Below are 113,410 nucleotides of genomic sequence, written 5' to 3'. Positions count from 1 at the left end.
TGGCGGCTGTCGGCTGGCCGAGGAAGAGCAGCGCGCGGCCGGGGGCGAGGCGGATTTCCGACGTGCCGAGGGCGAGGGCGCCTTGGGCGAGGCTGATGATCTTGTCCGCCGGCATGCTGCCATAGGGGAGGGCGATGCCGAGGGCGACGCCAGAGGCGGCGAGGTCGAAAGTTCCGATGGGAGAGCGAGTCGATGGCGCAGGATAGCGATCCTGCCCACCCCCCTCTGTCCTGCCGGACATCTCCCCCGCAAGGGGGGAGATCGGCAGTTCTGCTGCCGGCTCTCCTTTTGGACGCTGAGTGATTGCTGCAACGCCTACGACTAGCGAAAGCGGAGATGAGAGCGCAATCTCCCCCCTTGCGGGGGAGATGTCCGGCAGGACAGAGGGGGGTGGGACGGAGTGCCAACTTGCAAGAGAAGCTAGCTGCCTCTCGGTCAAATCCCTCGCATGGGCTTCGCGGCCCTTCTCGGCAATCATCCTGAGCACGGCAACGGCAATATCGCATGCAGCATCGTCTTCCACCGTGGCCAGCGGCCTTGCATTCCGCCCATCACCCGCGACAGACACCAGCCACCGAACTCCCGCATCAGTGCGCGTCGCGGCAAGCCGCACATCGGCCGTCACCGAATCCAGTCGAAGCTGCCCGCCGCCGTCGACAACGACTGAAACCTTCGGGCCGAGCCGTTGCGTGAGCCCGGCTTCTTCGACCGCTGTCCTGATCCGTTCAGCCAACGGCTGGGGATCGGGAACCTCCTGCGGATCGATGCCGGCCAGCGGCCCGGTCTCGACCGGCACGCCGGTGCGCACCGCGATATCAAGCGCATCGACCTCGGTCGCCAGCAGCGGCGCGCTTTCCGATGTCAGGCCGCGTATCTGCAGGCTGCCGCGCGCGGTGACTTCCATGATGCCGTTGCCGTGCCGCAGGGCCGATTCGGCGAGTGCGATCAAAAGCTTTGGCGACAATCCTCCAGAAGATGGGCCTCCAGCAACGGGGTTGAGCCGCACCAGCAGACCATCGCCGGTCTGCATGGGGGCTGCCAGAGCCGGACAGGCGCCGCGACGCGAGAAGGCGTTCATGCCGCAACCCCAAGCGCTTCAGCCTCGGCAATCAGGGCGGCGAGGTCGTCGTCGATAGAATTGCGCAAGGGATGCCAGAGCCCGCGCCGCCGGGCCGACAGGAAGCGTTCGGCGATGACTTTGGCGGCGGCAGGGTTCTCGCGCAGGATGAAGGCGCGCACCAGGGGATCGCCGAGATAGGCGTCATGCACCGCCTCGATCAGCGTGCCTGATATCGCGAGGGTGGTTTCGGCAAAGCCGACCAGCCGGTCAACGGTTTCGGCGAATTCGGAGGCGCCGCGCGGGCCGTGGCGCATCTGGCCTGAGACGAAGCGTGGATTGACGGCGCGGGCCCGCACGACGCGGGCCACCGCCTCACTGAGCGAACGCGGCTTCGGCTTTTGCGGATCGGTGGTGTCGAGCACGATGACGTCGGCATTCCTGCCAAGCGCCGCAAGCGCTGCCGAAAATCCGCCGATGAAGGCGACGTCGGCGGAGCCTTCGAGGATATCGCGGCCAGGGTCGTCGCCGGTGTGGACGAGAAGATCGGCTTCGGCGATGCGACCCTCGAAGGCGCCGGGTGCCGAGACGCCTTCGCCCCCAGCGCCGCCATAGGCATGCGAGGTGGCGTCGAGATAGGCGCGGCCGATCTCTTCGCGCGCCGCCCAGTCGCCGCTCGACAGCAAGTCCTCGACGCCGGCGCCGTAAGTGCCGGGCGAAGTGCCGAAGATGCGCGGGCTGATCTTGCCATCCGCGCGGGTCTTGGCCGCCAGCGGGTTTTCCGAATCCTCCTCGTCGCGGGCGGCAACGGCGTTGGCCGCGGCATCGATCAGTGCGATTTGGGTTGGGAACATGTCTCGGAACAGGCCGGAAATGCGCCAGGTGACGTCGACGCGTGGTCGGCCGACGGTTGCCGGCGGCAGCACCTCGATGCCGTTGATGCGGCCGGTCGCGGCATCCCATTGCGGCCGGCAGCCCATCAGCGCCAGGCCTTGTGCAATCTCCTCGCCGCCGGTGCGCAGCGAGGCTGAGCCCCAGAGGTCGATGACCAGCGAACGCGGCCAGTCGCCATGCGACTGCATATAGCCACGCACCACTTCCTCCGCCGCCGCCCTGCCGAGGTCATAGGCGGTCGGCGTCGGCATGGTGCGCGGGTCCGACGTGAACAGGTTGCGACCGGTGGGCAATACATCGGCGCGGCCGCGCGCCGGCGCCCCTGCCGGGCCGGCCTTGACGTGGCGGCCATCGAGTGCTGCCAGCAATGCCGTCTTCTCGGCTTCAGCGCTTTGACGCCGCATGGCGTCAGGCTCGTCGTTGGAGGCGCGGCCGTAGATATGCAGCCCGTCCTTGATGGCGAAATCCTTGAGGTCGCAGAGCCAGGCGTCGATGCGGCGCAGCGCCTCGTCGGGTGCATCGGTTTTGGCGACGCCGGCTTCGGAGGCGAGGCCGGTCTTCTGCGCGGTGTCGACGATCAGCTTTGCGAGGCGGTCGCGGCGGCGGCGGTCGAGCCCGTCGGCCTGGGCATATTCGTCGACCAGGCGTTCGAGCCTGTGCTGATCCTCGTCCAGTCCGGCGCCGGTCAGCGGCGGCGGCAGATGCCCAAGGGTGACGGCGGCGATGCGCCGCTTGGCCTGTGCGGCTTCGCCGGGGTTGGAGACGATGAAGGGATAGATCACGGGCAAGGGGCCGGTGACGATCTCGGGAAAGCAGTTTTGGCTGAGCGCAACCGTCTTTCCGGGCAGCCATTCCAGCGTTCCATGGGCGCCGACATGGACAAGCGCATGAGCGCCGAGCGATTTGCGCAGCCACAGGCCGAAGGCGATCAGCGCATGCCGCGGCGGCAGCGTCGGGTCGTGATAATCGGCGCGCCGATCCACTGACCGGCCGCGGTCGGGAGCAAGCGCCACGGTGACGTTGCCGAAGGTGGCGGCGCGGAAGGGGAATTTTGCGGAGGTTAGCACCTCGCGCAAACCTGTTTCATCTTTCGCCTTACCCCAGGCGCCTTCTACGGCAGCTATCGCCGCCCTCGGCAGTTCGGTTGAGAAGCACAGATAGTCGTCAAGCTTCAGCCCGTGGTTTGAACTTTCCAGCAAATCCAGCAGCGCACGCGGCGTTTGCGGAATCCCGTCAACGGCATAGCCCTGTCCCTTGAGGTCCTGCAGCATCGCCAGCACGCTGGACGGCACGTCGAGGCCGACGGCATAGCCGGTGCGGCCGGGGGCGCTGGGATAATCGGGGATCAGGATGGCAAGCTTGCGCTCGGCGCTCGGCGTTTCTTGCAGCTTGATGAAGGCCGCGACACGGTCCGCCACTTGCGCCACACGATCGGGCTCCGGCCGGTTGGCGAAGGCGCGGTGACCAAGTGCGGGATCGACCTCGCTCTCGCCCTTGAAGGAAATGGCGCCGGCAAGGATGCGGCCGTCGAGTTCGGGCAGCACGACATGCATAGCGAGGTCGGCGGGCGCCAGGCCGCGCTGGTTGTTTTCCCAGATGTCGCGGCGGGTGGTGGCGACGATGACCTGGAAGACCGGCACGCCGGCACGATCGAACAGGGTTTCGACGCCGGGTTCGGCGCCGGACGCGAAGGCGGTCGCGGTGACGATGGCGGCAGGTTTCAACGCCGCCAGCGCGGTTTCGACGAACGCCAGCGATACCGGGTCCTTGAGGCTGGAGACGAAGATGGGGACCGGCGTCATACGGCGCTGCCGCAGCGCTTCAAAAAGGGCGTCGATCGGTGCGACATCGGCGGCCAGCAGCATCGAGCGGTAGAACAGGATGGGGATCACAGCATTTCCCTGCCCCTCGAGGGGAAGGGGGACGACGCCGCGGCCCGGCTCATAGTACCCAGCCTTCGGTACGGCGACAGGCGCCGAAATTGTTGCTTCAGACCCTGCCAGCCGCGCCAGCTTCTGCACCAGCGCGCTCATATTGGCTGGACCGCCCTCGCGAAAATAGTCGAGCAGGCCGTCGAGTTCCTCGCGCGGCAGTGTCGAGGCTTCGATCAGGCGCAGATCCTCGTCGCGGCATTCGCCGGGCAGCAGCGCCAGTTTTATGCCGCGCGCGCGCGCGGTCGAGGCAAGCTGGTCGCAGCCGTAGCGCCACCAGTCGTAGCCGCCCAGAATGCGCACGAGGATGACTTTGGCATGGCGGGCGACGCTGTCGACCCAGAGGTCGACGGACATCGGATGGCGCAGGTCACGCAAAGCCGCCAGCCGCATCGAGGGCAGGCGCTCGGCATCGGCCTTCCATGCCGCCGCCAGTCCGGCGAGATCGCTGTCGGTGAAGGACAGGGCCACGATATCCGCCGGCGTCTGCCGCAGATCGACCGGCTCGGCGAGATCGTCGAGCGAGGCGGAGGTCGTGGTGAGGATGTGCATCTCGGCCCGTGGTTTGCGTCAGCCGGCGAGTATACGCTCGATCGCCGGGCGGTTCAGCCCCTTCAGGCCGATGACGACGAGGCGCGAGCGGCGGTCATCCCCGGCCGTCCAGGCCCGGTCGTAGTAGTGATTGACGCGCGGTCCTACGGCCTGCAGCAACAGCCGCATCGGCTTGCCGCCGACCTCGACGAAGCCTTTCACGCGCAGCACGTTTTCTTCCTCGGCGGCGGTGGCGACGCGCTTTGCCAACTCGTCCGGACTGGCGACCGAGGCAATGTCGATGACGAAAGAATCGAAGTCGTCGTGCTCGTGGTCGAGTTCGTCGTCGTGGTGGGTCTTGCGGTTCTCGATATCGTCCTCGACGGCAAGGCCAAGACCAAGCAGCACCGACGGATCGACCTTGCCTTGCGACGTCGGCACGATCTTCACGGCGCGAGCGATGTGCTCGTTGATGATGGCGTTGGCGCGGGCGGAGCCCGCGGTGTCCATCAGGTCGCTCTTCGACAGGATGATCAGGTCGGCGCAGGCGATCTGGTCCTCGAACACTTCCTCGACCGGATCGTCGTGATCGAGCGTCTCATCCTGGGCGCGCTGTGCCTGAAGTGCGTCCATGTCATTGGCGACGCGGCCCTCGGCGAGTGCGGGACCGTCGACGACGGCGATGACACCATCGACCGTCACGCGGCTCTTCACCGTCGGCCACTGAAAGGCCTGGACCAGTGGCTTCGGCAGAGCCAGGCCCGAGGTCTCGATCAGGATATGGTCGACCTTCGGCGACAGCGACAGGATCTGGTCGAGCGCCGGCACGAAATCGTCGGCAACGGTGCAGCAGATGCAGCCATTGGCCAGTTCGACGATGTTTTCCTCCGGGCAGGTGTCGATGCCGCAGCCCTTCAGGATCTCGCCGTCGATGCCGATGTCGCCGAACTCGTTGACGATGATGGCGATCCGCTTGCCGCCGGCGTTTTCCAGGAGATGGCGGATCAGCGTCGTCTTGCCGGCGCCGAGGAAGCCGGTGACGACGGTGCAGGGGACGCGGGAGACGGAGGCAGTCATGATCAGTCCTTAAGCAGGTCGAGGGGAGGGATGCGGGCCACGAGGCCGCGCTTCAGGCTATCGGGACGGCCGCGCCACGGGATCAGGCCGTCAGTCGAGGTGGCGAAGAGTTTGGCGCCGGTGACGAGATCGGCACCGCTGGCTGTGGTCAGGTCGCCGAAGACGTAGCTCCAGCAGCCATCGCGCAGGATGGCGGCACTGAGCCGGCGCTTGCAATTGCCGAGGCATTCGACGCTGCGGACGCGGATGGATTCGCCAGACGCGGCGTGACGCGTGTCGTCCGCGAGCAGTTCGCCGGCGCGGGGATGAGCATCGGAACCTGTTTCATCGCGACAGGAGGCACAGACGATGACCGTCACGCCGGCAAGGGCATCGCTCTCGCCGGATGAATTGTCCGCTGTGCCAGCGGAAAAACTGCTGTCGTGGTCCAAAAATCGGGCTCCTTGCCCGGAAACCCGCCGGGCGATCGGATTCTACAGTCGCAGACGGCAGGTCTCCTGGCTCGCGGGTCATCGCCTTGGGTAGCCGCCTTCCCGGGAATACCCCAGTGGCTTTCGGCCTTGGCTCTTCGCTTACAGTTGCGGGGACAGCCGCGGATTTGAAATCGGAATTTCGCACCGCATTCCCTCTTGGCTCCTCTCGTTGAAGAGAAGAGACCGTCTGCAGCGGATTTAGGCTTTTGCGGGCAGTGGTGTCAACGTGGGCTTACGACACGCTCAGGTCGGCCAGCGCCGGACCCAAATCGCCGGCTGATGTCACCTCTATACGTTCAAGGCCGAGCCAGCCCTGCATCTGCTTCAATTCATCGAAGAGTTCTGCAGCGGTTTCAAGCGGCGCGCCCGGCTCGGCATAGGCCGCATGGACGCGCAGAACACTGGCGGGGCGATCGGCCTTGAGGTCGACGCGGCCGACGATCCGGTCGCCGAGCAGGAACGGCAGGACGTAGTAGCCATACTGGCGTTTATCGGCCGGGGTATAGATCTCGATGCGATAGTGGAAATCGAACAGCCGCTCGGTGCGCGACCGTTCGAAGACGACCGGATCGAACGGCGCCAGGAGGGCGCGGGCCTCGATTTTGCGTGGCAGACGGGCGTCCCTGTGAAGATAAGCCGGCTTATCCCAGCTTTCTACACGCACCGGCAACAACTCTCCGAGTTCGACCAGTTCCTCCAGCCGGCCCTTCATGTCGGCTGGGGACAGGCGGAAATAGTCCCGCAGGTCGCCTGATGTCGCGATGCCGTGGGCTCGGGCGGAAATGCACAGCAACTCGCGGTGCGCGTCCTCGGCGGCGGGCACCGGCAGGTCGAGGATCGCTTGCGGCAGCACGCGCTCCGGCAGATCGTAGAACCGCTCGAAACCGCGACGGTGTGCGGTTGTGATGCGCCCGGCCCAGAACAGCCATTCGAAGGCGTGCTTGGCATGGCTCCAGCCCCACCAGCCGCCCGAGCCTTTCTGGCCTTCGAGCGCGGAGGCGGCGATCGGCCCGCGATCGGCGACCTCGCGATAGATCTGTTCGATGTAGCCAGCGTGTTCGCGGCCCCATTTGGCGAGACCGAGATACATTTCGTCGCCGCGCTCGGCCCGCTGCATGCGCCAGCGCATCAGCGGATAGGTCTCGACCGGCAAGAAGGAGGCTTCGTGTGCCCAGTATTCGAACACCGTGCGCTTGCGCGTCACGGCCGCGTTGTCGAGCAAGGCGAGTGGGTAGGGGCCAAGGCGCGAATAGAGCGGCATATAATGAGCGCGCACCACCGCACTGACGGAATCGATCTGCAGCAGGCCGATGCGGGAGAGAACGCGGGCGAAATGGCGGCGGTCGGGCGTACCGACAGGGCGGGGATCGAGAAACCCCTGGGCGGCGAGCGCGATGCGCCGGGCCATGGCAAGCGAGATCTTTTCCTTCATGCAGGCATTACTCTGAGGTGGTTGGCCGAAGTTCTGATGGGTGATTCCGGCCCATGCTAGCAGGGTTTTGGCGGCAACCTTGTCAGGAGACAAAAGTGGAGTAAAAAGCGAAGGAAATCAAACAGGAGCGGATCGGACCAGTTTCCTCGGATATGCCGTCCAGCACCGCGTTTTGAACAAGGTTTGACTTGCTTCGCTGGAAGTGCTGCGCTAACCCTCGCCGCGTTGCAGCATAGGCCCTTAAAACGGTTCAGCGGTTAAACTGTCACGCTTCCGCATTAGGGTCCGGTGCTGTAATCAACGTGGATTGGCGCCAACGGAAAGCCGAGCATGAACGCACTTCTAGGTTCATACCTGCCCATCGTCCTGTTCATCGGCGTGGCCCTGGTCGTCGGCCTGGCGCTGCTGGCCGCCCCCTTCCTGGTCGCCTACCGCAATCCCGATCCCGAAAAGCTTTCCGCCTACGAGTGCGGTTTCAACTCGTTCGACGACGCCCGCATGAAATTCGACATCCGATTCTACCTGGTGTCGATCCTGTTCATCATCTTCGATCTGGAAGTGGCCTTCCTGTTTCCGTGGGCGGTTTCGTTCTCGAAGATCGGCATGCTCGGCTTCTGGTCGATGATGGTCTTCCTGGCGGTGCTGACAATCGGCTTTGCCTATGAATGGAAAAAAGGAGCGCTGGAATGGGATTGAACGACAGTTCCGGCACGCTCGTCGCGCCGAAGCCCAAGGGTCTGATCGATCCCAACACCGGCAGGCCGGTAGGGTCCGACGATCCTTTCTTCCTCGAGATCAACAACGAATTGGCCGACAAGGGCTTTCTCGTCACCTCGACCGAGGCGCTGATCACCTGGGCGCGCAGCGGTTCGCTGATGTTCATGACGTTCGGCCTCGCCTGCTGTGCGGTCGAGATGATCCATACTTCGATGCCGCGCTACGATTCGGAGCGGTTCGGCGTTGCGCCGCGCGCGTCTCCGCGCCAGTCCGACATCATGATCGTCGCCGGCACGCTGACCAACAAGATGGCGCCGGCGCTGCGCAAGGTCTACGACCAGATGCCGGAGCCCCGCTACGTCATCTCGATGGGTTCCTGCGCCAATGGCGGCGGCTACTATCACTATTCCTATTCGGTGGTGCGTGGCTGCGACCGCGTCGTGCCGGTCGACATCTATGTGCCCGGCTGCCCGCCGAGCGCCGAAGCGCTGCTTTACGGCATTCTTCTGTTGCAGAAGAAGATCCGCCGCACCGGTACGATCGAACGGTAAATCCATGACCGCATCCCTGAGCGAACTGTCGACCTATCTCGGCGAGAAGCTGATCGGCCGCGTGAATGACGCGGCGATCGCCTACGGCGAACTCACCGTCCATGTCGAGCCGCGCAATCTGGTCGAGGTGACGACTTTCCTGCGCGACGATACGCGCTGCCAGTTCATCTCGATCATCGACGTCTGCGGCGCCGACTATCCGTCGCGGGCCAAGCGCTTCGACGTCGTCTATCACCTGTTGTCGCCGAAGCAGAACGTGCGCATCCGCGTCAAGGTGCAGGCCGACGAGGAGACGATGGTGCCGTCGATCACCGGCGTCTATCGCGGCGCCGACTGGTTCGAGCGCGAGACCTACGATCTCTATGGCGTGCTGTTCTCGGGCCATCCCGATCTGCGGCGCCTGTTGACCGACTATGGGTTCGAAGGCCATCCGCTGCGCAAGGATTTCCCGCTGACCGGGTTCGTCGAGGTGCGCTACGACGACGAGGCCAAGCGCGTCATCTATGAGCCGGTCGAGCTCAAGCAGGAATTTCGCAATTTCGATTTTCTCTCCCCTTGGGAAGGCACGGACTACGTGCTGCCTGGGGATGAGAAGGCGAAGCAGTGAGGGGTTAGGGATGGGCAGTTTCTCAATTTGGCATTGGCTTATCTTGGCTATTATCTGCGTAGTGCTGATTGTGCCCTACTGGCGGATCTTTCCAAGGGCTGGTTGGCCATCCGCGCTGAGCATTTTGATGATGGTGCCACTAGTGAATGTCGTTCTTTTGTGGGTGTTGGCCTTCAAGAGATGGCCTGGAGACGCGTGAGCCGTGGCTGAAACCTCCGTCCGCAACTTCAACATCAATTTCGGCCCGCAACACCCCGCGGCGCACGGTGTTTTGCGCCTCGTTCTGGAGCTGGACGGCGAAGTCGTCGATCGCGTCGATCCGCATATCGGGCTGCTGCATCGCGGCACCGAAAAACTGATCGAGGCCAAGACCTACCTGCAGGCGGTGCCTTATCTCGACCGGCTCGACTATTGCGCGCCGATGAACCAGGAGCATGCTTTCGCGCTGGCCGCCGAGCGCCTGCTCGGCATCGAAGTGCCGAAGCGTGGCCAGCTGATCCGCGTGCTCTACTGCGAGATCGGCCGCATCATGTCGCACATCCTCAATGTGACGACCCAGGCGATGGACGTCGGCGCGCTGACGCCGCCGCTGTGGGGCTTTGTCGAGCGCGAGAAGCTGATGGTGTTCTATGAGCGCGCTTCCGGCTCGCGCATGCATGCGGCCTATTTCCGCCCCGGCGGCGTCCATCAGGACCTGCCGCAGAAGCTGGTCGAGGACATCGGCAAGTGGATCGACCCGTTCCTGAAGTCGATCGACGACCTCGATCAGTTGCTCACCGGCAACCGCATCTTCAAGCAGCGCAATGTCGACATCGGCGTCGTCTCCCTGGCCGATGCCTGGGCCTGGGGCTTCTCGGGCGTGATGATACGTGGTTCGGGCGCGCCCTGGGACCTGCGCAAGTCGCAGCCCTATGAATGCTATTCGGAAATGGATTTCGACATTCCGATCGGCAAGAACGGCGACTGTTTCGACCGCTACCTCGTGCGCATGGAAGAAATGCGCCAGTCGGCGAAGATCATGCGCCAGTGTGTCGACCTCTTGCTCGGCAAGGAGAGCACCGGCCCTGTGTCGAACCTCGATGGCAAGGTGGTGCCACCGAAGCGCCAGGCGATGAAGCGCTCGATGGAAGCGCTCATCCATCACTTCAAGCTCTACACCGAGGGCTACCGCGTGCCGGCCGGCGAGGTCTATGCGGCGGTCGAAGCGCCGAAAGGCGAGTTCGGCGTGTATCTCGTCTCCGACGGCTCCAACAAGCCCTACCGCTGCAAGCTGCGCGCGCCCGGTTTCGCGCATCTGCAAGCGATGGATTTCCTCTGCCGCGGCCACATGCTGGCCGACGTCACCGCCGTTCTCGGCTCCCTCGACATCGTGTTTGGTGAGGTCGATCGCTAAATGTCAGTCCGCCGTCTCGCAGAAGCCAGCGTCCAGCCAGCATCCTTCGCCTTCAATCGGGCGAATACGGCAGCGGCGAAGCAATGGCTCAAGAAATATCCCAAGGGCCGCGAGCAGTCGGCGATCATTCCGCTTTTGATGCTGGCGCAGGAGCAGGAAGGCTGGGTGACAAAGGCGGCGATCGAGACGATTTCGGACATGCTCGGCATGCCCCGTATCCGAGGGCTGGAAGTCGCCACCTTCTACACGCAGTACCAGTTGAGCCCGGTCGGCACCCGCGCCCACATCCAGGTTTGCGGCACCACTCCCTGCATGCTGCGTGGCTCGGAAGCGCTGATGGATGTGTGCCGCTCAAAAATCCATCACGATCAGTTCCACACCAACGACAAGGGCACCTTGTCGTGGGAAGAGGTCGAGTGCCTCGGCGCCTGCGTCAACGCGCCGATGGTGATGATCTTCAAGGACACGTTCGAGGATCTGACGCCAGAGCGGCTGGCCGAGATCATCGATCTCTACGGCGCCGGCAAGGGCGCCTCGGTGGCGCCGGGGCCGCAGAACGGCCGTACCGGCTCGGAGCCAGCCTCCGGCCTCACGACCCTGAAGAGCGAAAAGGCGATCCTCAAGTCGACCCGCGACAAGGAAGCCAGGGAGGCGGCCAAGGCCGCGAAGGCGGCGCCCGACGCGATAATCGCCACGGTCGCGCCCGCTGCCGCTCCTGTCGCACCGTCCAATGCCAGCAAGCCGAAGACCGATGCGCCTGAAACCAGCCCGGCCTTGAAGACGCCTTCAAAGACCAAGGTCGCGCCGGCAGCTGAAAAGGCGGCGAGCGTTTCGGCCCCGCCGCATTCGGCCGCCAATGCCAACAAGGCGGCCCCCGAAGTCGAGCAGGTTTCCAAGCAGCGCAATGGCCCGAGGACCAAGGCCGAGCCGGCAGCCGCCTTCAAGGCGCCGGAGATCAAGGTGCCAGCCGCGAAGGCTGACAAGCCGGCCAAGCCGTCGCTCGAGGACAAGAACCGCCCGGCTGGCATCGACAGGCCGGCGCTGGTCGACGACCTCAAATTGATCTCTGGTGTCGGCCCGAAGATCGAGGGCGTCCTGCATTCCTTGGGCATTTTCACCTTCGCGCAGGTTGCTTCCTGGAAGAAGGCCGAGCGCGAGTGGGTGGACGGTTATCTCGCTTTCCACGGCCGCATCGATCGCGACGACTGGGTCAAGCAGGCCAAGGCGCTCGCCAAGGGTGGCGTCGCCGAATACATCCGCGTCTTCGGCAAGAAGCCGGTCTGAGGGACGAAAAATGCTTCAGGACAAAGACCGCATCTTCAACAACATCTACGGCCTCTTCGACAAGTCGCTGGCCGGCGCGATGGCGCGTGGCGCCTGGGACAACACGCCCGGCATCGTCGCCAAGGGGCGCGAGTGGATCGTCAACGAGATGAAGGCATCCGGCCTGCGCGGGCGTGGCGGCGCCGGCTTCCCGACAGGCCTGAAATGGTCGTTCATGCCCAAGCAGAGCGACGGCCGGCCGAGCTACCTCGTCATCAATGCCGACGAATCCGAGCCCGGCACCTGCAAGGATCGCGACATCCTGCGCAATGACCCGCATACGCTGGTCGAGGGCGCGCTGCTCGCCGGCTTCGCCATGGGTGCGATTGCCGCCTACATCTATGTTCGCGGCGAGTTCATCCGCGAGCGCGAGGCACTGCAGCGTGCCATCGACGAGGCCTACGAAGCCAAGCTGATCGGCAAGAACAACACGTCCGGCTACGACTTCGACATCTACATGCACCATGGCGCCGGCGCCTATATCTGCGGCGAGGAGACGGCGCTGCTCGAAAGCCTCGAAGGCAAGAAGGGCCAGCCGCGGCTGAAGCCGCCATTTCCGGCCAATGTCGGCTTGTATGGTTGCCCGACAACCGTGAACAATGTCGAATCGATCGCCGTTGCGCCGACCATCCTGCGCCGCGGTGCCGCCTGGTTCTCGTCCTTCGGCCGGCCCAACAATGTCGGCACCAAGCTGTTTTGCGTCTCCGGCCACGTCAACAACCCGTGCACCGTCGAAGAGGCGATGTCGATCCCGTTCCGCGAGCTGATCGAGACGCATTGCGGCGGCATTCGCGGCGGCTGGGACAATCTCCTGGCGGTCATTCCGGGCGGCGCTTCGGTGCCGCTGGTGCCGGCAGAGCAGATCATCGATACGCCGATGGATTTCGACGCGTTGCGCGACCTCAAATCCGGCCTCGGCACGGCGGCTGTCATCGTCATGGACAAGTCGACCGATATCGTGAAGGCGATCGCGCGGCTTTCCTACTTCTACAAGCACGAGAGCTGCGGCCAGTGCACGCCGTGCCGTGAAGGCACCGGCTGGATGTGGCGGGTGATGGAACGGCTGGTGCGCGGCGAAGCGCAGAAGCGCGAGATCGACATGCTGCTCGACGTCACCAAGCAGGTCGAGGGCCACACGATCTGCGCGCTGGGCGACGCGGCGGCATGGCCGATCCAGGGTCTGATGCGGCATTTCCGCGGCGAGGTGGAACGCCGCATCGACGAGTTTTCGCGCAATGCGCACCGGGCCGAGCCGGTGATGGTGGCGGCGGAATAGAGACTTTGTGAATTCGGGCGAAAGCCCGGAGCGGAATGCGGGCAAGTGCCCGATTTGAGACAACCGGGGCGGGCGAACGAAGAAACGACCAGGAGATATCTATGGCGCCGTATTCGACACCCTACTCATTGATGCCCAATTTGGACCAGTTCGAGAAGATGAACCAGGATCTGACCAGGATGATGCCGAAGGAGATGGCGAGCGCCGTCAACCTTCTCGCGCATCCTGTGGCGGGTGCCGCGGCGATGTCGGCGCTCGGTATCGGGCTGGCGAACCACGCCTTCGGCGTCTGGCTGGGCGCACTCTCGGGGGCTGCCGAAGCCTCGCAACGGCTGCTGCAGCCGATCGTCGATGATTTCGAGGCGCGCACCGAGCGCTTCCCGGAGACGGAAAAGAGCGCCTCCAAGGCCGCTCGCGCGGCGACCAAGACCTTGATTGCCGAAGCGCAATCCTTCGCGCAGGACGTGACTGACATGGTTGCCAGGGAGGCAGCCGACGCAGTGCCGGTCGCCGATGGCGGCCCAGCAGCAGGCCCGGCTCCGGCCGGGTTGATGCCGGAGGATTTCAGGCAGCCGAAGGCTATGGACAAGCCGGCGGAGCCGTCGGACCTCAAGGCGATATCGGGCATCGGTCCGAAGCTGGAGAAGGTTCTCAATGGCCTGGGTATCTGGACATATGCCCAGATCGCCGCATGGGTGCCGGAAGAGGTTGCCTGGGTCGAAGATTATTTGTCGCTCACCGGCCGTATCGTCCGTGACGATTGGACTGCCCAGGCGTCGGCACTCGCCGTCGGGAAATGAATGAAATGCCGGGTGCGGTTTCGACCGTGCCCGGGACAAGAGATTGCGGGAAATCCGCAGGGGTTTGAGGCGAATGGCAAAGCTCAAGGTCGACGGGAAAGAGATCACTGTACCCGACCACTACACGCTGCTGCAGGCGGCGGAAGACGCTGGCGCGGAAGTGCCGCGTTTCTGCTTCCATGAGCGGCTGTCGATCGCCGGCAATTGCCGCATGTGCCTGATCGAGGTGAAGGGCGGACCGCCCAAGCCGCAGGCCTCCTGCGCCATGGGAGTGCGCGACCTGCGCCCCGGCCCGAATGGCGAGGCGCCGGAAATCTTCACCAACACGCCGATGGTCAAGAAGGCCCGCGAGGGCGTGATGGAATTCCTGCTGATCAACCATCCGCTGGATTGCCCGATCTGCGACCAGGGCGGCGAATGCGACCTGCAGGACCAGGCGATGGCCTTCGGCGTCGATTCCTCGCGCTATCACGAGAACAAGCGCGCGGTCGAAGACAAGTATATCGGCCCGCTGGTCAAGACGGTGATGAACCGCTGCATCCATTGCACGCGCTGCGTCCGCTTCACCACCGAAGTCGCCGGTATTTCCGAACTCGGCCTGATCGGTCGCGGCGAGGACGCCGAGATCACCACCTATCTCGAACAGGCGATGACCTCGGAGCTGCAGGGCAATGTCATCGACCTTTGCCCGGTCGGCGCGCTGACCTCGAAGCCGTTTGCCTTCCAGGCGCGGCCGTGGGAACTGACCAAGACCGAATCCATCGACGTGATGGACGCCGTCGGCTCGGCGATCCGCGTCGACAGCCGCGGCCGCGAAGTGATGCGCATCCTGCCGCGCGTCAACGAGCAGGTGAACGAGGAGTGGATCTCCGACAAGACCCGCTTCATCTGGGACGGTCTGCGCACGCAGCGGCTCGACCGCCCCTATGTGCGCAAGGATGGCAGACTGGCACCGGCAAGCTGGGCCGAGGCCTTCGCCGCGATCAAGGATGCGGTGTCGAAGACAACACCAGAAAAGATCGGCGCCATTGCAGGCGATCTGGCCGCGGTCGAGGAAATCTATGCGCTGAAGCTGCTGATGGCTTCGCTCGGTTCGAAGAACACCGACTGCCGTCAGGACGGCGCCGCACTCGATCCGGCCCTCGGACGGGCCAGCTATATCTTCAACCCGACCATCGAGGGCATCGAGCAGGCCGACGCGGTGCTGATCATCGGCGCCAATCCGCGCTATGAAGCCTCGGTGCTCAACGCCCGCATCCGCAAGCGTTGGCGGATCGGCAATCTGCCGGTCGGCGTCATCGGCGATGTCGGCGACACGCGCTACGACTATGAACAACTGGGCGCCGGACCGGACTCGCTAAAGGATCTGGCCGACGGCAATGGCAAATTCTTCCAGACGCTGAAGAAGGCGACGCATCCGCTGATCATCGTCGGCCAGGGCGCGCTGGCGCGCGCCGATGGTGCGGCCGTGCTCGGCCAGGCGGCAAAGCTCGCCGCCGCCGTCAACGCCGCCAGGGCGGACTGGAACGGCTTTGCAGTGCTGCACAATGCGGCCGGTCGCGTCGGCGGCCTCGATCTCGGCTTCGTGCCGGGCGAGGGCGGCAAGAACGTCGCCGGTATGCTGGGCGAGATGGAACTGCTGTTCCTGCTTGGCGCCGACGAGATCGATATGGCCAAGACCGGCGGCGCCTTCGTCGTCTATATCGGCACGCATGGCGACCAGGGCGCGCACCGTGCCAATGTCATCCTGCCGGCGGCAGCCTACACCGAAAAGTCGGCCACCTATGTCAACACCGAAGGCCGCGTGCAGCAGACCAACCGCGCCGGCTTCGCGCCGGGCGATGCGCGCGAGGACTGGGCGATCCTGCGGGCGCTGTCGGATGTACTGGGCAAGAAGCTGCCGTTCGATTCGCTGCCGCAGCTGCGTGCGAAGCTCTATGGCGAATTCCCGCATCTGGCCCGCATCGACCAGGTCGCGGCCGGCAATGCCGAGGACATCGCCAAGGTGGCGAAGCTCGGCGGGCGGCTGAACAAGGGCACCTTCACCTCGCCGGTCGCGGACTTCTACCTGACCAACCCGATCGCGCGGGCATCGGCCGTGATGGCGGAATGCTCGGCACTGGCCAAGAGCGGCTTCAAGCAGGCGGCGGAATAAGCATGGACACTTTCTTCTCCTTCTACGTGCTGCCGGCGCTGCTGATCCTTCTCAAGTCGGTCGTGCTGATCGTCGTGCTTTTGATCTTCGTCGCCTACATCCTCTACGCCGACCGCAAGATCTGGGCGGCGGTGCAGCTGCGCCGCGGCCCGAACGTGGTCGGCCCATGGGGAACGCTGCAGGCCTTCGCCGATCTTTTGAAGTTCGTCTTCAAGGAACCGGTCATCCCGTCCGGCGCCAACAAGGGCGTTTTTCTCCTGGCGCCGCTGGTTTCTGCCGTGCTGGCGATCTCGGCCTGGGCGGTCATTCCGGTCAACCAGGGCTGGGCGATCGCCAACGTCAATGTCGGCATCCTCTATGTCTTCGCGATCTCCTCGCTCGAGGTCTATGGCGTGATCATGGGCGGCTGGGCGTCCAACTCGAAATATCCGTTCCTCGGCGCGTTACGTTCGGCCGCACAGATGGTGTCCTATGAAGTCTCGATCGGCTTTGTCATCGTCACCGTGCTTTTATGCGCCGGTTCGCTCAACCTGTCCGACATCGTGATGTCGCAGCAGGATGGGCTGGGCACCAAGCTCGGCCTGCCCAATACCTTCCTCGACTGGCACTGGCTGTCGCTGTTCCCGATGTTCGTCATTTTCTTCATCTCGGCGCTGGCCGAGACGAACCGGCCGCCCTTCGACCTGGTGGAAGCTGAATCGGAACTGGTCGCCGGCCACATGGTCGAATATTCGTCGACGCCGTTCCTGCTGTTCTTCCTCGGTGAGTATGTCGCCATCGTGCTGATGTGCGCGCTGGCCACCATCCTGTTCCTCGGTGGCTGGCTGCCGCCCTTCGACTTCGCGCCGTTCACCTGGGTGCCGGGCGTCATCTGGTTCGTGCTAAAGGTCTGCTTTGTGTTCTTCGGCATCTCCATGGTGAAGGCCTTCGTCCCGCGCTACCGCTACGACCAGCTGATGCGGCTCGGCTGGAAGGTGTTCCTGCCGATCTCGCTGTTCATGGTGGTCGCCACCGCCGCCTTCCTCAAGATCACGGGGTTTGCGTGATGTCCGCTCTGTCCCAAGCCGCAAAATCGCTGCTGCTGCAGGATTTCGTCAGCGCCTTCTTCCTGTCGATGCGCCAGTTCTTCGCACCGAAGGAGACGATCAACTATCCGCACGAGAAGGGGCCGACCAGCCCGCGCTTTCGTGGCGAGCATGCGCTGCGCCGCTATCCCAACGGCGAGGAGCGCTGCATTGCGTGCAAGCTCTGCGAGGCGATCTGCCCGGCGCAGGCGATCACCATCGAAGCCGGCCCGCGCCGCAATGACGGCACGCGCCGCACGGTGCGTTACGACATCGACATGGTGAAGTGCATCTATTGCGGCTTCTGCCAGGAAGCCTGCCCGGTCGACGCCATCGTCGAGGGGCCCAATTTCGAATTCGCTACGGAGACGCGCGAAGAGCTCTACTACGACAAGGACAAGCTTTTGGCGAATGGCGACCGATGGGAGCGCGAACTGGCGCGCAACATCTCGCTGGACTCGCCGTATCGCTGATATTTGACGCATGGACGGGGCGAGGGGCCTCGTCTAAGGACAACGCGACTTGGGAACCGGAGGCGGTACCAAGCCACAGAAGCGGACATGGCGAGAGCCGGTCCGGACAGGAACCCGGGGGAACCCCATGCTGAGTGGACTAGAGGCGGCCTTTTTCTACCTCTTCGCCTTTGTCGCGGTGGCGTCGGCGTTCATGGTCATTTCGTCGCGCAACCCCGTGCATTCGGTGCTGTTCCTGATCTTGACCTTCTTCAACGCGGCCGGCCTGTTCATGCTGACCGGCGCCGAGTTCCTGGCGATGATCCTGCTCGTCGTCTATGTCGGCGCGGTCATGGTGCTGTTCCTGTTCGTCGTCATGATGCTCGACGTCGATTTCGCGGAGATGAAGGAAGGCGCGCTGCAGTATGCGCCGATCGGCGCGCTGGTCGGGCTGATCCTGGCGGCGGAGCTTATCGTCGTGCTGGGCGGTTACACATTCGCACCGCAGCTCGCCTCGACGGTCTCCAAGCCCATTCCGGACCTCGCCACGCGCTCGAATACGGCAGCACTCGGCGACATCCTCTATACGGACTACCTCTACTACTTCCAGATCGCCGGCCTCGTGCTCTTGGTCGCCATGATCGGCGCCATCGTCTTGACGCTGCGCCACAAGGAAGGGGTCAAGCGGCAGTCGATCGCAGCCCAGGTCGGCCGCACCGCGGCGACCGGCATGGAAATCCGCAAGGTCAAGTCGGGCGAAGGAGTCTGAGATGGTCGTCGGCATCGCACATTATCTGACCGTATCGGCGATCCTGTTCACGCTCGGCGTGTTCGGCATCTTTTTGAACCGCCGGAACGTCATCGTCATCCTGATGTCGATCGAGCTGATCCTGCTCGCGGTCAACATCAACTTCGTCGCTTTCTCCGCCGCACTCGGCGATCTCGTCGGCCAGGTGTTCGCGCTGTTCGTGCTGACGGTCGCGGCGGCCGAGGCTGCCATCGGACTTGCCATTCTCGTCGTCTTCTTCCGCAACCGCGGCTCGATCGCGGTCGAAGACGTGAACATGATGAAGGGTTGACGGAACCACCATGTATCAGGCCATCGTCTTCCTTCCCCTGCTCGGCTTCCTGATCGTCGGCCTGTTCGGCACGTCGCTCGGCGCCAAGGCGTCCGAATACATCACCTCAGGCTTCCTGGTGATCGCGGCGGTGCTGTCGTGGGTTGCGTTCTTCAGCGTCGGCTTCGGCCATGGCGAGGTGTTCACCGTGCCGGTGCTGCGCTGGATCCAGTCGGGCGGATTGGAAGCGTCCTGGGCACTCCGGATCGACACGCTGACGGTGGTGATGCTGGTGGTGGTCAACACTGTGTCGGCGCTGGTCCACATCTATTCGATCGGCTACATGCACCACGATCCGAACCGGCCGCGCTTCTTCGCCTATCTGTCGCTGTTCACCTTCGCCATGCTGATGCTGGTGACCGCCGACAATCTGGTGCAGATGTTCTTCGGCTGGGAAGGGGTGGGTCTCGCGTCCTACCTGCTGATCGGCTTCTGGTACAAGAAGCCGTCGGCCAACGCCGCCGCGATCAAGGCCTTCGTCGTCAACCGAGTCGGCGATTTCGGCTTCGCGCTCGGCATTTTCGGTCTGTTCGTGCTGTTCGGTTCGGTCAATCTGGGCACCATCTTCGCCAATGCGGCGACGTTCATTCCCGCTGAAGGCGCGCCGCAAGGTGCCGCCGTGCTGACCTTCCTCGGGCACGCGCTCGACAAGCAGTCGGCAATGACGATCGTCTGCCTGCTGCTGTTCATGGGCGCCATGGGCAAGTCGGCGCAGGTGCCGCTGCACACCTGGCTGCCGGACGCCATGGAAGGCCCGACGCCGGTCTCCGCACTCATCCACGCCGCCACCATGGTGACGGCGGGCGTGTTCATGCTGGCGCGGTTGTCGCCGCTGTTCGAACTGTCGCATTCGGCGCTGACGGTCGTGACCTTCATCGGCGCCTTCACCGCCTTCTTCGCGGCAACCGTCGGCCTCGTCCAGAACGACATCAAGCGCGTCATCGCCTATTCGACCTGTTCGCAGCTCGGCTACATGTTCGTGGCGCTCGGCGTCGGCGCCTACGGTGCCGCGATCTTTCACCTGTTCACCCATGCCTTCTTCAAGGCGCTGCTGTTCCTCGGCTCGGGCTCGGTCATCCACGCCGTCTCCGACGAGCAGGACATGCGCAACATGGGCGGCCTGCGCAAGCTGATCCCGACCACCTACTGGATGATGGTGATCGGCACGCTGGCGCTGACCGGTGTCGGCATTCCGGTGACGGTCATCGGCACCGCCGGCTTCTTCTCCAAGGACGCCATCATCGAAAGCGCCTTTGCCGGCCACAATTCGGTTGCCGGCCTCGCCTTCGTGCTTTTGGTCATCGCCGCCTGCTTCACCTCCTTCTATTCCTGGCGGCTGATCTTCATGACCTTCCATGGCGAGCCGCGGGCGAGCCATGAGGTGATGCACCACGTCCATGAATCGCCGCCGGTGATGCTGGTGCCGCTGTTCATCCTGGCCGCTGGCGCGCTGTTCGCCGGCATCATCTTCCACGGCGCCTTCATCGGCGAGGGCTATGCCGAGTTCTGGAAGGCATCGCTGTTCACACTGCCGGACAACCACATCCTGCACGAAATCCACGAACTGCCGCTGTGGGTCGAGCTCTCGCCCTTCATCGCTATGCTGATCGGCTTCGCGCTGGCCTGGAAGTTCTACATCCGCTCGCCGGAATTGCCGCGAAGCGTCGCCGCCAACCACCGCTTGCTCTACGCCTTCCTGCTCAACAAGTGGTATTTCGACGAGCTGTACGACTTCCTGTTCGTGCGGCCGGCCAAGCGGCTCGGTCGTTTCCTGTGGAAGACCGGCGACGGCACCATCATCGACGGTCTTGGTCCTGACGGCATCTCGGCGCGCGTCATCGATGTCACCGACCGCGTCGTCAAGCTGCAGACCGGCTACCTCTACCACTATGCCTTCGCCATGCTGATCGGCGTTGCCGCACTCGTCACCTGGATGATGCTCTGATGACCGCCTGGCCAATCCTCTCGCTGGTCACCTTCCTGCCGCTGGTTGGTGTGCTGCTCATCCTGTTCATCAATGATGACAGTGAAAACGCGCGCCGCAACATCCGCGCCATCGCGCTGTTGACGACGACGTTCACGTTCATCATCTCGCTGTTCATCTGGACCGGCTTTGACAATTCGCAAGCGGGTTTCCAGTTCGTCGAGAAGGTTGCCTGGCTCGACTCCGGCATCTCCTACCATATGGGCGTCGACGGCATTTCAATGCTGTTCGTCATCCTGACGACGTTCCTGATGCCGCTCTGCATCCTGGCCTCGTGGGAAGCGATCGAGAAGCGCGTCAAGGCCTACATGATCGCCTTCCTGCTGCTCGAAACGCTGATGATCGGCGTGTTCTGTGCGCTGGACATCGTGCTGTTCTACGTCTTCTTCGAGGCCGGCCTGATCCCGATGTTCATCATCATCGGCGTCTGGGGCGGCAAGCGGCGCGTCTATGCCTCGTTCAAGTTCTTCCTCTACACGCTGGCCGGCTCGGTGCTGATGCTGCTCGCCATCATGGCGATGTTCTATCAGTCCGGCACGACCGACATCCCGACGCTTTTGACGCACAATTTCCCGGCCAACATGCAGACCTGGTTGTGGCTCGCCTTCTTCGCCTCCTTCGCGGTGAAGATGCCGATGTGGCCGGTGCACACCTGGCTGCCTGACGCGCATGTCGAAGCGCCGACAGCGGGCTCGGTGATCCTGGCCGCAATCCTGCTCAAGATGGGCGGGTACGGCTTCCTGCGCTTCTCGCTGCCGATGTTCCCGCTGGCGTCGGAAATGTTCGCGCCGCTGGTGTTCACGCTGTCGGTCGTCGCCATCATCTACACCTCGCTGGTGGCGCTGATGCAGGAGGACATGAAGAAGCTGATCGCCTATTCCTCGGTCGCCCATATGGGCTTCGTGACCATGGGCATCTTCGCCATGAACCAGGAAGGCGTGCAGGGCGCGATCTTCCAGATGCTCAGCCACGGCCTTGTCTCGGGCGCGCTGTTCCTGTGCGTCGGCGTTATCTACGACCGCATGCACACGCGCGAGATCGACGCCTATGGCGGGCTGGTCAACAACATGCCGAAATACGCCACCGTGTTCATGGTCTTCACCATGGCCAATGTCGGCCTGCCCGGCACCAGCGGCTTCGTCGGCGAGTTCCTGACCATGCTCGGCGTCTTCCGGGTCAACACCTGGGTGGCGTTCTTCGCAGCCACCGGCGTCATCCTGTCGGCAGCCTATGCGCTGTGGCTCTATCGCCGGGTGATTTTCGGCGCGCTGACCAAGGACAGCCTGAAGGGCCTGCTCGATCTGTCGCCGCGCGAGAAGGTGATCATCTACCCGCTGGTCGTGCTGGTCATATTCTTCGGCGTCTATCCGGCGCCCGTCTTCGACGCGACGGCCCAATCGGTCAAGTCGCTCGTCACCAATGTCACTGCATCCATCGGCGCCGCGCAGACCGCGGCGGCGAATTAACCCAAGGGTTTTGCGAACCATGACGCCGGACCTTCTCTCAAGCCTGTCGCTGTCGACGCCAGAGCTGATCCTCGCCATCGGCGCGCTGGCGCTGCTGATGGTCGGCGCCTATTCGCGCGCCAACACCGCCAATACGGTGACCGGCCTCGCAGTCGCCGTGCTGGTGTTATCAGGCGCCTGGCTGGTCTTCCGCACGGGGCAGGGCAGCGCCTATGGCAATGCCTTCATCCAGGATTCCTTCGCCCACTTCATGAAGGTGCTGGCGCTGATCGGCTCGGCGGTGACGCTGGTGATGTCGATGCGCTTTGCCAAAGCGGAGCATTTCGACAAATTCGAATATCCGGTGCTGATCCTGCTTTGCACGCTCGGCATGATGCTGATGATCTCGGCCAACAGCATGATCGGGCTCTATCTCGGCCTCGAACTGCAATCGCTGGCGATCTACGTGCTGGCGGCGATCAACCGTGACAATCTGCGTTCGACCGAGGCCGGCCTGAAGTATTTCGTCCTCGGCGCACTGTCGTCGGGCATGCTCCTCTATGGCATCAGCCTGGTCTACGGCTACACCGGCAACACCGGCTTCCAGGAGATCGCCACGGCGTTGGGCAGCGGCGAGCGCCAGCTTGGCCTGGTTTTCGGTCTGGTCTTCGTGTTGGCCGGCCTTGCCTTCAAGATCTCGGCGGTGCCGTTCCACATGTGGACGCCCGACGTCTATGAAGGCGCGCCGACGCCGGTGACGGCCTTCCTGGCGGCTGCTCCCAAGATGGCGGCGATGGCGCTGATGGTGCGCGTCACCATGGGCGCGTTCAAGCCGATCGCCTCGGACTGGCAGCAGATCATCGTCTTCATCTCGATCGCCTCGATGGCGCTCGGCGCCTTCGCGGCGATCGGCCAGACCAACATCAAGCGACTGATGGCCTATTCCTCGATCGGCCACATGGGCTACGCGCTGGTCGGCCTTGCCGCCAACAGCCAGGCGGGCGTGCGTGGCGTCGCCATCTACATGCTGATCTACCTGGTGATGACGCTCGGCACCTTCGCCTTCATCCTCGCCATGCGGCGCAAGGAAGGCAATGTCGAGTTGATCAGCGACCTGGCCGGTCTGTCGTCGACCAACCCGATCATGGCGACGATCCTGACCATCCTGATGTTCTCGCTGGCCGGCATTCCGCCGCTCGCCGGCTTCTGGGGGAAATGGTACGTCTTCCTCGCCGCCATCAACGCCAACCTCTACGCGCTGGCGATCATCGGCGTGCTGGCCTCGGTGGTGGGTGCTTATTATTATCTGCGCATCATCAAGATCATGTGGTTCGATGAGCCGGTTGGCGGCTTTGTGCCGATGGCGAGTGAACTGCGCCTGGTGCTCGGCGTCAGTGGCGCCTTCGTGCTGTTCTACGTGCTGATCGGCGGGCCGATCGGCACCTATGCCGAAGCCGCTGCCAAGACATTTTTCTAAACGGCATGGCGTTTCGGCTGGCTCCTACCTCGGCGTCGGAAGGGTTCCGGCTCGAGGCACATGACAGCGTCGGCTCCACCAATGCGCTGGCGCTGGACCATGCCCGGGCGGGCGACCCCGGCAGATTGTGGGTCGTTTCCAAGAAGCAGGAAAGCGGGCGCGGGCGGCGCGGCCGTGTCTGGGCGACGCCGGAAGGCAACCTCGCGGCGACGCTGCTTGTCATCACCACTGCCGAGCTTCGTCTTGCCGCGACGCTGGGCTTCGTCGCCGGGCTGGCGCTGGCCGATGCGCTCGACGCGGTCGTGCCGAAGGGCCGGATCGCCATAGGCCTCGACGGCGCAAGTGCGGGCAAAAACCGGTTCGAGCTGAAATGGCCGAACGACGTGCTTGCCTCGGGCGCCAAGCTGGCCGGCATCCTGCTGGAATCGGCGATCCTGGACGGCGGCCGTTTCGCGGTGGCGGTCGGCATCGGCGTCAATGTTGTGGCATATCCCGAGGATTTGCCTTATCCGGCAACTTCATTGCGCGCGCTGGGCGCGACATGCGATGCGGAAACATTGTTTCTGGCGCTGTCGGATGCCTGGAGCGAGAATGCCCGGTTGTGGGATGAGGGGCGCGGACTTGCCGCTGTCAGGCAACGCTGGCTGGCACGGGCTGCGGGGCTTGGCGGCGAGGTTGCTGTCAGAATTGACGGTAATGTGGTGCGCGGCGTGTTTGAAACCATTGACGAGGACTGCCGTTTCGTGATCCGCGACGATGAAGGTTCTATTCTGACGATCGCCGCCGGCGACGTGCATTTCGGCGCGGTGGCGTCTGCCCGCGTCTAACGGGCTGGCCTGAGGGCCAGGAAGGAAAAAACATGGCGAAAGCGGAAAACGCCGAACTCGTCTTCGTGCCGCTCGGCGGCGTCGGCGAGATCGGCATGAACTTCGCCCTCTACGGCTACGGCCCGCCGAGCGCGCGCGAGTGGATCGTCATCGATGTCGGCGTCACTTTCCCCGACGCCAGCCTGCCCGGCGTCGACCTGGTGCTGCCCGACACGCGCTTCATCGAGGAGAACCTCGCCAATCTGCGCGGCATCATCATCACGCATGCGCATGAAGACCATTATGGCGCGCTGCTCGACACCTGGCCGAAGCTGAAGGCCCCGGTCTGGATGACGCCGTTCAGCGCCGGCCTGCTCGAAGCCAAGCGGCAGGGCGAACAAGGCGCGCCGAAGATCCCGCTGACCATTTACCGGGCGGGCGAGAAATTCACGGTCGGCCCGTTCGAGATCGAAGCCATTCCCGTCGCGCATTCCATCCCCGAGCCAATGTCGCTGGCGATCACGTCGCCGGCCGGCACCGTCATCCACACCGGTGACTGGAAGATCGATCCGGAACCGACGATCGGACCCAAGACCGACGAAGCGCGTTTCCGCGCCTATGGTGACAAGGGTGTTCTGGCGCTGATCTGCGATTCGACCAATGCGCTGCGGGAAGGCGAGTCGCCTTCGGAAGTCGCCGTGGGCGAGGGCCTCAAGGGCGTCATCCAAGCTGCCAAGGGCCGCGTCGCCGTCACCACTTTCTCCTCCAATGTCGGCCGCATCGTCTCCATTGCCAAGGCGGCGCGGGATGCCGGACGCCAGTGCCTAGTGCTCGGCCGTTCGCTGAAGCGGGTGATCGATGTGGCTGATGAACTCGGTTACATGGACGGGCTGCCCGAGTTCATCGCCGAAGAGGATTTTGGCTTCATACCGCGCGAAAACCTGGTGATCATCTGCACTGGCAGCCAAGGCGAGCCTTTGGCGGCGCTGGCCAAGCTGTCGCGCGAAGAAATGAAATCGGTGTCGCTGACGGCCGGCGACACAGTGGTGTTTTCCTCGCGCACGATCCCCGGCAATGAAAAGGCGATCCTCGAGATCAAGAACCGCCTGATCGACCTCGGCATCAAGATCATCGAGGACGGCGACGCGCTGGTGCATGTTTCCGGGCACCCGCGGCGCAGCGAATTGCGCAAGATGTACGAATGGGTGCGGCCGCAGATCGGCGTTCCCGTGCATGGCGAGGCGGCGCATCTGGTGGCGCAGGGGTCGCTGATGTCGACCTCAGGCATCGGCCAGGTGGCGCAGGTGCGAGACGGCGACATGCTCAGGCTCGCTCCCGGTCCCGCCACCATCATCGACCAGGTGCCGTTCGGGCGCATCTACAAGGACGGCAGTCTGATCGGCACCGATCAGGCGATGGGCATTCGCGATCGGCGCAAGCTGTCCTTTGCCGGCCATGTCGCGGTCAATGTCGTGCTCGACGACAAATATGAGCTTGCCGGCGATCCCGATCTGGTCGCCATCGGCGTCGCTGAGGCCGATGCAAGCGGTGAGGCGCTCGAAGATCTGATGATCGATGCGGCAGTCGGCGCGGTGGATTCGATCCCCCGCCAGCGCCGAAAGGATCTCGACCTGGTGCAAGAGGCAGTACGGCGCGCTGTGCGCGGCGCTGCCAACGAAGCCTGGGGCAAGAAACCGCTGGTGACGGTGTTCGTCACCCGGTGAGGGTGGCAGCGTTCGCTATACGTTCAGCTGATAGCTGACGGGAAGCCAGCGAAAAGAGCCGTCTACCTGCTCGACGTAGCCCAGTCCTGGAAATGGCATGTGGTGGCCAGCGATCAACAGACGCTGTTCCGCGGCCATCTTCAGCAGTCGCTTGCGGGTCTCGATGGCCAGGTCTTTGTCATCATCCAGATCGGCACGCCACTCCGGCCGCTGGATGGACACGACATAGTGCAGGAAAGCGTCCGACCAGATGAGCAATTGCTGTCCGTCGCTTTCGACGAGAAACGCCAGCAGCCCGGGAGAATGACCGGCTGCGTCGATGGCGGTAATGCCAGGCGCAACCTTATCTCCGGGCGCTATGAATGTTGCCTGGTCGGCCAGGTTGCTGCAAATGCGCCTGAATAGATCGCGGTTTTTCAATCTGGCCTCGCGCACCGCATTTCCCTCGGTCCAGAAGCTGAATTCCGCCGCGCCGAATACATAGCGTGCGCGCCTGAAAACGGGTTCGCCATCCTTCACAAGTCCTCCGATGTGATCCGGGTGCCCGTGGGTGATGATCACCACGTCAATGTCATCAGGCCCGAGCCCAAGGTCCTGCAGACATTCCAAAAGCGAACTGTCCGCATCTCCGCATCCGGTGTCGAACAGGATCTTTTCGGAACCGGTGTCGATCAGCGTCGGGATGAAACAGTGCTCGTAGCGATCGCGGTCGATGAAGTTCGAGCCAGCGAGTTCGTGCACTGCGGTTGACGACTGTCCAGGTGCCAGGGCCGATGCAAGGTTGTCGCGAACATCGACGGCATCGAGCAAAGCGGCAACCTTGAATGAGCCAAGACCGAATGTGAAAACGCGTGGGCGAGAAGGGTGAGCATCGGACATTGCCGTTTGTACTTCGCAGTTGCCGATTGGAACAGCCTGGGCGGCTATTTTTGAAACTCTCGGCCCGTTCAACGGCGTTCGAGGACGGCTCATCGAAGTGCGACAGTGCGCGCCTGGTGAAAGGCTGTTGATATCAGTCGATTTGACGTATGACGCCAGCCATCGGGACCCAGAAGGGAATGCTCGGATATGCTCGGTCGCCTGAATCATGTCGCGCTTGTAGTGCCGGATCTGGCTGTGGCCGTCGCCGCCTATCGCAACACGCTCGGCGCCGAAGTGACGGAGCCGCAGGCACTGCCGGAGCACGGTGTGACCGTGGTGTTCGTCAATGTCGGCAACACCAAGATCGAACTTCTGGAGCCGCTGGGCGAGGGCTCGCCGATCGCCGCTTTCCTGGAGAAGAACCCGTCCGGCGGCATGCACCATCTTTGCTACGAGGTCGACGACATCCTGGCCGCGCGCGATCAGCTCAAGACCGCAGGCGCGCGCGTGCTAGGTGACGGCAATCCGAAGACCGGGGCGCATGGCAAGCCGGTGCTGTTCCTGCATCCGAAGGATTTCTTCGGTACGCTGATCGAACTGGAGCAATCATGAGCTGGGTGTCGTTCGCCGCACTTTTCTTCGCCACCTGGTGGATCGTGCTGTTCGTCGTGCTGCCGTTCAGCGTCAGGACGCAGGACGACGATCATGACGTGACGCTGGGCACGGTTCCAAGTGCGCCGCGCGGCCCGCATATGCTGCGCGCCATCCTGCGAACCACCGTCGCGACGGCGGTTCTCATGGGCATTTTCTATGGCCTGACGAAAGGGTTGGGATACAGCCTCGACGAGGTGCCGCACATCATTCCGGAATTCAGTCAGACGCCAACGAAATAGGCCTTTTCAGGCCGCGTTTCAGCCGATTCGAGATCGACACGATATCGCCTGGAGGCCATGGCGATTCTGGCTTTGTGCCGGTTGACGCAAGGTCATCCAGTTGATCAATCTCTGCTGCTAACCAGATGTTTGCACAAAAAAAATGCAAGGCACAAGGCCTTGCAATTTAAACGCGTCCGATCTGTTTCCGGTTTCCGGCGGCAGCGAGTTACCGCGCCTAGATCGCATCCTCCCAAGACTTTGACCGCGTAGGAGAGCAGATTTTTCTCTACCCTCTCGGTTATCGGGGCACATTAGCCCAACGCGAATGAAAATGTCACGTAGAATTTTGCCTTGAAACGGGCATTCTCGTGCTGCACTGCACAATAGTGTGGCAGGCTTTGCTTGGGAAACGACCAGTAAGACGCGCGCGGCACTGCAGCATCCCTGGAACGCCGGGTGTCCGAGGCACGCGCGAGGATGCTCAGGCACGTTCGACCCCATGTATCGTGCCATTCCGAAAGCCGATTTCCGATTTTCGGATCGATGCGTCCGGGTTTCCATTCCGCCATGAAATGGCTATGAAGCCGGGGCAAGCAAGCCCGTGTCGCGCCGATTCCCGCGCGGCCATCCTCACTCACGGACCAGTCCATGCGTTTGTCGCGCTATTTCCTGCCTATCCTCAAAGAAAATCCGCGCGAGGCCGAAATCGTCTCGCACCGGCTAATGTTGCGCGCCGGCATGATCCGACAGCAGGGGCAGGGCAGTTTCTCGTGGCTGCCGCTCGGCAAGCGGGTGCTGGACAAGGTTTGCCGGATCATCCGCGAGGAGCAGAATCGCGCCGGTGCGCTGGAAATCCTGATGCCGACCATCCAGTCGGCGGATCTGTGGCGCGAAAGCGGCCGCTATGATGACTACGGCAAGGAGATGCTGCGCATCAAGGACCGGCAGGACCGCGACATGCTCTACGGCCCGACCAATGAGGAAGTGGTCACCGAGATCGTCCGCGCCTACGTGAAGTCCTACAAGGACCTGCCGCTCAATCTCTACCACATCCAGTGGAAGTTCCGCGACGAAGTGCGGCCGCGCTTCGGCGTCATGCGTAGCAGGGAATTCCTGATGAAGGACGCCTATTCCTTCGACCTCGACTTCGAGGGCGCCAAGGCGGCGTACAACAGGATGTTCGTGTCCTATCTCAGGACGTTTACGCGCATGGGCCTGCAGGCGATTCCGATGCGGGCCGACACCGGGCCGATCGGTGGCGATCTCAGCCATGAGTTCATCATCCTCGCCGACACCGGCGAGAGCCAGGTTTTCTGCCATCGCGACTATCTTTCGCTGGACGTGCCCGGAGAAAAGACCGACTTCGCCAACGACGCCGAGATCGGCGACATCGTCAAGACATGGACGACGCCCTACGCCGCCACCGACGAGATGCATGACGAGGCGGCCTGGGAGAAGATCGGCGAAAGCGACAAGGTTTCGGCGCGCGGCATCGAGGTTGGCCACATCTTCCATTTCGGCGACAAATATTCCAAGCCGATGGGCGCCAAGGTGACCGGGCCCGACGGCAAGGATCATTTCGTCTCCGGCGGCTCCTACGGCATCGGTCCGTCGCGCCTGGTCGCGGCGATCATCGAAGCCAGCCATGACGACAACGGCATCATCTGGCCGGAAGCGGTGTCGCCATTCGACATCGGATTGATCAACATGAAGGCGGGCGATGCCGAGTGCGACCGCGTCTGTGACGAGCTGCATGCCGCCTTCGTCGCCGCCGGCAAGGATGTGCTCTACGACGACACCGACCAGCGGCCGGGCGGCAAGTTCGCCACCGCCGACCTGATCGGCCTGCCGTGGCAAGTCATCGTCGGGCCGCGCGGCGTTGCCGCAGGCGAGATCGAGATCAAGAATCGCAAGACCGGCGAGCGCGAGACGCTGCCGATCGCCGACGCGAAAAAACGCTTTGGCAGCGCCGCATGAGCGACGTGGCGGCGGCAAGATCGGCGGGCGCCGGACCTTTTTCCATCTTCGAGCGCATGGTTGCCTGGCGCTACCTGCGCTCGCGGCGCAAGGAGACGGTGATCTCGGTGATCGCCTCGATCTCCTTCCTCGGCATCATGCTGGGGGTCGCCACGCTGATCGTGGTGATGGCGGTGATGAACGGCTTCCGGGCGGAGCTGTTGACGCGCATCCTCGGCGTCAACGGCCATCTGATCGCGCAGCCGCTCGATTCGCCGCTTGAGGATTACGCGCAGGTCGCCGGACGCATCAACGGCGTGCCCGGCGTCAAATACGCCATCCCGCTGATCGACGGCCAGGTGCTGGCGCAAGGCAATGTCGGCGGCGGGACCGGCGCGCTGGTGCGCGGCATACGCGGCGAGGATCTGAGCAAGATCGCCATCGTCGCGGCCAACGTCAAGCAGGGTTCGATCGCCGGTTTCGACACCGGCGAGGGCGTCGCCATAGGCAAGCGCATGGCCGAGAATCTCGGCCTGGCGCTCGGCGACACGATCACCTTGATCTCGCCCGACGGCGACGTGACGCCGCTTGGCACGACGCCACGCATGAAGGGCTATCCGATCACCGCGATCTTCGAAGTCGGCATGTCGGAATATGACAGTTCCATCGTCTACATGCCGTTCTCGGAGGCACAGCTCTATTTCAACATGGACGGCCGGGCCCAGACGATCGAGATCTATGTCGACAATCCCGATGATGTCGACGCGCTGAAACCGAAGGTGGAGGAGGCGGCGCAGCGGCCAATCGACCTCGTCGACTGGCGCCAGCGCAACGAGACCTTCTTTTCCGCCCTGCAGGTCGAGCGCAACGTCATGTTCATGATCTTGACGCTGATCGTGCTGGTGGCGGCGCTCAATATCATTTCCGGCCTGATCATGCTGGTGAAGGACAAGGGGCATGACATCGCCATCCTGCGCACCATGGGGGCGTCGCGCGGCGCCATCCTGCGCATCTTCCTGATGACCGGGGCGGCGATCGGCGTGACCGGGACGATCGCCGGCGTGCTGCTCGGCGTGCTGATCTGCACCAACATCGAATCCATCCGCCAGTTCTTCTCGTGGATGACCGGCAAGGTGCTGTTCAACCCGGAGCTCTATTTCCTGAGCCAGCTGCCGGCGAAAATGGATCCGCGCGAGACGACCTACGTCATCCTGATGGCGCTCGGGCTGTCCTTCCTGGCAACGGTGTTTCCGGCGTGGCGAGCCGCCCGGCTCGATCCCGTCGAAGCCTTGAGGTATGAATGATGGCCGAGGCCATTATCGAGCTGAAGAGCGTCGAGCGGCACTACGTCCAGGGGCCGCGCAAGCTCACCATTCTCAACGGCGCCGATTTCTCGCTGAAGCGCGGCGAGATGGTGGCACTGGTGGCGCCGTCGGGCACCGGCAAGTCGACGCTGCTGCACACTGCCGGCCTGCTGGAGCGTCCCGACGCCGGCGACGTCATCCTGGCCGGCCGTGCCTGCGGCCGGCTCTCAGATGACGAGCGCACGGCGATCCGCCGCAACGATGTCGGCTTCGTCTATCAGTTCCATCACCTGCTGCCGGAATTCTCGGCGCTGGAAAACATCATGATGCCGCAGCTCATCAAGGGGCTGAGCCGCAAGGAGGCGTCGGAGCGCGCGGCGCAACTGCTCGACTACATGCAGATCGGCAAGCGCGCGTCGCACCGTCCGTCTGAGCTTTCCGGCGGCGAGCAGCAGCGCGTCGCCATTGCCCGCGCGGTTGCCAACGCACCGCTGGTGTTGTTGGCCGATGAGCCGACTGGCAACCTCGACCCCGTCACCGCCTCCTATGTGTTCGAGGCGCTGGCGGCGCTGGTCAAGCAATCGGGCCTCGCGGCGCTGATCGCCACCCACAATCACGAACTGGCCTCGCGCATGGACCGGCGCGTCACGCTGGCCGACGGCAAAGTGGTGCCGCTCGGCTCGGGCTGATCTCAGTCTCGACAGACCTGGCGAGCTCGCAGACAGTCCGCCCTCAGTGCACGTTACGGCTCCATTGATGGTTGTCGCACGCCCGTCAACCTTTCCTTAACCCTGCCGATTTGATCGCCCGGAAATTCCGGACGCGGCCGGATTCCGACCGTTGACAATAGAACAAAATTAGAACAAATTAAAAACATATCAACAACAGGAGAGAGTTATGACCGATCTGGTTCAGGATGTCATCTCACTGGTTTGCATGAGCACCTTTATCATTTCCATGGCGATCTGGATCGGCGCCATGTGATCTGGAGTTGAGGACGTGGCGCGAACGCAAGCGTCCCTCGGGCGCGAAACTCCTCACACTTACCCTCTCCCCGTTAAAAACGGGGAGAGGGGGCATCAACGCTGGCGGCGTGCCATTCACTGAGACGCCGACGCGAATGGCATGCATCCGGGAACCGAGTTTTCCTGTTAAGCTTTTCTTGCCGCCGCGACGTTTAGGGTAGTCCCTCCTAGACAGGGAGCAACGTCGCGTGTCGCCCATCGTCACGACCATCCTCGTGGCCAGCAATCTCGGGCTGATCTTTCTCTTGATGAACGTGCCGCTTGGTTTGCGCACGATCAGGCTCAGCCGTGTCGTGGCTATGGACCGGCAGCGCCTCTGGCAGGCGCTGTGGCCGCTTGGCAGCGATGCCGGCTGGTCCGGCGAGATCCTTTCGGCCGAGCCGCTGGACGGCGAGGGCATGGCCCGCATCATGCTGTCCTGGGAAGGCCGCGACGGTAAGCCGATCGAGCGCAAGTCGCGGTTTGAAGACGTAGTCGAGGGCAGCCGTTTCTCGATGCGGGTCATCGAGGATACCGCGCTCGACACCTCGTTCTGGAAGGATTTTCGCGAAACCACGGAGCTCGTTTCCGAAGGCAGCGGCACGCGGGTCACGCTTGGCCAGACCGATCGCTATCGCGGCTTTGCCTTCCTGGTTTTCCGCTATTTCGCCATGCGCCGGGAACTCTCCAAGCTGCAGCGCTGGGCAAGGACCGGGCGGTATCGCAAGGGCGGCTGGTTCGAGCATCCGCTCAGCCAGGTCGGCTTCGCGGCATTGTCGGCATTGATCCTGTGGCCGTTCTTCGGGCTTCATCTCGGCGGACTGGCGCTGGCCGCGATCCTGACGTCAGTGGTGGCCCTGCACGAGCTCGGCCACATGGCCGCGTTTCGCCTGATGGGTCACAACAAGGCGCGCATGATCTTCATTCCGCTGCTCGGCGGCATCGCCATTGGCGGGCGTCCATATGACAGCCGTTTCGAAGTCGCCTTCGTGGCGTTGATGGGCGCTGGCTTCTCCGCCTTCCTGGTGCCGGTCGTCGTCGCCGCCAGCACCTTTGCCGGCGCGGAAGGATATCGACTGGCAGCAATGCTGCTGGCAACGCTGGCGGGCTTTGCTGCCCTGTTCAACATCGCCAATCTGGTGCCGGTGTGGAAATTCGATGGCGGCCAGGTGCTGCGCCAGATCTGCCCGGGGCCGATCGTGCTGGCGCTGGCCTCGTTCTCCCTGCTTTCGGCCTTCCTGGCGCTTGGCCGACAGGCCGGCTTTTCCCCGGGCTTTCTGCTCGCCGCGGGCGCGGTCTTCTCAATCCTCAGCCTGCTGACGATGAGGAGCGGGGTAAAGCCGCGCCACGAGCTGAAACCGATCCGCACTGTCGACCGCCTCGTCATCGCCGGCGCGCTGCTGGCGGTGTTCGTCATCCATGGCTACGGCGTGCTGTGGGCGTCCGCGCAACTCATCTGAAGGTGTGTTGAAATTCAGGTGATGCCGGCCTGCGAACGGCGGCTTCCTGCGCTTCCGGTGCTCACGTACCCAAAAGTACGCTCCGCTCCGGTTCTCGGAATCCACCATTCTCGGCGCGGCCTGACCTGAATCTCAATACACCTTGGGTAGTCCCAGACCGGATGGTCAGCCGGCCTTGCGGGCGGCTTCGACAGGCAAAGCCGTGGCAGGACCGAACACGTCCTCGAAGGCGGATTTCAGGGCCAGGTCGAGATCGGCCATCGTCAGGGGAAGGCCGAGATCGACCAGGCTGGTTACGCCGTGGTCCTGGACGCCGCACGGCACGATGCCGCTGAAATGGTCTAGGTCGGGTTCGACATTGATGGCGATGCCGTGAAAGCTCACCCAGCGCCGCAGCCTGATGCCGATGGCGGCGATCTTGTCTTCGGCCGGCGAGCCGTCCGGCAGGGCAGGGCGATCCGGCCGCACCACCCAGACACCGACGCGGTCCTCGCGGCGTTCGCCGTGCACGTTGAAAGCGGCGAGCGTGCCGATGATCCACTGTTCAAGCGCGGCGACAAAAGCACGGACATCCTCGCGGCGCCGCTTCAGGTCGAGCATCACATAGGCGACCCGCTGGCCCGGCCCATGATAGGTGTACTCACCGCCGCGCCCAGCCGCGAACACTGGAAAACGGTTCGCGTCGATCAGGTCCTCGCTACGGGCACTGGTGCCGGCGGTGTAAAGCGGCGGATGTTCGACAAGCCAGACCATTTCGCCGGCGGCACCGCTTCGGATCGCCTCGGCACGCTCCTCCATGAAGGCCAGCGCATCGGGATAGGCGGTGAGGCCAGGCTCGATGCGCCATTCGACCGGTGCTGAACCGGGGAGCGGCAGGAACGACGTGGCGATCTGGCTGCGTTCTGGCATGGCTTTTCGTTTTTCGTTTATGCATGCCATGATCCCAAACCGCCTTGCGCTTTCGGGCGACATCCATTTGCCTTCCATATGGCGCTATCAGGCCGAAACGTCCAGTTTCGGCTGCGCATTCCAATTCTGTGGAACGTTATGCCAATCGCTGGCGATTATTGCTTGCGGCGCACTTGTTTCGCCGGAAACGATTTGCTACACGCCGCGAGCCGGTCGGTTCCGGCTCCTACCACGTGCGGTCGTGGCGGAATTGGTAGACGCGCAGCGTTGAGGTCGCTGTGGGGCAACCCGTGGAAGTTCGAGTCTTCTCGACCGCACCAAAATTTCCCTGACAGATTGCTTCTGGCGAGCTCTGACGGCAGGCGATGACACGTCGCGGCCACAGGGCTTTCCGGGGATCGAAGCGGCAGCGGCGGCGCGTCCTTCAGACCACGCCGCCGCTTCGCCTTTTAGGGCCTATCCCGTCCACCCAAGGCCAGCCGAAATGCAATTGATCGATACAAGCAGAGCGTCGGTCGCCCGCTTTTGATCCGCTGTGCCGGTATTTGCCCGAACTTCACGCAGCAGATCGACCTGCAGCCGGTGAATGTCATCCATCTGTCGCCGCAGACTGTCGAAACGCCGCTTGAACATCGGAAAGCGCGCGGAAAGATCGCCTCCCGTGAGGTCGCCGATCAGGCGTCGCGTCAACTCGTATTCAGCGGCGATGCGGGCGTAGATTCGCCGGGCCGCATCGCTGTCGGACACCAGGCGGGCGTAGAGCCCCGCGATCTCCATGTCGGACTGGTAAAGCGTCTTCTCGGCCTCGTCGACGATCAAGCGGAAAAAGCGCGAGTGCTCGAACATGCAAGCCAGAAGTTCGCGCCCGGCCTCGCCGCGTACAGCAACGAAAGAGCTAAGCGCGCTGCCGATGCCATACCACCCGGTCAACAGATGACGGTTCTGGCTCCAGGCGAACACCCAGGGAATCGCGCGCAGGTCGGCAATGCCGCTGGCGCCGAAACGGCGCTCCGGCCTTGACCCCATTTTCAGGAGCGCCAGCTCCGCGACCGGGCTCGCCTGGTTGAAATAATCGAGGAAACCGGGCTCGGCCATCAACCCGGCGTAGGATGCCTGCGACATGCCTGCCAGCGCTTCCAGCGCTTCGTCGAACTCCGGCGTTTCCTTCGGCTCGACATCACCGGGCGATCCGACACCGTGGGCCAGCACGCCAGCGGCGAGAACCTCGAGCTGGTTGAGGCCGGTGCCGCGATTGGCGAATTTTGACGATACGACCTCGCCCTGCTCCGTCACGCGCATGGATCCGGCGACCGTGCCTTCCGGTTGTGCCGCGATCGCTCGGCCAGTCGGCGCGCCGCCGCGGCTGACAGAGCCGCCGCGACCGTGAAAGAAACTGATCCTGACGTTGTGTTTGCGCCCGACGGCGGCGAGGCGCTTTTGCGCTTTTGCCAGTTCCCAATTGGAAGCCAGAAAACCGCCGTCCTTGTTGGAATCCGAATAACCAAGCATGATTTCCTGGCGCGCGCCGAAATCCCGCACTGTCCGCCTCACCAGTGAAACGCCGAGCAATCCATTCAGGATGCCCGGTGCGGCCTCTAGATCGGCGATAGTCTCGAACAATGGCACGATCCGCAGCCTGATCGTGCCGCCACCACCGGGCGCGGTTGAAAGTCCGCAATATTGCGCCAGCAGATAGACCGCGAGCAGATCGTCGGCCGAGCGGGTCATGCTGAGAACGAAGGAGCCGACAGCGTCGGCATCCGAGCCGGAGATCTGCTCGCGGATGACGGAGAATGTCGAAAGCAGTTCACCTGCTTCAGGCGAGAGCCGGCCTGCGTCGATCTCCAGCCGCTCGCCCTGGCTGATGGCTGCGCGAATGCGCGCCGACCATTGCGGCGTGCCGGCTACGACCGGATCGGCGGGATTTGCCAGCGCAAACAGCTCGGCCAGCACCCGGTTGACGACGGTGGAGTTCTGCCGGATGTCGAGCGAGACCGTGCGGAAGCCGAAGCTTCCGACTTGCCAAAGCAGAGGCTGGATGAAACGCTTGGCTACCGCGCGACCTCCGATCGCTTCGAGAACGGAAGACAGCCCGTTCAGATCGGCACGAAACGCCTCTGCCGAGAGATATGCCGCCGGACCGCCGTCTCGCGTGGCCTCCAGCCGGGCAAGCAAGGCCGAGGCGAACTGGCGAAGCGGTTCGTCAGGGTTGCGGGCGGCGATCATGTGCGCCAGTCCGCTTTTATCAAGCGCCGTTTGCAGCACCGGCTTGAAGCTGGCCGGCAGGTCGATGACGTTCGAGCTGGCGCTGAGCACCGTCACCAGCCGCTGTACCTGCGTCAGATACCAGCCTATGGCGGTGTTGCGGTATTCGGCCATGGCATGGGCGGTGACTACGGCAGTCACATTTGGATTGCCGTCGCGGTCGCCGCCGATCCACGAGGCATAGCGCATGAATGAGGGAATTCTGATCGGCTCTCCCGGATAGTGACGCTCGAAGGCGCCCTGAAGCTTGCCATAGAGCTGCGGCGTTGCCTCGAAGATGACTTCGCGAAAGAAATGCAGGCCCCAGGCGATTTCGCGTTCGACCGTCGGACGCTCCAGGCGCAGCTCACCCGTCATCCACAGAAGCTCGATCTCGCTTTCCAGATCGGCGACCAACAAGGAGCGTTCGCGCGGCGCCCAGCGTGGCTGGTCGAGCTCGGTCAGCTTGCGATAGATACGGCGGTGGATCTCCAGCACCGTGACCCGTTTGGCTTCCGTCGGGTGCGCGGTCATGGTCGGGCCGACGCGAAGCTCATCGAGCTTCGCCTGGACTTCCTCGGCTGAGTGGCCGTTCGCTGCCATCTGCGCGATCACGCTGGCGAAGGAACCGGGCACTTCGTCGACACCCGCGCCTTGTTCGAGTTCGCGGCGCGCCCGCATGGCAAGCAACTCGTCTGCTATCGCCAGCAACTGGAACCATACGCCGCTCGCCTGAAGCGCCGGGATGCGCTGCTCCGCGGCGAGGGAGACAAGCGACCGACGTCCGGCCAGAACGGCGGCGATCTCCGGCTCACGCGCGCTTGCGACCTGAAGCAGCAAGCGCAACAACAGGCTGCGCTCGTCCTCACGAAAGTTGATGCGTCTGCTCTGTTCCAAACCGGTTTCCTGCTTCGTCCGCACCGATGCCGCTGTAGCCCTGAACCGAGGGCGGCGCCTGCTGTCAGGCGACCCGGTCGGGGACCGGGCGACCCTCGAAAAAGGCGGTCAGGTTCTCCACCACCTTCATGCCCATTGCCACCCGCGTTTCCTCGGTCGCACTCCCGAGATGCGGCAACAGCACCACGTTCTCCAACCGCTTCAGCGCCTCCGGAACGGCCGGCTCGTCGGCAAAGACGTCGAGACCCGCCCCAGCGATCTCGCGCCTTTCCAGTGCACCGATCAGGGCATCCTGGTCGACGACGTCGCCGCGCGCCGTGTTGATCAGGAACGCGTCGCTTTTCATGGACCGCAAGCTTCGGGCATTGATGAGATGGCGGTTTTCCGCGCCGCCCGGACAGTGCAGCGACACGAAATCGGATGCGGTGAGCACATCTTCCAGGGTTGGCATCTGCACCGCGACCATGGCGCGCGTCTCGTCATCATCGACCGGGGACCGATTGAAGAACACGATGTTCATACCGAAGCCGAAATGCGCGCGCCTGGCTGTCGCCTTGCCGATGCGCCCCATGCCGACAATACCCAAGGTTTTGCCCGACACCTTCGCGCCGGCCATATGGGTTGGCGACCAGCCGCGCCACTCTCCGGCCCGCAACTGCCGCTCGCCCTCACCAGTCCGGCGCGCGACAGCCAACAGCAAGCTGAGGGCGAGGTCGGCGGTGCAATCGGTCAGCACGCCCGGAGTGTTGGTCACGACGATGTCGCGGTCGCGGGCTGCCGCGACATCGATATGGCTGAAGCCGACGCCGAAATTGGCAATGATCCGGGTGCGGGCGGTGTTCTCGGGAAACACTGCACCAGGCAAGCGGTCGCTGACCGTTGCCAGGATCGCGTCAAAATTCGCGAATGCCGATGTCATTGCGGCAGGGCTCAGCGGCGTATCGCTGGGGTTGAGCGTCGTGTCGAAGCGCTCGGCGAGGATCGCTTCAACGGGGGCCGGCCATCTCCGGGTGACAATCAAACGCGGTTTCATCGAATTTCCTGCCGATCGATGGGCCGCGATGCATCCGCCGACCCGAAACAGACTTCACATTTTGCGCCATGCGACCGTCAGGCCGCCTTCTTCATCCCGGCCAGGGTATTGGCCACGACCTCCCCGAAAGACGATGGCGTCGGCACGATGACGACGCCGGCCTCTTTGAGGATTTCGACCTTTTCCTGCGCCGACTCGCCGAACGCCGAGATGATGGCGCCGGCATGGCCCATGCGCCGGCCCTTCGGCGCGGAAAGCCCGGCGATGTAGGCGATCAGAGGCTTGCGCATATTGTCGCGCGCCCAGATCGCGGCTTCCGCCTCCTGCGGTCCGCCGATCTCGCCGATCATGACCACGGCATCAGTTTCGTCGTCCTGTTCGAACAGCTTCAGCATGTCCTTGAAGGACGAGCCGTTGATCGGATCGCCGCCGATGCCGACGCTGGTCGAGACACCGATGCCGAGCGCCTTCATCTGGGAGGCCGCCTCGTAGCCGAGCGTGCCCGAGCGCCCGACGATGCCGACGCGGCCGGGGAGATAGATGCTGCCCGGCATGATGCCCATCAGTGCCTGTCCGGGCGTGATCACGCCGGCGCAGTTCGGACCGATCAGCCGCATGCGGTCCTCGAAACGGTAGCGAAGCATGTAGCGCTTCACCTGCATCATGTCCTGCGAGGGGATGCCGTCGGTGATGCAGACGCATAGCTTTATGCCGGCATCGGCGGCTTCCATGATCGAGTCGGCGGCGAAAGGCGGCGGCACGAAGACAATGCTGGCTTCGGCGCGGGTTTCGCGAACGGCGCCCTTGACGGTGTTGAAGACCGGCAGGCCGAGATGCTTCTGACCGCCCTTGCCGGGCGTCACGCCGCCGACGAGCTTGGTGCCGTAGCGCTTCATGTCTTCGGCATGGAAGCTGCCGATCTTGCCGGTGAAGCCCTGGACGATGACCCGCGTGCCGCGGTTGAGCAGGATTGCCATATTTTCAGCTCCCTCAGCTTGCTTTTTTGAGCGTTGCCGAACGCCATGCGGCGACGGCTTTTTCGGCGGCTTCCGCCAGCGTTTCGGCGACGATCACCGCCTCGCCGGAATCGGCCAGGATGCGGCGCCCTTCCTCGACCTTGGTGCCGGCAAGCCGCACCACCAGGGGGACGTTGACGCCGACTTCGCGGATTGCCTTGACGACGCCCTCGGCGACCCAGTCGCAACGGTTGATGCCGGCGAAGATGTTGACCAGGATGGTCTCGACATTCTTGTCGCCAAGCACGGCGCGGAACGATTTCGCGACCCGCTCCGGCGAGGCGCCGCCGCCGATGTCGAGGAAGTTCGCCGGCTCGCCGCCGGCGATCTTGATCATGTCCATCGTCGCCATGGCGAGACCGGCGCCGTTGATGATGCAGCCGATATTGCCGTCGAGACCGACATAGGAGAGGCCGCGGTCGCTGGCGAAGGTCTCACGCGGGTCTTCCTGGCTCTTGTCGCGCAGCTCCGAGATTTCCGGCCGCCGGAACAACGCGTTCTCGTCGAACGACATCTTGGCGTCGAGCGCGACGAGGTTGCCGTCGCGCGTCACCACCAGCGGATTGATCTCCAGCATCGAGGCGTCGTAGTCGCGAAACACCTGGTAGCAGCTGAAGATGGTTTCGGTCGCCTTGCCGATCAGGTTCTGGTCCAGGCCGAGCCCGAATGCGATCTCGCGCGCCTGGAAGCGCTGCATGCCGACGCCCGGATCGACCGTGGTCCGGATGATGGAATCCGGCGCCCTCTCGACGATATCCTCGATCTCCATGCCGCCGGCGGCGGACGCCACGATCATGACGCGCTCTTCCTTGCGGTCGAGAACGAAGCCGACATAGAGCTCCTGCGCGATGTCGACGGCCTCTTCGAGATAGAGCCGCGAAATCAGCTTGCCTCGCGGGCCGGTCTGCTGGGTCACGAGCTTGCGGCCGAGCATTGCTTCGGCCGCGTTGGAGATCTCCTCGTCATTGGCGCAGAGCTTGATGCCGCCGGCCTTGCCGCGGGCACCGGAATGAACCTGCGCCTTGAGAACCCATTTGCCGCCGCCGATCTCGCGCGCCCGATAGGTCGCCTGCTCGGGGCTGTAGGCCAGGCCGCCGCGCGGAACATGAACCCCGTGGCGGGCAAGCAGTTCCTTGGCCTGGTATTCGTGAATGTCCATTTTTGTCCTCCCAAGAGCCTTCAGTGCGTGGCAGCGTGCGCCTGGCCGGCGCGTTCGATTGCCTCGTTGACCACCAGCACATTGCGCGCCATGCGTTCCGATGCCGCGTCGATCATCTTGCCGTCGAGCGCCGCCGCGCCCTTTCCGAGCGCCTCCGCTTCCTTGAGCACTTCCAGGATGCGCCTGGCGCGGACGACTTCCTTTTCCGGCGGCGAGAACACGCTGTTGGCAAGCGCGATCTGCGAGGGGTGGATCGCCCATTTGCCTTCGATGCCAAGTGCCGCCGCGCGCCTTGCCGCCGCCGTGTAGCCCTCAGGATCCGAGAAATCGCCGAACGGCCCGTCGATGGCGCGCAGGCCGTAGGCCCTGCAGGCAACCGTCATCCGCGACAGGGCGAAATGCCACTGGTCGCCCGGATAGTCGGGATTGAGGCCGCCGATGTTGACGGTGCGCGCCTTGTTGCTGGCGGCATAGTCGGCGACGCCGAAATGCATCGCCTCCAGGCGGCCGGGCGTGGCGGCGATCGCCTCGACATTGGCCATGCCGAGCGCCGTCTCGATGAGGGCTTCGAGGCCGACGCGGGTCTTGTAACCCTTGGCCATCTCGATCTGGTTGACCATGGCCTCGACCATATAGAGGTCGGCCGGAACGCCGACCTTCGGCACCAGGATGGTGTCCAGCCGGTCGCCGGCCTGTTCCATCACGTCGACCACGTCGCGGTACATGTAGTGCGTGTCGAGGCCGTTGATGCGCACCGAAACGGTCTTGCCCTTGGCGCGCCAGTCGATGTCGTTGAGCGCCTGGATGATGTTTTTGCGGGCGCGTTCCTTGTCTGGCGGGGCGACCGCATCCTCGATGTCGAGGAAGACGAAATCGGCGGCGCTGTTTGCAGCCTTTTCGATCATCTCCGGGCTCGAGCCGGGAACCGCCAGTTCGCTGCGCTGCAGCCGGAGTTTTTTCAGATGGTTGATCGTGTGGCTCATGGTCGCGTTCCTCTCACGCCGCTTCGGCGACAGGTACCTCGGCCGAGGCACGGAAGTGCTGGATGGCGGCGCCGACGCCCGAGCCCGGCGCCAGCCGGACGCCGCAATCGAGCAGCGCCATTTCGGCCGCCGACAGCGAGGCCAGCACCATCACCTCGTTCAGCCAGCCGAGATGGCCGATGCGGAAGACCTTGCCGAGCACCTTGTTGAGACCGCCTCCGAGCGAGGTCCGGTAGCTCTGGTAGGCGCGCTTGACGACGTCGCCGCTGTCGATGCCCTCAGGCACCAGGATGGCGCTGACGGTGTCGGAGTGCCATTTCGGCGCCTTCGCGCAAAGCTTCAGACCCCAGGCGTCGACCGCCTTGCGCACGCCTTCGGCCAGGCGATGGTGACGGGCGAAGATGTTGTCGAGCCCTTCCTCGGCGATCAGGTCGAGCGAGGCGCGCAGTCCGCGCAGCAGTTGCGTTGCCGGCGTATAGGGGAAATAGCCGGCGTCGTTGGTGCGGATCATGTCCTCGAACGAGAAGAAGCAGCGGCGGTGAGTCGCGACCCTGGAAGCGGCCAGCGCTTTCTTGCTGACCGAGAGGAAGCCGAGGCCGGCGGGCAGCATGAAGCCTTTCTGCGAGCCGCTGACGGCGCAGTCGACACCCCATTCCTCTTGCCGGAAGTCGATCGAGCCAATCGACGACACACCGTCGACAAAGAGAAGGGCAGGGTGGTTCGCCGCGTCGAGTATGGCTCGGCAGCCTGCGACATCGCTGGTGACGCCGGTGGCGGTCTCGTTCTGCGTGCAGAAGATTGCCTTGATGCGGTGTGCCTTGTCGGCCTTCAGTCTTTCTGCGTAGAGGTCGAGCGGCACGCCGGTTCCCCACTCGCAGTCGATCACGTCGACCTCGAGGCCGAGGCGCTCGGCCATGTCGACCCACAGATGCGAGAACTGTCCGAAGCGCGACATCAGCACGCTATCACCGGGGCTGAGCACATTGGTCATCGCCGCCTCCCAGGCGCCGGTGCCCGACGACGGGTAGATGAAGACGCGGCCGGTTTCGTTCTTGAAGACCTTTTTGATGTCTTCGAACAGCGGCAGCGTGAAATCAGGAAATGATCCCGCACGCATGTCCTCCATCGGGAGGTTCATCGCTTGCCGGACCTGCTCCGGAATGTTGGTGGGTCCTGGAATAAAAAGGTGGGTGAACCCAGCCATGCGTGAACTCCTCCGAAGTTAGAGATTTGTGGAGGGAGTGTCGTTTGGAAGGCGAGGGGCAACAACACCTTGGTGGGTAAGTTCTCGCCGCGCGCGGGTGGGGCGAGCCTACCCGCTCGGCCTACCCGGTCGTCCTATCCGACAGGCTGCTTGGGACTGCGACGCTTCTCACTCGAATAGAGCGCGACGGCCATCGCGCGATTGCGGACGTCAAGCTTGTCATAGAGATTCTTGAGGTGATACTTCACCGTATTCTCGGAAATTCCAGTGCGCGTTGCGATCTGAAGGTTGGTCCAGCCGTCGGAAAGCACCGCCAGCAGTTCGCGCTCGCGAACCGTGAGCTGGGCCAATGGCGTGTCGTTGACCTTGTTGATGTCGATGTAGGGGATGCAGATGCGGCCGTGCGCGACGGCCAGGATCGTCTCGAAGATGATATGCGGATCGTCGAACTGGAAGCAGTAGCCTTGAGCACCAAGCCGCACGCACTGCTTCAAGATGCCGATGTCGTGGTCGTTGGAGAACACCGTGATGCGCACATCGAGCTTGCGGCTCTGGACCTCGGCCAGGACATCCGCGCCGTCCATGTCGGCCAGCCTCCAGCCGATGACGGCGACATCGAACCTGGTCTTTCCTGCCAGGTCCAGGAGTTGCCTGCCGCTCTGCACGGCGCTCAGCAATTCGAAACGTCCGTCGCATTCCAGCATTTCGCGGAGCGCCGATATGACAAGCGGATTGCGCTCGGCGACAACGACGCGAATGCGTTGCTGTCCTGATGTGGCCTCGTTCGTTTTCGCCGACCTTGCGTTCAAGGGCTTCCGTTCTGGACCGTGTTGCGGGCATGGGCGGATCCGGCCGATATCCGGACCCTGTGCCATGACAATCGCCGCAACCGCGCAGGAGTGCTCTTTCCCCAGCGACATGCGCTGTCGCGCCATCTGAACCCGTATCCTGTTGGTTTTGACGCGATCGGCATTGTCAGCCCAGGGCTCGGCGATGTCCGCCTCGCGCGAAGTCAGGCCGGTAGGAGAAGCGCGCATTTCGTTTGATATTCCGTGCGTTAGGATCATAGGTTCCCAAATCGAATCGTGCTGCCGCGCGATCCCTGGATTGAGCGGCGAATTCTTCCCAAAAGCGGTTTCCACTTTTGGGTCCGATGCTCTAGACCAGAGACGCACCTTTTCCGGATTGCGATGGCGGGAGGCGCTGGTGGAAGGCCAGGACGAACGGACGACCGGCGCCAGGGCCGCTGAAGACGCCCGCGCCGATATTTATGGCGAGGATGGCGCCGTCCTATCGTCCTTCCTTGCCCAGATCGGCGCGGCGATCGCCGACCGCGACACGCTCACGCTCAAGCATGAAGTCGACCACTTGCACCAGTCGGAGCTCGGTGACCTGCTCGAGGCGCTGCATCCCGAACAGCGCCGCGCGCTGGTCGACTTGTTGGGCGCCGATTTCGACTTCTCCGCGCTGACCGAGGTCGACGAGGCGATCCGTATGGAGATCGTCGACAATCTGCCCAATGCGCAGATCGCCCAGGCGGTGCAGGAGCTCGATTCCGACGACGCGGTCTACATTCTCGAAGACCTCGAAAAGGAAGACCAGGACGAGGTCCTGTCGCAACTGCCGTTCACCGAACGGATCAGGCTGCGCCGCTCGCTCGACTATCCGGAAGAGACGGCCGGCCGCCGCATGCAGACCGAGTTCGTCGCGGTGCCGCCGTTCTGGACGATCGGCCAGACCATCGACTACATGCGCGAGGACAAGAACCTGCCTGAGCGTTTCAGCCAGATCTTCGTCATCGATCCGACCTTCAAGCTGCTCGGCGCCATCGACCTCGACCAGATCCTGCGCACCAAGCGCGCGGTCAAGGTCGAGGAGGTCATGCATCAGACGCGGCATGCCATTCCCGCCACCATGGACCAGGAAGAGGCGGCGCGGGAATTCGAACAATATGACCTTCTGTCTGCCGCCGTTGTCGACGAGAACGAGCGGCTGGTCGGCGTGCTGACCATCGACGACGTCGTCGACGTCATCCAGCAGGAAGCGGAAGAAGATCTCCTGCGCATGGGCGGTGTCGGCGACGAAGAGCTTTCCGACAGCATCCTTTCGACCTCGCGCTCGCGCGTGCCATGGCTGCTGGTCAACCTCTTGACCGCATTCCTGGCGGCTTCGGTGATCGGCCTGTTCGACCGCACGATCGAGCATATCGTGGCGCTGGCGGTGCTGATGCCGATCGTCGCCGGCATGGGTGGCAATGCCGGCTCGCAAACGATGACGGTCACCGTGCGCGCGCTGGCGACCAAGGATATCGACATCTACAATGCCGGCCGCATCATCCGCCGCGAGATGGGTGTCGGCTTCATCAACGGCATCGTCTTTGCCATCCTGATCGGCATTGTCGCCGCGACTTGGTTCCACGACAACAATCTGGGCGGCATCATCGCGGCGGCGATGATCATCAACATGTTCGCGGCCGCTTTGGCCGGCATCCTGATCCCGCTGCTGCTCGACCGTTTCAAGATCGATCCGGCGGTCGCTTCGGCGGTCTTCGTCACCACGGTCACCGATGTCGTCGGCTTCTTTGCCTTTCTCGGCATTGCCACGTGGTGGTTTGCGGTGCCTTGAAGGCGCATCATGCCCTCAATTGACTTTTACGTAAATGCCGTGCGAGGCTTGCACGGGGTGCCATGTCGATTCCGGCATGGCATGGGTTTGGTTCGGGACAGGAGGGGGACCGCATGGCGATCCCGGGTTCCGGGGTGTGGGAGTGACAATGCGGGAATATTATTCGATCACCGAACTGACCCGCGAATTCGACGTGTCGACGCGGACGCTGCGCTTTTATGAGGACGAGGGGCTGGTGCAGCCGGTGCGGCGCGGTCGCACGCGGCTGTTTCGCCCGTCCGACCGCCACCTCATTCGCCAGATCATGCGGGGAAAACGGCTCGGCTTCTCGATCAATGAAATCCGCGAAATCATCCAGATGTACAAGGAGCCGCCCGGCGAGGTCGGTCAACTCAAGCTGATGATCAAGCGCATCGAGGAAAAGCGCGAGGACCTGCGGCAGAAGCGCCGCGACCTCGAGGAGACGCTGGCCGAACTCGACCAGGCCGAGGAATCCTGCGTCGAGCGGCTCGTCGAACTCGGCGTCAATACGTAGCGCTGTTCAAATCCAGCGCCGCACTCTCTTGGCGTAGTCCCGGTATTTCTTGCCGAATTTCGCCGCCAGCACCTTTTCCTCGCCCTCGATCGCGACCTTCTGCGTGGCATAGGCCGCGATGAAGGCGAGCGGCAGGAACCATACGATCCCCGAGACAAAGGCGACGCCGATCAACAGCAGCGTGTTGGCCAGATACATCGGATTGCGGGTGATGCCGAAGGGGCCCGTGGTAACCAGGTGATCGGGCACCGCGTTGGGATTGAGCGTGGTCTTGGCCCGAATCATGGTGCGGATCGCGGTGAACCAGAGTGCCGCGACGCCGAACAGGGCCACCCAGCCGGCGGCGAACAGGATATCGCCCAAAAGATCGCCAATCCAGGGCAGGGGATAGAGCAGGCCGAGTGCGATGCTGATGGCGATGGCAGCAACGTAGATCACCGGCGGCCACGGTATGAGCCCTGCCTTCGGCTGGTTCTCGGTCATTTGACCCCTCCCTCCGTCATCTTGTCTTCGGTCTTGGCGGTGCACATACCGGCGAGATCGGATATATGCGTCTTCCATTCGGCAGTCTGGTCGTTGTTGTAGAGCCGATCAAGTGAGGCTTCGCTCTCGAGCGTGTCGAGCATGCAGACACAGTAGCTCGAACAGAATTCGGTGTCGCGCGACTGCTCGCAAGACAGCTGGCAGGTCTTCAGGAAGTTCACCTGCGGGGTTTCGACCTTGGCCGGCATGACTTGGGCGAACAGCCACACACAGCCGATCAAAAGCGGCTGGTGGATCAGGTAGAAGGCCAGGCTGTGACGGCCGATGAAGACCAGCGGGTTGGCCCAGCGGCCGGGTGCCAATTCGGCAAGCCGGGCAAGCAGGCCCGAAGCGGAGGCGAGTTTCGTCACCGCGATGCCTGCAAGTACGGCGCCGAACCACGGAAACAGCGGAACGTAGTCGTTGGAACGCGGATTGATCGCCGACAGGCCGATCCACCACAGCCATGGATGGTCGAAGGCCTCGAAGCGCAGATAGACGGGTGCTGCGATGACCAGCGCTGCCACAAGCAGCGTCAGCAGCGCCGGCAGCCGCAGGAAGGCGAGGCCGAGCAGGCTGGCCAGCGCGATCTCGTGCAGGATGCCGAAGAAGATAAAACCGTCCGGGGTGGCAATGCGGGTGACAACCGAGATGGCGATCGCCGCTCCGGCGACCATGGCGAAGCGCCTCCAGAAGCCGTTCCAGCGGATTTGCCGGCCATGGGCGAGGTACAGGCTGACGCCGACCAGGAACAGGAAGGTCGAGGCGATGCAGCGCGCGTAGATCTTCCACCAGCCGAAGGCGGTGAGGCCCGGGTCGGTATAGCCGAAGAATTCCAGGTCCCAGGTGAAATGATAGCTCGCCATGGCGATGAGCGCGATGCCGCGCACGATGTCGATGGCGACGATGCGCTTCGGTCGATCCTGAACGGGTGCGGTCGGCGTGTGGATGCTCATGGTCTCGTATTTCTGATTCAGCCCCGCAAGACGACTATCACGGTTGCCCCGGACAAAAGAAGGCCGGCAGCTTCGGGTATAGGCTGCGCTGCAGACGCTGGATCAGGCGCCGCTTTAGGCCAGTGCCGGAAAGCCTTTGGCCGACTTCGCTTTTGCCGGATAGGCGTCGGTTTCCTGTTACCCGCGCAGGAATCACCACGGCAGATTTGACCCGCTGATTCTGCTTTGGGGAAGCAATGTCCACCCATGTGCGCCACCCGGTCTGGCTGCCGGCCTTGCGGCCGGCCGACGCGCGCACCTTCGCCTCGCTCTATGCGGTCGAATCCTTCGCCCGCGCCACGGTGTCGAGCGTCATCCCAATCCAGGCCTACGAGATCCTGCATAACGAGCAGATCGTCTCGATCCTCTACACCATCGTGGCGATGCTCGGCCTGTCGGTGACGCTGTTCATGCCGATGCTGATCCGACGCTTTGCCCGGCGCTGGGTCTACACGGCAGGCGCCTGCCTGCTGGCCATCGGCTCGCTGTTCTTCGTCACCCATACGCTTGCCGGACAATTGGCCGGCATGCTGTGCCGCGTGATGGGCGCCAGCGCGCTGTCGATCACGCTCAACCTCTACATCATGGACCACATCCGCAAGACCGATTTCATGCAGGCCGAATCACTGCGCATGGCGTGGTCGATGTTGGCCTGGACCGGCGGGCCGACGCTCGGCATCTTCCTCTACACGCGCTTCGGCATCTACGCCGCGCATGGTGCGGTGGCGGTGTTCGCGCTGGCCTTGCTGGCGCTGTTCTGGACCTACCGCCTGGGCGACAACCCATCGATCCGCCCTGGCAAGACGCGGCCGGCCAATCCGCTCGCCAATATCGGCCGCTTCGTCGCCCAGCCCAGGTTGCGGCTGGCCTGGCTGATAGCCTTTGGCCGCTCCTGTTTCTGGACGACGTTCTTCGTCTACGGGCCGCTGTTCATGGTCATCACCGGCGAGGGCAAGCTGGCCGGCGGTCTTTTGGTTTCGGCCGGCAATGCGCTGCTGTTCATGGCCATCTTCTGGGGTAAGGCGGGCAAGCGCTTCGGTGGCCGCCGAACCATGACATTTGCCTACTTCGCCATGTCGGCCATGCTGCTGGCGGCGGGTGCGGTCGGCCAAACCGTGCCGCTGCTCACCGGCGCCTTTCTGCTCTGCGGCGCTTTCTTCACCATCGCGCTCGATGCACTGGGCTCGACCGCCTTCATGCGCTCGGTGCGATCCTATGAAAGGTCGCAGATGGCGGCGGTCTATCGCACCTATCTCGACTTTTCCGAACTGACGCCGCCGCTGGTCTATTCGGTGGTGCTGGCGTTCTTCGGGCTGGGCTCGGTGTTCGTCACGCTCGGCCTGCTGGCGGCGGTCTGCGGCTTCGTGACCTGGCGATACCTGCCGAAATCGCTGTGATCTTCACGGCTTGGGGGTAGCTGCTGCGTGCCGCTCGCGGATCCAGTTGTGGAAGCGGTGCAGGTCGTACTCCTCGGGCATCAGCACGCCGGCCGCATGGCGCATCGAGCGCAGACCTTTCTGATTGACCTCGCAGATCCCTGCATCCTCCTCCAGCACCTGTTTGCCGAAGGCGACGATGTTGTCGATGTCGGTTGCATCAAGCGCCTCGGGCGCAAACAGCCATTCGGCGACAAGCTCGGTCTGCTCGGGGCCAAGCGGCACCAGCCGCACGGTCCTGATATAGTCGACATGGCCGACGATGAACATCGACGGCAGGTTGGTGGCGTAGGTCTGGCCGGCGGCGCGTTCGGCTGATGTGAGGCCGGTGAAGACCGGCCCATGCGCCTGTCCGTCGCGCGACCATGTCTGCGCGCCGGCGCGCAGGCCGCCGGAAAACTCCGGCGCGTCATTGTCGGCGTGGCGGGACCATTCGGGATCGTCATGGCGGCCCATCAGGCCGCGGCCATAGATCGGCACCAGCCGCGACAGGTCCTTGTGGACGCCCGGACAATGCAGGCACTCGTTGAAGTTTTCCCAAAAGATCTTCCAGTTGCAGTTCATTACCTTGCGCAGCACATGGCCGGTAACAAGCGTTTCCAGCGGCCAGTTGGCGAGACTGCCGGACGCCGGATCGAAGGATGTTTCCGCCGAGCCGGCGGCGTCCTCTTGCAGATTGACGAAGACAAAACCGCGCCACATCGAGAGCGCCACGCGATAGAGTGGATGATCGGCCTTGTCGAAGCCTTCCGGCAGCGACTTCGACGGCACGCGCACGAGGTCGCCGCGCAGCGAATAGGACCAGGCGTGGTAGGGGCAGGTGATGAGCCGCGCCTTCAGCCGGCCTTCGCCTTCCTGGCAAAGCTGCGAGCCGCGATGGCGGCAAGTGTTGTGAAAAGCGCGCAATTCGCCAGTTTCGTCGCGCAGTACGAAAATTTCCTGCGTGCCGACGCGGAAGGTGCGGAAAGAAAGCGGCTGCGCAAGGTCGGCCTCGCGGCAAACGAGCAGCCAGCTTTTGTACCAGATGGCGTCGAGATCGCGCTGATAACTGTCCGCATCCCAATAGGCCGACGATGGCAGCGTCGGTTCGGCCCGGGTCAGGCCGTTGTAGGGATCGCGCTCGCTTGCAATGGGCTGCATGGCTGGCTTCCTGTGGATTTGTCAGCCGACACCTGACCACGGGAATTGTCAATTGTTGTGCCGGAGACCCGATTTATCTGGATGGCGCAATCGCGCTGGTTGTCGGCGGAATTTGGTTTGCCGGTCGCGGCGATTTTCCCTATAGTCGCGCTTGTCGTCGGTTCCGTTTGGAGCCAAGAGGGAATGCGGTGCGGGCGGACTTGTTGCCCAATGCCGTGGCTGCCCCCGCAACTGTGTGCGGTAGTCCTCTCCATATGCCACTGAAGGTTTCTCTTCGGGAAGGTGGGGAAGGGCGCTGATCCGCGAGCCAGGAGACCTGCCGGCGACAGGAAACTGACTTCGATGCCCTCGGGTGGAGGGTGAAAGGACAAGACATGACTACCGCTTCCGTCTCCCTCGGCGCCTCCGTCTCCTCGCAGTCGCGCTTCATGCAGCTTGCACTCGTGGCGCTGCTCGGCATCTTCGTTGTCGGCTTTGTCGGCTTCTCGCATATCGATGCGGTCCACAATGCGGCTCACGACTATCGCCATTCGATGGCGTTTCCCTGCCACTGACGAGGATTTGACATCATGAACCTGTTTCGCAACGTCGTGTTCATCGCGGCGATCGCAGGGCTCGTGGCCGGCGTCGTTCTCGCCTGCCTGCAGGCCTATGCCACCGTGCCGCTGATCCTCAAGGCGGAAGTCTACGAACAGGCCGGCGGCGGCCACCATCATGACCATGCCGCTACGGCTGCAACCGATACCAGCGCCATGAGCACAGCCGCTCAGGCGGCGAATGCAATGAGCTCTGCCGCCCCGGCGCCTGCGGAAGCAGCCACTCCGACCGCGGAAGACGAAGGCTGGGCGCCGGCCGACGGTTTCGAGCGTTTCGCCTTCAGCGTTGTCGCCAATATCGTCACCGGCATCGGTTTTGCGCTGATCCTGGTCGCGGTTTCCGAATTCGCCGGCGGCATCGGCAATTGGCGCCAGGGCGTGTTCTGGGGCCTCGCCGGCTTTGCCGTGTTCACGCTGGCACCAGGCCTCGGCCTGCCACCGGAATTGCCCGCGATGCCGGCGGCCGATCTCACGCAGCGCCAGATCTGGTGGTGGGCAACCGTGGTGGCGACCGCGGCGGGTCTCGGCCTGATTGCGTTCCGCAAGTCGCTGCCGCTCGCGATCCTTGCCGTCCTGCTGATCGTCGCGCCGCATATTGTCGGCGCACCGCAGCCCGACAGTTTCGAGACGCCGATCCCGGAAGGCCTGCACCACCAGTTCGTGGTGGCGGTCACAGTGACCAACCTGGTGTTCTGGCTGGTGCTCGGCGCCGTCGTCGGCGTGGTGCGCGGCCGCTTCACCGGCACCGCGACCAGCCTGCGCGACAGCTTTGCCTGATCGCAGCAAGCTGACCTTCATCATCGGCGGTGCGCGCTCCGGCAAGAGCGCGCATGCCGAAACCCTGGCGACAGTTCCACCCTCGCCATGGACCTATATCGCCACGGCGCAAGCCTATGATGACGAAATGCGTGAGCGTATCGCGTTGCACCGCTCGCGGCGCGGCGAGGGCTGGGCGACCATCGACGCACCGCTCGATCTCGCCGGCACGCTCGAGGCTTTGCCGGACGATCAGCCGGTGCTTGTCGACTGCCTGACACTGTGGCTGACCAATCATATGCTGGCCGAACACGACCTCGACCTTGAATGCCGTCGGCTGGCGGACGTGCTGTCGCGGCCGCGCGGGCCCTGGTTCGTCGTGTCCAATGAAGTCGGCCAAGGCATCGTGCCGGACAACGCACTGGCGCGCCGTTTTCGCGATGCCGCCGGCCGACTCAACCAGCAGGTGGCCGCTGTCGCCGACACGGTGCTGCTGATGGTGGCGGGGCTGCCGCTCAAGGTGAAATGAAATGACCGATATCGACAACAAGACCGACCGGGATGAAGAACGCCACCGCGCCAAGATGGCCAAGCGCAAGGCGGTGCAGGATGCCGAGGTGGCGGCCAAGACGATCGAGAAGGGGCTGCTGATCGTCAACACCGGGCCGGGCAAGGGCAAGACCACCGCCGCTTTTGGTCTGGCGCTGCGGATGCTCGGCTACGGCAAGCGTGTCGGCGTCGTCCAGTTCATCAAGGGCAAATGGCACACCGGCGAGAAGGATGCCTTCGCCGCCTTTGGCGACCGCGTCGTCTGGCACGCCATGGGCGAGGGGTTCACCTGGGAAACCCAGGATCTGAAGCGCGACATTGCCGCAGCCGAAGCCGCATGGGCCAAAGTGCTCGAACTGATGGCCGATCCATCGATCAGCCTGCTGGTGCTCGACGAACTGAACATCGCGCTGCGCTACGATTATCTCGATCTCGACAAAGTGGTTGCGGCGCTGAAGGCGCGGCGCGAGGGCCTGCATGTCGTCGTCACCGGCCGCAACGCCAAGCCGGCACTGGTCGAGGCGGCCGACCTCGTCACCGAGATGGGTGTGACCAAGCACCATTTCTCGGCGGGCGTGAAGGCGCAGCAAGGCATCGAGTTCTGATTAGCCTTAACCAGCAGGCCCGATCACGCGACGATGACGATTGCCGAGACCAAACCGAACAGCGCGATCAGCAGATAATCGGCGACACGATAGAGTTTCAGCGCCTGCCTGATGTCGATGCTGTCGGCTTCGCGGCGGCCGCCTTCGCCCATGAAGACGTCGTCGACCAGCACGCCGCCATAGCTGCGTGGTCCAGCAAGCGCCAGGCCGAGCGCGCCGGCCATCGCCGCTTCCGGCCAGCCGGCATTGGGCGAGCGGTGTTTTTTCGCGTCGCGCCACACGGCATGCCAGGCGTTTTTCGCATCAGCACCCCTGACGAGGAATGCGGCCAGCACGATCAACAGCGCCGTCAGCCGCGATGCCGGCAGGTTGATCCAATCGTCGAAGCGCGCCGCCGCCCAGCCGAACGCTTCGTGGCGCGGGGTGCGGTGGCCGATCATCGAATCGGCGGTGTTGGCTGCCTTGTAGGCAGCGCCTCCGGCCAACCCGCCGACGCCGGTCCAGAAGGCGGGAGCAACGATGCCGTCGGAAAAATTCTCGGCCAGGCTCTCGATCGCCGCGCGGCTGACACCGGCCCGGTCCAGCGATTCGGGATCGCGGCCGACGATGCGCGAGACGGCGATGCGTCCAAGAGCCAGGCCACCTGTGTCGAGCGCGTCGGCCACGGCCTCGACATGCTCGTAGAGGCTCTTCTGCGACAGAAGCGATGTCGCCAGAAGGGCGGCAACGATCAATCCCATGGGAACGAACCAGAGCAGGATCTGCACGCCGAGCCCGATCGCCGCCGGCACCAGCACGATGACCAACAGCGCCTGGACACCACGCTTGCGACGCAGCGCGTCGGGATCAGTGGCGCGGTTGAGCCGGCCGTCGAGAAAGGATATCAGCCTGCCGAACCACGTCACCGGATGGCCGATGGCGCGAAACAGCCAGTCCGGGTAACCCAGGACGAATTCAGCGGCCAATGACAGGAAAGCGATCAGGATTGACATGAAGCTTCTTGATGGGGCGGCGGTGGACCATGGTGGAAGTCTCGGCCGGGCGAGGGCGCTTTTCCCCAACGCGCCGCAGCCTTTCGTCGACCTCTCGACCGGTATCAATCCGCACTCCTACCCGCTTTTCGAGCTGCCCGCCACCATCCTGTCGCGGCTGCCGGAGGCAACGCGTGCCAGCGAGCTGGTCGAGATCGCGGCGAGCGCCTATGGAGCGCCATCGCCGGCCAACCTTGTCGCGGCACCCGGCACGCAGATCCTGTTGCCGCGCGTCGCATCGCTGATCGCGCCCGGCAAGGCGCTGGTGCTGGGTCCGACCTATGCCGAACATGCGCGGGCAGCGGCGATCGCCGGGCACGCGGTGACGGAGGTCGGCGATTTCGAAGTATTGGCGGAAGCCGACCTTGCCATCATCGTCAATCCCAACAATCCGGATGGGCGCATCATCGCGCGCGACAGGCTGCTGGCACTCGCCGCAGGGCTGCGCGCCAAGGGCGGGCTGCTGGTCGTCGACGAGGCGTTCATGGATGTCGGCCCGCGTCAGCACAGCCTCGCAGGCGATGTCAGCCAGGGCGGCATCGTGGTGCTGCGCTCGTTCGGCAAGTTCTTTGGCCTGGCCGGGCTGCGGCTCGGTTTTGCGCTTTCCGATGCGGCGACGGTCGGCCGGCTGGACACGCAATTCGGACCATGGGCCGTCGCCGGCCCGGCGCTGGAATATGGCATCCGCGCGCTTGCCGATATCGACTGGCAGGACGCGATGCGGGCATCCCTTGCGGAGGCATCGGCACGGCTTGATGTGCTGTTCGGCCGCTTCGGCGCTGCTGTCGCGGGCGGCACCACATTGTTCCGCTATCTCCGCTTGCCGGATGCCGCCGACCTGTTCGCCACACTTGGCGAGCGCGGCATCCTGCTGCGCCATTTTGCCGACCGTCCTGGCGTCTTGCGCGCCGGCCTGCCGGGGAGCGAGGTGGAATGGCAGCGGCTCGAATCCGCTCTTGCCGAATGGGCGTCCCGGCGCGAGGATCGATCGAAGGGTTCGAAACAATGATCCATGTCTGCTCTCTGGCGAAGGTCGAGGAAACCGTGGCACGGACCGGCGCCGACCGCATGCTGTCGCTGCTCGCCGCTGGAACCGACGTTGTGCGGCCGGCCTCGATCGCCCGGGAGAATCATCTGCATCTGGTCATGCACGACATTGCGGTGGCGCAGGACGGCATGACCATGCCGGGCGAGGAGCATGTCCGCAACCTGCTTGATTTCGCGCGCCGATGGGACCGGGCAAAGCCGATGGTCGTGCATTGCTATGCCGGCATCAGCCGCTCGACCGCTTCGGCCTACATCATCGCCGCGGCATTGGCACCGAAGCGCGACGAAGCCGAACTGGCGCAGACGCTACGGGCACTGTCGCCCTCGGCGACGCCCAACCCGCGGTTGATTGCAGTGGCCGATGTGCTGCTCGACCGCAATGGCCGCATGATCGAGGCGATCCAGGCGATCGGGCGCGGCGCCGACGCTTTTGAAGGAGCGCCCTTTGCGCTGAAGATCGACATCTAGGACATGTTGATATTCAGGTGACCTGCCCTGAGACGGGAGTGCTATTTCAGCCAGTCGGCAAGCTTTGCCTTACGCACATCGCGCAGCAGGCTGATGAAACCGTCGGCCTGATGTTCTGATGTCAGCCGGCCTTTCTCGGCCGTGGCGATGCTGGCGTCGCCGACCACGCCATTCGGGTTGAGATCGCTGGCGATCCAGGCAAAGGCATGGGTGCCGATATGGCGCAGCAGCGCAAATTCCTTTTCAGCCTTCGCGACATTGGAAACGAAATTGTCGGCCTTGCCCATGTCGACGAGATCCGGCCGGAAATGCAGCATCAGCGACGTCTCGACATCGCCGCCATGGATGCCCTGACGGTCCTCGATCTCGGTGTACATGCCCGCCGGGCGGCCAAAGCGCTGCCAGCTGGTCTTCACCGCCAGCATGTTTTCGCGCACGCGCAGTTCGCGCGTGACGATGCCCATGATCTCTTCATTGCCGCCATGCGAATTGACGACGATCAGCTTGCGCACGCCGGCCCGTGCGATCGACAGGCCAAGTTCGGTCCAGGCGTCGACCAGCGTCGTTGCCGGCAGGGTGAGGGTGCCTCGCGCGTGAAGATGTTCGTTCGACTTGCCCACCGCCTGCACCGGCAGGATGCGGATGTCGAGGTCGTCTGGAAGGCGGGCAATCACTGTGTCGAGCATGCCGTTCATGATCGCAGTGTCGGTCGAGACCGGCAGATGCGGACCATGCTGCTCGATCGCCGCCAGCGGCAGCACGGCGATCGTCGCCTCCGGGTCGATCGAGGCGTATTCGGTCGTGCGGTAGTCGCCCCACCACACGCGTTTTTTTGCAACGGTCATGTCACGCCTCTTCGATAATAGGTCAGACCTAGCGCGGCAAGCGCGGCCTGTCGATCACCCAGCCGCGATGGCCTCGACCTCGACCTTGAATTCAGGCCGGGCGAAACCGGAGACGATCATCAGCGTCGAGGCCGGCGCCGGGCTGGAAAACAGCCGGTCGCGGACATCCATATAGGGTCGCAGGTGCGCGCGGTCGGTGACGTAGGCGTTGATGCGGACGATATCCTGCAGCCCCAGACCGGCCTCTCCGAGCACTGCCGCGATGTTGCGGAAGCAGAGTTCGGCCTGTGCGCCGGCATCTTCCGGTATCTGGTCGTCCGCCGTGATGGCGACCTGGCCCGAGCACAGCACGAGCCGCTTGCCGGCGGGCACCTCGACGCCGTGGCTGTAGCGGGCAAAGGGTGGCTTTATCGACTTCGGGGTGAGGAACTTGAACATGGCAATCTCCGGTTCGTCGGTAGCCTAAGACCGGATGCACCATACCTTCAAGATGGCGGTGCATGTCGCTGGGGCGATTGTGGACAGGCGTTCAAAAAATAGGCACGATGCCTCTGGTGCAGCACGACCCGTCCGGCTTCGCAGATGGCTGTGGTGCAAGCGGGCGGTCCCGGCGCAAGACGCCGGTGGCATGTGTCTTGCTTCTTGAATCTTTGGTGTCGAGCCTGGCGCGTGGCGTGCCGGAGCAAACAAAGGGTGATGTTGATGTACGGAAAACAGAAGATCTCGGTGGCGGTGGTGGCCCTGCTTGCGGCCAGCACGCTCGGTGCCGCTGCGAATGAAAAAGTCACCTTCGGCACCAACTGGTTGGCCGAGCCGGAGCATGGCGGATATTATCAGGCGGTGGCTGACGGCACCTACGCTGCTTGCGGCCTCGACGTCACCATCATGCAGGGCGGTCCGCAGGTCAGCGGCCGGCCGATGCTGCTTGCCGGCAAGATCGATTTCTACATGGGCGGCAATCTGCTGTCGGCTTTCGATGCCGTCCAGCAAGGCATTCCGATGCGCGTGGTGGCGGCGGATTTCCAGAAGGACCCGCAGGTCATTATGTCCCACCCCGGCGAGGGGCTCGACAAATGGGAAGATCTGAAGAACGCCGACCAGTACATATTGGGCGACGAGGGCGTGCAGACCTTCTTCCAGTGGATGGTCATCGAGCTCGGCTTCGACGCCGCCAAGCGCGCACCCTACACCTACAACACCGCTCCCTTCCTCGCCAACAAGAAGTCGATCCAGCAGGGTTACGTCACCTCCGAGCCGTTCGCGGTCAAGAAGGAAGGCGGCTTCGTACCGAACCAGTTCCTGCTTGCCGACTATGGCTGGGACACCTACTCGACGACGATCGAGGTGATGCAGGACACGATCGACAAGAAGCCGGAGGTGGTCCAGTGCTTCGTCGATGGCTCGGCCAAGGGCTGGTACAAATATCTCTACGGCGACAACAAGGCCGCCAACGACATGATCAAGAAAGACAATCCTGACATGAGCGACGAGCAGATCGCTTTCTCGATCGAGCAGATGAAGAAGTTCGGCCTTGCCGATTCAGGCGACACCGAAAAACTCGGCATCGGCGCCATGACCGACGCGCGCATCCAGAGCTTCTACGACAAGATGGTCAAGGCCAAGGTCACGCCAGCCGGCATCGACATCAAGAAGGCCTACACGCTGACCTTCGTCAACAAGGGCGTCGGGCTCGAGCTGAAGAAGTAGGCCGTTCCGGCATGATGCAGGAGAATGTGGCGCAAGCGCCGGCGAGCGCGACGGATGTCGCTCCGACATTGCTGGCGCTGCGTGGCGTCGGCAAGGTCTTTTCCAACGGCGTGACGGCCCTAAGCGACGTCGATCTGACGATCCGGGAAGGCGATTTCCTCAGCCTGCTCGGACCGTCCGGCTGCGGCAAGTCGACGGCGCTGCGGCTGATCGCCGGCCTGTCGACGCCGACCTCCGGCGTGCTCGACTGGCGCGGCGGCGGCTCGCTTGACCGTTCGAACATCGGCTTCGTCTTCCAGGAGCCGACGCTGCTGCCCTGGGCCAGCGTTTTCGACAATGTCTGGCTGCCGCTCAGGCTGAAAGGGGTTTCCCGCGCCAAGGCGGCGCCGGCGGTGACGCAAATGCTGGCGCGGGTCCACCTGACCGGCTTCGAAGACGCGGTGCCGCGCGAACTGTCGGGCGGCATGAAGATGCGTGTCTCGATCGCGCGCGCCATGGTGACGAAACCGCGTGTGCTGTTGATGGACGAGCCGTTCGCCGCGCTCGACGAGATCACCCGCTTTAAGCTCAACAACGATCTTCTGGAGCTGTGGCAGGACGAGCGCTTCACCGTCGTCTTCGTCACCCACAGCGTCTTCGAAAGCGTGTTTCTCTCCAACCGCGTCGTCGTCATGGCGGCGCGGCCGGGCAGGGTGTTCGACGAACTCGCCATCGAGGCAGCCTATCCGCGCGACGAGGCGTTCCGGACCTCGCCCGACTATGCGGCGTTATGCCGGCAGGCCTCCGACGTGTTGGTCAAGGCCATCAATTCAACAGCAGGCGCGCATCATGACGGCCATTGACGAGGGCGTGCTTAAGCTCGATCCCGAGGAAGCGCGCCGCGTGCGCCAGGAGCGGCTCGAACGGATTGGTCGCTGGGTGTTGCCGCTGGCGATCATGATCCTGGCGATCTGGCTATGGGATCGCATCTGCGTGTGGAATGAGATCCCGCAATACATCCTGCCGCGTCCCGGCGTGGTGCTCTGGACGCTCTACAACGATGCCGGCCTGCTGTTTTCCGCGCTGCTGGTGACCTTGCGCATCACCTTCCTCAGCCTGGCCTTCGCCGTCGTCGGCGGTGTCGGGCTGGCGGTGCTGTTCGCGCAATCGAAATGGGTCGAAATGTCGTTCTTCCCGTTCGCCATCGTGCTGCAGGTGACGCCGATCGTGGCGATCTTTCCGCTGATCAACATCTATGTCGACAACCAGACGACCAAGCTCCTGCTCTGCGCCTGGATCGTTGCCTTCTTTCCGATCCTGTCCAACACCACGCTCGGCCTCAATTCGGTCGACCGCAACCTGCGCGACATGTTCAAGCTCAATGGCGCGACGCGCTGGCAGCAGTTGCGCTATCTCAGATTGCCGGCGGCGATGCCGTATTTCCTGGGCGGGTTGAAGATCGCCGGCGGCCTGTCGCTGATCGGTGCCGTGGTGGCCGAGTTCGTCGCCGGCGCCACCGGCCAGTCGTCGGGGCTTGCCTCACGCATCATTGAAGCCGGTTATCGGCTCAACGCGCCACGGCTGTTTGCGGCGCTGTTCCTGATTTCGCTAACCGGCATCCTGATCTTCCTCGTGCTGTCGCTGATTTCGCATCTCATTCTAAGGCGCTGGCACGAAAGCGCGCTGAAGCAGGAGCGCTAGTTCCTTGGTACCGAACACAGGTTCATACCGCCTCGCCAACGCCCGGCTTCACGCGTCCCTGACGCCGGGATTCACCGCTGCTTTCGACAGCGATGGCTTTGCGCTTGCAGACATCGCTGTCGCCGACGGCAAGATTTCCAGCATTGCCGCCCATGGCCGTACCGCAGTGCCGGTGGACGCCGCAGACCTTGCCGGCCGCATCATCCTGCCGTGCTTCGTCGACTGCCATACGCATATCGACAAGGGCCATATCTGGTCACGAAAGCCCAATCCGGATGGCACCTTCATGGGTGCGCTGAACGCCACCGGCGCCGACCGCACTGCGCGCTGGAACGTCGAGGACGTGGCGCGGCGCATGGATTTCTCGCTGCGCTCAGCCTACGCGCATGGCACCAGGGCGCTGCGAACTCATCTCGACAGCGTTGCGCCGCAAGAGGAAATCTCCTGGCCGGTGTTCGAGACGATGCGCGAGACATGGCGCGGCCGCATCGAATTGCAGGGCGCGTGCCTGATCGGCATCGAGGGCGTGCGCGACAAAAAGTGGTTCGACAGGCTGGCAAAAAGGGTTGCCGCGGCCAAGGGTGTTCTCGGTGTCGTCACCTATATGGTGCCGGATCTCGAAGAGCTGCTCGACCACGTCTTCGCGCAAGCGATCAAGCATGGCCTCGATCTCGATTTCCATGCCGACGAGACCGACGACATCGCGGCGATCTCGCTGAAGAAGATCGCCGAGGCAGCACTCTGGAATGGCTTCGAGGGCAAGATCCTCGTCGGCCATTGCTGCTCGCTGGCGCGCCAGCCGGACCTCGATGTGCTCGACACGCTGGACAAGGTGGCGAAGGCCGGGCTCGCGGTCGTGTCGCTGCCGATGTGCAATCTCTATCTGCAGGACCGGCGCGGCGACCACACCACACCGCGCTGGCGTGGCGTGACGCTGCTGCACGAGATGAAAGCGCGTGGCATTCCGGTCGCTGTCGCTTCCGACAACACGCGTGACCCGTTCTATGCCTATGGCGATCTCGACATGCTGGAGGTCTACCGCATGGCGACGCGCATCCTGCATTTCGATCATCCGGTCGCCGACTGGCCGCAAGCGGTCACCGCGACACCTGCCAGGGTGATGCGGCTCGACGGTTTCGGCACGCTCGCTGCCGGCAGTGATGCCGACTTCGTCGTGTTCAAGGGCAGGAGCTGGACGGAWTTGCTGTCGCGGCCCGAATCGGATCGCATCGTCGTGCGCAWTGGGCGCACGATCGACCGGCAACTGCCCGACTATGCCGAACTCGACGAACTGATGGTGGAATGATGGACGTTTCGGCGCTCAAACGCGATCTCGAAGGCCTGAAGCTCGACGACAATCCGGCCATCGTCCAGCAGAAGAGCCGCGACTTCTACTGGTACAGCCCGGTGCTGAAGCGGCAGCTCGATCATGTCACCGGCGACCTGATCGTGACGCCGAAGGACGAGGTCGAGCTGATCCGCGTGCTTGCCGCCTGCCACAAGCATGGCGTGCCGGTGACGCCGCGTGGCAGCGGCACCGGCAATTACGGCCAGGCCATGCCGCTCTCCGGCGGCTTGGTGCTCAACCTTGCCGAAATGAACGAGATCAAGTCGATCGCGCCGGGGCGCGTGGTGACCGGACCGGGTGCGGTTCTGGCCGACATCGACAAGGCAACGCGGGCGCATTCCGGCCAGGAACTCCGGCTGTCGCCCTCCACCTACAACACGGCTTCGATCGGCGGCTTCATTGCCGGTGGCTCGGGCGGCGTCGGCTCGATCAATTTCGGCGGCCTGCGCGATTTCGGCAATGTGCTTCGCCTACGCGTGGTGACCATGGAGGCCGAGCCGAAGGCGCTCGAACTCACCGGCGAGGATCTGCACAAGGTGACCCACGCCTATGGCACCAACGGCATCATCACCGAAGTCGAGATGCCGCTGACATCAGCCTATGACTGGGTCGATGTCATCGTCGGCTTCGACAGCTTCATGGAGGCGGCCCGCTATGGCAATGCGCTGGCTTGCCAAGACGGCATCCTGACCAAGCTGATCACGCCGATAGCGGCACCCGTGCCGCAGCTCTATTTCAAGCGGCACCAGAAGTTTCTCAGCGAAGGGAAAAGCATCTGCGTCGTCATGGTGGCGCAGCATGGGCTCGACGCCTTCCTGGCCTTCACCCGCCGTGCCGGCGGCGAGGTGATCTTCAATGCCGCCACAGCAACGCCGGACGACAAGAAGGGCCTGCCCCCGGCCTTTGAGCTGGCTTGGAACCACACCACGCTCAGGGCGCTGCGGGTCGACCCCTCGATCACCTATCTGCAATCGCTCTATCCCTTTCCCAACCAGCTGGCGCTGGTCGAGAAGATGGACGCGATGTTTCCCGGCGAGGTGTTCTCACATCTGGAATTCGTGCGGCTGGACGGCAACATCACCTGCTTCGGCCTGCCGCTGGTCAAGTTCACCACCGAAGCGCGGCTCGACGAAATCGTGCGCCTGCATGAGGAGAATGGCTGCCCGATCTTCAACCCGCACCGCTACACGCTGGAAGAGGGCGGCATGAAGCAGACGGATGCGGTGCAGCTTGCCTTCAAGCGCGAGACCGATCCGCAGGGCTTGCTCAACCCCGGCAAGATGATCGCTTGGGAAAACCCGGACTACGACTACCGTTCGGGCCGGACATTCCTGTTCAAGGGGCTGCAAAAGGCCGGCTGATGAACATTCTCGTCCTCCACGCCCATCCGGTCGAGACCAGCTTCAATGCCGGCCTGCACCGGATGATCGTCGAGCGGCTGACGGCAGCGGGCCACAAGGTCGACGATTGCGATCTCTACGCCGAGAATTTCGATCCGCGCCTGACACGTCAGGAGCGGCTGGACTACCACAATGCGCGCGGCCCGGCCGACCCTGTGGCGCCTTATGTCGAGCGCCTGCTTCGGGCCGAAGCGCTGGTGCTGTCCTACCCGGTCTGGAACTATGGCTTTCCGGCGGTCCTGAAAGGCTTTTTCGATCGCGTCTTCCTGCCCGGCGTGTCGTTCAAGCTGGTCAACGGCAAGGTGCAGCCGTCGCTGCACAACATAGTCAAGGTCGCGGCGGTGACCACCTATGGCGGCAGCCGGTTCCGCGCCATGCTGATGGGCGACCCGCCGCGCAAGCTGATCAAGCGCATGCTGCGCGCCACTGTAAGGCCCGGCGCGCCGGTGAGCTATCTCGCGCACTATGCAATGAACCTGTCGACCGCTGAAACGCGCAAGGCGTTCATGACCAAGGTCGCGGCCAGCATGGACGCCTTCTGATGCGGGCACTGGTGGTCTACTGCCATCCGGTGCCGGAGAGCTTTTGCGCGGTGATCCGCGACACTGCCGTCGAGGTGCTGAAGGCGCGAGGCTGGGAGGTGCGGCTGCTCGATCTCTATGCCGAGAAATTTGACCCGGTGATGGGATGCGACGAACGGCGCTCCTACAACGACCAGGCGCCGCAGGATCCGGCGCTGAAGCCGCATTTCGAGCTGCTCAACTGGGCCGAGGCGATCCTGTTCGTCTATCCGACCTGGTGGTACGGGCTGCCTGCGATGCTGAAGGGCTGGCTCGACCGGGTGTGGGCGACGGACGTCGCCTTCAAGCTGCCGGCGGGCAAGGGGCGGATCAAGTCGCTGATGACGCATGTGACCAAGGTCGGTGTCATCACCACCTGCGGTGCGCCGACCTGGTGGAGCGTCGTCGTAGGCCAGCCCGGACGCAAGACCCTGCTGCGCGGCATGCGGGCGCTGTGCGCGAGGCGCTGCCGGACCTTCTTCCTGGCGCACTATCTGATGGATGCCTCTACGCCGCAGACGCGGGCCGCGTTTCTGGCGAAGGTGCGAAGGAAGCTGGAGCGGTTCTGAGGGGTTAGCGTCCTTCTCCCCGTATACGGGGAGAAGATGCCGGCAGGCAGATGAGGGGCAGCGCGAACTTTTCAGACCTTGGCGCTGCCCCTCATCCGGCCCTTCGGGCCACCTTCTCCCGGTGAACGGGGAGAAGGAAGAGGCGCCTACATCCTCGTCCGCTCCGACTTCGGGTCATACATCGGCTTCAGCGATGCTTCCGCAGCAAAACGCTCGCCGGCGATCTCGATCTCGTAGGACGATGCCAGAACATCCGCCTCGCTCTCGCCCAGACACGGCACGTAGCCCAGCCCAATGGCGCCGCCGAGATGATGGCCGTAATTGCCCGAGGTGATCGGGCCGACGATCTTGCCGTCGCGCAGGATCGCCTCGTTGTGGAAGAGCAGGGGTTGCGGCTCCTTCAACCGGAACTGCACCAGCCGGCGTGACAGGCCGGCCTCCTTTTTCCGCAGCACCGCACCGCGACCGATGAAGTCGCCCTTGGCCGTCTTCACGGCAAAGCCGAGGCCTGCTTCCAGCACATTGTCCTCATCGGTGATGTCGTGGCCGAAATGCCTAAAAGCCTTTTCGATGCGGCAGGAATCCAGCGTGTGCAGGCCGCAGAACTTCAGGCCGACATCGGCACCCGCCTCGTCGATTGCCTCGAAGACATGAGCTGCCTGGTCGGTCGAGACGTAGAGTTCCCAGCCGAGTTCACCGACATAGGTGACGCGATGGGCGCGGGCCAGGCCCATGCCGATCTCGATCTCCTGGAACGTCCCAAACGGGTTGGCTTCGTTGGAGAAATCATTCGGGCTGACCTTCTGGATCAGCTTTCGTGAGTCCGGCCCCATCAGGCAAAGCACGGCTTCAGCGGCGGTGACATCGGTGATGACCACGAATTCGTCGGTCAGATGCTTGCGCAGCCAGGCGAGGTCGCGCTGCAGCGTCGCGCCGGGAACGACAAGGAAGAAAGCCGTTTCCGACAGCCGCGAGACGGTGAGGTCGCTTTCGATGCCGCCGCGCTGGTTGAGCATCTGCGTGTAGACGATCTTGCCCGGCGCCACGTCCATGTCGTTGGCGCAGAGCTTTTGCAGGAAGGCGTTGGCATCGCGGCCCTCGACGCGGATCTTGCCGAACGAGGTCATGTCGAACAGGCCGACCTTGTTCCTGACCGCCAGATGCTCCTCGCGCTGGTTGTCGAACCAGTTCTGCCGCTTCCAGGAATAGCGGTATTCGCGCTCCTGGCCCTCGCGGGCGAACCAGTTGGCGCGCTCCCAGCCGGCGACCTCACCGAAGACGGCGCCACGCGCCTTGAGATGTTCATGCAGGGGCGAGCGACGGACATTGCGCGAGGTCGCCATCTGCCGATAGGGGAAATGATCGGCATAGAGCAGGCCGAGCGTTTCGGAGACGCGCTCCTTCAAATAGCGGCGGTTCTTCTGGAATGGCTGGGCGCGGCGAATGTCGACTTCCCACAGATCAAAGGGTGCTTCGCCGTCATTGATCCACTGCGCCAGCGCCATGCCGGCGCCACCGGAGGAGACAATGCCGATCGAGTTGTAGCCGGTCGCCATCCAATAGCCGGACAGCTCCGGCGCCTCTCCGAGATAGTAGCGGTCGTCGGGGGTGAAGCTCTCGGGACCGTTGAAGAAGGTATGGATGCCGGCGGTCGCCAGCATCGGCATCCGGTTGACGCCCATTTCGAGGATCGGCTCGAAATGGTCCATGTCCTCAGGCAATTGGTCGAAGCAGAAATCCTCGCGGATGCCATCCATGCCCCAGGGTTTTGCCACCGGCTCGAAGGCGCCCAGCATCATCTTGCCGGCGTCTTCCTTGTAGTAGGCGCATTCGTCCGGCACGCGCAGCACCGGCAGGCGGGTAAGGCCCGGGATTGGCTCGGTGACGAGATAAAAGTGCTCGCAGGCGTGCAGCGGGATGGTGACGCCGTTCTGGGCGCCAAGCTCACGCGCCCACATGCCGGCGCAGTTGACGACAATGTCGGTTTCGATCGTGCCTTGTTCTTCACCTTGCGCCCACGACACGCCGGCGACGCGACCGGCCTTAGTGTGGACCTTGGTGACCTTCACATTCTCGACGATGGTGGCGCCGCGCTGGCGGGCACCCTTGGCCAGCGCCATCGCGATGTTGGCGGGGTCGCATTGGCCGTCGAGCGGCAGATGCACGGCGCCGACGACGTCGGACACATTGAGATGCGGGTACATCTCCTTGACTTCGTTCGGTGAAATCTCGCGCACGTCGACATCGAACGCGCGAGCGAGAGACGCCTGCCGGTAGATCTCATGCTTGCGCTCTTCGGTCAGCGCCACGGTGATCGAGCCGACCTGGCGCATGCCGGTGCCGACCTCGGTCTCGGCTTCCAGCTTGACGTAGAGGTCGGCCGAATATTTCGCCAACCTGGTCATGTTCTGCGAGCCGCGCAGCTGGCCAATCAGGCCGGCGGCATGCCAGGTTGTGCCCGACGTCAGCTGCTTGCGCTCCAGGAGCACGATGTCGGTCCAGCCGAGCTTGGCCAGATGATAGGCGACCGAACAGCCGGAGACGCCGCCGCCGATGATGACAGCTCTTGCCTTGGTGGGGATGGCCTTGGCGGTCATGCGGCCTCGCGGCGATAGCTGGAGGCAAAACGGCGCAGCCGAAGTGCTGCTTCCTGCAACACGAGCTCCGGCTGGCAAAGGCTGATGCGAATGTGGCCGGCGGCGGCCTCGCCGAAGCTGGAGCCGGGCATCACGCCGACCTTTTCCTTGTCGAGCAAGGCCCAGGCGAATTTCTCGTCGTCGGGTTCGACGGCCGATATGTCGAGCATGACGTACATACCGCCCTCGGAACCGCGCACGGTGACATCGTTCATGCCACGCACGGCGTCGAGCAGGACGGTGCGGCGCGCGGCGTAGCGTTCGGCGATTTCCTTGACGCCATACCGGTTCTCGAGCGCCTCGGCGCAGGCAATCGAGATGAAAGCCGGCAAGCCATACGTCGTCACCAGGTTGAGATTGACCAGCAGCGAAATCATCTCCTTTGGTCCCGTCAGCCAGCCCATGCGCCAGCCGGTCATGCCATGGCTCTTCGACATGGAATTGATGACCAGAGTGCGCTCGGCCATGCCGGGCAGCGAGCGCGGCGAGACGTGCTCGCCGCCGCCCAGTGTCCAGTAGACCTCGTCCGACAACAGCCAGAGGTCATGCTCCCTGCAGACCTCCGCCAGCTGTTCCAGCCGCTCGCGCGAATAGACCGCACCGGTCGGGTTGTTCGGCGTGTTGATCAGGATGGCGCGCGTGTTCGGCCGAAGTGCTGCGCGGATCATGTCGGCGTGCGGCTGGAAGCCATCCTCGGCCGGTGTCTCGACCACGGTGAAACTGGCACCGGCGGCGCTGAACGTGTTGGGATAGGTGGCGTAGTAGGGCGCCACCACGATGGCATGGTCGCCTTGGTCGAGAACAGCCTGCACGGCCGCGTAGAGTGCGGCCTGGCCGCCCGGCGTGGCGATGACCTGATCCGGCGTCGTCTCGACGCCGGTGCAGGCGCTCGAGGCTGCCGCCATAGCCTTGCGCAGGCGCGGCAGGCCGGGAAGCGGGGTGTAGTGGTGATTGCTGGCGCGAACCGCGGTCACACAGGCTTCGATGGTTTCCGAGGGCGTGTCGAAATCATGGTCGCCCACTGACAGCATGATGATGTCTTCGCCGGCCGCCTTGCGGACCCAAGCGGCCGAATGGACTTCCCAACCGTCCTTGCCCGAAGGCACGATGCCGGAAATGCGCGATGATGGTCTAGGCATGTATATCTCCCGAAAATTCGTAGCCGGCCTGTTCGAGCCGGTCGCGCAGCGCGGCGATGTGTGGCGGTCCGACTTCGCAGCAGCCGCCGACAATGCTCGCGCCGGCCTCCACCCAGCCGATCGCCTGGTCGGCATAGGCATCCGGACCGAGGTCGTGGCGTGCGTGCAGGACATCCACCGTGCCGCCATGCTTGAGCGCTTCGACCGAGGTGAAGCCGTTGGCATAGGCGCCGACCGGGCCGCCGAGATCAATCAGCTCGGGCAGTGCTGCGCTGACTGCCTCGGGCCGGCAACAATTGACCAGCCGCGCTGCCACCGCCAGGCCATCGAGAGCGCTTGCTGCCGCGGCCAATGCCTCGCCACTGCGCAGGCGTGGCTTGCCATGATCGGCCAGCGTCCACGAAACCCATACCGGCTTGCCGCTTTCCGACGCCGCGGTGACCGCCGCACGCGCCTCCTCGGCGGAAGCCATGGTCTCGCACAGGAACAAGTCGACGCCATCAGCCTGCTCGGCAACGATGCGGCGGTAGATGTCGAGCGTATCCTCGAATGAAATGGTCAGCGCATGGGCATAGCTGCCGAAAAGCGGCGACAGGCAGCCGGCGATGGTCGCCTCGCCGGCCTGCTCGCAGGCTTGCCTTGCAAGCTCGATGCCGCGCTTCTGCAAGGGCTTGAAGAGGTCTTCCGCGCCCTCGCGCACCAGGCGTTCGGGTGTCGCCGAATAGGTGTTTATGGTGATGACGCGGGCGCCGGCACGGATAAATTCCGCGTGCAGGTCGCGCACGAGATCCGGTTCGTCGATCAGCACCCTGGCCGACCATAATGGCGTCGGCTCGGATTTGCTGCGGCGGACCAGTTCCTGGCCCATGCCGCCATCCGTGAGGATGATTTTCTTCACGCGCGCAGCCTCTCGTTCTTTGGATCCCACAAGGGCTCGTCTTTCTGCACGACCGCCTGAAAACGGTCGCCGAAGATTTCGACCTCGATCGCTGTTCCCGGTTCCGCCAGATCGGCGCGCAGCATGCCGAGCGCGATCGATTTGTCGATCCGATGACCCCAGCCGCCTGATGTCGTTTCACCGACGATCTTGCCGTCGTGCCAGAGTGTGGAAACAGAAGGGGCGTCGCAGTCACCGGGGTTCTCGACGACCAGCGTGACGAAACGCTTCTTTACCCCTTGCTGCTTCTCGTTCAGCAGTGCCGCCTTGCCGCGGAAATCGGGCTTGTCCCATTTGACGAAGCGCTCCAATCCGCCCTGGAGGATCGAATAGTCGGTCGACAGGTCGCCCTTCCAGGTGCGGTAGCCCTTTTCGAGCCGGAGCGAATCCAGCGCGTACATGCCGAATGGCCTGAGGCCATGCTGTTCTCCGGCCGCGCAGATGGCGTCAAAGATGGCGGCGGTGTCGTCGACCCTGGTGTGGATTTCCCAGCCGAGTTCGCCGGCGAAGGAGACGCGTATGAGTTTCGCCCAGCGGCCGGCGATCTTCGTCTCCTGATGCGTCAGCCACGGCAAAGCAAGGTCGGCGCTGCAGACATAGGCGAGGATTTTTCGCGAGTTCGGGCCGGCCAGGATCTGGGTCGAAAATTCCTCGGTGCGGTCGATCAGCCTGAACGGCGCATCCTTGGGGATCCTCGATTTCAGCCATTCGAAATCATGCCATTGCGCGACCGCCGCGGTGATCAGCGTCATTAGGTTCTCATCATGGCGCACGACCGACATTTCGGTGACGATGCGGCCCTTGTCGTCGGCGAAATAGACGAGGCCGATGCGGCCGATCTTCGGCACCAGCCCGGTGACCTGCAGGCTCAGCCATTCGGCGGCACCTGGCCCGTCGAGGTTGAAGCGCGAGAAGCCCGGCAGGTCGAGGATGCCGGCTGCGTCGCGAACGGCAAGGCATTCCTCGCGGACGCGATGCTGCCACGGTCCTTCGCGACGGAAGGTCAGCGTCGCCTCCTCGGAAACGTCGTCGCCGTCCTTGGCGTACCAGGTGGCGCGTTCCCAGCCATTGTAGGCGTCGAAGCGGGCGCCGAGCGCCTTGATACGATCATGGATCGGCGACAGCTTGCGGTCACGGCCTTCCGGCCAGGCATGGCGCGGGAACTGGATGGCGTATTCGTTGCCGTAGATCTCCATGCCCTTGGCGACGCAGTAGTCCGGCGCGGCAGCAAAGGAGGTGAAGCGGCGTGGATCGCACGACCACATGTCCCATTCGGTCTGGCCCTGTGTCACCCATTCGGCCAGCACCTTGCCGGCGCCGCCGCCCTGGGCGATGCCGAAGGTGAAGACGCAGGCCTCGAAGGCGTTGGGAACGCCGGGCATCGGCCCGATCAGCGGATTGCCGTCCGGCGTATATGGGATCGGCCCATTGATGACCTTGGACAGGCCGGCGGTGCCCAGGATCGGCACGCGGGCGACGGCATCGGCCAGATAATGTTCGAGCCGGTCGAGGTCGTCGGGGAACAACTGGAAGGAAAAGTCTTCTGGCATCGGATCATTGTGGGTCGCCCAATGCGCGCGGCAGTTGCGCTCATAGGGGCCGAGATTCATGCCGTTCTTTTCCTGGCGCAGATAGTAGGAGGTGTCGACGTCGCGCAGCAGCGGCAGTTTCTTGCCCTGTTCCTTCGACCATGCCGCCAGTTCGGGGATTTCCTCGAACAATATGTACTGATGGCTCATCACCATCATCGGCACCTCGCGGCCGAACATCTTGCCGACTTCGGCGGCGCGGTAGCCGGCGGCATTGACGACGATCTCGCAGCGGATTTCGCCTTGCGCGGTCTCGACCACCCATTCGTCGTTCTCGCGGCGCACGCCGGTGACCGGGCAGAAGCGGATGATCCTGGCACCCATGTCGCGCGCGCCCTTGGCCAGCGCCTGGGTCAACTGCGCCGGATCGATGTCGCCGTCGCTCGGGTCGTAGAGTGCGCCTTTCAGATCATGCGTCTCGATGAAGGGATAGCGGCGCTTGATCTCGTCCACGCCGACGACGTCGATGTCCATGCCCTGATAGCGGCCCATGCCCTTGGCGCGCTGGAACTCCTGCATGCGCTCGACCGAGTGGGCGAGGCGCAGCGAACCGGTGACGTGGTAGTTCATGGGATAGTCGACCGCTTCGGCCAGCCCGCGATAGAGCTCGGTCGAATAGCGCTGCATGTTCATCAGCGACCAGGACGAGGAGAAGGTTGGCACATTGCCGGCGGCATGCCAGGTCGAGCCGGAGGTCAGTTCGTTCTTTTCGAGCAGGACGCAGTCGGTCCAGCCCGCTTTGGCGAGATGATAGAGCGCGGACGTGCCGACGGCACCACCCCCGATGATCACCACGCGTGCCGTGCTCGGCAAACCGGCCATGTTCTTCTCCCTGACAAAACCCAAAAGCGCGTTGCGCTTTCCATTTTTTGTTTTTGATACTTGTCGTTATCCCAAGCCGCTGCTCGCTTCTGGGCGACATGCATTCAATAGACTGGCGGCGCAACCACCCAGATGACAACCGCCGGCTCGGCACCCGGATTGCGCCAGCGGTAGGGCTTGCCTTCGAAGCGAAAGGAGTCGCCTTCGCCGAGCCGATGCCAGACGCCCGATATCTCTATGTCGAACAGTCCGGACGCGACGTATCCGGCCTCTTCGGTCGGCCGACGCGCCTCGTTTTTCAGCTCCGCGCCCGGCGCGAAGACCGAACGCACCATCTCGAAGCTACCGCCGAGATCGGGCGACAGAAGCTCCTCCACCAGGCCGGATTCGCTTGTGCCAAGCGTGCGGCGCCTGCCGGCGCGCACAACCACGCCACGCTCGCTTTCGACCGGCACGTCATGGCTGAAGAACAGGCTGATCGGCACGCCGAACAGTTCAGCGAAGGCTCTGAGATCGCTGAGCGATGGCGTCGAGAGACCACGCTCGACCTGGCTGACCCAGCCGACGGAACGGCCAAGCTTCAGGCCGATCTCGGCAAGCGTCAGCCCGCGCGCCTTGCGCAGCGCCCTGATATCGCTGGCCAGCACGCGTTCGTCAGGTGCCTGCAATGTTCGTGCGATAGGTGAAGGCAAAACGCTCACTTCATGAAAATTTGCATCCGAATTTCATGAGAAATGAAGCTCATGAAAAAATCAAGTGGATTTTCACGTATGCTCAAGATTTGCTTGCAGGATTTTGACGGTTCATGCAAAGGCTCGGGCACGAACGGCGAGTGGGGACGTCTGGTCGAGACGAGGGTTAAAGGACGGCCCATGCTTGAAAAGAACACCCGAATTGCGGACGAGGCCGAGATTGTCGACGAGGCGATCCTGTCGCGCCGCTCGGTGCGCGCATTCCTGCCCAACATGGTCGACGACGACACCATCCGCGCCATTCTGTCGGTTGCGGCGCGGGCCCCATCCGGCACCAACATGCAGCCGTGGAAGGTCTACGTCACCAAGGGCGAGACCAAGCAGCAGATCACCGACGCCATCCTCAATTCGGGCATCCGCGCTGAAAAGGCCGATTGGGATGAGTACCGCTACTATCCCACCCAGTTCTTCGAGCCCTATCTGACCCGACGGCGCGCCAACGGCTTTGGGCTCTATGGCGCGCTCGGTATCGGCCGTCGCGAGGTCGACAAGATGCGCGCCCAGCACGACCGCAACTTCGTCTTCTTCGACGCGCCAGTCGGCATGATCTTCACCATCGACCGCAGGCTTAACCAAGGCTCGTGGATCGACTACGGCATGTTCCTGCAGAACATCATGGTCGCGGCGCGGGGCAGGGGCTTGCACACCTGCCCACAAGCGGCGTTCGCCCCCTATCACCGGCAGATCCGGCCGGTGCTCAACATTCCCGACGAGGAGATCGTCGTCTGCGGCATGGCGCTTGGCTATGAGGACATTTCCAAACCCGAAAACGCCTTCCGCACCGACCGCGTGCCGCTGGAAGAGTGGGTGACGTTCAGCGAATAAGCCGGCCGCCTTGGCCAGAACCGGCCAACTGGGCGTCGAGCACTATTCCGTGTTCATCTGTGCGCCGTGGCCGCTGACATGGGCGCCGTCCTGCGGCGTCAGCTTGAGATAGGCGAGCAGTGCGCACAGCGTGATGACGCCTTCGATCACGAACAGGATGCGGAAATCGTTGGCGATCGCCGGACCGCCGCCGGCCAGAAACGACAGTGCCGCGGCGGCCAGGCCGACGCTGATCGCCACCGCGAGCTGCCACAGGATGTAATTGAGCGCGCTGAAGCGGGCGAGCTGCTCGGGTGCGATGTCGGAATAGGCGAGGTTGCCGGTCGACGCCCATTGCGCGGAGCGGAAGACGCCGAAGACGAAGATGTAGGCAAGCACGATCCACACCGGTGTGGTTGCCTGCATCAAGGCAAATCCAGCGACCATGGCGGCGACGATCGGCGTGTTGCAGACCAGCACACGGCGGAAGCCGAAACGGTTGAGGACGCTCGGCATGAAGAAGCGCATGGCCACCGAGCCGACCGCGGCAACGAAAGTCAGCGATCCCGCCTGCACCGCGCTCATGCCAAAGCCGAGCTGGAACATCAGCGGCAGCAGGAAGACGACCGAGCTGAGGCCGATCGTGTCCAGGCCGCCGCCAGTCAGGAAGGAGATGCGGAAGGTGCGGATGCGCAGGAGCTTGAGATCGAGCAGGGGATTGCGCACGCGCAGGCAGTAGACCGAGGCAATGGTCAGGATGACGAGTGCGAGCGCCAGTTCACCGGCGATGATGCCGCCGGCCGCATCCTTGGCGGCAAGCGAATCCATGCCGAAGACCAGCAGCACCATGCCGCTGCCGACCAGCAGAAACCCCGGAAAATCGAACGGCGTGCGCACGGGCTTGGTCACTGTCGGAAACAGCGAGGCGGCAAGCAAAGCCGCCGCCAGTGCGAACGGCACGTTGATGAAGAAGATCCAGCGCCAGGAAATGTAGGTGGTCAGCGCGCCGCCGACGAGCGGGCCGACCAGCGGTCCGGACTGGCCGGCCAGCGAGATGTACATGTTGATCTTCAGGGTGCGGCTGCGCGGAAAGGTCTGCAGGATGACGACCTGGCCGAGCGTGCCCATCAGCGCGCCGCCGAACCCTTGCAGCGCGCGGGCGCCGACCAGCATCCAGATGTTATCGGACAGCCCGCACAGGGCCGACGCGGTGGCGAACACCAGCAAGGCAAAGCAATAAACGTTGCGCAGGCCGAAGCGGTCGGCGGCCCAGCCGCCAAGCGGCATCGAGATGATCAGGCTGGCGACATAGACGGTGATCAGAAGGCCGAGCTGGCTGGGCGGGCGGCCGAGGCTTTCGCCGATACCGGGCAGCGCCGTCACCACGACATTCTGGTCGAGGCTGGTCATGAAGACGCCGCACGCGACCGTCAGTGGCAGCAGGAGCAAGGCTCTGGCCGACACATCGGCGCGATCGGTGGCGCCGGCGGATATTTCTGCGGTCATGGGGATGTTCGAACCAAACGACTATGCCGAGCCTGAGACGGGGTTTGATGCCCCTTGGGCCGGTCTTGGCGGCCACGTTTTCCATCATGGCCGCCCGCAGCGCGATTCTCTAGCGGCAGAACCGGCTGGCGTTGATGCCAGAAGCCGCGGCGATGCGGCCATCCGGCCGGCGCTGCCTATTGCACCTCGTAGCCGACTTCCTCGCTGGCATGGCAGAGCGCCTTCCAGAACGAGCGTGCGAACGAGCGGAAGACATAGATGTCGAACTGGTCGGAGCCGGTACGCTGGATCTGGGCGAAGACATCGTGATGGGTGGTCGAGCGGCCGGCGCCAACCGGAAAGGCCGGCAGCGCGAAGTCGATGGCGAAGAACTTCGCCAGCACCCATTCGGCCTTCGGCCCGGCGATGCGAATGGCGGTGCGACCATGCGAAAGGTCGGTCACCGTGCCGATGGCCGGGGTGACCGCCTTGGCAAAGGCGCCGGCCAGGCCTTCGGCTTCATCGGCAACGGTGAATTTTCCCGGCGCGAAGCCGAAGACCGACTTCACGCCGTCGCTCAGGCCGCCGCCGGCGCCATCGGGCAGCGCAAACCCGGTGACGGTACGGATGGCGGCAATCAACTTCTTCTCCTCACCCGGCCAGGCTGCCAGCTGCACGATCGAGCCGGGCCCGGTCTCGGTCAGGATGATCTCGACGCCGTGTTCGAAATTGCCATGCGAGCCAATGTGAAACTCCGGCTCGAGCGGTGATTGGCGCTCAACCATGCATGCGGCTCCCGTCCGGATCGAAGAAGTGGTTGGAGACGATCTCGACCGGCCCGAACCGGTTGCGCAGGGGATCGGAGACATTGGCGCGCGTGCCGTGTCGTGCCTTGCCGCCCTTGACCAGCGCCAGCGCGATGTGCTTGCCGAGCGCTGGCGAATAGCAGCAGGCGGTGATGTGGCCGATCGAGCCGTGGGGATTGGCCTCGTCGAGTTGCTCGACGATGTGCGCGCCGCCATTGAGTGGGCGGTTGTCCAGCGCGATCAGGCCGACGAGCTCCAGACGATCAGACGCGATCAGGCCCTCGCGGTCCATCATCGACGAGCCAATGAACGGCTTCTTCTGCGACAGCATCCAGTCGAGGTGCAGGTCGCGGGCCGTGGTGCGGCCGTCGATCTCGGCACCGGTGACATGGCCTTTCTCGATGCGCATCGTGCCCAGCGCCTCGAGCCCGTAGGTGACCAGCCCGAACGGCTTGCCGGCCTCGATCAGCGCCTCCCAGACATGGGTGCCATGGCCGGCACCGGAATAGACCTCGAACGCCATTTCACCGGAGAAGGAGAGCCGGCAAATCATCACCGGGACACCCGATATCTCGCCGCGCACAATTCCCATGAAGGGCAAGGTGGCGTTGTCGACCGATGTGCCGGTGACGCAAGCAGCGAGGATCTGCCTGGCCTTCGGTCCGCCGATCGCGGCGCCCGCCCATTCGTCGGTGACCGAGGTGACGTGCACCTTGAGCTCCGGCCAGATCACGTCGAGGAAATATTCCAGATGCTGCATCACCTTGCCGGCGTTGGCCGTGGTGGTGGTCATCAGGAAATCCTGCTCGCCCAACCGCCAGGTGGTGCCGTCGTCGAAGGCGAGGCCGTCCTCGCGCAGCATCAGCCCGTAGCGGGCCTTGCCGACGGCCAGCGTCGAAAACATGTTGGTGTAGACGCGGTCGAGGAATGCGGCGGCGTCGGGCCCTTGCACGGCGATCTTGCCCAGCGTCGAGACATCGACGATGCCGGCGCTTTCGCGGGTCGCCTTGGCTTCGCGCACATAGGCCTGCTCGACCGTCTCTCCGGCATGGCCGTAGATCATCGGACGGTACCACAGGCCGGCCGAATACATGGTCGCGCCATTGGCGAGATGCCAGTCATGCATCGGCGTCAGCCGCTCGGGTTTCAGGTCGCCGAAGCGCTCTGCCGCCAGCGAGCCGATCGATACCGGCGCAAAAGGCGGGCGGAAGCGTGTCGTGCCGACCTCGGGGATCGGCTTGCCCAGCGCCTCGGCCATGATGGCAAGGCCCGGAACATTGGAGCTCTTGCCCTGGTCGGTCGCCATGCCGAGCGTGGTGTAGCGCTTCAGGTGCTCGACCGAGACAAAGCCTTCGCGGTGTGCCAGCCGCACATCCTCCGCGGTGACGTCGTGCTGGAAATCGACAAAGCTCTTGCCCTTGGCTCTGATCTCGAACACCGGCGCCGGATCGGGGTCGCCAGGAACGGCTTCGACAGTGGGCAACGCCGCCGGCGTGCTGGTTCCACCGGCCGCGGCAAGGCCGGCGGCGCGGCCTTCGGCAATGGCTTCAGTGGTGGAAAAACTGCCGGTGAAGGCGCCGGCGCCAATCCAGTGCTGCGTTGGCCATTGCTGGGTCGGCTTCGGCGGCAGGAAAGCCTGCCGCGCGGCGTTCCACTCGGCCTTGGCACCGGCCTGGCTGGCCAGATGGATGGTCGGCGACCAGCCGCCCGACATCAGCAGGCAATCGGCATGGATGCTGCGGGCGTCGCCGGTGAGCGAGCCGTTGGTCATGTCGAAGCGTTGCAGCTTGAGGCCGGACAGCGCCTTGCCGCCCTCGGTGGCGATGACGGCATGGCCGGCGAAGATCTCGGCCTCGGCCTCCGTGGCCAGCTTGCGCATTTCGGCTGAAAGATCTGGCCGGACGTCGGCAATGGCGACGACCGCGGCTCCCGCCTTCTTCAAGGCGACGGCCGCTCGGTAGGCGCTGTCATTGTTGGTGAAAAGCGCGATCCGTTCGCCCGGCAGCACGCCGAACTCGTTGGCGTAGCGCTCGGCGGCATGCGCCAGCATCACACCTGGCCTGTCATTGCCCGGAAACACCAGCGGCCGTTCGAAGGCGCCGGTGGCGAGCACCACGGAGCGGGCGCGGATCGCCCAATAGCGATGGCGCGGCTCGCCCTTGCCGGGCTGCTCCTTGTGGTCGCTGACCCGTTCGAGCGCGGCAAGCGTGTTGTTGTCGTAATAGCCCCAGACCGTGGTGCGCGGCAAAAGCCGGACATTGTCGCGGCCTTCGAGCTGGGCAACGGTCCGGCGGGCCCAGTCGGCGGCCGGTGTGCCATCGATGGTTTCGCCTGACCAGTTGGCAGAGCCGCCGAAACGCGGCTCAAGATCAGCCAGCATGACCCGGGCGCCCTGATCGGCAGCGGCCTTGGCGGCCATCAGCCCGGCCGGGCCGGAGCCGACTACCAGCACGTCGCAAAAGGCGTTCATGCGTTCATAGCGGGCCGGGTCCTTCGCCGATCCGGCGCTGCCGAGACCGGCGGCGCGGCGGATGAAATGCTCGCAGAACATCCAGAAGCGAGTGCCTTTGAGCGGACCGATCACCGGCCCCATGAAGGTCTTGTAGTAGAAGCCGGCCGACAGGATCTTGCCGCCAAGCTGGTTGACGGCGTTGACGTCCCAGGCAAGCGAGGGAAAGCGGTTCTGGCTGATGGCGACCAGTCCGTCATGGATCTCGACCATGGTCGCCGGAATGTTGGGCTCGCGAACATCGCCCTTCAGCACCGTCACCAGCGCGTTGGGCTCCTCGACGCCTGCGGTGAGCAGGCCGCGCGGGCGGTGATATTTGAATGAACGCCCATAAAGGGTGACGCCCTTGGCCAACAGCGCCGACGCCAGCGTGTCGCCGGCATGGCCGGTATAGGTGGCTCCGTCGAAGGTGAAGCGGATGGTTTTCAGCCGGTCTATGCGGCCGCCAGTGTCGGTGCGGCGCGGGCTCATGATTTGTCCTCCGCCTTGCGGCGCGCGGTCGAGGTGTGAGCGCCGCGCATGAAGGCGACGCTCAAAATCTCATGCGTCAGCGTGTTGCGCACGACCCTGAGATGCGCGCGGCAACCGCCAGAATGCTGCCAGATCTCGTTGTGGTCGCCGGCCGGGTTCAGCCGGTCGTAGACATAGGCGTTCCATGCCTCGAAATTCTGCGAGGCGGGGTCGGGGCGCTTACGGTTGCCGTCACCTTGATAGGTAAATTCGACGACGTCGCGCGGGCCGCAATAGGGACAGGTGATCAACATGGGACTTTACCTAATGCAGCCGCGGGTTTGCACCCTGGCCCTTGTCGTCGATCACCAGGCCGCGGTGGAAGCGGTCGAGCGTGAAGGGGGCGTTGAACTCGTGCGGCTGATCCTTGGCGATGGTCCAGGCAAAGCACCAACCCGAGGCCGGCGTCGCCTTGAAGCCGCCATAGCACCAGCCGCAGTTGAGATACATGCCGGGCAGGGGGCCGGTGGTGATGATCGGCGAGCCGTCCATCGACATGTCGCAGACGCCGCCCCAGGAGCGCAGCATGCGCACGCGGGCAAGGCCCGGAAACAGCGCCAGCATCTCGCTCATCACTTCGTCGACGATGGGCAGGTTGCCGCGCTGGGCGTAGCTGTTGTAGCCGTCGATGTCGCCGCCATAGATGAGGCCGCCCTTGTCCGACTGCGACATGTAGAAATGCCCCATGCCGAAGGTGACGACGGTGTCGATGAAAGGCTTTAGCGATTCGGTGACGAAGGCCTGCAGCACATGGCTCTCGATCGGCATCGTCTCGACGCCGGCCAACTGCATGACGCGCCCGGTGCTGCCGGCGACCGTCACGGCCACTTTTTTGGCGCGGATGTCGCCGCGCGACGTCGTGACGCCGGTGACGCGGTCGCCGTCGCGCAGGAAGCCGGTGACCTCGCAATTCTCGATGATGTCGACGCCGCGCCGGTCGGCGCCGCGCGCATAGCCCCAGGCGACCGCATCGTGGCGGGCGGTGCCGGCGCGCCGCTGCATCAGGCCGCCGACCACCGGGAATCGTGCGCTGTCGGAGATATCTAGCGCCGGGATCAGGCGTTTGATCTGCGCCGGCGTCATCAATTCAGCATCGACGCCGAGATGACGCATGGCGTTGCCGCGCCGTGCATAATCGTCGAACTGGGCCGGCGTGTGCGCCAGGTTCAGGCAGCCGCGCTGGGAGAACATGACGTTGTAATTCAACTCGTGCGACAGGTTCTCCCACATCTTCATCGAATGCTCGTAGAAGCGGGTGTTGGCGGGCAGCAGATAGTTCGAGCGCACGGCCGTCGTGTTGCGGCCGACATTGCCGGAGCCGAGCCAACCCTTTTCCAGCACCGCGACATTGGTGATACCGTGCTCCTTGGCGAGATAGTAGGCGGTTGCCAGCCCGTGACCGCCGCCACCGATGATGATGACATCATAGGACGCCTTCGGATCCGGCTTGCGCCAGACCGGTTTCCAGTCCTTGTTTCCCTTGAGCGCGTTCGCGAGCAGCGAAAAGGCCGAGTACTCTGCCATCATTGTCATCCGGTTCGGGCGATGCGGCAGACTATAGAGCAGGCCGCATCCGCAAAGCCAATATTGCGCCATCACCTTTCGACTGGCCGACGCCCGCGATCGGATCAGTGGAGCGATCGGATGCGACGGCTTGCCCCATGATATGGCCGTCTTTATCAATGACAGGCTTTTTAGATGCCTTTGCCGCTCGTGAGTCGCCAACAAATCATGCTTTTCCGGTTGCTTCGCCTCATTTTGATCCTCGCGCTTGTCGTCTCGGCGCCGCCTTCGTTTGACGCGATGGCGCAAGCGCTCGGTCAGGGCGCTGCCGGATTGATCACCGATCAGCAGAAAGTCATCCAGGGCCTGACGGCCAAGACTGACGACCTCGAGAAGAAAATACAGCAGGACGGTGAGGACGATGCCGCACTCGTCGATATCCGTCTGCAACTGGAGGACCTGTCGCGGGCGGCACTTACCAGTGCGCTGGCGTTTCGTTCGCGCCTCACCGACATCAACAATCGGATCGAGGTGCTGGGCCCGCCACCCGCGGCGGGGCAGCCACAGGAGCCCGACATAGTTACAGGCGAACGCCAGGCGTTGGCGTCGGAAAAGGCCGAGATCAACGCAGTTGTCGCCAGCGCGCAGAACCTGTCGATCCGCATCAGCGGGCTGGTCGACAACATCGGCAACATGCGCAGCGCGCTGTTCCGCAACCTTTTGACCAAGCGCTACGTGCTGTCCGATGCCCTGAGCCCTGAGGTCTTCTCCGACGCCCATGACGAATACGCCAACCTGTACAAGGCGGTGTCGTCCTGGCTGATCTTCGCTTTCAAGTTCAAGTTTAAGGCCATCCTGGCAGCGACCTTCGTGGCGCTCGGACTGGCGCTGGTGCTGCTGGTCGGGGGCAGGCGGCTGTTCGGGCGGGTCTTCGAAGCCGACCCGACGGTCGAGCAACCGTCCTATCTCAGCCGTCTATCGGTGGCGTTCTGGTCGACTTTGCTGCCGTCACTGGCGGTCAGCGTATTCCTGGCCTCCACGGTGTTCTTATTCAACTATTACAATGTGTTGCGTGGCGACATCGGGGTCTTCCTGAACGCGCTGGCGGCTGTCATCGCTGTGGTGTTCGGCGTCAACCGGCTGACCAATGCGGCGCTCGAGCCGCGGCTGCCGAACTGGCGGCTCATTCGCGTCGAAACCGGCCCGGCGCGCTGGTTGGTGCGGCTGACGACCGCCATGGCAGTGGTCATCGGCGTCAACTATTTCCTGTCGATCGTCAACGACAAGATGGGCTCGCCGCTGTCGCTGACCATTGCCCGCAGTTTCGGCGCCACGATCATCTTTGGCGTGATCCTGATCCTGATGGCGATGCTGCGGCCGTTCAGGGCGCGTGACGGAAGCTGGCGGCCGTGGCCGGCATGGCTGCGCTACATGGCGCTCGCACTCGGTTTGTTCACCATCGCTGCGGCCTTGCTCGGCTATATTGGCCTTGCCATCTTTGTCTCGGTGCAAGTGTTGGTCACCGGCACCATCCTCATCACTTCCTATATCGGCTTCCTGTCGGCGCGGGCGATCGGCGAGGAGGGCGCTTTCGCCGACACGTCCGTTGGGCGCTGGCTGTCGGCCAATTCGAGTTACGATGACGCCGCCCTCGATCAACTCGGCCTCGCCGTCAGCGTCGCCATCAACTTGATGATCGTGCTGGTCTTCCTGCCGCTGATCCTGTTGATGTGGGGTTTCCAGCCCGGCGACATCGAGGCCTGGGCCTACAGGCTGGCAACCGGGATCACCGTCGGTTCGGTGACGATTTCGGTCACCGGCATCCTTTCCGGCATCGTCGTCTTCATCATCGGCTATTTCCTGACGCGCTGGTTCCAGGGCTGGCTCGACGGTTCGGTGATGGCGCGCGGCAAGGTCGATACCGGAGTGCGCAACTCGATCCGGCTGGCGGTCGGCTACTCCGGTGTTGCGCTGGCGGCACTGGTCGGCATTTCGGCTGCGGGCATCGACCTGTCCAATCTAGCGCTGGTCGCCGGTGCCCTCTCTCTCGGCATCGGCTTTGGCCTGCAGAATGTGGTGTCCAATTTCGTCTCCGGCCTGATTCTTTTGGCCGAGCGGCCATTCAAGGTCGGCGACTGGATCGTCGCCGGCGATGTCAGCGGCACCGTCAAGAAGATCAGCGTGCGCGCCACCGAGATCGAGACGTTCCAGCGGCAGTCGGTGATCCTGCCCAATTCGAACCTGATCAACAACGCCGTCGGCAACTGGACGCATCGCAACAAGCTTGGCCGCGTCGACATCAAGGTCGGCGTCGCCTATGGCAGCGACGTCAAAAAGGTTCACGCCATCCTGACGGAGATCGCACGCGGCCACCCGATGGTGCTGAAGAATCCGGAACCTTTCGTGCTGTTTTCAAATTTCGGCGCGGCAGCACTCGAATTCGAGATCCGTGTGTTCCTGGCTGATGTGATGAACGGCAATATCGCGCAGAACGACATCCGTTTTGCCGTGCTCGAGAAATTCAACGGCGAGCATATCGAGATTCCCTCGACGCCACGCGCTGTCGTCGAGGTCCGCAAGCCAGAGGCCTGGCCGACCGACGACGACAAGATCGAGGCCGATTTCGCCGAACAGGAGCAGGCCAAGGTGGAGGCCGCGGCCGAAGCAAAAAAGCTCGCCAAGACGGGACGCAAGGTGCGCAAGCCCGATCCGGACTAGACTTTTTGATCCTTGTCAGAGGTTGGCGATCAGCGCGGATAGTGCCGTGCGAAGATCGGTCTCGCCGCGCCTGACTTCGCCGAAGCCGTGTTCCACGTCGATGCGGCCGGCGTTGTGTGCATCGAACAAAGTTGCAACCAGTTCGGCGTAACTCGCACTGATGCCGCCGCCAACGAGAGCGGGGACCCAGTCCTGCCTGGGCAATTCACGCGCAACGATCTCGCGGCCGGCGATCTCACCCAGTGTTAGTGCCACATCGGCCGCGCTGTAGCGGCGTGGTCCCTCGGCGTGGACCACGCGCAGTCGATCGCCGCCGCCCGAGAGAAGCAGGTCCGCCGCCATCAGCCCGACATCGCCCGCCGACACCGTAGGAAAGGATTTGGATACAGGGTGGTGCAGGCTCGGCAGGAAGCCAGTCGCGAGCGCCCGGTCGACCAGCCGGCCCCAGTTCTGCATGTGCTCGGCGGAGCGCAGCATCGTTACTGCCGCGGGGATCTTCTTCAGCTGCGATTCCAGATGGTGGAAGGTCAGCGTGATGCCGGTACCGGTAGCGACCTGGGCACCATAGTCCGAGATCGCCAGAATACTTTCCGGCCGGGTCTGATCGAGTGCGTCCGTGATGGCCTTGATGGTGAACTCCATGTCAGCCGATGCATCATCGGAATGAATGCTGGTTGGACAGATGACCTGCACCGTCGTGGCGCCCCTTGTTGCCCGCGCCAGCGCCGACGCGTCGCGCAGATCGGCAACTTCTATCTCGCAACCGAGTGCACGAAGCGCGTCCGCTCGCGCCGGATTGCGAACGACGGCCCTGACTGGAGCATCATGTCGGCGCAGTGCGCCAATGGTGGCTCGTCCGATTTTTCCGCTGGCACCCAACACGACAAACATGCTCGCATCCTTCGATCTCATCGCCGAATGCCAGGAATGCCGGATCGGCGGGTTCGCGTCGCCCAGATATGGACGACGGAGCGCAAGAACGGATGATCGGATCAAGGCTGGCGCGATGCAGGTCAGCGCCGATCACCGCTGCGCGCGGGTCAATGCGGCAGGGGTGACGCCGAGGACACGTTTCATGCTTTGAGCCATATGGCTCTGATGCGCGAAACCTGTCTCCAGCGCGATCTGGCTGAGCGGCATTTCCCCTTCGTGCAGCAAGATTTTGGCCCGCTCGACCCTGCGATGAATGACATATTGGTGGGGCGGCATGCCGAAGGTTCGGCGAAACAGCACTTTCAGATGCGACACGCTGATGGCGGCCACCTGGGCCAGCGCATCCAGGGAAAGGTCCTGATCGAGATTGGCTTCGATGAACTCGTCAAGCCGGCGCTTCTGGCCGGAGGAAAGCGTTTGCCTGGCCGCAACGGTTCGAAGGGACGCCGCGCCATGGATGAGCTGCATGGCCAAGGCCCTGGCCAGGCTTTCGAAATACAGCCGGTCGGACGGCACGTCAGGGCTCAGTCCGGTCGCCAGCGCGTGTGCGATGTGTTCGATTCTTGGATCCCGGCGCTGAAACTGCGGGTTGACGACGATCCTGTCCGGATCGATTTCGAGATCCCGGGCAGCCTGCCGGACCAGCGCCGGGCTGACCCATAGCCGCAGTATGGTGCAGTCGGCATCATCTTCCCAGTCGCCATCGAGCCCTGCGGGCACAATATCGATGTCGCCGTGCGACTGAACTCGCCGGTGACGTTTTCCGTCGCAGTGGCACGAAGCATTGACTGGTGCCCCGACGTGAATTCCCAGCCGGTGGTTGAGAGACGCCGGCACGTAGGTCAGGCCTGCGGCGATCCTTCGGGTCTCAACTCCCACGCCGATCGTTTCCAGCCAATTGCCTTGCATTGTCTTCGCTTCGCGTTTGCCGCCTTCCGGCATCATATTGTGCCGGAAGGCGAAATTGACAGGGCCTGCGGTCGCCATTGGAGAAGCCAAAGCCAATTGCGGCATGAATGCGGCATTCAGTTGCGGTTCAGCTTCCATCTCATATAAGCTCCCATGCAAAGGCGAAAATGCCTTGCGAAATGCAACAGAGGCGGTGGGAACACCGATATTGCAACATGTGGAAGTCTCTCGTCGCTGCCGTCGCTTTGGCCGCTGCCATCGGCTCGACCCATGCCGCCAGCGCGGTCAACAAGGATGCCGAGACCCGCACGCTGATCGTGACGGAGGGCGGCAGCAAATCAGACCTTGCGCTGGCCGCTGGCGAAACCGTTGAATTCTGCCCGAACGGTTGCTTCGTCACCTTGCCCAATGGCGATCTCGAAGCCCTGACCGGCTCGGAAACGGTCGAGATCTCGGGCGGGGTTGCCCGCATCAAGTAATCCCCGACGGCATGACAGGAAAGGCCGGGCATTTGCCCGGCCTTTTATTGTTTTCGGTAGCGTTTGCTTAACAATGAAGCCGGAAATACCGCCGCAACAACCGCCTGCATCCGGGCGTTTTAACGTTCGCTATGCCGTTCCCGGCTATACCAGCTTCAAGACGCCGAAACGCGGCGCGCAACGAGGCTCCGGTTTTCCGGATCATACGATGGCAGGGCAGGACGGGTTATGGATGCGAGGTCGGACAGGAACGCAATACCGTTTGCGGTCGATCTCGACGGCACGCTGATTGCTACCGACCTGTTGTGGGAAGGGCTGTTCATCCTTCTCAAAAAGAACCCGCTCTATATCTTCCTCGTGCCTTTCTGGGCCGCCGGCGGCCCGGCCCGGTTGAAGGAGGCGATCGCCCAGCGCATCGACATCGATCCGGCATCGCTGCCCTATCGCGAGGCGTTGCTCTGCCGCCTCCGGACCGAGCACGCCGAAGGCCGCAAGATCGTGCTGGCGACCGGCACGCCGCGCAAGTTCGCTGATGCCATCGCTGCCCATCTCGGCATTTTCGACCGGGTGTTGGCTACCGACGGTTTCGACAATCTCACCTCCGGCAGGAAGCGAGCCTCACTGATCGCGGCCTATGGCGACGGCGGCTTCGATTACGCCGGCAACAGCCGCCACGACCTCCAAGTCTTCGACGCCGCGCGCACGGCGATCGTCGTGGCGCCCGACCGTCATGCCGCGCGCTGGCAGGCAGCCCACGGCGCCGAGACGATGCCGACGCCCAAGCCGACACTGCGGACCGTCGTCAAGATGCTGCGCGTGCATCAGTGGCTCAAGAACTCGCTGATCACCGTGCCGATGGTGCTGTCGCATGAATATTTCAACACCGCCATGATCTGGCAATGCCTGCTGGCGTTCGTCTCGTTCAGCGCGGTGGCGTCGGCGATCTACATCCTCAACGATTTCTTCGACCTTGCGCTCGACCGCAAGCACGCCACCAAGCGCAACCGGCCGTTCGCCAGCGGCGCGCTGTCGATCCCGTTCGGCCTTGGCGCGATCGCGGTGCTGCTGGCGATCGGCATCGCCACCGGGTTGCTGTTGTCGCCCGAATTCCTGGCCGTGCTTGGCGGCTACATGGTGGTCACGACGGCCTATTCGCTGTCGTTCAAGCGGATGCTGCTTGTCGACGTGCTGACGCTTGCCGGCCTCTACACGATCCGCGTCCTGGCGGGTGCGGCCGCGACCGGCGTCGACGTCTCGTTCTGGCTGCTCGCTTTCTCGATCTTCTTCTTCCTGTCGCTGGCGCTGGTGAAGCGCTTCGTCGAACTTCGCACCACAGCCATTCCGCCCGGCGAGCGCATTGCCGGCCGTGGCTATCGCACCGAAGACCAGGAGATCGTCGCCCAGGCCGGAATGGCTTCGGCCTTCTCCTCGGCGCTGGTGCTGGCGCTCTACATGGACAGCGTCGCCGTGCGCGAGCTTTATCCGCATCCGTGGCTGATCTGGCCGCTGGCGCCAATCGTGCTTTATCTCACCATGCGCGTCTGGATCCTGGCGCGCCGCGACGAGATGCATGACGACCCGGTCGTCTTCATCATCCGCGACTGGCGCAGCCAGATCGTGGTGCTGATCGGCGCGGTGATGCTGGTCATCGGAGGCTGGTAGGGGATGGCCGCCGAACGCTTCCCGAGCTTTGGTCTTGCCACGCCGCCGGCACCACGCGCGATCGGCGCCGACGATGGCATTGCGCTGCTGAAGGGCGGCCAGGCCAAGCCGGCGTCGCTGCTCGCCTATGGCAACGGCCGTTCCTACGGCGATTCCTGCCAGAACGAGGCCGGTACGGTCGTCGACATGCGTTCCCTGAACAGCATCCGCGCCTTCAATGCCGAGACGGGCCTTCTTGAAGCCGATGCCGGGGTGCTGTTGTCCGACATCATCGCACACGCTGCCCCTTACGGCTTCTTCCCGGCGGTTGTTCCAGGCACGCAATTCGTCACGCTCGGCGGCGCCATCGCCAATGACGTGCATGGCAAGAACCATCATCGGCGCGGCACTTTCGGCTGCCATGTCGAGGCCTTGACGCTGCTCAGGTCCGACGGAAAGACCCGTCGCTGTTCGGCGACCGACAATGCGCGGCTGTTTCGGGCGACGATCGGCGGAATGGGGCTGACCGGCCTCATCCTGTCGGCCTCGATCCGGCTGATGCGGGTGCCTTCGCTCTACATCGTCGAGACTGCGACGCCGTTTCGCGATCTCGGCGAATTTTTCGGTCTGGCCGAGGCGGCCGACCAGGCCAATGAGTACGCGGTCGCCTGGATCGACCAGTTGGCCGGTGGCCGCAACAGTGGTCGCGGCCTGCTGTTTACCGGCAATCACGCCGAGCACGGCTCGCATGCCGCCGCGCGCGCCGGCGGCACGCTATCGGTGCCGGTCCAGCCGCCTTTCAATGTCCTTAACCGGCCGTTCCTGACCGCCTTCAATGGCGCATACAGGTGGAAGAAGGGCCGGTCCGCGGCGCCGCGCCAGGTCGGATACCAGGGCTTCTTCTTTCCGCTTGATGGCGTGCGCGACTGGAACCGGCTTTACGGACCGAAAGGGCTTTTCCAGCACCAGAGCGTGGTCCCTGAAGAGACGGCGCACGAGGTGGTGCCGGCGCTGCTGGCGGCAGCAAGGCGGGCCGGGCAGGGCTCGTTCCTTACCGTGCTGAAGCGGTTCGGCTCAATCCGCTCGCCGGCGCTGCTGTCGTTCCCGCGTCCCGGCTATACGCTGACGCTGGACTTCCCCAACAGGGGGGCGGCAACGCTCGCGCTGCTGCGGGAACTCGATCGCATCACCGTCGAGGCCGGCGGCGCGGTCAACCCCTATAAGGATGCCCGCATGGGCGCCGACATCTTCGCTTCGTCCTTTCCCGAATGGCAGCGGCTGGAGGCGTTGCGCGATCCCGCCTTCATGTCGTCATTCTGGGCTCGGACGGCAAGGAAACTCGATACGCGGCGCGGCACGGTCGAGGCGGCAGAATAGATAAAACTTGAGTAATTCTTGGTTATTAAATCGTTAAATTGACGATTCACTCAAAACATTCTTGTGGCTTCACGAAATGTTTGCGGGTTTGTAATAGGAAGCGTTAAGGGGTGGCTGGGAACACATGAAATACATCGTCTTCATTCTCTTCACGGTCATGACCAATGCCGCTGCGCAGCTGATGCTGAAGCAAGGCATGATGTCGCTCGGGCCGATCTCGTTCGAGGGCGTCAATCCCCTGGTCAAGCTGTTGCAGATCGTCTTCAGCCCCTGGGTGTTCCTGGGCCTGTGCACCTTTGTCATTTCGATGGCCTCGCACCTCTATGTGCTGTCCAAGGTCGAGCTTTCCTTCGCCTATCCGTTCCTCAGCCTCGCCTATGTCGCCGTCGCCATCTTCGCCTATTTCGTCTTCCGCGAGGACCTCAATGGCTGGCGCATCGCCGGCATCGCATGCATCTGCGTCGGCACGGTGTTGATCGCGCAAAGCGGGCGCGGGCATGAGGCGCAGACGGCTTCGCTTTCCTCCGACAAGATTCACAGCGAGACTATCCAATGAGACATGTCATTTTCGGTGGCGACGGTTTCGTCGGTCGCCATCTTGCCCCGAAGCTTGTCGCCGATGGTGAAGAGGTTGTCGTCGCCGACATCGTCAGGAGCGACCTGCCGCATTACCGCAATGTCCGCTTTATCAAGTGCGATGTCACCGATCCGGCCTCGGTCGCCGCGGTTGGGCTGAAGGCCGACGACATGGTCTACAATTTGTCGGCCAAGATGCTGTCGCCGATCCAGGTTCGCGCCAAACGGCATGATTTCTTCTTCCCGGTCAATTTCCATGGCACCGAGCACATCATGCAGGCGATGGACAAGGCCGGCGCACCCAAGCTCGTCCACTACACGACCGACATGATTTACGGCCACACGGTCACCCAGCCGATGACGGAGGAGCATCCGGTCGCGCCGCTTGGCGAATATGGCTGGTCGAAACAGAAGACCGAGGAACTGGCCGCCGAATGGCGCAAGCGTGGCATGTCGATCTCGCTGTTCCGCCCGCGCCTGATCATCGGCCCCGGCCGGCTCGGCATTCTGGAAAAACTGTTCAAGCTGATCGACTGGAGTTTTCCTGTGCCGATGATCGGTTCAGGCAGAAACCCCTATCAGTTCATCTCGGTGTTCGACTGCGCCGAGGCGGCGCGCGCCGCCTGGAAGGCCGGGGTGCCTGATGAGGCCTACAATCTGGGCTCGCTCAACCCGCCGCCGGTCAAGAAACTGCTCGGCGACCTGATCAGGCATGCGGGTTCTAAATCGATCCTGATCCCGACGCCGGGCTGGGCGGTGAAGCGCACGCTCGACCTGCTCGACCTGATGAACATGCCGATCATGGATCCGGAGCAATATCTGATCGCCGACGAAGAGTGCGTTCTCGATGTCTCTAAGGCGGAACGCCAGCTCGGCTGGGTGCCGCACTATCGCGACGAGGACATGCTGATCGCCGCCTACAGCGAGTACCGCGCCAAGCAGGCCGGTCACGCTGTCGCCACCAAACATGTGCCGGCCGAATAGCGGCTCGCAAAACAGCTTTCGTTGCGCACGATCCCGGTCATGCGCGCAGACAGGAGATTGAAATGACCGTCATGGCCAAGCCCGAACAGACGAGCGCGCGCACCATGGTCAGCGCGCCGGCGCTGTCGCCCGCCACCATCGCCAAGCCCGACCTGATCAGTGTCGAGCAGGCCAAGGCGATGGACGTCGCTGTGATGACCGACCTGTTCAAGGCGCACCTCAATCCCGGCCAGCTGCATTTCATGAAGCTGCTCGGTTTCCACAAGATCAAGATCGAGCGTGCCGAGGGCATGTTCTACATCGACCAGAACGGCCGCAAGATCCTCGATTTCTTCGGTGGCTTTGGTTCGCTGGCCTTTGGCCACAACCATCCGCGCATTCTGGAAGTGCGGAAAAAATTCCAGGAGGAGAAACGCCAGGAGATCGCCATCGCCTTCATGTCGCAATATGCGGCGGCCCTGGCGCACAACATCGCCAAATGCTCACCGGGCGATCTCGACATGGTGTTCCTGGGCTCGTCAGGCTCAGAGGCGATGGAAGCGGCGGTCAAGCTCGCCGAGCGCGCCGCAGGCCCGAAGCGGTCAAAAATCGCCTATGCCGAGAATTCCTTCCACGGCAAGACCAAGGGCGTGCTGGGCATCACCGACGGCCAGCTTTATCGCGCCGACTTCAAGATGGCGGAGAATACGGTCCGCATCCCCTTTGCCGACATTGAAGCGGTCGAGCGCCTGTTCCGCTCCGACCCGGAGGTCGGCGTCATCGTGCTCGAAACCATCCAGGGTGGCGGCGGCATCATCCAGGCTCCGGCCGAATACTGGCAGAAGCTGCGCGTGCTCTGCGACCAATATGGGGTGCTGTGGGTCGCCGACGAAGTGCAGTGCGGCTATGGCCGATCGGGCCGCTTCTATGCCTTCGAGCATTACGACGTGGTTCCTGACGTGACGGCGCTGGCCAAGTCGCTTGGTGCAGGCAAGGCGGCGGTTGGCGCGATGATTGCCCGGCGCGAGGTCTATATGAAGGCCTACGGCACGCCGAAGACGGCGATGATCCATGCGATGGCGACCTTTGGCGGCATGGGCGAGGCCTGCATCACCTCGATAGAGGGGCTCAACGTGCTCTATGACGAGGGGCTGATCGACAACTCTGCGGTCACCGGCGATTACCTGCTGCAGCGGCTGCAGGCGCTTAAGGACAAATATCCCAAGATCATCAAGGACGTCCGCGGCAAGGGCTTCATGGTCGGCCTGGAGTTCCACGACTTCTCGCAGACCTTGCCGATGGTGCTGCGGCCGATCGTCAGCGTGCTCGACGACAAGCTGAAAGGCTCGCTGTCGGGCTTCATCGGCGCGCTCTTGCTGCGTGACTATGACGTGCTCGTCGCCTTCACCGAATACAATCGCAACGTCATCCGGCTCGAGCCGCCGCTGATCTGCCAGCGCGAGCATGTCGACCGTTTCGTCGATGCCTTCGACAGCCTGCTGTCGCGCGGCATTGTGTCGATCGTCAAGGATTTCGTCAAAAGCCAAGTCCGTTAAAGCGAAGGTCGCTGAGCAAAATCATGCTGACCAAGTCTCCCGCTGAGAAAAACCCACTCGACCGGCTCACCGAGGCCGGCCTGACGTGGGGTGAGGGGACCTATGCGCGTTTGGCGGCACCTATCGGCGCGGCGGCTTTCGCGCTCTACATCCTGCTGACGGCGTTCACGGCATGGGTGATGCCGGACGCCAACTGGGACATGCTGCCCTATCTCGCCATCGCCGAGGAAGGCACCTATCCCGATGCGCAGGCGCTGCACGACTATGCCTACAGCACCGTCAAGGCCGGCGTGTCGGCGGGTGACTACAAGACGCTGACCGACGATGGCGGCGGCTTCCGCAGCCATATGGCGGAGAATGCCGCCGACTTCCATTCGCTGCTCGGCATGTATCGGATCAAGTTCCTCTATGCCGAGATCCTGTCGACGATGAGTTCGGCGATGTCGCCAGTGGAGGCGATGCGGCTGGTCTCGGTGTTGTCCGTGCTGTTGTTCGGCGCGATCGCGCTGCTCTGGCTGCGCTCGGAGCACGCACTGGCGCTGGCTCCTGTGATCGGCGCGGTGCTGATCATGGCCGACTTCGGTGATGCAGCGCGTGCCTCGACGCCTGACCTGTTGTGCTCGGCGCTGTTCCTCGGCGGGCTTTACGCCTATGTCCGCGGCCGCGAGGCGACAACGGCGATCCTGCTCTTCCTTGCCTTCATGGCGCGGCCGGACAACATTGTTTTCCTTGCTATTTTCGCTGTGTTGCTGGTCGCCTTCCGGCAGAAGGCATGGGGCGCGCTGGTCGGCTTCGCCGCGTCCTTCGTCGCCTATTTCGCCATTTCGCACTGGGCCCATCACCCCGGCTGGTGGCCGCATCTGTGGTTCTCCAGCATCCAGCAGCACTACAATATGGACGGGTTCGAGCCGCCATTCTCGATCGCTGCCTATCTGCGGGCGTTTGCCACATCGCTGCTGCGCGCCGTCAGCCTGAACAGCTGGGTCGGCGTCTCGGTGCTGGCTTTGGCCGGCTGGTACGCGGCAAGCCGCGTCGGCTTCCGCCTCGAGCGTCGCGCCGGCATCCTGTTTGCGGCGCTGGTGCTCGGCGTGCTGGCGAAATTCGCCGTGTTTCCGATCCACGACACTCGCATCTATTTCCCCAATCTGATCCCGCCGTTCCTGCTGCTGGCGACGCCGCTGATGGCGCTGTGGGCAACAGCAGCCCGTGGCCAGCATCGCGCCGCCCTGCATGTCCTTCCCGGAGACAAGTCATGAGTTCAGTATCCAACCTGGCGCGTGTTGCCCTGTCGCTTGGTCTTCCCAGTGGACTTCTCGATCGCGGACCGTCGCTACGCGGCACGAAATTCCTGGCCAAGGCGGCGCTGAAAGCGCGCTTCGGCGGATCAGGGCGCCTGTTCCAGATGGTTAATGTCGGCGCCTGCGACGGCGCGTTGTTCGATGACGTGACGCCGTGGCTGCACCGCATAGCTGGTGCCCGCGCCATGCTGGTCGAGCCGATCCCGTACAATCAGAAGCGGTTGCGCGCCAACTATCCCGACACGAGCCGGTTCATCATCGAGCCGGTGGCTGTCACCAAGACGAAGGGCACGATCACCGTCCACACCTTCGATGCCGCCGCACTCGAGGCCGGCACGTTGCCGATCGAGTTCATCGGCTGCTCGTCGGTGACCGACACCAATCTGATGTCGGGCAAGAACGCCTGGGGCGAGGCCGACGCAAATTTCAACAAGTTCGCGCCGCATCTGAGAGATATCGAGGTGCCGTCGGAAACGCTGCAGACCCTGCTCGACCGCAACGGTATCAGCTATATCGATGCCTTCCTCGTCGATTGCGAGGGCGCCGACTGGGTCGTCTTCGAACAACTCGACCTCAAGCGCTATCGCCCAGGCATGATCAAGGTTGAGGTCGGCGCGCTGCCGGCCGCCGAGATCGGCCAGGTCGTGGTCAAGCTGAAGACGTCAGGCTATCAGGTCGGCTTCCAGGCCGAGGATGTGTGGGCCTTCGCCTGAGTTGGCCTCCTTCGGCTGAAAAAGAACCGGCCGATGCTTCCCACGTGGACCATTCGGTGGTCTGGTCGCTCGGCTTTTTGCCAATGTCGCAAACAGGCTTCATCAGTGCCACCGCTCCGCCCTATAGTCCGCCCGCTTTATCACTTTGGAGTCGCGGGCAATGGCAGAGTTTCCGAAAAAGGCGAAGGTCGTCATCGTTGGCCTGGGCGGCATTGTCGGTGCATCGATCGCCCATCACCTGATCGAACGCGGCTGGGACGATATTGTCGGCATCGACAAGTCCGGCATCCCGACCGACATCGGCTCGACCGCGCATGCCTCCGACTTCTGCTACACGACCAGCCATGATTTCCTGTCGTGCTGGACGACGCTGTACTCCATCGATTTCTACGAGAAGATGGGCCATTACGCGCGCATCGGCGGCCTCGAAGTGGCTCGCGTTGGCGACGACAGCCGCATGGACGAGATCAAGCGCAAGATCGCCTCGGCCAAGGCATTTGGCACGCGCGCGCGCCTGATCGAACCGGCCGAGATCAAGGAAAAATTTCCGCTGATCGAAGAAGGCATGGTGCAGGGCGGCCTGTGGGATCCCGATGCCGGCCTCGTCATCCCGCGCTCGCAGACCGTCGCCGGCAAGCTTGTCGACCAGGCGGAAGCCTCCGGCAAGCTCAAATCCTTCGCCAACACGCCGGCAAAGTCGCTCATCGTCAAGGACGGCCGCATCACCGGCGTGGTGACCGATCGCGGCACCATCGAGGCCGATTATGTCGTGGTCTGCGCCGGCATCTGGGGCCGGCTGATCGCGGAGATGGTCGGCGAGGATCTGCCGGTCATGCCGATCGACCATCCGTTGACCTTCTTCGGCCCGTACAACGAGTTCGCCGGCACCGGCAAGGAGATCGGCTGGCCGCTGCTGCGCGACCAGGGCAATTCGGCCTATATGCGTGACACAGGCGATCCAAAGACCGCCGAGGGCGGGCAGATCGAATGGGGCTATTACGAAGAGACCAATCCGCGCCTTTGCCATCCGCGGGACCTGCTGGAGAAGGACCAGGCCCGGCTTTCCCCGTCGCAGCGCGATCTCGACATGGAGCAAATCCTGGGGCCGCTCGAACGCGCCATGGAGTTGACGCCGATCCTGGGCGAACTCGGCTACAACGAGAGCCATTCCTTCAACGGTCTCTTGCAGGTGACGGCGGATGGCGGCCCGTCGATGGGCGAAAGCCAGAAGGTGAGGGGGCTGTGGTATGCCGTCGCCATCTGGGTCAAGGACGGCCCAGGCATGGGCAAGCTGATAGCCGACTGGATGACCGACGGCCGCACGGCGATCGACCATCACGCCATCGACTATGCGCGTTTCTATCCGCACCAGACGAAGGAGCAGTTCATCTGGGACCGCTGCACCGAGACGGCGATGAAGGTCTACAATCCGGCGGTGCATCCGCGCGAACCCTTCTCCAAGGCTCGCAACATCAGGCGCTCGCCGTTCTGGGAGCGCGAAAAGGAACTCGGCGGCTATTTCATGGAACTCGGCGGCTGGGAGCGCGCCCATGGCTATGCCGCCAACGAGCATCTTCTGGAGAAATACGGCAACCGCGTGCCGGTGCGCGAGAACGAGTGGGACAACCGCCATTTCTGGCGCGTTTCCAACGCCGAACACCTAGCCATGAGCGAGGATTGCGGCATCGTCAACCTGTCGCACTTCTCGATGTATGATATCGAAGGGCCCGACCATGTCGCGTTGCTGGAATGGCTATGCGCGGCCAAGATCGGCGGCGACAACAACATCGGCAAGGGCATCTACACCCACTTCCTCGACGAGGAAGGGATGGTGCGTGCCGACTTCACCGTCATCCGCATGGCTGACCGCTGTCGTTTGATCGACGGGGCGGACGCCGGCCCGCGCGACTTCCAGTACATGCGCCGCACCGCGCAGGACAAAGGTTTCGACGTCACCATCACCGACGTGACCGAGAAATATGTCACCATCGGCATCTGGGGTCCGAATGCCCGGGCGACCTTGCAGAAGGTGGTCGAGAATCCGGACGGGCTCTCGCTTGAAAACTTCCCGTTCGCGGCGATCAAGCCGGTCCGGATCGGCGGCAAGGACGTCACCGCCTTCCGCATCTCCTATGTTGGCGAGCAGGGCTGGGAACTGCATATGCGCTACGAGGATGGCCTCGCCGTCTGGGACGCGCTGCGCTCGACCGGCGTGATGCCCTTTGGCGTTGAAACCTATGCCAACACGCGCCGCATGGAAAAGAGCCTGCGCCTGCAGAATGCCGACCTGCTGACCGAGTACAATCTGCTGGAAGCCGATCTTGCCCGTCCGAAAGTCAAGGAGAACGATTTCTGCGGCAAGGCCAGGCATGTCGAGTACCGCGCGCGCGAGCACCAGCCGGCCACGCTGTGCACGCTGGTGATGACCGAGAATGTCGATTCGAAAGGCGTTGCCCGCTATCCCGTCGGCACGATGCCGGTGATGGACCCGAAGACGGGCGAAACGCTGGTCGACGAACTCGGCCGCCGGTCGTTCACGACGTCGATGGCCTATGGTCCGACCATCGGCAAGAACATCGGTCTCGCCTATCTGCCGTGGGCGTTTGCCCAGGAAGGCCGCAAGCTCGCCATCGAGTATTTCGGTGAGACCTATCCGGTTGAAGTCGCGGCGGTCGGCTACAAGCCGCTCTATGACCCGGAAAACCTCAAGCCGCGCAGCTGACGACTGCAGGGCGCAAAACAGCGTGAATAAGAAGCCCGGCTGCTGGCCGGGCTTTTCTCTTTTTTAACGACCGATTCTCGCTTACCCTTGCGGCATGTCTGTTTTTTCATGCGTGAGACCTGTCTTGTCGGGCGGCGCCGCGATCGCAATGATGCTCTGGCTGACGCCGGTGTCCCTCGCGGATGAACCGGTCGATGTCGAGCTGGTGCTGGCCGTCGATGTTTCCCTGTCGATGTCGCCCGATGAACTTGAGATCCAGCGGCACGGCTACGCAGCGGCGCTGACCCACGACAACGTGCTGCAGGCGATTGCCGACGGCGCTCATGGCAAGATCGCCGTCACCTATGTCGAGTGGGCCGGCACCACCTGGCAGCGCGTCATCGTGCCGTGGACGGTGATCGCCAATCGCGCCGACGCGGAGCGTGTGGTTGCGCAATTGTCGGCCCAACCGCCCGGCAGCGCGCGGCGCACCTCGATCTCCGGCGCGCTGGAGTTCGGCAGCGATCTTTTTGCTGAAAGCGGCTACCAGGGAGACAAGCGGGTCATCGACATTTCGGGTGACGGCCCCAACAACCAGGGCGCGCCGGTCAACCTCACCCGCGACGGGCTGGTCAAGCAAGGCATCGTCATCAACGGACTGCCGCTGATGACCCGAGGCGGGTTTTCCGGCGCCTACGACGTCAACAATCTCGATCGCTACTACAGCGACTGTGTCATCGGCGGTCCTGGGGCCTTCATGATCCCGGTCAACGACTGGACGCAATTTCCCGAAGCCATACGCCGCAAGCTGGTGCTTGAGCTTGCCGGCCCGGCCTCACCGCAATGGGCGGACGAAGAAGCCGCGCATCCGCCTGTTTTATTGGCGCAGGATGCGCCCGCCAGCGACTGCCTGGTCGGCGAGAAAATGTGGCGCAACCGCAGCTGGATGTTCGACAGCCGCTAGGCTTGCCTCTCCGACGGAAGCAATGGCAAACTGGCGAGGCCGCGCGATCGGGCGGCGGGGGCCGCGGTCAGAACCGAGGAAAACACCAGATGAAACGTCTTGCCATCCTGACTGCTGTCGCATCCCTGCTTTGTGCTGACGGCGCCAGCGCCCAATACAATGATGAGCCCGCCTGCATCATGTTCGAGCACGCAAATTTTCGCGGGCGGTCTATCGGCATGGGGTCCGACGATTCCGTGAATTTTCGCGGCGGTCAGTTCTGGAACGACCGCGTGTCGTCGGTGATCGTCCGCCGTGGCTGCACGCTCGTTGCCTATGAGGACTCGCGGATGGGCGGCCGTTCGATCGAGATCAGGCGCAGGGTCCGTAATTTCGGCGGCAGCGAGTGGAACGACCGCATCTCGTCGGCGGAATGTTATTGTAACGACTACTGAAGGCATGCCGGATTTCTGGCGGCTGATGCCGTTTCGGCGGCGGGGGGGCGATCCAGTGGGGCCTCACCATCCTGTTCATTGACAAGCCGATTGGCCTCTGTGACACAATTTCCGCAGAGAAAACAAAAGGGGAACTGACATGACCAGGATCGCCGTTCTTGCCGCAACATTGACACTTGCCGCCGGCTTGTCCGCACCGGCGATGGCGGCCACATCTGTCACCATCGGCATCAGCGGCTGGACCGGCTTCGCGCCGCTGACGCTTGCCAAACAGGCAGGCCTGTTCGAGAAGCACGGCCTCGACGTGACCTTGAAGAAGGTGCCGCAAGCGAGCCGGCCGCTCGCCATCGCCAGCGGCGACCTGCAATGCGCCGCCACCACGGTCGAGACCTGGCTGGTCTGGAATGCCAGCGGCGTCACCACCAAGCAGATCTTCCAGCTCGACAAGTCCTATGGCGCCGACGGCATCGTCGTCCGCAACGACATCAAGACCGTCGCCGATCTCAAGGGCAAGAATGTCGCGTCCTCGGCACCCGGCACGTCGCCCTATTTCATGCTCGCCTGGGTGCTGAACAAGAACGGCATGTCGACCAAGGATGTGACCGTCGTCAACCTGGAGCCGGACGCGGCGGCGCAGGCCTTCCTCGCCGGCCAGAACGACGCCGCCGTCACCTATGAGCCGTTCATCTCGGCGGTGCGAGGCAAATCCGACCAGGGCCATATCCTGGCGACGACGCTCGACTACCCGATGGTGCTCGACACGGTCGGCTGCACGCCCGAATTCCTCAAGGCCAACCCCGATGCCGCCAAGGCACTTGCCGACAGCTATTTCGAAGCGCTCGACCTGATCAAGAGCGATCCGCAGAAATCCTACGAGATCATGGGCGCTGACGTGAAGCAGTCGGCCAAGGAGTTCGAGGATTCGGCGAAGTACCTGAAATGGGCCGACAAGGCCGAGAACAAGCAGTTCTTCACCAAGGAATTCCAGGACTTTTCCAAGACCGCCGGCGATCTTCTGCTGCAGATGGGGCTGATCAAGGAAGCGCCCGACGTCACCACGCTGGCCGACACCAGAGCGGTGTCGAACTGACAGTCCGGCCTTCGGCCATCTCGCGGCGGCGCTTGCGCCGCCGTTTTCTCCTGGACAAGTGATGATTTAAACATGCGCCCCTTGCAGCCAGTCTCGCCGGGCATCCGAACCGTGCTCGGCATTTCCTTCTTCGTGCTGTTCGTCGCCTTCTGGGCATGGATCACGCTTGGCGGCCACGTCAATCGCATCTTCCTCGCCGATCCGCTGTCGATGCTGCGAGATGGCTGGCGGCTGCTGGTCGAGGATCGTTTCTGGCTCGACATACTGATCACCATCTGGCGGGTCTTCGGCGGCTTCCTGCTGGCCTCGGTCGTCGCGGTGCCGCTCGGTATTGCCATGGGCGCCTGGAAGCCGGTGGAGGCGTTCCTGGAGCCTTTCGTCTCCTTTGCCCGTTACCTGCCGGCCTCGGCCTTCATTCCGCTGCTCATCCTGTGGGCCGGCATTGGCGAACTGGAAAAACTGCTCGTCATCTTCGTCGGCTCGGTGTTCCAGATCATCCTGATCATCGCGGTCAAGGTCGGCAGCACGCGGCGCGACTTGGTCGAGGCTGCCTATACGCTGGGCTCCACCAACAACGGCATCGTCAGCCGTGTGATCATGCCGGCCAATGCGCCGGAGATCGCCGAGACGTTGCGGCTGGTGCTCGGCTGGGCCTGGACCTATGTCATCGTCGCCGAGCTGATCGGCTCGTCCTCCGGCATCGGCTACATGATCATCAACAGCCAGTCGCGGCTGGCGACGGGGCAGATCATCTTCGGCATCATCGTCATCGGGCTGATCGGACTGTTGTCCGATTTCGCTTTCAAGGCCTTCAACCGCTGGCTCTTTCCGTGGAGCCTGGCGTGAGCAAGCTTCTCATCGAGGGCGTTTCGCGAACGTTCGCCGGCGTGCGCGGCGGCGAGCCGGTCAAGGCTCTGATGCCGGTCGACCTGGCGGTCGCGGCCAACGACTTCATCACCATCCTCGGCCCATCGGGCTGCGGAAAGTCAACGCTGCTCAGAATTGTCGCCGGCCTGGAAGCGCCAAGCCAAGGCCGGGTGCTGCTCGACGGCAAGGCGGTGACCCGTCCGGGGCCGGATCGCGGCATGGTCTTCCAGTCCTACACGCTGTTTCCCTGGCTGACGGTGGCCGAGAATATCGCCTTCGGCTTGCGCGAACGCGGCATGGCCGAAAAGGAGCGGGACGGGATCGTTGCTTCCTATGTCGATCTCGTTGGCCTGAAAGGGTTTGAGAACCATTGGCCGAAGCAGCTTTCCGGCGGCATGCAGCAGCGCACGGCGATCGCCCGCGCTTTGGCCAACGATCCCGAGATCCTGTTGCTCGACGAGCCGTTCGGCGCGCTCGACAATCAGACGCGCGGGTTGATGCAGGAGCTGCTGCTCGGCATCTGGGAGCGCCGCAAGAAAACGGTGCTGTTCGTCACCCACGACATCGAGGAGGCGATCTTCATGGCGTCGCGCGTGATCGTGATGACGGCGCGGCCCGGCCGCATCAAGTCGGATCTCGCCATCGACCTGCCGCATCCGCGCCACTACACGCTGAAGACCAGCCCGGAATTTTCGGTGCTGAAGGCGCGGCTGACCGAGGATATCCGCGTCGAAGCGATGCGCACGGCGCAGACACAGAGCGCCTAGGTAACCTTAATATGCCGGCTCAGGCCGCCAGCAACTGCTTGCGGTCGACGCGCTCCTGCTGCGGCGAGCGGGCATAGAGCTCGCGGTAGCATTTGGAGAAATGCGAGGCCGAGACGAAGCCGCAGGCGACCGCCACCTCGACCACCGGCATCGACGACTGGATCAGCAGGTGCCTGGCGCGGTCGAGCCGGATTTCCAGATAGTAGCGGGCAGGGGAGCGTCCCATCTCGGTGCGGAACAGCCGCTCGATCTGCCGGCGCGACAGGTCGACATGATCAGCGATCTCGATGAGCGACAACGGTTCGGACAGGTTCGCCTCCATCAGTTCGATGATGGTCAGTACCTTCGAGTTCTGCACGCCGAGGCGGGCACGCAGCGGCAGGCGCTGGCGGTCGGTCGGGCTGCGCACGCGGTCGGTCAGCACCTGCTCGCAGACGCGGTTGACGAGGTTCTCGTCGAAGTCGTCGCCGATCAGCTTCAGCATCATGTCGAGTGCCGCGGTGCCGCCGGCGCAGGTGTAGATGTTCTGGTCGATCTCGAACAGGTCGGCAAAGACATTGGCCTTCGGAAAAGCCTCGGAAAAGCCCGGCAGGTTCTCCCAGTGAATGGCGCAGCGCTTGTTGGACAGCAGTCCCGCGGCGGCAAGGATATGCGCGCCCGTGCACAGGCCGCCGACGGCGACGCCGCGATTGTACTCCTCGCGCAGCCAGGCGAAGGCCGACTTGTTTTGATAGCGCTCGACATTGACGCCGCTGCAGACGATGGCCATGTTCGGCCGGTCAGGGCCCGCCATCTTCTTGCGCTCTTCCTCCAGCGAGGTGTTGACCGCGCATTCGACCCCGTTCGAGGCGCGCACCGGCTTGCCGTCGATGCTGGCGAGGCGCCAGCGATAGGCCTCATAGCCAAGCATGCGGTTAGCCGAGCGCAACGGGTCGAGCGCGGTCGCAAACGCGATCATGGTGAAATCGGGAATAAGAAAGAATACAAACGATCGCTTGATCGGATGCTTTACGGCGTTCAAGGGAACCTCACGCAGCCATGACGCGAACAGGATGTCGCGATTAGCATAGCGACATCAGGAAAAACCATGTCTGTCAATCGGCTACGCGGCCAGGACACGATTAAATTTGCGACATGGGTCGCAAATGGGCAATCGGGTGTTCAGCGAGGCCTGCACGCGACGCCCAACTGTTCAGGAACAGGCAGATCAGGCCTTGCGGGGGGAAACAAAAACGCCGCCTTGGGAGGAACCAGGCGGCGTTGCAGTTTTAAGGCAGCGGCAGGGAAGCGCTGCCTGCAGGAAAAGTTCAGGCGACGAAGCCGAGGCGCGCCGCAGCCATCGCGCCGGTCTGGCCGGGCATGGTGTTGGCAAGGCGCTGACGCTCGAGAGCGGTGGTCAGGTTCATTTCGCGGCGGGCGAAGAGGCGGGCAAAAAGCTTCATGATGATCTCCATTCGGTTGCTCAGACGGGTCGCCTTCGCTTGATGGAGTGGGGCAGCTCGTTTGCTGACGCTGATATAGGCTTGTGCTGCGTAAAACTAAATCGCAAAAGCGAAGCGCTTGTTATGAAATGCGACACCGATTGCGACAATTTTGGGCAGCATGCTCGAAATTTACAATTGTTTACAAGGGACTAATTGGGAAACCGGGTCGCTATGCGGCTTGCTCATATGCGTCATGCGCTGGCGACATGGCTCCAAAACTCATTTGAATACAAATAAAACAAAGAAGGCCTGCCGGGCGGCTTGCGCGGCAGGCCGTCAGCACATGGTACACACGATTTACTTTGCTCCAGCCCACGATCCGACGCCGTTGCGAACCCCGGTCTTGGTGTCGGCAGCTTCAGGCCAGCCGATGTCCTTCTGCAGTTCGATCGGCAGGGAGTGGATGGCACGTTCGGTCTGGTAGCGGGCGCGGGCTGCGTTGAATTCGGTCGCGATCCGACCGATGGACGACAGGATAGACATTTCTTTCTCCTTTGGTGCTGGCGGATGCCAGACGGTGAGTTGGTTACGTCGCTTTTGTTTCAACTGCATTTCATGTCGATTGCAGGTTTGTATCGTGGTCGTTTCGGGGCCACTTCCAATGCGTCCTGCCTCGATGGTGTTGACTATCGTCCCAATCTGATGTTCAATCAAACGAAATGGAATGATGCTTTGTATCAGAAAAATTGAAGGTCGCTTCCCATGAACGCCCCACTCAATCATCCACTGCCACTGCTCGATCTCGACGTTTTGCGCACTTTCGTGGCGATTGCAGAGACAGGCAGCTTCACCACCGCCGCCAATGCCGTCTTCCGCACGCCGTCGGCTGTCTCCATGCAGATCAAGAAGCTGGAGGACATTCTCGGCCGCTCGGTGTTCGCGCGCGACGCCCGCTCGGTGTCGCTCACCACGGATGGCGAAATGCTGCTCGGCTATGCCCGCAGGCTGCTGTCGATCAACCGCGAGGTGGTGTCGAAATTCATCATTCCCGAGATTGTCGGCGTTGTCCGGCTCGGCTCGCCGGATGACTATGGCGAGCGCGTGCTGCCGCATGTGCTGAAGCGTTTTGCGCAATCGCATCCGTCGATCGCGGTCGATGTCACCATCGACCAGAGCAGCAATCTGCGCCGGCGCATGGACGACCGGGCGCTCGACATCACGCTCTTGACCAACTCCTACAAGACCAGTGCGCTCGGCGCCGAGGTGCTGCTCACCGAGCCGATCGTCTGGGCCGGTGCCAAGGGCGGCTGCGCGCATCTGCGCGAACCCTTGCCGGTATCGCTCTGGGAAGAGGGCTGCGCCTGGCGGGCCGGAGCGCTTGAGGCGCTTGGACGCGAAGGCCGCAACTACCGCATCGCCTATATGAGTGCGCACACGGCCGGCCAGCGCGCCGCGATCATGTCTGATCTCGCCGTGGCGCCGCTGCCGAAGTCATTCCTCGGCAACGACATGGTCGAACTCTGCCCGAAGGACGGCATGCCCGACATCGGCACTTACAATCTGGCGATGGTGGTCGCGCCGGACGCCAGCGCGCCGGTCAAGGCCGTCGCCGACCATATCCGCGCGACCTTCGAAGTGTTCCGGGAAACCGGCAAATTCTGATGCGCCGGCTGTGAACCGCGTTTCAGTGCTCAGTGACCTTATCACATGTGGCAAGCCGATTGATGTTCTGGCTGCAAACGTAAGCGACCTGGGTTGGTCCGAGACGCCAGTGGTCGTCCTGACCACTGATCATATTTTGAGTGTGCTCCGACGGTTCCAGGAAGGAGAGCTCACCGCTGCGGACGTGGAGGCCTGGGCAGATCTAATCGAATGCAGGGAAGATATCGACTACCAGCCAGAGCGAGATGACGAGATAGTGGAAGCAATTTTCGTGCTGGCCAATCCGGTGTTGAATGGTTCGCTAGATGAAGCCTTGACCGACCAGGTGATCGCCTCGATCTCGGCTTGACCAAAGGTTTTTTCCCCGGCCAGGAAGGTCACGATGCTGTCGCGCGCCCGCCGTGCTTCAGGCATGTCGATCAGTGGCCAAACGTGGAACATACCTTCCTCGTAGACGACCTCGACCTCGACGCCGACGGCGCGCGCCTTTTGCGCGAAGATCAGATTGTCAGGACTGAGGAGGTCGTGCGAGCCGGTTAGGAGCAGCGTTTTAGGCAGCACCGAGAGGTCGCCATAGAGCGGGCTGATGTGCCAGTCGCTGCGATCGAAGCCGGCACTGTAGAGCCGGACAGCCTCCATCCCACCCGAAATGCCCAGCCAGGGGTCGCGGCGTTCGGCCTCGAATACTTCGGGGTTGGAAAGCGACATGTCGAGGCCGGGCGAAATCAGCACATGGCGCGACGGCAAGGGCAGGGCCTGTTCCGCGGCCATCATGGTCAGCACGACGGCCATGTTGCCGCCGGCGGAATCGCCCATGAAGACGATGTCCTCGGCCTCTGTCTCGTCGAGCATCTGGCGGTAGACGTCGCCGACCATGCCGAACATGGCGTGGAAATCGTGTTCGGGAGCGATGGGATAGATCGGCACGGTGATGCCGTAGCCCAGCCGGTCGGCCATGTCGGCGATCAGGTGCCAGTGATAGGGCGTGATTTCAAAGACATAGGCGCCGCCGTGCAGATAGAGCATCCGCTTCTGCTCGCCGGCCTTGGGTGCGATTTCATAGACGGGGAAGCCATCGACCGTATGCATCTGGATGTCGAGACGCTGATGCAGTGAGGCGGGCGGCTGGTGGATCTCGGTCTTGCGCGCGGCAGCGATCCACCGCTGCAGGTTTTCCGGGCTGGAAAACGCCTTCTTGCGGCTGTACCGGAGCACGAAGGATACGACGTGGCTTTTCAAACTTGGCATGCGGATACACGAACTTCGGCGGCAGCCGACTAAGAGAATTCCCCTCTCTGGCGAAGATCGTGCCGTGGCCGAAAATGTCAAGTTATACGCTATGTCTACACGGTGGTGTGATCCGCGCCGTGGTGCTTGGGCCGACGATCAACGCCGCAGCAGAAGCGCGGCGCGCAGCCGGGTGATGCCAGGCGCCGAGGCCGCATGGGAGCTCCGACGCCTGACGAGCAGCTTGCATTTGTCGGCGAATGTCATCAGCGCGCCGTACCCAGAAGCAGCGAGATGAGCTCGGCCTGCGGGTCGTTCGGCGGCGATGCCGGCCAACCAATGTCCTTCTGGACATGCGGCGGCAAGCTGTTCATGGCCCGGATCGACTTCTTCCTGTCGTGGGCAAACTTGATGGCCGCACCATAACGGCCGAGGCTTTCGAACATCGACATTTTGGTTTCCTCCGGAAGGTCACTGCGGCAGGAAGACATTTCCGGCCGGCCTTCGACGGTGGCTTAAATGCGCCGCGCATGTTTCCAGCGGATTTCACGAAAACAACGCTTCGGTTTCCGAATCAGCAGATCCGGAAACATTTGCATGCAAATGAGTTGGAGAGGCTGGCGACCTGGGCGCGCCCGCTTATTCCCGGCCGCGCCGGGCGGCGTGGCCCTCGCGCGAACGCCGGCGCGGAGCGGCGTCTCCGGCGACACCGTCCTCGCTCACCGTCTTGCGCGGCGGCAGTTTCACCGCCGCTGACAGTTTCGGGAACGGATCGACCTTGTTGGGCAGCGCCATGGCGTAGACGAAATGCTCCTGGAATTTCGGTTCCAGTGCAGTCTCGATCTTCTCGATCTTGCTGACCGTGTCCTCGATCTCGCGGCGATAGCCGCGGTTGAGCAGCGCCATGCGCGCACCGGCGCCGGCGGCGTTGCCGACAGCCGAGACCTTGTCGAGATCGCAATCCGGGATCAGGCCCAGCACCATGGCGTATTTCGGATCGATGAAGGAGCCGAAGGCGCCGGCGAAATGGATACGGTCGACGTGATCGGTGTTCTGCTTTTCCATCAACAGCTTGGTGCCGGCGTAAAGCGCTGCCTTGGCGAGCTGGATGGCGCGCACGTCGGTCTGGGTGATGGTGATCTTTGGCTCGCCTTCCTTCAGCACGTAGGAGAAGGTGCGGCCATTGGCGGTGACGCGCGGCGAGCGGGCGGCAAGTCCGCCGTCGATGACACCGTCCTCGGAGATGATGCCGGAGAGATACATCTCGGCGACGACCTCGATGATGCCGGAGCCGCAGATGCCGGTGACGCCGGTCGCCTGCACGCTGTCGAGGAAGCCAGCCTCGTCGGACCACAATTCCGAGCCGATGACGCGGTACTTCGGCTCGAGCGTGTCGGGGTCGATGCGCACGCGCTCGATGGCACCAGGCGCGGCGCGCTGGCCGCCGGAGATTTCCGCGCCCTCGAAGGCGGGGCCGGTGGGCGAGGAGGCGGCGACGACGCGCTTGCGGTTGCCAAGCACGATCTCGGCATTGGTGCCGACGTCGACGATCAGCATCATCTCGTCCTGGCGATGTGGGCCTTCCGACAGCGTCACCGCTGCCGCATCGGCGCCGACATGGCCGGCGATGCAAGGCAGCATGTAGAGCCGGGCTCCCTGGTTGAGCTTCAGGCCGATGTCGGATGCCTTGACGTGCACCGCGCCTGAAACCGCTAGTGCGAAAGGCGCGCCGCCAAGCTCGGTCGGGTCGATGCCGAGGAACAGATGGTGCATGATCGGATTGCCGACGAAGACGGAATCCAGGATGTCGTTGCGGTGGACATTGCCTTCGGCGCAGACCTTGTCGACCAGGCCGGAGATCGCTTCGCGCACGGCGACCGTCATGCCTTCGCGACCGTCGGGGTTCATCATCACGTAGGAGACCCGGCTCATCAGGTCTTCGCCGAAGCGGATCTGCGGGTTCGACGTGCCCGACGAGGCGGCGACGCGGCCCGACAGCAGCGACACCAGATGCATGGCAATGGTGGTCGAGCCGATATCGCAGGCCAACCCATAGGCTTCGTTCTTAAGGCCCGGCCACAAAGCGATGACGCGTGCGGTCTCCGAGTCGGCATCCTTGTAGATGGCAGCGGTGGCGGTCCAGCTGCCCTTGCGCAGAATGCCTTGCACTTGCGGCAAGAGATAAAAATCGAAGTCCAGGCTCTTGAGGTTCCAGTCCTTCATCAGGGCGATCTTGAGGCGGTCGAGATCCCCGAGCGGCTTATGCATGTCGGGCTCTTCGATTTCGACATAGCACATGCGGATTGCCGCATCGCGGGCGATCACCCTGGTGTCGGCATCCTTGCGGATGGTCTGCGCGTTGATGACCGTGTCCTGAGGCACGTCGATGACGAGGTCGCCGAGGATCTGCGCCGAGCAGGATAGGCGGCGCCGTTCAGGCAGGCCGCGCACGCGCTCGTAGCGCTCTTCCTTGGCGCCCTTGGGCGAGATGTGGTCGTTGGAGGAGACGATCTTGTGCTTGGCGAAATTGCCTTCCTGCACTTCGATCTGGCAGCGCCCACAGGTAGCGCGTCCGCCGCAGACGCTTTCGACATAGACGCCGAGCTGGCGCGCAGCATCGAGCACCGGCGTGCCGACAGGAAACCGCCCGCGCTTGCCCGACGGCATGAACAGCACGAGCGGATCGGTGATGTTGGCAGGTGAATTCATGCTTGCACGCGTCTCGATGACGATTGTCGATGCCGTTTAACGGATCGTTTCGCTATTGGGCGGAATGTTTGATGGTCCAGAGGCCAATCATGTCCGATCTCCTCCTGTCCGCCATAACAACCGCTTTTACCATGGTGCGCCTGCTGCGCGGCCCATGGCTGCGCAATCCGCAATATCTGGCGTCCGGTATCGTCGGCGCGATTGTCGGAGCATTGCTGCTCCACGGGTTCTGGCCGGCCGCCGACGACGACTTCATTGTCGGCGGGCTGACCGGCATTTTCGGGTCGTGGGCGGGAATGGTGCTGTTTGACGCCATTTTGGGCATGGCCTGACCAAAACGCACACCGGCCCGACGGCACTATCTGCACGATCGGTTCGGTGAGGTTTACAGGACAGTCCACGATTGCGCGCTTATCCCCGACCCATCCGGGCTTCACGGCCGCCACGGCGGCGGCCACCATTGCCGGCGCCTTCGCCGGGCGCATTGACTTGCGTCGGGGCGGCTACCGCCTGGCCGCCTTCGGCCGGCTTGTAGTCCTTGTAGGTGCGGATCCAGTTGGTGCAGTTCTCGTCGGTGCCGTTGAGCACATTGGCGCCGCGCACGGCTTCCATTTCCTGCGGGCGCACCGGGTTCATGATCGCGCTGGTCATGCCGGCGCCGATCACCATCGGGATGAAGGCGGCATTGATGCCGTGGCGATGCGGCAGGCCAAAGGAGATATTGGACAGGCCGCAAGTGGTGTTCACCTTGAGCTCTTCGCGAAGCCGACGCAGCAGCGCGAACACTTGGCGGCCGGCATCGCCGAGCGCGCCGATCGGCATCACCAGAGGGTCGACGACGACGTCGTGCGCGGGAATGCCGAAATCGGCGCAACGCTGCACGATCTTCTTGGCGACGGCGAAACGCACATCCGGATCCATCGAAATGCCGGTCTCGTCATTGGAGATGGCGACGACAGGGACGTTGTACTTCTTGACCAGCGGCAGGATGGCCTCAAGCTTTTCTTCCTCGCCGGTGACGGAGTTGACCAGCGGCCGGCCCTTGGCGACCTTCAACGCGGCCTCGATCGCGGCGGTGACCGAAGAGTCGATCGACAGCGGCAGGTCGACCAAGCCCTGGACGATTTCCAGCGTCTGCACCAGCAGGCCGGGTTCGGTCTCGTTCGGGTTGACCGAGGTAACGCCGGCATTGACGTCGAGCATGGTGGCGCCACAGGCTGCCTGCTCGAGCGCATCCTTGATGACCGTCTCGAAATTGCCCACGATCATCTCGGCCGCCAGCTTCTTGCGGCCGGTCGGATTGATGCGTTCGCCAATCACGCAGAACGGCTGGTCGAAGCCGATGATGATTTCTCGTGTCGCCGAGGCGACGATGGTCCGGGTCATGAATTCTCTCTCCGCCGTGATATAAAGATTTCTTTATATCGTTGTCTGGTTTCGTTCAAGCGAACGGGTGCTCGTCCGCGCCGTCAGTGCGCGGTCTTCACCATGTCCACCTGCGTTTCGGTAATGTCGTCGTGCAATATGTGCCCGAGCCGGTCGGCGACCATCTGGTCGTCGCGACGGATTTCGCGTTTCCATGGCTGGCGTCCCTTCAGCACGCCCGATTCATCGACGATCTCGGCGACATATTCCTCCTGGCGATAGGCCATCACATGGACGCCGGAGACGCCGGAGATTTCCTTCACCTCATTGATGATGTCGATGCAGAGCTGCTTGCCTTCCTTCTTCTGGTCCTGCGCGCCCTCCAGCCGCTTGATGACCGAATCGGGGATGTGAATGCCCGGCACGTTGGAGCGGATCCACTTGGCTGTCTTGGCCGAGGCCAGCGGTCCGACGCCAACCAGGATGAAGCACTGTTCGGTGTAGCCGAGGTCGCGCACTTTCTGCATGTAGGTGCGGAACATCGGCACGTCGAAACAATACTGGCTCTGCACGAATTGCGCGCCGGCGGCGATCTTCTTGCCCAACCGATGCGGGCGGAAATCGATCGGCGGTGCGAACGGATTGATTGCCGCACCAAGGAAAAGCTGCGGCGGCGTCGTGAGCTTGCGGCCGGACAGGAACTTGCCGTTGTCGCGCATGACGCGGCAGGTTTCCAGGAGCGACATGCAGTCGAGGTCGAAGACCGGCTTGGCGCCGGGCTGGTCGCCGGCCTGCACGCCGTCGCCGGTCAGGCACAGCATGTTGGCGACGCCCATCGCAGCCCCGCCCAGCACGTCGCCCTGGATGGCGATGCGGTTTTTGTCGCGGCAGGCGATCTGCATGATCGGCGCATAGCCCATGCGGGTCAAAAGCGCACAGATGCCAACCGACGACATGTGGCAGTTGGCACCCGAGGCGTCGACGGCGTTGATGGCGTCAACCCAGCCGTCGAAGATCTTCGCCCGGTTGTAGACGTCTTCCGGGTCGGCGCTGTCGGGCGGGTTGAGTTCGGTCGTGACCGCGAATTCACCACGCCGCAGGACACGTTCCAGCCGGCCGCGCGAGGTGTGGCCGGGCAGGGGGTCGAGCGGCAGATGGATGCCGGCCGGGTTCTCGTCGCGCTGGCTTCCGATCATGCCGATGCCCCGGTGTTTGCCGCGCCATTCTTGGCGGCAGCGGCGGCTTCGCGCGCGGCGGCCGCCTGCGCGGTGACCCGCAACCAGGCCGAGGTTTCGCGCAGCGACTGATCAACCGGCTTCTGCACGGTCAGGATTCTGTCATTGTGGACCATATTCTGCGAGCCTTCCCAGGCCTTGACCCAGACGCAGGGCATATCAGGCTCGACCTCGCAATTGCCGTTGGCGCGCACGCCGCCGCAAGGGCCGTTGCGCAATTGCTTGGGGCAGTTCATCGGGCACGACATGCCGGTCGAGGACAATATGCATTGGCCACACATGCGGCAGTCGAACATGAAGCCCTTGACGCGCTTCTCGACAAATTTGACCGGCCCTTCGACACGGCCGTAGCCGATGCCCTTCCACAAGGGGTGGAGGAGCAGGAACATGTCGGCGAATCTGGCATAGAACCATTCGAGCAATCGCGAGTGCCGTACCGACCATAGTCTGACCGCGAAGGAACGCTGCACGCGCCGCTGCGGCGACACGTCGGCCGGCTTGTAGTCGGATTTCGGTGCTGCCTTCTTGACCAGAGTGGCCTGGGTAACCGTTGGCTGGGTGTCAGACATTTTCTTTGCCGCCCGCCTTGACCAGAGCGACCAGCCGCTCACGGTCGTATGTCATGTCGATGTCCTGGAACGCCTTCTCGACCTCGGCCTCGAGGTCGTCGCCAACCGGAACAGGATCGGCCTTGCGCCATTCGGCCAGATAGTCATCGGTGCCGCCGGCGCCGGTGCGCATCGCGCACATGTCGATCGCTTCGGTGAAGCGCAGCGGCAGTTCGCGCTTGGCGTTCTGCCGGCCCTTCTTGACGATGACCTGGGCAGGGATGTCGCGCCAGTAGACGACGATCAGATCGGCCATGAATTCTCACTCCTCGATGGAGCGAGCATTGCCGGAAGCGCAGTTGGGCCGCTTGTTATGGGACGACGCGCGCGCATTCAAAAGCGACGCATTCGGATGTCGTAAAATGAAAGGTGCGTTTATTCGTTTCCGGCGTGTGCCGGCGGCAGGTTCTATGTGTCGGAAAAGCCGGCGCGGTGCACCCGATCGCAGATCATGATTGCGCTACCAGATGCCGGTTCTCAGGCCTGTCCAGAGGTAGAACCAGATCGTGGGGTGATACCATTGTTTCGACGGCAGGCCCGGGTCGATGGTGGCAAGTTTTCCGGCCAGGACGTCGCTGACCGCTTCGACGCAGATGTCGCGCGAAAACGCCGCCTGGCGCAGCGCGTAGCTCGAAATGCTGTCGCCGCGTCTGGGCTGAGCGCGCACCTGTTTCAACACCGCGCCCGTATCGACGCCGGCATCGACCAGATGCACGGTGGTGCCGAAATTCTGCGCATCACCTGATGCCAGAGCCCAATAGCCGCCATTCATGCCGCGATATTTCGGCGTGATGCCCGCATGGTAGTTGAGCACCGGGCAGGGCATTTTGCGCAGGATCTCGGCCGAGATCAGTCGGCAACCGTTGAGCAGCACGACGCCTGGCTGGATCTTTTGGATCGCCTGCAGGCACTCAGGCCCATTGGCCGAGGCCACCTGGATAATCTCCTGGCCTGGTCGCGGCTCAACCTCCAGTCTCTCCTCGGCGATCAATCGCGCGCCATGGCGAGCCAGCAGCCGCTTGCCCACCCTGCTCAGCACCATCGTGCCAAGCTGGCCCATGGCCGAGACCCAACCCTGGCGGCGAGCCCGGCCACGCAGCAATTGCTTTTTGGATTCAGGGGTTTCGAGGATGACGCTGACAGGACCGACGCGATCGGCGATTGCGTTGATCATGGCCCAGACATGCTGGCCGCCGCCGGTCACGACGACGATCGACGCGCTGGTTCCAACCGGTGAAGACATGGCCCGCTTTCCTGCCTTGCACGCGGCCGGCTGCCGCATGCTGGCCGGATTTGTGCCGGAATGGGGTTAAATCTTGATGACCACGCTCAGCGCTTGAACTCGATGATGTCCAGCTTCGATTCGTAATAGGGTGCTGGAAATTCGATGCGCCATTGGCTGGCGTTGTTGCGGAAGGCATAGCCGACCTGGTTGGTTTGCGGGCCACTGCCATAGGGTTTTGCCGGATCGCTGTTGACATAGGCCGAGCCAAGATAGATCGCGCGCTTCTCGCCGTCGTCGAAGAAACGGCCCTTGGTGCGTTGCGAGCCGCTGATCTTTTCCAGTCGCCAGCCGGAGCCGTCGTCGGTCACCTTGCACTTGAACCAGCCATAGATGACGAGCGGCAATGGTCCGCCGGCCTTGATGGTGCGGCACTGCCAGTTGCCGGTCAGGTCCTTGTCGGAAAACGCCACCAGCGGTTTTGCCAGCAAGGCGTCGAGCTGCTTGACCTCGGCCGGATCTCCCGCCTTCGCCTCGGCCAGCGCCTCCTTGCGGGTCTCGCCATATTTGTCGAGCCGTGTCTTGTCGGCGGCGGTGATCAGTTTCTGCACCTCACCATCGGCAAGGGCGGGAAGGGTGCAGCAGAGCAGACCGACAGCGGCGAGCAGTGGACGAAGCATCATAGGGGCCTCCCTGTTGTTGTCTGGAGCAGCGCCAATGCCACCTGGTGCATAACTTATCGGGTCGCTGGCGCCTGTCATCCGTGCTTAACAGCGTCACGGTCAAAAATCATGGTGTGACGAATGCGAATCTTGCTCACGGGATCGTCGGGTTGGTTGGGCAGCGCGCTGGCGCCGCGCCTGCGGGCCCTCGGCCACGATGTCACAGGCCTCGATCCCGTTCCATCGAGGGAGACCCGGATTGTCGGCTCGATCGCCGATCGTGATCTGGTCCTGCGCACTGTCCGCGACAACCGGATCGAGGCGATCATCCACAGCGGTGCGCTGCACAAGCCCAATATCGAGAACCGCGCCAACAGCGATTTTGTCGCGACCAACGTGCAAGGCACGTTGAACCTGCTCGACGCGGCGGTGGTGTCCGGCGTGGAGCGCTTCGTCTTCACGTCGACGACCTCGTTGATGATTTCACAGGCGATACGCGACGGGTTCGAGGGTGGTGCGCGCAAGGCCGCCTGGCTGACCGAGGCGATGTCGCCCGAGCCACGCAATATCTATGGCGTTACCAAGCTTTCGGCCGAACATCTTTGCCGCCTCTATCATATCCAGCATGGCCTGCCGGTGGTGGTGTTGCGCACCGCCCGCTTCTTTCCCGAAGCCGACGACATGGCGCATGCGATCGAACAGTCTGATGCCAACATCAAGGCCAATGAACTGCTGTTTCGCCGGTTGACGGTGGAGGACGCGGCCGCTGCCCATATCCTTGCCCTCGAAAAGGCGCCGCGGCTCGGCTTCGATATTTTCATCGTGTCGGCGCCGACGCCGTTCCGGCCTGATGATTGCGCCGCACTGATCGCCGACGCCCCGTCGGTCGTCGCGCGCTATTTTCCGGAGGCTCCATCGATCGCGTTTATGACGCCTCGCGGGCAAGCGACAGGCTGGGTATCGTCTGCAGGACGAGCTTTGCCGATGTGCTTGCGGAGTTGCGGACGGAAGCGGGCGCTGCTTAGCCGGCGTGTAGCGCGGCCTGTGCCATTCCGGCCGTCAGGTCGCCATAGCCGGTCGCCCGGCGCTCATAGGCAAGGCCGAGCAGTTTTGCGGCTTTTTCCGCCACCTTGTCCAACTCCGGATCGTCGGTCTGGGCCAGGTAGATCAGCCTCTCGTAATTGCCGAAATAGTCCTTGATCAGCTCCGGGTGCTTGTCGAGGCCGAGCGGCTTCATGAAGAAAGCGTCGAACTGACGGCACAGGAAGTCGGTCATGTAGAAGGACATCATGTCGTCATCGGCGACTTTCGCATAGGCCTCCATGCCTTGATAGAAGGCAAAGCAATGCGGGCCGGCCATGCGCTCGACGCCGTGCTTCTCGCAGATCCGGTCTAGCAGGCCACCGGTGCCACAATCGGCATAGCCGACGAAGATGTGTTCGTAGCCGTCCGCCTTGGCCTTCTCGATGGCCTTGTCCATGGCCGGCGCGATGCGATCCGGATAGAAATGAAACTCCGCCGGCAGGCAGGTCAGATCGAGGTGATCCAGTCCGAGCTGTTCCTTGACGGCCAGAACTTCGCGCGCAATCATCCCACAGGCGATGACGAGCAGCCTGTCGTCTTGATTCGGTTTCGTTTTTTGTATCTTGGCCATGGAACCAGTCGAGCCGGCCTTCGTTGCTGCGGGGCTAATTTATCTATTGAGGGAGACACCGTCCATGAAACTGTTACGCATCGCGCCGATAGCCATCCTTGCCTGCGCCCTGGCCCTTACGGCATGTGCGAACACCGTCCGCGGCGTCGGCAAGGATGTCAAATCGACGGCCAGGGCGGTCGAGGACACCGTCACCAAGCCCTGATCCGCACACAGCCTCACCCACCACTTGGGAACAAAAAAGCCGCGCTGCAAGGCGCGGCTTTTTCCATTGTCCATGCCGGATTGGCCAATCACGCCGAAGCGCGGACGTTGTGCTTGCGCTTCATGAAGTCCTTGGCGGTCTCGACCGCCACCGCGGCGTCGCGGCAATAGGCGTCGGCGCCGACGGCCTTGCCGAATTCCTCGTTCAGCGGCGCACCGCCGACCAGCACGACATAATCGTCGCGGATGCCCTTTTCCTTCATCGTGTCGATGACGACCTTCATGTAGGGCATGGTCGTGGTCAGCAGTGCCGACATGCCGATGATGTCGGGCTGGTGCTGTTCGATCGCATCG

General features: G+C 63.3%; 104 protein-coding genes, 1 tRNA gene, 1 pseudogene and 2 riboswitches (1 of these 108 cut by a window edge). Of the genes and pseudogenes, 60 read left to right on the top strand and 46 right to left on the bottom strand.

Annotation, left to right across the window (positions count from 1 at the left end):
• From cobG to AC1D2G_RS30570, 5 genes are all read right to left on the bottom strand, one after another.
• On the bottom strand, positions 1–1,078 hold the 5' portion of the coding sequence (gene cobG, locus AC1D2G_RS30590) for a precorrin-3B synthase (protein WP_457150221.1). 440 nt of this gene lie to the left of the window's left edge; the window shows 1,078 of its 1,518 coding nt (coding positions 1–1,078); it begins with the start codon at positions 1,076–1,078; its stop codon lies beyond the left edge, outside the window.
• A complete protein-coding gene (cobN, locus tag AC1D2G_RS30585) occupies positions 1,075–4,434 on the bottom strand; it encodes a cobaltochelatase subunit CobN (RefSeq protein ID WP_477418746.1) in 3,360 nt (1,119 codons plus the stop codon). The genes cobG and cobN overlap by 4 nt, the downstream gene beginning before the upstream one ends.
• 18 nt (positions 4,435–4,452) lie before the next feature.
• A complete protein-coding gene (gene cobW, locus AC1D2G_RS30580) occupies positions 4,453–5,490 on the bottom strand; it encodes a cobalamin biosynthesis protein CobW (RefSeq protein WP_477418744.1) in 1,038 nt (345 codons plus the stop codon).
• A gap of 2 nt (positions 5,491–5,492) precedes the next feature.
• Positions 5,493–5,921, bottom strand: a complete 429-nt coding sequence (locus AC1D2G_RS30575; protein WP_477418742.1) for a DUF1636 family protein — start codon at positions 5,919–5,921, stop codon at positions 5,493–5,495.
• A 39-nt stretch (positions 5,922–5,960) separates the two neighbouring features.
• A riboswitch (cobalamin riboswitch) is annotated at positions 5,961–6,166 on the bottom strand.
• Positions 6,167–6,195: 29 nt separating this feature from the next.
• Entirely contained in the window at positions 6,196–7,395 is a 1,200-nt protein-coding gene (locus tag AC1D2G_RS30570) for a winged helix-turn-helix domain-containing protein (protein WP_477418740.1), read from the bottom strand.
• Between the two features lie 330 nt (positions 7,396–7,725).
• On the opposite strand from AC1D2G_RS30570, the gene AC1D2G_RS30565 reads away from it, so the two are divergent.
• The 17 genes from AC1D2G_RS30565 (at position 7,726) to AC1D2G_RS30485 (ending at position 26,287) form a co-directional block, all read left to right on the top strand.
• A complete protein-coding gene (locus AC1D2G_RS30565; protein WP_095087214.1) occupies positions 7,726–8,091 on the top strand; it encodes an NADH-quinone oxidoreductase subunit A in 366 nt (121 codons plus the stop codon).
• A complete protein-coding gene (locus AC1D2G_RS30560; protein ID WP_095087216.1) occupies positions 8,082–8,663 on the top strand; it encodes a NuoB/complex I 20 kDa subunit family protein in 582 nt (193 codons plus the stop codon). The genes AC1D2G_RS30565 and AC1D2G_RS30560 overlap by 10 nt, the downstream gene beginning before the upstream one ends.
• Positions 8,664–8,667: 4 nt before the next feature.
• On the top strand, positions 8,668–9,270 hold the full coding sequence (locus AC1D2G_RS30555; RefSeq protein WP_477418738.1) for an NADH-quinone oxidoreductase subunit C: 603 nt from the start codon (positions 8,668–8,670) through the stop codon (positions 9,268–9,270).
• A 202-nt stretch (positions 9,271–9,472) separates the two neighbouring features.
• Positions 9,473–10,663: an NADH-quinone oxidoreductase subunit D gene (locus AC1D2G_RS30550; protein WP_095087220.1), complete on the top strand. Its 1,191-nt coding sequence runs from the start codon at positions 9,473–9,475 to the stop codon at positions 10,661–10,663.
• Complete coding sequence (locus tag AC1D2G_RS30545; RefSeq protein WP_477418736.1) at positions 10,664–11,947, top strand: NADH-quinone oxidoreductase subunit E; 1,284 nt, start codon at positions 10,664–10,666, stop codon at positions 11,945–11,947.
• A 10-nt stretch (positions 11,948–11,957) separates the two neighbouring features.
• Positions 11,958–13,262, top strand: coding sequence for an NADH-quinone oxidoreductase subunit NuoF (nuoF, locus tag AC1D2G_RS30540; protein WP_095087224.1), 1,305 nt, complete (start codon positions 11,958–11,960; stop codon positions 13,260–13,262).
• Positions 13,263–13,363: 101 nt separating this feature from the next.
• Positions 13,364–14,062, top strand: a complete 699-nt coding sequence (locus AC1D2G_RS30535; protein WP_457152116.1) for an NADH-ubiquinone dehydrogenase — start codon at positions 13,364–13,366, stop codon at positions 14,060–14,062.
• 73 nt (positions 14,063–14,135) lie between these two features.
• A complete protein-coding gene (gene nuoG / locus AC1D2G_RS30530) occupies positions 14,136–16,217 on the top strand; it encodes an NADH-quinone oxidoreductase subunit NuoG (protein WP_477395542.1) in 2,082 nt (693 codons plus the stop codon).
• Positions 16,218–16,219: 2 nt separating this feature from the next.
• Positions 16,220–17,263: an NADH-quinone oxidoreductase subunit NuoH gene (nuoH, locus tag AC1D2G_RS30525; RefSeq protein ID WP_477395541.1), complete on the top strand. Its 1,044-nt coding sequence runs from the start codon at positions 16,220–16,222 to the stop codon at positions 17,261–17,263.
• Positions 17,263–17,754 carry an NADH-quinone oxidoreductase subunit NuoI gene (gene nuoI, locus AC1D2G_RS30520; RefSeq protein ID WP_023812382.1) on the top strand — a complete coding sequence of 164 codons (492 nt, stop codon included), beginning with the start codon at positions 17,263–17,265 and terminating at the stop codon, positions 17,752–17,754. Before nuoH ends, nuoI begins: the two co-directional genes overlap by 1 nt.
• Before the next feature lie 127 nt (positions 17,755–17,881).
• On the top strand, positions 17,882–18,502 hold the full coding sequence (locus AC1D2G_RS30515) for an NADH-quinone oxidoreductase subunit J (RefSeq protein WP_095087233.1): 621 nt from the start codon (positions 17,882–17,884) through the stop codon (positions 18,500–18,502).
• A gap of 1 nt (position 18,503) precedes the next feature.
• Positions 18,504–18,812: an NADH-quinone oxidoreductase subunit NuoK gene (gene nuoK, locus AC1D2G_RS30510; RefSeq protein WP_023676620.1), complete on the top strand. Its 309-nt coding sequence runs from the start codon at positions 18,504–18,506 to the stop codon at positions 18,810–18,812.
• Between the two features lie 10 nt (positions 18,813–18,822).
• Positions 18,823–20,796 carry an NADH-quinone oxidoreductase subunit L gene (gene nuoL, locus AC1D2G_RS30505; RefSeq protein WP_477418734.1) on the top strand — a complete coding sequence of 658 codons (1,974 nt, stop codon included), beginning with the start codon at positions 18,823–18,825 and terminating at the stop codon, positions 20,794–20,796.
• On the top strand, positions 20,796–22,301 hold the full coding sequence (locus AC1D2G_RS30500) for an NADH-quinone oxidoreductase subunit M (protein WP_095087237.1): 1,506 nt from the start codon (positions 20,796–20,798) through the stop codon (positions 22,299–22,301). Before nuoL ends, AC1D2G_RS30500 begins: the two co-directional genes overlap by 1 nt.
• A gap of 19 nt (positions 22,302–22,320) precedes the next feature.
• A complete protein-coding gene (nuoN, locus tag AC1D2G_RS30495) occupies positions 22,321–23,757 on the top strand; it encodes an NADH-quinone oxidoreductase subunit NuoN (RefSeq protein ID WP_457153270.1) in 1,437 nt (478 codons plus the stop codon).
• Positions 23,758–23,762: 5 nt separating this feature from the next.
• Positions 23,763–24,584: a biotin--[acetyl-CoA-carboxylase] ligase gene (locus AC1D2G_RS30490; RefSeq protein ID WP_477395537.1), complete on the top strand. Its 822-nt coding sequence runs from the start codon at positions 23,763–23,765 to the stop codon at positions 24,582–24,584.
• A gap of 32 nt (positions 24,585–24,616) precedes the next feature.
• Positions 24,617–26,287 (top strand): ribonuclease J, encoded by a 1,671-nt coding sequence (locus AC1D2G_RS30485; protein WP_184873469.1) that lies wholly within the window; start codon positions 24,617–24,619, stop codon positions 26,285–26,287.
• Between the two features lie 15 nt (positions 26,288–26,302).
• Here AC1D2G_RS30485 and AC1D2G_RS30480 read toward each other — a convergent pair whose 3' ends face one another.
• A complete protein-coding gene (locus tag AC1D2G_RS30480) occupies positions 26,303–27,097 on the bottom strand; it encodes an MBL fold metallo-hydrolase (protein WP_477395535.1) in 795 nt (264 codons plus the stop codon).
• Between the two features lie 258 nt (positions 27,098–27,355).
• On the opposite strand from AC1D2G_RS30480, the gene mce reads away from it, so the two are divergent.
• From mce to AC1D2G_RS30450, 6 genes are all read left to right on the top strand, one after another.
• On the top strand, positions 27,356–27,760 hold the full coding sequence (gene mce, locus AC1D2G_RS30475; RefSeq protein WP_477395533.1) for a methylmalonyl-CoA epimerase: 405 nt from the start codon (positions 27,356–27,358) through the stop codon (positions 27,758–27,760).
• Positions 27,757–28,041: a DUF1467 family protein gene (locus tag AC1D2G_RS30470; RefSeq protein WP_477418732.1), complete on the top strand. Its 285-nt coding sequence runs from the start codon at positions 27,757–27,759 to the stop codon at positions 28,039–28,041. The genes mce and AC1D2G_RS30470 overlap by 4 nt, the downstream gene beginning before the upstream one ends.
• A gap of 630 nt (positions 28,042–28,671) precedes the next feature.
• Positions 28,672–30,000 carry a proline--tRNA ligase gene (gene proS, locus AC1D2G_RS30465; RefSeq protein ID WP_477395531.1) on the top strand — a complete coding sequence of 443 codons (1,329 nt, stop codon included), beginning with the start codon at positions 28,672–28,674 and terminating at the stop codon, positions 29,998–30,000.
• Positions 29,997–31,283, top strand: a complete 1,287-nt coding sequence (locus AC1D2G_RS30460; protein WP_477228755.1) for a lipoprotein-releasing ABC transporter permease subunit — start codon at positions 29,997–29,999, stop codon at positions 31,281–31,283. Before proS ends, AC1D2G_RS30460 begins: the two co-directional genes overlap by 4 nt.
• Positions 31,280–31,972 carry an ABC transporter ATP-binding protein gene (locus tag AC1D2G_RS30455; protein WP_184873474.1) on the top strand — a complete coding sequence of 231 codons (693 nt, stop codon included), beginning with the start codon at positions 31,280–31,282 and terminating at the stop codon, positions 31,970–31,972. The genes AC1D2G_RS30460 and AC1D2G_RS30455 overlap by 4 nt, the downstream gene beginning before the upstream one ends.
• A gap of 524 nt (positions 31,973–32,496) precedes the next feature.
• Positions 32,497–33,747 carry a site-2 protease family protein gene (locus AC1D2G_RS30450; protein ID WP_477418730.1) on the top strand — a complete coding sequence of 417 codons (1,251 nt, stop codon included), beginning with the start codon at positions 32,497–32,499 and terminating at the stop codon, positions 33,745–33,747.
• 165 nt (positions 33,748–33,912) lie between these two features.
• Here the strand turns inward: AC1D2G_RS30450 and lipB are convergent, their stop codons facing one another.
• Positions 33,913–34,656: a lipoyl(octanoyl) transferase LipB gene (lipB, locus tag AC1D2G_RS30445; protein ID WP_477418728.1), complete on the bottom strand. Its 744-nt coding sequence runs from the start codon at positions 34,654–34,656 to the stop codon at positions 33,913–33,915.
• 235 nt (positions 34,657–34,891) lie between these two features.
• Between lipB and AC1D2G_RS30440 the strand changes: the two genes are divergently transcribed.
• Positions 34,892–34,976, top strand: a tRNA-Leu gene (locus AC1D2G_RS30440).
• 136 nt (positions 34,977–35,112) lie between these two features.
• Here the strand turns inward: AC1D2G_RS30440 and AC1D2G_RS30435 are convergent.
• The 7 genes from AC1D2G_RS30435 to AC1D2G_RS30405 all read right to left on the bottom strand — a co-directional run bounded on the left by AC1D2G_RS30435 (position 35,113) and on the right by AC1D2G_RS30405 (position 43,950).
• Positions 35,113–37,797 carry a phosphoenolpyruvate carboxylase gene (locus tag AC1D2G_RS30435; protein WP_477418726.1) on the bottom strand — a complete coding sequence of 895 codons (2,685 nt, stop codon included), beginning with the start codon at positions 37,795–37,797 and terminating at the stop codon, positions 35,113–35,115.
• Positions 37,798–37,861: 64 nt separating this feature from the next.
• A complete protein-coding gene (locus AC1D2G_RS30430) occupies positions 37,862–38,830 on the bottom strand; it encodes a 2-hydroxyacid dehydrogenase (RefSeq protein WP_477418724.1) in 969 nt (322 codons plus the stop codon).
• Positions 38,831–38,907: 77 nt separating this feature from the next.
• A complete protein-coding gene (sucD, locus tag AC1D2G_RS30425; protein ID WP_477289360.1) occupies positions 38,908–39,807 on the bottom strand; it encodes a succinate--CoA ligase subunit alpha in 900 nt (299 codons plus the stop codon).
• 13 nt (positions 39,808–39,820) lie between these two features.
• Positions 39,821–41,005, bottom strand: a complete 1,185-nt coding sequence (locus tag AC1D2G_RS30420) for a malate--CoA ligase subunit beta (RefSeq protein WP_095087266.1) — start codon at positions 41,003–41,005, stop codon at positions 39,821–39,823.
• Positions 41,006–41,025: 20 nt separating this feature from the next.
• A complete protein-coding gene (locus AC1D2G_RS30415; RefSeq protein ID WP_477228747.1) occupies positions 41,026–41,988 on the bottom strand; it encodes an HpcH/HpaI aldolase/citrate lyase family protein in 963 nt (320 codons plus the stop codon).
• Between the two features lie 13 nt (positions 41,989–42,001).
• Positions 42,002–43,192, bottom strand: a complete 1,191-nt coding sequence (locus AC1D2G_RS30410; RefSeq protein ID WP_477418722.1) for an aminotransferase class V-fold PLP-dependent enzyme — start codon at positions 43,190–43,192, stop codon at positions 42,002–42,004.
• Positions 43,193–43,326: 134 nt separating this feature from the next.
• On the bottom strand, positions 43,327–43,950 hold the full coding sequence (locus AC1D2G_RS30405) for a response regulator transcription factor (RefSeq protein ID WP_477418792.1): 624 nt from the start codon (positions 43,948–43,950) through the stop codon (positions 43,327–43,329).
• A gap of 448 nt (positions 43,951–44,398) precedes the next feature.
• On the opposite strand from AC1D2G_RS30405, the gene mgtE reads away from it, so the two are divergent.
• Entirely contained in the window at positions 44,399–45,817 is a 1,419-nt protein-coding gene (gene mgtE / locus AC1D2G_RS30400) for a magnesium transporter (RefSeq protein WP_477418720.1), read from the top strand.
• A 148-nt stretch (positions 45,818–45,965) separates the two neighbouring features.
• Positions 45,966–46,352, top strand: coding sequence for a MerR family transcriptional regulator (locus AC1D2G_RS30395; RefSeq protein ID WP_006203215.1), 387 nt, complete (start codon positions 45,966–45,968; stop codon positions 46,350–46,352).
• Positions 46,353–46,358: 6 nt separating this feature from the next.
• Here AC1D2G_RS30395 and AC1D2G_RS30390 read toward each other — a convergent pair whose 3' ends face one another.
• Together AC1D2G_RS30390 and AC1D2G_RS30385 are read right to left on the bottom strand one after the other, a co-directional pair.
• A complete protein-coding gene (locus tag AC1D2G_RS30390; RefSeq protein WP_477418718.1) occupies positions 46,359–46,835 on the bottom strand; it encodes a methyltransferase family protein in 477 nt (158 codons plus the stop codon).
• Positions 46,832–47,830 (bottom strand): heparan-alpha-glucosaminide N-acetyltransferase, encoded by a 999-nt coding sequence (locus tag AC1D2G_RS30385; protein WP_477418716.1) that lies wholly within the window; start codon positions 47,828–47,830, stop codon positions 46,832–46,834. The genes AC1D2G_RS30390 and AC1D2G_RS30385 overlap by 4 nt, the downstream gene beginning before the upstream one ends.
• Before the next feature lie 236 nt (positions 47,831–48,066).
• Here AC1D2G_RS30385 and AC1D2G_RS30380 point away from each other — a divergent pair, with 236 nt between their 5' ends.
• Complete coding sequence (locus AC1D2G_RS30380; protein WP_477307058.1) at positions 48,067–49,266, top strand: MFS transporter; 1,200 nt, start codon at positions 48,067–48,069, stop codon at positions 49,264–49,266.
• A gap of 3 nt (positions 49,267–49,269) precedes the next feature.
• On the opposite strand, the gene AC1D2G_RS30375 is transcribed toward AC1D2G_RS30380, so the two are convergent.
• Positions 49,270–50,445, bottom strand: coding sequence for an aromatic ring-hydroxylating oxygenase subunit alpha (locus tag AC1D2G_RS30375; protein WP_477418714.1), 1,176 nt, complete (start codon positions 50,443–50,445; stop codon positions 49,270–49,272).
• 141 nt (positions 50,446–50,586) lie between these two features.
• Positions 50,587–50,783: riboswitch (cobalamin riboswitch) on the top strand.
• Positions 50,784–50,819: 36 nt separating this feature from the next.
• On the opposite strand from AC1D2G_RS30375, the gene AC1D2G_RS30370 reads away from it, so the two are divergent.
• The 4 genes from AC1D2G_RS30370 to cobO are packed head-to-tail and all read left to right on the top strand — an operon-like array spanning position 50,820 to position 52,951.
• Positions 50,820–50,999 (top strand): CbtB domain-containing protein, encoded by a 180-nt coding sequence (locus tag AC1D2G_RS30370; RefSeq protein ID WP_095087280.1) that lies wholly within the window; start codon positions 50,820–50,822, stop codon positions 50,997–50,999.
• A gap of 15 nt (positions 51,000–51,014) precedes the next feature.
• Positions 51,015–51,818 carry a CbtA family protein gene (locus AC1D2G_RS30365; RefSeq protein ID WP_477418712.1) on the top strand — a complete coding sequence of 268 codons (804 nt, stop codon included), beginning with the start codon at positions 51,015–51,017 and terminating at the stop codon, positions 51,816–51,818.
• Positions 51,811–52,326 (top strand): bifunctional adenosylcobinamide kinase/adenosylcobinamide-phosphate guanylyltransferase, encoded by a 516-nt coding sequence (cobU, locus tag AC1D2G_RS30360; RefSeq protein ID WP_477418710.1) that lies wholly within the window; start codon positions 51,811–51,813, stop codon positions 52,324–52,326. The genes AC1D2G_RS30365 and cobU overlap by 8 nt, the downstream gene beginning before the upstream one ends.
• 1 nt (position 52,327) lies before the next feature.
• Positions 52,328–52,951 (top strand): cob(I)yrinic acid a,c-diamide adenosyltransferase, encoded by a 624-nt coding sequence (gene cobO, locus AC1D2G_RS30355; RefSeq protein WP_477418708.1) that lies wholly within the window; start codon positions 52,328–52,330, stop codon positions 52,949–52,951.
• A gap of 23 nt (positions 52,952–52,974) precedes the next feature.
• Here cobO and cbiB read toward each other — a convergent pair whose 3' ends face one another.
• Complete coding sequence (gene cbiB / locus AC1D2G_RS30350) at positions 52,975–53,943, bottom strand: adenosylcobinamide-phosphate synthase CbiB (protein WP_477418706.1); 969 nt, start codon at positions 53,941–53,943, stop codon at positions 52,975–52,977.
• Between cbiB and cobD the strand changes: the two genes are divergently transcribed.
• Positions 53,942–54,991 carry a threonine-phosphate decarboxylase CobD gene (gene cobD / locus AC1D2G_RS30345; RefSeq protein ID WP_477418704.1) on the top strand — a complete coding sequence of 350 codons (1,050 nt, stop codon included), beginning with the start codon at positions 53,942–53,944 and terminating at the stop codon, positions 54,989–54,991. The genes cbiB and cobD overlap by 2 nt on opposite strands.
• Entirely contained in the window at positions 54,988–55,497 is a 510-nt protein-coding gene (locus tag AC1D2G_RS30340; protein ID WP_477418702.1) for a tyrosine phosphatase family protein, read from the top strand. The genes cobD and AC1D2G_RS30340 overlap by 4 nt, the downstream gene beginning before the upstream one ends.
• Before the next feature lie 41 nt (positions 55,498–55,538).
• Here AC1D2G_RS30340 and AC1D2G_RS30335 read toward each other — a convergent pair whose 3' ends face one another.
• Together AC1D2G_RS30335 and AC1D2G_RS30330 are read right to left on the bottom strand one after the other, a co-directional pair.
• Entirely contained in the window at positions 55,539–56,342 is an 804-nt protein-coding gene (locus tag AC1D2G_RS30335) for a creatininase family protein (protein ID WP_477418700.1), read from the bottom strand.
• A 54-nt stretch (positions 56,343–56,396) separates the two neighbouring features.
• The gene (locus AC1D2G_RS30330) at positions 56,397–56,780 is read right to left on the bottom strand and encodes a RidA family protein (RefSeq protein WP_140778289.1); all 384 of its coding nucleotides are present in this window, start codon (positions 56,778–56,780) and stop codon (positions 56,397–56,399) included.
• Positions 56,781–57,044: 264 nt separating this feature from the next.
• Here AC1D2G_RS30330 and AC1D2G_RS30325 point away from each other — a divergent pair, with 264 nt between their 5' ends.
• The 7 genes from AC1D2G_RS30325 to AC1D2G_RS30295 are packed head-to-tail and all read left to right on the top strand — an operon-like array spanning position 57,045 to position 63,606.
• Positions 57,045–58,049, top strand: a complete 1,005-nt coding sequence (locus tag AC1D2G_RS30325; protein WP_095087295.1) for an ABC transporter substrate-binding protein — start codon at positions 57,045–57,047, stop codon at positions 58,047–58,049.
• An 11-nt stretch (positions 58,050–58,060) separates the two neighbouring features.
• The gene (locus AC1D2G_RS30320; protein WP_477418698.1) at positions 58,061–58,891 is read left to right on the top strand and encodes an ABC transporter ATP-binding protein; all 831 of its coding nucleotides are present in this window, start codon (positions 58,061–58,063) and stop codon (positions 58,889–58,891) included.
• Positions 58,878–59,729, top strand: coding sequence for an ABC transporter permease (locus AC1D2G_RS30315; protein WP_477418696.1), 852 nt, complete (start codon positions 58,878–58,880; stop codon positions 59,727–59,729). Before AC1D2G_RS30320 ends, AC1D2G_RS30315 begins: the two co-directional genes overlap by 14 nt.
• Before the next feature lie 4 nt (positions 59,730–59,733).
• Complete coding sequence (locus AC1D2G_RS30310) at positions 59,734–61,035, top strand: cytosine deaminase (protein WP_477418694.1); 1,302 nt, start codon at positions 59,734–59,736, stop codon at positions 61,033–61,035.
• Positions 61,035–62,438: an FAD-binding oxidoreductase gene (locus tag AC1D2G_RS30305; protein ID WP_477418790.1), complete on the top strand. Its 1,404-nt coding sequence runs from the start codon at positions 61,035–61,037 to the stop codon at positions 62,436–62,438. The genes AC1D2G_RS30310 and AC1D2G_RS30305 overlap by 1 nt, the downstream gene beginning before the upstream one ends.
• Complete coding sequence (locus tag AC1D2G_RS30300) at positions 62,438–63,019, top strand: NAD(P)H-dependent oxidoreductase (protein WP_477395494.1); 582 nt, start codon at positions 62,438–62,440, stop codon at positions 63,017–63,019. Before AC1D2G_RS30305 ends, AC1D2G_RS30300 begins: the two co-directional genes overlap by 1 nt.
• A complete protein-coding gene (locus AC1D2G_RS30295; RefSeq protein ID WP_477418692.1) occupies positions 63,019–63,606 on the top strand; it encodes an NAD(P)H-dependent oxidoreductase in 588 nt (195 codons plus the stop codon). Before AC1D2G_RS30300 ends, AC1D2G_RS30295 begins: the two co-directional genes overlap by 1 nt.
• A gap of 146 nt (positions 63,607–63,752) precedes the next feature.
• On the opposite strand, the gene AC1D2G_RS30290 is transcribed toward AC1D2G_RS30295, so the two are convergent.
• The 5 genes from AC1D2G_RS30290 to AC1D2G_RS30270 all read right to left on the bottom strand — a co-directional run bounded on the left by AC1D2G_RS30290 (position 63,753) and on the right by AC1D2G_RS30270 (position 71,430).
• Positions 63,753–66,203 carry a GcvT family protein gene (locus AC1D2G_RS30290; protein WP_477418690.1) on the bottom strand — a complete coding sequence of 817 codons (2,451 nt, stop codon included), beginning with the start codon at positions 66,201–66,203 and terminating at the stop codon, positions 63,753–63,755.
• Positions 66,200–67,381 carry a pyridoxal phosphate-dependent aminotransferase gene (locus AC1D2G_RS30285; RefSeq protein ID WP_477418688.1) on the bottom strand — a complete coding sequence of 394 codons (1,182 nt, stop codon included), beginning with the start codon at positions 67,379–67,381 and terminating at the stop codon, positions 66,200–66,202. Before AC1D2G_RS30285 ends, AC1D2G_RS30290 begins: the two co-directional genes overlap by 4 nt.
• Positions 67,374–68,279 carry a homocysteine S-methyltransferase family protein gene (locus AC1D2G_RS30280; RefSeq protein ID WP_477418686.1) on the bottom strand — a complete coding sequence of 302 codons (906 nt, stop codon included), beginning with the start codon at positions 68,277–68,279 and terminating at the stop codon, positions 67,374–67,376. The genes AC1D2G_RS30285 and AC1D2G_RS30280 overlap by 8 nt, the downstream gene beginning before the upstream one ends.
• Complete coding sequence (locus AC1D2G_RS30275; RefSeq protein WP_477418684.1) at positions 68,276–70,729, bottom strand: GcvT family protein; 2,454 nt, start codon at positions 70,727–70,729, stop codon at positions 68,276–68,278. The genes AC1D2G_RS30280 and AC1D2G_RS30275 overlap by 4 nt, the downstream gene beginning before the upstream one ends.
• 104 nt (positions 70,730–70,833) lie before the next feature.
• A complete protein-coding gene (locus tag AC1D2G_RS30270) occupies positions 70,834–71,430 on the bottom strand; it encodes a helix-turn-helix domain-containing protein (protein WP_477418682.1) in 597 nt (198 codons plus the stop codon).
• Between the two features lie 171 nt (positions 71,431–71,601).
• On the opposite strand from AC1D2G_RS30270, the gene AC1D2G_RS30265 reads away from it, so the two are divergent.
• A complete protein-coding gene (locus AC1D2G_RS30265) occupies positions 71,602–72,306 on the top strand; it encodes a nitroreductase (RefSeq protein WP_477418680.1) in 705 nt (234 codons plus the stop codon).
• Positions 72,307–72,348: 42 nt separating this feature from the next.
• Here AC1D2G_RS30265 and AC1D2G_RS30260 read toward each other — a convergent pair whose 3' ends face one another.
• The 5 genes from AC1D2G_RS30260 to AC1D2G_RS30240 all read right to left on the bottom strand — a co-directional run bounded on the left by AC1D2G_RS30260 (position 72,349) and on the right by AC1D2G_RS30240 (position 79,119).
• A complete protein-coding gene (locus AC1D2G_RS30260; protein WP_477418678.1) occupies positions 72,349–73,791 on the bottom strand; it encodes an MFS transporter in 1,443 nt (480 codons plus the stop codon).
• 176 nt (positions 73,792–73,967) lie between these two features.
• Entirely contained in the window at positions 73,968–74,555 is a 588-nt protein-coding gene (locus tag AC1D2G_RS30255) for a sarcosine oxidase subunit gamma (protein WP_477228727.1), read from the bottom strand.
• Complete coding sequence (locus AC1D2G_RS30250) at positions 74,548–77,556, bottom strand: sarcosine oxidase subunit alpha (RefSeq protein WP_477418676.1); 3,009 nt, start codon at positions 77,554–77,556, stop codon at positions 74,548–74,550. The genes AC1D2G_RS30255 and AC1D2G_RS30250 overlap by 8 nt, the downstream gene beginning before the upstream one ends.
• The gene (locus tag AC1D2G_RS30245; RefSeq protein WP_457150422.1) at positions 77,553–77,849 is read right to left on the bottom strand and encodes a sarcosine oxidase subunit delta; all 297 of its coding nucleotides are present in this window, start codon (positions 77,847–77,849) and stop codon (positions 77,553–77,555) included. Before AC1D2G_RS30245 ends, AC1D2G_RS30250 begins: the two co-directional genes overlap by 4 nt.
• A 10-nt stretch (positions 77,850–77,859) precedes the next feature.
• Entirely contained in the window at positions 77,860–79,119 is a 1,260-nt protein-coding gene (locus AC1D2G_RS30240) for a sarcosine oxidase subunit beta (RefSeq protein ID WP_477418674.1), read from the bottom strand.
• Positions 79,120–79,326: 207 nt separating this feature from the next.
• Here AC1D2G_RS30240 and AC1D2G_RS30235 point away from each other — a divergent pair, with 207 nt between their 5' ends.
• Positions 79,327–81,816: a mechanosensitive ion channel family protein gene (locus tag AC1D2G_RS30235; protein WP_477418672.1), complete on the top strand. Its 2,490-nt coding sequence runs from the start codon at positions 79,327–79,329 to the stop codon at positions 81,814–81,816.
• Positions 81,817–81,831: 15 nt separating this feature from the next.
• Here the strand turns inward: AC1D2G_RS30235 and AC1D2G_RS30230 are convergent, their stop codons facing one another.
• Both AC1D2G_RS30230 and AC1D2G_RS30225 read right to left on the bottom strand, forming a co-directional pair.
• Positions 81,832–82,707: an NAD(P)H-binding protein gene (locus AC1D2G_RS30230; protein WP_477418670.1), complete on the bottom strand. Its 876-nt coding sequence runs from the start codon at positions 82,705–82,707 to the stop codon at positions 81,832–81,834.
• A gap of 132 nt (positions 82,708–82,839) precedes the next feature.
• Positions 82,840–83,796 carry a helix-turn-helix domain-containing protein gene (locus AC1D2G_RS30225; protein WP_477418668.1) on the bottom strand — a complete coding sequence of 319 codons (957 nt, stop codon included), beginning with the start codon at positions 83,794–83,796 and terminating at the stop codon, positions 82,840–82,842.
• Positions 83,797–83,873: 77 nt separating this feature from the next.
• On the opposite strand from AC1D2G_RS30225, the gene AC1D2G_RS30220 reads away from it, so the two are divergent.
• The 14 genes from AC1D2G_RS30220 (at position 83,874) to AC1D2G_RS30155 (ending at position 99,084) form a co-directional block, all read left to right on the top strand.
• On the top strand, positions 83,874–84,137 hold the full coding sequence (locus AC1D2G_RS30220) for a hypothetical protein (RefSeq protein WP_167392187.1): 264 nt from the start codon (positions 83,874–83,876) through the stop codon (positions 84,135–84,137).
• A 228-nt stretch (positions 84,138–84,365) separates the two neighbouring features.
• Positions 84,366–85,799 (top strand): UbiA family prenyltransferase, encoded by a 1,434-nt coding sequence (locus tag AC1D2G_RS30215; RefSeq protein WP_477418666.1) that lies wholly within the window; start codon positions 84,366–84,368, stop codon positions 85,797–85,799.
• A gap of 3 nt (positions 85,800–85,802) precedes the next feature.
• Positions 85,803–87,155 (top strand): FAD-binding oxidoreductase, encoded by a 1,353-nt coding sequence (locus AC1D2G_RS30210; RefSeq protein WP_477418664.1) that lies wholly within the window; start codon positions 85,803–85,805, stop codon positions 87,153–87,155.
• Positions 87,156–87,279: 124 nt separating this feature from the next.
• Complete coding sequence (locus tag AC1D2G_RS30205) at positions 87,280–87,711, top strand: EamA family transporter (RefSeq protein WP_095087322.1); 432 nt, start codon at positions 87,280–87,282, stop codon at positions 87,709–87,711.
• Complete coding sequence (locus AC1D2G_RS30200; RefSeq protein ID WP_477418662.1) at positions 87,708–88,715, top strand: NAD-dependent epimerase/dehydratase family protein; 1,008 nt, start codon at positions 87,708–87,710, stop codon at positions 88,713–88,715. The genes AC1D2G_RS30205 and AC1D2G_RS30200 overlap by 4 nt, the downstream gene beginning before the upstream one ends.
• A gap of 104 nt (positions 88,716–88,819) precedes the next feature.
• Positions 88,820–90,250 (top strand): aspartate aminotransferase family protein, encoded by a 1,431-nt coding sequence (locus AC1D2G_RS30195; RefSeq protein WP_477418788.1) that lies wholly within the window; start codon positions 88,820–88,822, stop codon positions 90,248–90,250.
• A gap of 23 nt (positions 90,251–90,273) precedes the next feature.
• Positions 90,274–91,506 carry a hypothetical protein gene (locus AC1D2G_RS30190; RefSeq protein WP_477418660.1) on the top strand — a complete coding sequence of 411 codons (1,233 nt, stop codon included), beginning with the start codon at positions 90,274–90,276 and terminating at the stop codon, positions 91,504–91,506.
• Positions 91,503–92,261 carry an FkbM family methyltransferase gene (locus AC1D2G_RS30185; protein ID WP_477418658.1) on the top strand — a complete coding sequence of 253 codons (759 nt, stop codon included), beginning with the start codon at positions 91,503–91,505 and terminating at the stop codon, positions 92,259–92,261. Before AC1D2G_RS30190 ends, AC1D2G_RS30185 begins: the two co-directional genes overlap by 4 nt.
• 160 nt (positions 92,262–92,421) lie before the next feature.
• Positions 92,422–94,983 carry a GcvT family protein gene (locus AC1D2G_RS30180; protein WP_477395466.1) on the top strand — a complete coding sequence of 854 codons (2,562 nt, stop codon included), beginning with the start codon at positions 92,422–92,424 and terminating at the stop codon, positions 94,981–94,983.
• 94 nt (positions 94,984–95,077) lie between these two features.
• Entirely contained in the window at positions 95,078–95,926 is an 849-nt protein-coding gene (locus tag AC1D2G_RS30175; RefSeq protein WP_477418656.1) for a DUF1194 domain-containing protein, read from the top strand.
• A gap of 89 nt (positions 95,927–96,015) precedes the next feature.
• The gene (locus AC1D2G_RS30170) at positions 96,016–96,360 is read left to right on the top strand and encodes a peptidase inhibitor family I36 protein (protein ID WP_477418654.1); all 345 of its coding nucleotides are present in this window, start codon (positions 96,016–96,018) and stop codon (positions 96,358–96,360) included.
• Positions 96,361–96,499: 139 nt separating this feature from the next.
• Positions 96,500–97,450 carry an ABC transporter substrate-binding protein gene (locus AC1D2G_RS30165; protein WP_477418652.1) on the top strand — a complete coding sequence of 317 codons (951 nt, stop codon included), beginning with the start codon at positions 96,500–96,502 and terminating at the stop codon, positions 97,448–97,450.
• Positions 97,451–97,522: 72 nt separating this feature from the next.
• A complete protein-coding gene (locus AC1D2G_RS30160) occupies positions 97,523–98,296 on the top strand; it encodes an ABC transporter permease (RefSeq protein ID WP_477418650.1) in 774 nt (257 codons plus the stop codon).
• Entirely contained in the window at positions 98,293–99,084 is a 792-nt protein-coding gene (locus AC1D2G_RS30155) for an ABC transporter ATP-binding protein (protein ID WP_477418648.1), read from the top strand. Before AC1D2G_RS30160 ends, AC1D2G_RS30155 begins: the two co-directional genes overlap by 4 nt.
• Before the next feature lie 19 nt (positions 99,085–99,103).
• Here AC1D2G_RS30155 and AC1D2G_RS30150 read toward each other — a convergent pair whose 3' ends face one another.
• From AC1D2G_RS30150 to AC1D2G_RS30140, 3 genes are all read right to left on the bottom strand, one after another.
• On the bottom strand, positions 99,104–100,042 hold the full coding sequence (locus AC1D2G_RS30150; protein WP_425352300.1) for a GlxA family transcriptional regulator: 939 nt from the start codon (positions 100,040–100,042) through the stop codon (positions 99,104–99,106).
• A 349-nt stretch (positions 100,043–100,391) separates the two neighbouring features.
• Positions 100,392–100,538, bottom strand: a complete 147-nt coding sequence (locus AC1D2G_RS30145; protein WP_167392179.1) for a hypothetical protein — start codon at positions 100,536–100,538, stop codon at positions 100,392–100,394.
• A gap of 327 nt (positions 100,539–100,865) precedes the next feature.
• Complete coding sequence (locus tag AC1D2G_RS30140; RefSeq protein WP_477418646.1) at positions 100,866–101,051, bottom strand: hypothetical protein; 186 nt, start codon at positions 101,049–101,051, stop codon at positions 100,866–100,868.
• Positions 101,052–101,270: 219 nt separating this feature from the next.
• On the opposite strand from AC1D2G_RS30140, the gene AC1D2G_RS30135 reads away from it, so the two are divergent.
• Positions 101,271–102,170 (top strand): LysR substrate-binding domain-containing protein, encoded by a 900-nt coding sequence (locus AC1D2G_RS30135; RefSeq protein WP_095087339.1) that lies wholly within the window; start codon positions 101,271–101,273, stop codon positions 102,168–102,170.
• A 228-nt stretch (positions 102,171–102,398) separates the two neighbouring features.
• Here the strand turns inward: AC1D2G_RS30135 and AC1D2G_RS30130 are convergent, their stop codons facing one another.
• The 3 genes from AC1D2G_RS30130 to AC1D2G_RS30120 all read right to left on the bottom strand — a co-directional run bounded on the left by AC1D2G_RS30130 (position 102,399) and on the right by AC1D2G_RS30120 (position 106,106).
• Positions 102,399–103,418, bottom strand: a complete 1,020-nt coding sequence (locus tag AC1D2G_RS30130; RefSeq protein ID WP_477418644.1) for an alpha/beta hydrolase fold domain-containing protein — start codon at positions 103,416–103,418, stop codon at positions 102,399–102,401.
• Between the two features lie 245 nt (positions 103,419–103,663).
• Entirely contained in the window at positions 103,664–103,849 is a 186-nt protein-coding gene (locus AC1D2G_RS30125; RefSeq protein ID WP_477418643.1) for a hypothetical protein, read from the bottom strand.
• A 187-nt stretch (positions 103,850–104,036) separates the two neighbouring features.
• Complete coding sequence (locus AC1D2G_RS30120; RefSeq protein ID WP_477418641.1) at positions 104,037–106,106, bottom strand: ASKHA domain-containing protein; 2,070 nt, start codon at positions 106,104–106,106, stop codon at positions 104,037–104,039.
• An 89-nt stretch (positions 106,107–106,195) separates the two neighbouring features.
• Between AC1D2G_RS30120 and AC1D2G_RS30115 the strand changes: the two genes are divergently transcribed.
• Entirely contained in the window at positions 106,196–106,438 is a 243-nt protein-coding gene (locus AC1D2G_RS30115) for a hypothetical protein (RefSeq protein WP_477228713.1), read from the top strand.
• 79 nt (positions 106,439–106,517) lie between these two features.
• Here AC1D2G_RS30115 and AC1D2G_RS30110 read toward each other — a convergent pair whose 3' ends face one another.
• From AC1D2G_RS30110 to AC1D2G_RS30085, 6 genes are all read right to left on the bottom strand, one after another.
• Positions 106,518–107,492, bottom strand: a complete 975-nt coding sequence (locus AC1D2G_RS30110) for a methyltetrahydrofolate cobalamin methyltransferase (RefSeq protein WP_457153730.1) — start codon at positions 107,490–107,492, stop codon at positions 106,518–106,520.
• 83 nt (positions 107,493–107,575) lie between these two features.
• Entirely contained in the window at positions 107,576–108,667 is a 1,092-nt protein-coding gene (locus tag AC1D2G_RS30105; RefSeq protein ID WP_477307127.1) for a methylenetetrahydrofolate reductase, read from the bottom strand.
• Entirely contained in the window at positions 108,664–109,275 is a 612-nt protein-coding gene (locus AC1D2G_RS30100) for a methylenetetrahydrofolate reductase C-terminal domain-containing protein (protein ID WP_184873530.1), read from the bottom strand. Before AC1D2G_RS30100 ends, AC1D2G_RS30105 begins: the two co-directional genes overlap by 4 nt.
• Positions 109,268–109,570 carry a virulence factor gene (locus tag AC1D2G_RS30095; RefSeq protein WP_457152323.1) on the bottom strand — a complete coding sequence of 101 codons (303 nt, stop codon included), beginning with the start codon at positions 109,568–109,570 and terminating at the stop codon, positions 109,268–109,270. Before AC1D2G_RS30095 ends, AC1D2G_RS30100 begins: the two co-directional genes overlap by 8 nt.
• Before the next feature lie 204 nt (positions 109,571–109,774).
• Positions 109,775–110,557, bottom strand: a complete 783-nt coding sequence (locus tag AC1D2G_RS30090; protein ID WP_477418639.1) for a formyl transferase — start codon at positions 110,555–110,557, stop codon at positions 109,775–109,777.
• Between the two features lie 86 nt (positions 110,558–110,643).
• On the bottom strand, positions 110,644–111,219 hold the full coding sequence (locus tag AC1D2G_RS30085) for a DUF4893 domain-containing protein (protein ID WP_477418637.1): 576 nt from the start codon (positions 111,217–111,219) through the stop codon (positions 110,644–110,646).
• A 120-nt stretch (positions 111,220–111,339) separates the two neighbouring features.
• On the opposite strand from AC1D2G_RS30085, the pseudogene AC1D2G_RS30080 reads away from it, so the two are divergent.
• Positions 111,340–112,223 (top strand): annotated as a pseudogene (locus tag AC1D2G_RS30080) (NAD-dependent epimerase/dehydratase family protein).
• On the opposite strand, the gene AC1D2G_RS30075 reads toward AC1D2G_RS30080, so the two are convergent.
• Positions 112,220–112,852: a DUF1638 domain-containing protein gene (locus AC1D2G_RS30075; protein WP_477418635.1), complete on the bottom strand. Its 633-nt coding sequence runs from the start codon at positions 112,850–112,852 to the stop codon at positions 112,220–112,222. The pseudogene AC1D2G_RS30080 and the gene AC1D2G_RS30075 overlap by 4 nt on opposite strands.
• 64 nt (positions 112,853–112,916) lie before the next feature.
• Here AC1D2G_RS30075 and AC1D2G_RS30070 point away from each other — a divergent pair, with 64 nt between their 5' ends.
• Positions 112,917–113,057 (top strand): entericidin A/B family lipoprotein, encoded by a 141-nt coding sequence (locus tag AC1D2G_RS30070; protein ID WP_095087994.1) that lies wholly within the window; start codon positions 112,917–112,919, stop codon positions 113,055–113,057.
• An 88-nt stretch (positions 113,058–113,145) separates the two neighbouring features.
• On the opposite strand, the gene AC1D2G_RS30065 is transcribed toward AC1D2G_RS30070, so the two are convergent.
• Positions 113,146–113,410, bottom strand: a 265-nt coding sequence (locus AC1D2G_RS30065) for a cobalamin-dependent protein (RefSeq protein ID WP_477418633.1), incomplete at its 5' end; no start/stop codon positions are given.

Source organism: Mesorhizobium sp. P2_C7 (genome assembly GCF_056404515.1).
This window is presented reverse-complemented; position numbering and strand designations above follow the sequence as displayed.

Bases quoted from the DNA above. Each gene is read 5' to 3' on its own strand.
- cobN (WP_477418746.1), bottom strand. From the start codon at position 4,434: ATGCACATCCTCACCACGACCTCCGCCTCGCTCGACGATCTCGCCGAG.
- cobW (WP_477418744.1), bottom strand. From the start codon at position 5,490: ATGACTGCCTCCGTCTCCCGCGTCCCCTGCACCGTCGTCACCGGCTTC.
- AC1D2G_RS30570 (WP_477418740.1), bottom strand. From the start codon at position 7,395: ATGAAGGAAAAGATCTCGCTTGCCATGGCCCGGCGCATCGCGCTCGCC.
- AC1D2G_RS30565 (WP_095087214.1), top strand. From the start codon at position 7,726: ATGAACGCACTTCTAGGTTCATACCTGCCCATCGTCCTGTTCATCGGC.
- AC1D2G_RS30560 (WP_095087216.1), top strand. From the start codon at position 8,082: ATGGGATTGAACGACAGTTCCGGCACGCTCGTCGCGCCGAAGCCCAAG.
- AC1D2G_RS30555 (WP_477418738.1), top strand. From the start codon at position 8,668: ATGACCGCATCCCTGAGCGAACTGTCGACCTATCTCGGCGAGAAGCTG.
- AC1D2G_RS30545 (WP_477418736.1), top strand. From the start codon at position 10,664: ATGTCAGTCCGCCGTCTCGCAGAAGCCAGCGTCCAGCCAGCATCCTTC.
- nuoF (WP_095087224.1), top strand. From the start codon at position 11,958: ATGCTTCAGGACAAAGACCGCATCTTCAACAACATCTACGGCCTCTTC.
- AC1D2G_RS30535 (WP_457152116.1), top strand. From the start codon at position 13,364: ATGGCGCCGTATTCGACACCCTACTCATTGATGCCCAATTTGGACCAG.
- nuoG (WP_477395542.1), top strand. From the start codon at position 14,136: ATGGCAAAGCTCAAGGTCGACGGGAAAGAGATCACTGTACCCGACCAC.
- nuoH (WP_477395541.1), top strand. From the start codon at position 16,220: ATGGACACTTTCTTCTCCTTCTACGTGCTGCCGGCGCTGCTGATCCTT.
- nuoI (WP_023812382.1), top strand. From the start codon at position 17,263: ATGTCCGCTCTGTCCCAAGCCGCAAAATCGCTGCTGCTGCAGGATTTC.
- AC1D2G_RS30515 (WP_095087233.1), top strand. From the start codon at position 17,882: ATGCTGAGTGGACTAGAGGCGGCCTTTTTCTACCTCTTCGCCTTTGTC.
- nuoK (WP_023676620.1), top strand. From the start codon at position 18,504: ATGGTCGTCGGCATCGCACATTATCTGACCGTATCGGCGATCCTGTTC.
- nuoL (WP_477418734.1), top strand. From the start codon at position 18,823: ATGTATCAGGCCATCGTCTTCCTTCCCCTGCTCGGCTTCCTGATCGTC.
- AC1D2G_RS30500 (WP_095087237.1), top strand. From the start codon at position 20,796: ATGACCGCCTGGCCAATCCTCTCGCTGGTCACCTTCCTGCCGCTGGTT.
- nuoN (WP_457153270.1), top strand. From the start codon at position 22,321: ATGACGCCGGACCTTCTCTCAAGCCTGTCGCTGTCGACGCCAGAGCTG.
- AC1D2G_RS30490 (WP_477395537.1), top strand. From the start codon at position 23,763: ATGGCGTTTCGGCTGGCTCCTACCTCGGCGTCGGAAGGGTTCCGGCTC.
- AC1D2G_RS30485 (WP_184873469.1), top strand. From the start codon at position 24,617: ATGGCGAAAGCGGAAAACGCCGAACTCGTCTTCGTGCCGCTCGGCGGC.
- mce (WP_477395533.1), top strand. From the start codon at position 27,356: ATGCTCGGTCGCCTGAATCATGTCGCGCTTGTAGTGCCGGATCTGGCT.
- AC1D2G_RS30470 (WP_477418732.1), top strand. From the start codon at position 27,757: ATGAGCTGGGTGTCGTTCGCCGCACTTTTCTTCGCCACCTGGTGGATC.
- proS (WP_477395531.1), top strand. From the start codon at position 28,672: ATGCGTTTGTCGCGCTATTTCCTGCCTATCCTCAAAGAAAATCCGCGC.
- AC1D2G_RS30460 (WP_477228755.1), top strand. From the start codon at position 29,997: ATGAGCGACGTGGCGGCGGCAAGATCGGCGGGCGCCGGACCTTTTTCC.
- AC1D2G_RS30455 (WP_184873474.1), top strand. From the start codon at position 31,280: ATGATGGCCGAGGCCATTATCGAGCTGAAGAGCGTCGAGCGGCACTAC.
- lipB (WP_477418728.1), bottom strand. From the start codon at position 34,656: ATGCCAGAACGCAGCCAGATCGCCACGTCGTTCCTGCCGCTCCCCGGT.
- AC1D2G_RS30430 (WP_477418724.1), bottom strand. From the start codon at position 38,830: ATGAAACCGCGTTTGATTGTCACCCGGAGATGGCCGGCCCCCGTTGAA.
- sucD (WP_477289360.1), bottom strand. From the start codon at position 39,807: ATGGCAATCCTGCTCAACCGCGGCACGCGGGTCATCGTCCAGGGCTTC.
- AC1D2G_RS30420 (WP_095087266.1), bottom strand. From the start codon at position 41,005: ATGGACATTCACGAATACCAGGCCAAGGAACTGCTTGCCCGCCACGGG.
- AC1D2G_RS30415 (WP_477228747.1), bottom strand. From the start codon at position 41,988: ATGAGCCACACGATCAACCATCTGAAAAAACTCCGGCTGCAGCGCAGC.
- AC1D2G_RS30410 (WP_477418722.1), bottom strand. From the start codon at position 43,192: ATGGCTGGGTTCACCCACCTTTTTATTCCAGGACCCACCAACATTCCG.
- AC1D2G_RS30395 (WP_006203215.1), top strand. From the start codon at position 45,966: ATGCGGGAATATTATTCGATCACCGAACTGACCCGCGAATTCGACGTG.
- AC1D2G_RS30390 (WP_477418718.1), bottom strand. From the start codon at position 46,835: ATGACCGAGAACCAGCCGAAGGCAGGGCTCATACCGTGGCCGCCGGTG.
- AC1D2G_RS30385 (WP_477418716.1), bottom strand. From the start codon at position 47,830: ATGAGCATCCACACGCCGACCGCACCCGTTCAGGATCGACCGAAGCGC.
- AC1D2G_RS30380 (WP_477307058.1), top strand. From the start codon at position 48,067: ATGTCCACCCATGTGCGCCACCCGGTCTGGCTGCCGGCCTTGCGGCCG.
- AC1D2G_RS30375 (WP_477418714.1), bottom strand. From the start codon at position 50,445: ATGCAGCCCATTGCAAGCGAGCGCGATCCCTACAACGGCCTGACCCGG.
- AC1D2G_RS30370 (WP_095087280.1), top strand. From the start codon at position 50,820: ATGACTACCGCTTCCGTCTCCCTCGGCGCCTCCGTCTCCTCGCAGTCG.
- AC1D2G_RS30365 (WP_477418712.1), top strand. From the start codon at position 51,015: ATGAACCTGTTTCGCAACGTCGTGTTCATCGCGGCGATCGCAGGGCTC.
- cobO (WP_477418708.1), top strand. From the start codon at position 52,328: ATGACCGATATCGACAACAAGACCGACCGGGATGAAGAACGCCACCGC.
- cobD (WP_477418704.1), top strand. From the start codon at position 53,942: ATGAAGCTTCTTGATGGGGCGGCGGTGGACCATGGTGGAAGTCTCGGC.
- cbiB (WP_477418706.1), bottom strand. From the start codon at position 53,943: ATGTCAATCCTGATCGCTTTCCTGTCATTGGCCGCTGAATTCGTCCTG.
- AC1D2G_RS30340 (WP_477418702.1), top strand. From the start codon at position 54,988: ATGATCCATGTCTGCTCTCTGGCGAAGGTCGAGGAAACCGTGGCACGG.
- AC1D2G_RS30335 (WP_477418700.1), bottom strand. From the start codon at position 56,342: ATGACCGTTGCAAAAAAACGCGTGTGGTGGGGCGACTACCGCACGACC.
- AC1D2G_RS30330 (WP_140778289.1), bottom strand. From the start codon at position 56,780: ATGTTCAAGTTCCTCACCCCGAAGTCGATAAAGCCACCCTTTGCCCGC.
- AC1D2G_RS30325 (WP_095087295.1), top strand. From the start codon at position 57,045: ATGTACGGAAAACAGAAGATCTCGGTGGCGGTGGTGGCCCTGCTTGCG.
- AC1D2G_RS30320 (WP_477418698.1), top strand. From the start codon at position 58,061: ATGATGCAGGAGAATGTGGCGCAAGCGCCGGCGAGCGCGACGGATGTC.
- AC1D2G_RS30315 (WP_477418696.1), top strand. From the start codon at position 58,878: ATGACGGCCATTGACGAGGGCGTGCTTAAGCTCGATCCCGAGGAAGCG.
- AC1D2G_RS30305 (WP_477418790.1), top strand. From the start codon at position 61,035: ATGGACGTTTCGGCGCTCAAACGCGATCTCGAAGGCCTGAAGCTCGAC.
- AC1D2G_RS30300 (WP_477395494.1), top strand. From the start codon at position 62,438: ATGAACATTCTCGTCCTCCACGCCCATCCGGTCGAGACCAGCTTCAAT.
- AC1D2G_RS30295 (WP_477418692.1), top strand. From the start codon at position 63,019: ATGCGGGCACTGGTGGTCTACTGCCATCCGGTGCCGGAGAGCTTTTGC.
- AC1D2G_RS30290 (WP_477418690.1), bottom strand. From the start codon at position 66,203: ATGACCGCCAAGGCCATCCCCACCAAGGCAAGAGCTGTCATCATCGGC.
- AC1D2G_RS30285 (WP_477418688.1), bottom strand. From the start codon at position 67,381: ATGCCTAGACCATCATCGCGCATTTCCGGCATCGTGCCTTCGGGCAAG.
- AC1D2G_RS30275 (WP_477418684.1), bottom strand. From the start codon at position 70,729: ATGGCCGGTTTGCCGAGCACGGCACGCGTGGTGATCATCGGGGGTGGT.
- AC1D2G_RS30265 (WP_477418680.1), top strand. From the start codon at position 71,602: ATGCTTGAAAAGAACACCCGAATTGCGGACGAGGCCGAGATTGTCGAC.
- AC1D2G_RS30260 (WP_477418678.1), bottom strand. From the start codon at position 73,791: ATGACCGCAGAAATATCCGCCGGCGCCACCGATCGCGCCGATGTGTCG.
- AC1D2G_RS30255 (WP_477228727.1), bottom strand. From the start codon at position 74,555: ATGGTTGAGCGCCAATCACCGCTCGAGCCGGAGTTTCACATTGGCTCG.
- AC1D2G_RS30250 (WP_477418676.1), bottom strand. From the start codon at position 77,556: ATGAGCCCGCGCCGCACCGACACTGGCGGCCGCATAGACCGGCTGAAA.
- AC1D2G_RS30245 (WP_457150422.1), bottom strand. From the start codon at position 77,849: ATGTTGATCACCTGTCCCTATTGCGGCCCGCGCGACGTCGTCGAATTT.
- AC1D2G_RS30240 (WP_477418674.1), bottom strand. From the start codon at position 79,119: ATGGCAGAGTACTCGGCCTTTTCGCTGCTCGCGAACGCGCTCAAGGGA.
- AC1D2G_RS30235 (WP_477418672.1), top strand. From the start codon at position 79,327: ATGCTTTTCCGGTTGCTTCGCCTCATTTTGATCCTCGCGCTTGTCGTC.
- AC1D2G_RS30230 (WP_477418670.1), bottom strand. From the start codon at position 82,707: ATGTTTGTCGTGTTGGGTGCCAGCGGAAAAATCGGACGAGCCACCATT.
- AC1D2G_RS30225 (WP_477418668.1), bottom strand. From the start codon at position 83,796: ATGGAAGCTGAACCGCAACTGAATGCCGCATTCATGCCGCAATTGGCT.
- AC1D2G_RS30220 (WP_167392187.1), top strand. From the start codon at position 83,874: ATGTGGAAGTCTCTCGTCGCTGCCGTCGCTTTGGCCGCTGCCATCGGC.
- AC1D2G_RS30215 (WP_477418666.1), top strand. From the start codon at position 84,366: ATGGATGCGAGGTCGGACAGGAACGCAATACCGTTTGCGGTCGATCTC.
- AC1D2G_RS30210 (WP_477418664.1), top strand. From the start codon at position 85,803: ATGGCCGCCGAACGCTTCCCGAGCTTTGGTCTTGCCACGCCGCCGGCA.
- AC1D2G_RS30205 (WP_095087322.1), top strand. From the start codon at position 87,280: ATGAAATACATCGTCTTCATTCTCTTCACGGTCATGACCAATGCCGCT.
- AC1D2G_RS30200 (WP_477418662.1), top strand. From the start codon at position 87,708: ATGAGACATGTCATTTTCGGTGGCGACGGTTTCGTCGGTCGCCATCTT.
- AC1D2G_RS30195 (WP_477418788.1), top strand. From the start codon at position 88,820: ATGGTCAGCGCGCCGGCGCTGTCGCCCGCCACCATCGCCAAGCCCGAC.
- AC1D2G_RS30190 (WP_477418660.1), top strand. From the start codon at position 90,274: ATGCTGACCAAGTCTCCCGCTGAGAAAAACCCACTCGACCGGCTCACC.
- AC1D2G_RS30185 (WP_477418658.1), top strand. From the start codon at position 91,503: ATGAGTTCAGTATCCAACCTGGCGCGTGTTGCCCTGTCGCTTGGTCTT.
- AC1D2G_RS30180 (WP_477395466.1), top strand. From the start codon at position 92,422: ATGGCAGAGTTTCCGAAAAAGGCGAAGGTCGTCATCGTTGGCCTGGGC.
- AC1D2G_RS30175 (WP_477418656.1), top strand. From the start codon at position 95,078: ATGTCTGTTTTTTCATGCGTGAGACCTGTCTTGTCGGGCGGCGCCGCG.
- AC1D2G_RS30170 (WP_477418654.1), top strand. From the start codon at position 96,016: ATGAAACGTCTTGCCATCCTGACTGCTGTCGCATCCCTGCTTTGTGCT.
- AC1D2G_RS30165 (WP_477418652.1), top strand. From the start codon at position 96,500: ATGACCAGGATCGCCGTTCTTGCCGCAACATTGACACTTGCCGCCGGC.
- AC1D2G_RS30160 (WP_477418650.1), top strand. From the start codon at position 97,523: ATGCGCCCCTTGCAGCCAGTCTCGCCGGGCATCCGAACCGTGCTCGGC.
- AC1D2G_RS30150 (WP_425352300.1), bottom strand. From the start codon at position 100,042: ATGATCGCGTTTGCGACCGCGCTCGACCCGTTGCGCTCGGCTAACCGC.
- AC1D2G_RS30145 (WP_167392179.1), bottom strand. From the start codon at position 100,538: ATGGAGATCATCATGAAGCTTTTTGCCCGCCTCTTCGCCCGCCGCGAA.
- AC1D2G_RS30140 (WP_477418646.1), bottom strand. From the start codon at position 101,051: ATGTCTATCCTGTCGTCCATCGGTCGGATCGCGACCGAATTCAACGCA.
- AC1D2G_RS30135 (WP_095087339.1), top strand. From the start codon at position 101,271: ATGAACGCCCCACTCAATCATCCACTGCCACTGCTCGATCTCGACGTT.
- AC1D2G_RS30130 (WP_477418644.1), bottom strand. From the start codon at position 103,418: ATGCCAAGTTTGAAAAGCCACGTCGTATCCTTCGTGCTCCGGTACAGC.
- AC1D2G_RS30125 (WP_477418643.1), bottom strand. From the start codon at position 103,849: ATGTCGATGTTCGAAAGCCTCGGCCGTTATGGTGCGGCCATCAAGTTT.
- AC1D2G_RS30120 (WP_477418641.1), bottom strand. From the start codon at position 106,106: ATGAATTCACCTGCCAACATCACCGATCCGCTCGTGCTGTTCATGCCG.
- AC1D2G_RS30115 (WP_477228713.1), top strand. From the start codon at position 106,196: ATGTCCGATCTCCTCCTGTCCGCCATAACAACCGCTTTTACCATGGTG.
- AC1D2G_RS30110 (WP_457153730.1), bottom strand. From the start codon at position 107,492: ATGACCCGGACCATCGTCGCCTCGGCGACACGAGAAATCATCATCGGC.
- AC1D2G_RS30105 (WP_477307127.1), bottom strand. From the start codon at position 108,667: ATGATCGGAAGCCAGCGCGACGAGAACCCGGCCGGCATCCATCTGCCG.
- AC1D2G_RS30100 (WP_184873530.1), bottom strand. From the start codon at position 109,275: ATGTCTGACACCCAGCCAACGGTTACCCAGGCCACTCTGGTCAAGAAG.
- AC1D2G_RS30095 (WP_457152323.1), bottom strand. From the start codon at position 109,570: ATGGCCGATCTGATCGTCGTCTACTGGCGCGACATCCCTGCCCAGGTC.
- AC1D2G_RS30090 (WP_477418639.1), bottom strand. From the start codon at position 110,557: ATGTCTTCACCGGTTGGAACCAGCGCGTCGATCGTCGTCGTGACCGGC.
- AC1D2G_RS30085 (WP_477418637.1), bottom strand. From the start codon at position 111,219: ATGATGCTTCGTCCACTGCTCGCCGCTGTCGGTCTGCTCTGCTGCACC.
- AC1D2G_RS30075 (WP_477418635.1), bottom strand. From the start codon at position 112,852: ATGGCCAAGATACAAAAAACGAAACCGAATCAAGACGACAGGCTGCTC.
- AC1D2G_RS30070 (WP_095087994.1), top strand. From the start codon at position 112,917: ATGAAACTGTTACGCATCGCGCCGATAGCCATCCTTGCCTGCGCCCTG.